The following is a 112069-nucleotide window of genomic DNA, read 5'->3' on the forward strand; positions in this document are numbered from 1 at the left end:
GCCGTCGCGGTCGCAGGACTGCCTGGCGATCAGCGGTGACGGCACCGGTTGGTGGCTGGTCAACGCGTCCCCGGACATCCGCACGCAGATCGCTTCGTGTTCATTGTTGAACCCTGGTCCAGGAGCGCGCGACACCCCGTTGCGCGGCGCCCTGTTCACCGACGCGGAGCTCGACCACACGCTCGGGCTGCTGACGTTGCGCGGCGGCGCGGGCCTGACGGTATGGGCGCCGGGAACGGTCCTGCACGCGTTGAAGGACCAGTTCGACCTGCGTTCGGTGATCGGCGGCTACGCACCCGTGGCGTGGCGCCAGGTGGAGCCGGACCAGTCGTTCGAGATCGACGGCCTGCGCGTGTCGGCGATCCCGATCAGCGGCAAGCGCCCGAAGTACGCCCGCACATCCACTGTGGACGGACATTGGGTGGTGGCCTACCGGTTCGAGGATGTGCGGACGGGCGGCGTGCTCGTCTACGCGCCCTGCCTCGCGTCGTGGCCCGACGGCTTCGACGAGGTGGTGTCCTCGGCCGACTGCCTGCTGATCGACGGTACGTTCTACGCGGCCTTCGAGATGGGGTCGGCGACGGGCAGCTCGTCCGGTCAGGCGGCGATGGGCCACCTGCCGATCACGGCGAGCCTGCCGGAGCTGCGCCGGTTTCCTGCCGTGCGGCGGATCTACACGCACCTCAACAACACCAACCCCGTGCTCGACCCGTCGTCCCCGGAGTCGGCGGAGCTGCGCGCGGCCGGCATCGAGGTTCCGTTGGACGGCACGGTGATCGAGGTGTAGATAGGCGAGAATCGGCGGATGTCCTTTGTGATCGGCGGACGTCCGCTGGCCTCGCGGCTCGTCGACGAGCTGCCGTCGTTCGTGCGGCGGGTGCTCGCGGAGATCACCGAGCGGGTGCCGGAGTACCAGCAGCTGCCCGGCGAGGAGCTGGCCGGCGACATCTCCCGCGTGATCGAGCAGACGCTGCGCTCGTTCGCCGACGTCCTGCACACCGGCACCCTGCCGACCGGCGAGGAGCTGCGGTTCCTGCGCGAGTCGGCGGCGCGCCGGGCCGAGGAGGGCGTGCCGATCAACGTGGTGCTGACCGCGTACCACGTCGGCATCCAGGTCGTCTGGGAGGCGCTGGTACCCGAGGCGAGGCCCGAGGAGGTCGGGCAGGTGCTGGAGCTCAACGCGCTGGCCATGCGCTACCTGCAGGTGGTGACGCCGGCGGTGAGCGCTGGATACCTCGACGAGCGGCAGACGATGTTCGACGACGAGCGGTCCGCGCGGCACACGCTGCTGACGTCGCTGCTCGACGGCACCCAGGAGGCGGGCCCGTTCGTGGTGCTGGCGCTGCACGTGCCGCCACATCCGGACGAGCTGACGCCCGGTGTCGACGCCTCGGTGGCGGGCCGCCGCAAGCTGCGGCGGCTGCGGACCGAACTGGAGCGCCACAGCCGCGAACCGGTGCTGTCGTCGCTCACGTCCGAGGGCGGAATCGCCCTGCTGCCCGGCGAGGAGCTGCCGTTGGAGCGGATCGTGGCGGACGTGACGCGCGCGGCCGGGGTGCCGTTGACGGTGGCGGCGGTCGCGGCCCTACCCTCCGAGGTCGCGGCCGCCGCCGTGCTGGCCCGTGAAGTCCTGGCCGTCGCGTCGGGCCCCGGCCTGTACCGGCTCACCGACGTGCTGCTGGAGTACCAGCTGTCCCGGCCGAGCGCGGCTCTGGCGCCGTTGGCCTCGATCGTCGCGCCGCTGTCGGACGAGCTGGTGCAGACCCTGGAGGTCTACCTCCGGCGCGGGTCACGGCGTCCGGCCGCGACCGAACTGCACGTGCACCCGAACACGGTGGACTACCGGCTGCGGCGGGTCGCGGAGCTGACCGGACTGGACCCGACGCGGATCGAGCACGTCACGCTGCTGACGGCTGCCCTTGCCGCACGGCGTGCGCGACCGTAGCGCCGAAGGCCGCCATGCCCGCCGCGTTCGGGTGCAACGGCGCCGCGGCCGTCGTCGGGATCAGGCCCTCCAGGTACCGGTCGGCGGGCCGGGCGCACGTGTCGTGGCCGACGCTGACCGCCGCGAGGTCCACATAGGTCGCACCGCGCTTCTCCGCCTCCGCCCTGGCCGTGGCGCTGATCAGGTTCACCGACCCCTGCAGGTAGTCCGCGTCGCGCGCCCAGATCGGCTGGACCGGGTAGCAGCCGCCGGGCCGCAGGTAGGTGCCGTAGCCGGTGACCACGATCTTGGCTTGGGGCGCGCGGCGCTTGACCTCGTCGAGCGCGGCACCGAACTCCGGCGCCCACGCCGCGATGGCCGCGGCGACCTGGTCGCCACCTGCCGTGAGCCGCGTCTCGCAGGACAGCCCGATGGGTTCCGGGAGCAGGTTGATGCAGCCCAACGCCGTCTGCACCAGGCCGACGTCGTTGCCACCGATCGTGATCGACACGAGGTCGGTGGTCGGCTTGAGCGCGTCGTACTGCGGCGCGACGAACCCGAACTGACGCCCCGCGAAGTCCTCGGTCTTCGCCCCGGAACAGGTGACGTCCGTAAGCCGCGCCCCGAGGATCTTCGCCGCGACCTGCGGGTAGTTCCGGTCGCTGCGCAGGCACCACAGCGCGGGGTCCTGGCCCGGGATCAACGGCCCGGCCGCCGCCGAGTCGCCCAGTGCCACGTAGTCGAGGGTGTCCGCTTGCGCGCTACTCGTTCCGGCGACCAATATCGCCACGACTGCCAACCCGGCCACGATTCGCATCCAGAACCTCCAACGTCCTTGTCAGGTCCGCTCATCGTGGTGGTTCAGGTCACTTGCGCGGGTGGGACGTTGCCCAGAGTCATCCGGCCGGGTTTGTGACCGATCACAATGGCCTCGTGGCTCCTGGGGAACTCCTCGCGCTGGCCGCGCAGTCCTGTGTGGACGCCGCCAAGCTGCTGCACGACGTCCGCGTCGACGTGTCGCCGAAGGGCACGTTCGACCAGGTCAGCACCGCCGACCTGGAGGTGGAGGCGTTCCTGCGCACCGCGCTGGTGGCCGGCGCTCCCGGTTCGGCGGTGGTCGGGGAGGAACTGGGAAGCGCTTCAGCGCCGGTCACCTGGTTCGTCGACCCGATCGACGGCACGCGCAACTTCGTCCGCGGCATCCCGTTGTCATGCATCTCGGTGGCGGCGGCGGTGGACGGCGAACTGGTCGCGGGCTGCGTGCTGGACCCGTTCCGCGACGAGCTCTTCACCGCGGCCGTCGGCGTGCCTTTTGCTGTTCAGTCGTCCGGCCTGGTGATCCCGCCGGGGGTGAGCCCGCGGCCGCTCGTGCTGACCGACATCCCGTTGCCCGGCAGCCCGTACAGCGGCGAGCTGGAGCTGCTCGGCGAGTTGCTGTCGCTGGCCGATGTCCGGCGCATCTACTCGACAGCCCTGTCCCTGGCCTGGGTGGCGGCCGGACGGGCGGACGCGGCGGCGAACATCGGCGTGTTCCCGTGGGACGTGGCGGCGGGCGCCGTGCTGGTCCGCGCGGCCGGCGGGCAGTTCGTCCCTATCAGTTCGGACGCGTTCGTCGCCGGCCGTGGTGAGATCGTCGACTGGCTTCGTGGACGACTGGAGGGCATCGTCTCGTGATCGATCTCAGCGGCAAGGTCGTCCTGGTCACCGGAACCGGCGGCACCATCGGCAACGGCATCGCCCTCCGCTTCACCGCCGCGGGCGCTGCGGTCGTCCGCCACCGGGGTCGCGAGGACGGCGACCTGCGTACGGACGCCTCACGTGTGGTCGCCGAGGCTTTTGATCAACACGGCCGGCTGGACGCGGTCGTGAACAACGCCGGCGTGCAGCCCGTGGACCCGTTGCCGGACATGACGTCCGAGCAGTGGCAGTCCGTTGTGGACACGAACCTCCTCGGCCCGTTCGCCGTCACCCAGGCCGCCGTCCGGTACCTGCCGGTCGGCGGCTCGGTCACGCACATCGCGTCGATCGAGGGGTCACATCCAGCGCCGGGCCACGCCCACTACGCCGCGTCCAAGGCCGGTCTCATCATGCACGCGCGTGCGGCGGCGCTGGAGTACGGGCCGCGCGGCATCCGCGTCAACACGGTCTCGCCTGGGCTGGTCGAGCGGCCTGGCATCTCCGAGCAGTGGCCGGAGGGCGTTGCGCGGTGGCAGGCTTCGGCGCCGTTGGAGCGGCTTGGGACGCCGACGGACATCGGTAACGCTTGTGTGTTCCTGGCTTCGGAGCTGGCTTCGTGGATCACGGGGCACGATCTCGTGGTGGACGGGGGCGTGACGGCCCGCCCGACCTGGTAGCCGGTCATTCCGCGACGAGATACCGGAAGGTCACCGGAGTCAGGTTGGGCTCCACGACCCGCCACGGGTGGATCGCCAGCAGTTCGCCGCCCGAGGCCGAGGGTGGCGTGACCGAATGGTCGAGCACGATGCGGCTGACGATCAGCAGCATGTTGTTCGGGTACTCACGCCGGTGCAGGTCGACCTCGTTCTTCGTCAGGATGATCTCGGACTTGTCCGTCCACACCGTTGTGGTGCCTTTGACCTCGACGTACAGGCGGTCTCCACCGCGTCGAGCATCGAGGTCGTAGGACTGGGTGGCGCCGACGTCCTCGACCGCGAACCCCTGCTCGGTCAGGTACTGCGTCGCCACGGCGACGGCCTGACGTTCGATCGCGATGCGTTCCGCCGAGCTGAGGCGAAGCCCCTGCCCTCGCCGCGCCTTCCCCGCTGACCGTTCGGCCTCGACGACCGCGTCGGCGACCTCGGGAGCCAACTCGCCAGGCGCGTCGTCCACCAGTTGGTAAAGCTCGCTGAGGACGGAAATAAGGAAGCTCAGGTCTCCAGCGAGCACCTCGTCGGAAGGCACCTCGTCCAACGAATACTCGAACGCCACGACGTTCCCGGCCTCGTACGGCAGTCCCAGCTTCGACCTGCGTGCTTTGAGCTCGATCGAGTCGACCAGGTCCGGCCGCGCGCTCAACCGTGCCGCCAGCGCGTCTCGCGCCCACGCTGCTTCCCGGCGGAGCTCCGGGTGCGGGCGAGAGCGAAACTCGCCGTTCTGCCACACAGTCGTGCCCTGCATCAACGACAGGTAGACGCGATCGCCCTGAGCCCTGAACAGATAGACGACGTACCAGCCTTTGGTCGCGGATGGCGAGCGGCTGAGCGAATGCACGCGCACCCACGGAATCACGGCTTTGAGCCCCGTGCCGTCGCTCGCCTCCACCGCCCAGTCGTCGATCTCAACCGACGCCGCACGCTCCAGCGCGGGCAACTGCTCCCGCAACCAGCCCGCCACGTCGTGCCGGATCAGCCGACCACGCTCCTGCATCTCGGGTGTGTTGTCGGCGGTCCACTTGGGCTGGAGCAGCAGGACGTCACGCAGAAGCTCACGCATGGGACGGGCCACCACCCTCACGACGGCTCAGAGCCGACCGTTGACACGACCAGTAATCACAAGATCGCATGTAGCCCACTCAGGTGTTACCCGTCGGGGTGGCACTTGCCCGCACGTCGTGACACAGAGCGGCGTTGACCTTCGCAGAGCAGTGACGGAGGTCTCTTGATCGCAGGCTTCGCGCGGGCGCGGGACTTGGGCACCACGGCGGCACCGACAGTGGCGACAAGCCGTGCATCACCGGGAGTTACAAGATCATCCCTTGAAGGGTCGCGCCTGGTCAGGCGATGGTCCGTATGAGGTGAACAGTGGTGCCCCCGACGGGATTCGAACCCGTACTGTGATCCTTTTAAGGGACCTGCCTCTACCGATTGGGCTACGGGGGCGCGGTGAGCCTAGGCCTTGATCGTCGGCTTGTGTGAGCGGATGGTCGTTTCTCGCCCGAGCGGCCCAGCGAATTGGACTAGAGCGAGCATCGGGCTAAGCGTCGAACGGTCCCGAACATCAGCGTGCCCTCCCCGCTCCGAGCAGCTCCTTGAACCGCAGCGCCACCCAGTCGTGCACGGCCGCGGAGACCGCGTTGTCGCCCGCGCGGTGTTCGAACCAGCGCCAGTCGCAGTTCACGTTGATCTCCAGGAACACGTGTTCGGAGGCTGTCACGAGCAGGTCGAACGCCGCTACCTGGACTCGCCAGTGCCGTGCCAGTGCCAGCAGCCTGTCCGTGAGGGACGCCGGGACCGAGGTGGGCGTGACGCGGACCGCGTCGGGGTCGACCCAGAGTTGGGCCGGGTCCAGCTTGTCGACCTGGTAGGCGATGCACTGCTCGCCCACCACGAACACGCGCAGTTCCGTCTCGGACGGGACGTACTCCTGGACGATCACGGGTGCCGGTTCGGGGGTGTCGGAGGCTCGTGAGGTTTCCAGGGGGCGGGGGAAGAGGCCGTGCTGCACGCCGGGGCGCGGTTCGAGCAGGTGGCGGCCCGCGGTCTTGACGATGCAGCGGCCGCCGCCGGGGCGGGTGCGGCCTGGGCGGGTCGTTACGGCCGTGCGCGGTACACGGAGTCCGAACGCGCTTGCGTCGGAAAGCTGCGTCAGGCGGTCCAGGTGCGTCGAGAAGCGCGACGGGTTCACGTGGGCCCAGTCGGAGCGTGAGGACAGCCAGTTGGCCACTGAGGCCCATTGGTCGACGGCATAGGCGCCGGCCAGGGTTCCCGGTTCGACGGGGACGGCGGAGAGTTCGAAATGGCGGCGCCAGACCAGCAGGGGGCGCAGCAGCCAGCGGTCGAGCTCGATCAACGGCTGGTCGGTGTAGACCGAGAGCGGCAGATCGACGCAGCGGTCGGCGTCGATGCGGGCCATGCGGATGCCGCGTTCGGCCAGTGCGATGGAGAGCTCGTTCATCTCCATGTCGGCGGCGCGGGCCAGGACGAGCACGCAGGGTTGCGGGTTGCCGTCGCCCTCGTCGACCATGCCGAGGCGGTGGACCTGTTCCTGGAAGTCCAGGCATTTGGGCGGAGAGCGGAAGAGGTACTCCTGGCCCTGGAGCAGCAGAGGCCTGGCAGCCTCGGACGGGGCACCTGGCACCCGTCCGTCAGCCGACCTGCTCAATCGTCCTTCTTGCTGCGGAAAACCTGCCCCGCCTGCGCGTACTCTGCGGCGTACTGCGCCAACGCGGGGTCCTCGATCTCACCACGACGAAGCTGTGCGGCCAGCTCCTCGAGAGACATCGGGATCACCTCTCTCCCACACGGCGAATCACGCATTCAGGTGATGCACCAGCGGTAGTCTCTGGTTCACGTAACGCAATGTCAAGGCAGCCCCTGGAGCTTACTCCGATTGGGCGCTCAAGTTCCGCCTGTAGACCACAACAGTGCCCCGAACGAGGAGATAGTCCGGGGCACCACGTCACTCACAGGGAGTGACCGAAAGGCTGATCAGCTCTGGACGGCGCGGTCGAAGTCCGACTTCGGGTCGTTGATCTGACCGAGCGCCACGATCTCGCGGCCGTAGAACAGCGCCTGCGTCCAGTCCATCAGCACGCGCAGCTTGCGGTTCACGGTCGGCATGAACATCACGTGGTAGCTGCGGTGCATGAACCACGCCGGCACGCCCTTGAAGCGCAGGCCGAACACGTCCGCGACGCCCTTGTACAGGCCGAGGCCGGCGACCGAGCCGAGGTACTTGTGGAAGTAGTCCTTCGGCTTCTGGCCGCGCAGCGACGCGACGATGTTCTTCGCGAGCAGCTTCGACTGGCGGATGGCGTGCTGCGCGTTCGGCACGCACGTCGCCGTCGGGTCCTCCTCGGTGCGCGAGAGGTCCGGCACCGCGGAGCAGTCACCGGCGGCCCACACACCTTCGAGGCCCTGGACCTGCATGGCGGCGGTGCACCGGACGCGGCCGCGCTCGTCGAGCGGGAGGTCCGTGTTGCGCAGCACCGGGTTCGCCTTCATGCCGGCGGTCCAGATGATCGTGTCGGAGTCGAACTCGGTGCCGTCGTCGAGGATGACGTGGCCACCCTCGAGCGACTTCACGCGGGTGTCGAGGTAGATCTTCATGCCGCGCTTCTCCAGCGCCTCGACGGTCCACGCGCCGAGCTTGGCGGAGACCTCGGGCATGATCCGCCCGGCGGCCTCGACCAGGACCCAGTTCATCTCTTCGGGCTTGATGCCCTCGTAGTACCGAAGCGCATACCGCGTCATGTCCTCGAGCTCGGCGAGCGTCTCGATGCCCGCGAAGCCGCCACCGATCACGACGAAGCTGAGCAGCTTCTTGCGCAGGTCCGCGTTGTTCGTGCTCGCGGCCTGGTCCAGGCGCGACAGCACGTGGTTGCGGACGTAGATCGCCTCGCCGATCGTCTTCATGCCGATGCCGACCTCGGCCAGGCCGGGGATCGGGAGCGTGCGTGAGATCGCACCCAGCGCGGAGACGAGCACGTCGTACTCGATCTCCTCGACGTGGCCGTCCGACAGCTCGGCGGTCACGATCTTGCGCGCGTGCTCGATCTTGGTGACGCGGCCCGTGACGACGTGGCAGCGCTTGAGCACCTTGCGCAGTGGAGCGACGACGTGGCGCGGCTCGATCGAGCCGGCCGCCGCCTCAGGCAGGAAGGGCTGGTAGGTCATGTGCGGCTGCGGGTCGATCACCGTGACGGAGGCCTCGCCGGAGCGCAGTTTCTTCTGCAGTCCGAGAGCCGTGTACATCCCGACGTACCCACCACCGACAATGACGATCCGCGTGGGGTTCGACTTCACAGCAGCCATACACACATGGTCGCACCAGGACCCACTTTTTCGCGCGTCCGAAGGGGCCGTTGTGACTACCGTCGCCCGGTGACGCCGACCACGATCGCGACTGACCTGCGGCTCGAGCCGCGTTCGACCAGTTCTTGCTGAGAGAGACGATTCAGATCCTCAGCGCGACGACCCCGATCACGACCGTCAGAGCCCCCAGTCCGAGCACTTCCACGAGGCCCATGTTCGCACCCGACGGAACCACCGCCGCGACGGCCGCGACAACGAATGTGATCGCTTGGACAATGGCGAACCGGCGCGCCGGTGTTTTCAGCGCGGCGGGGTCGATTCTCGTTTTCACCGGAACGACCGCGGCGAGCGCGGACGTCACGTGAATGAGGTGCAATGCCGGAATCATGATCAGCACACCGAGCCGCACCGGGTGCCCGTCGCCGAACGCCATCGCGAGCGCCGCGTAGCCGATCAACAGCGCCGCGCCCGCGCTCCCCGGCATCAGCACCGTGAGCGCCGTCAGCACCGCGACGATCAACGGTGGCGCGATCGACCCGGACTCCAGGTACAGCACCAGCGCCACGGGCACCGCGGCGAGCACGATCGCCAGTCGCATCAGCATTCGTGGCTCACCGCCACCCCGTGCCGCGTCATGCGCCTGAGCCGCAACCGGTGCTCCGCGGCGATCAGCTCGGCCGCGACCTCGCCCCACGGCGTCTCCCGGTCGGGGCGCAACGGCGACGGCAGGGTGTTGACCGCCAGCACGACGTGGCCGCGCTTGCGCGTCTGCACCGCCAGTTCGGCGATCTCGTCGTCGAGGAACGGCGACAGCAACACGACGACGCATCCGTGCGGCAGCTTGCGCAACGCCACGCGCGACGACCATCCGGCGGCCTGCACGCACACGACGAGCTGCGTGCGGATGCGCATCAGGTGCCGCCGCCCGACGCCGGAACGGACGTTGAGCTGCGGCCGGCTCAGGTCCATCAACGCCACCCGGTCGCCCTGCCGCAGGTAGCCCGCGGCCATCGACGCCGCCCGGCGCACCGCGCGGTCCAGGCTGCCGCCGGGACGCGTCGTGGCGCCGTAGTGGGGAGACGACCAGTCCGCCACGTCCGCACCGACGTCGCTGCGCGTGTCCAGGGCCAGCACGATCTCCGCGTCGGCCTCGGCGTGCCGCTCTCGGACGTGGACGATGCCGGTGCGGGTGGTGACGCGCCAGTCGATGCGCTTGAGCCTGTCCCCCGGCTGGAACGCCCTGATGTCGCGCAGTTCGGTGGAGTCGCCGGCGCGCGGCGAGCGGTGGATGCCGACCAGACCGGCGGGGCGCGGCGGCAGCGGGCCGGACGGGCGGTGCTCGACCGGCGGCAGGATCGTGCGGACGTGTTCGACGCCGACGATCGGGCCGTAGACGTGCATGCCGTCCGGTCCGGCGAAGAGGTGGTCGAGCCGCAGGTCGACGCCCGGCCCCCACGCGTCGCGCCTGATCTCCACCGGCAGGTCGGGCGACTGCGCCGGGACGGCACGAACGCCACCAGGCAGCCTGACCACCGCGATCTCCGCGTCCGCGCCGTCGACCCGCGCGACGGTGTGCACGACCCCGGCGCCCGCCCCACGCGGCACCGGACGGACGCTGACAGTGGGTGTCCCACGAGGTTTGTGCGTGAGCAGCACGGACAGGACGAGCGGCACGCCGAACAGCACCAGCTCGACCTGGTGCAGGAACATCCCGCCGACGACGAGCCCGACGCCCAGCCAGACCGCGCGCGGGTACGCGTCCGTGGGATGCCAGTGCGCGCCGTGCGACTGGGCGAACGCCTCCCTGATCCGGTCGGCTCTGCTCATGAGCTGGGCGGGCCCGGGACCTTGCCGAGCAGCTCGGTGACGACCTGCGTCCCGGTGACGCCGGACGTCCAGGTCTCGGGCCTCAGCACGAGCCGGTGCGCGAGCACGGCGACCGCGCACTCCTTGACGTCCTCCGGCGTCATGTAGCCGCGATCGTCCACAGTGGCCAGTGCGCGGGCCACGAGCACGAGGGCCTGCGCACCCCGTGGTGAGGCGCCGACTTCCACGGCCTGGTGCCGCCGCGTCGCCACGGCCAGATCGACGCAGTACCGCAGGAGATCGTCGTCCACTGTGGTCTGTTCGATCTCGGCCTGCAGCTCGGTGAGACGACCGGGAGCCAGCACCGGCGGTACCTCGGCCTCCTCCCGCTGCCGTGCGATCCGCCGGCGCAGGACCTCGACCTCCTCCTCCGCCGGCGGGTAGCCGATGTCGAGCCGCACCAGGAACCTGTCGAGCTGCGCCTCGGGCAACGGGTAGGTGCCCTCGTACTCGACGGGGTTCGAGGTGGCGAGCACGTGGAACGGCCTGGGCAACGCGAACGTGCGGCCCTCGACCGTCACCTGCCGCTCCTGCATGGCCTCCAGCAACGCCGACTGCGTCTTGGGCGGCGTGCGGTTGATCTCGTCGGCGAGCAGCAGCCCGGTGAACACGGGCCCCTGGTGGAACTCGAACTCGCGGCTGCCGGGGTCGTAGAGGAACGACCCGGTGACGTCCGCGGGCAGCAGGTCCGGCGTGCACTGCAGGCGGCGGAAGTCGAGGCTGAGCGCCTGCGCGAGCGACCGCGCGATCAGCGTCTTGCCGAGCCCCGGCACGTCCTCCAGCAGCACGTGCCCGCCCGCCAGCACGGCCGCGAGCGCGAGCCGCAGCGTGCGGGTGCGTCCGACGACGACCTCGCCGATCTCGTCGAGGACGGCTTTGGCGTCCCGGGACACGGATTCCGGGCTGATCGTCACTCGACCCTCCTGAGCCTCTCCGCGAGTTCTTCCGGACCGGGCAGCTCCGCCGCCTCGATCCCCAGTCGTGCGAGCCGGGCGCGGAACCGTTCCTGGTAGCGCCTGTCGTCCTGCGCCGCCTCCGCCAGCCTGCTCGCGAGCGTGCTGGCGTGGGCGGAGGAGATCGTGCCGGGCGGCGGCGGATCCGACGTCCAGACGATGTCGGTGGCCCGCGGCAACCTCGTGACCAGCACGCCGAACGCGGTCGGCGGCACCGCCAGCGCCGTCGCCCACAGCGGTGAGGCGCCGAGCCACCAGATCACGACGCCGATGACCACCCCGACGACCAGTGCCAGCGCGGTTCTCATGCGAGTTCCCGAACGATGCGGCTCAACTCTTCTTGCGCCAGCTCGGCTTGCGCGGCCGTCACGTCCTCGTGCCCGAAGCGCGCGCGTCGGTAGAGGTCCTTGAGCACGGTCGCGTCGACGCCGAGCTCCTCGGTGAACTCGGAGGGCGTCTGGTGCGGTGCGCGCGGCTCGGCGGCTTCGAGCGCGAGCCAGGCGGCGATCACGGCGTCGCGCGGCGGCCGGTTCGGGTGCTCGGTGAGCTCCCGCAACGCCTTCTCGACGCGCCCGGCGACCGTCCCGGGCTCCCCGATCTCGAAGTCCTCGACCTCCACGCCGCGCGCACCACGACGGCGGCGCCAGCGCGGTAGCTCGATCGCGAGGACGATGCCGACCAGTCCGAACAGGACGAGCCCGACGAGCAGCAGCAGGAACACCGTGAACGGCACGGCCACCACGTCCGGCAGGTCCTGCGGCAGCATCACGTCGAGCGACGGCACCCCGTCCTGCGGCGGCGGCCGGTCGTCCAGGCGGTTCACCAGCGTGATCGGCGACGTGCCACTGGCCGCGACGACGACGATCAGCAACGCCGCCACCGCCACTCCGGCCCGCCACCACTTCATGCGGGTCAGCCTCGCACGCGCCGGCCCCATCTTGGCTAACTTGCACGGGTGGCCTCGACGGACGTGTTCATCAACTACCGCGGGGTCGACGCGGACTTCGTTCCCGCCCTGCTCTTCGAACGGCTGTCCCGCGCCTTCGGAGCCCACCGGGTGTTCCTCGACGCCGAGTCGATCGCGCCCGGCGAGGACTACGTGCGACGGCTGCTCGAAGGCGTGCGGTCGTCGAAGGTGCTGCTCGCGGTCATCGGACCGCGTTGGTTCGCCACGGACCCGGCCGGACGGCGACTGATCGACGACCCCAACGACTGGATCCGGCGTGAGCTGGTGACGGCCTTCGAGTGCGGGGTCACCGTGATCCCGGTGTTCACCGAGGGCGCCACACCGCCGCGCCCCGACGAGCTGCCCGCCGACATCGCCCAGCTGGGCAGGCAGCACGGGCTGCCGCTGCGCCGCGTGCGGTCCGGTGACGACGTCGAGGCGATCGTCCGCGAGGTATCGGCGCATGTCCCGTCACGGCGCAAGCGCTTGGTCACCGTGGTGGCGGGGGTGGTGCTGATCGGCGCCGTGGCTGTGGTGCCGTCACTGCTGCGCGACGGGAACCCGGACTCGTCGCCCGGCCCCAGCACGACGTCCTCGACAACCTCGTCAGCGACGACCTCATCGGTCGTGGAGACGACCGCGCCCGTCGAGCCCGAGCTGTGGTACGAGGGCAGGCTGACGCTCGACGGCGAGGCGTTCCAGACGGGCTACACGCTCGACACGTCCCCACCCCTGCGCCAGCCGTTGGGCGACATCGGGCTGGTGTGCCAGCTCGGTTGTTCCCAGAACGAGATCGCGGGCACCGGGTTCGCCGCGTGGACCGGTGAGGGCCTTCCATCACGCCGGCAGTGCGTCGACCTGCTGAACCGCAACCCAGGTCAGCGGCGTCTGAGTGTGAAGAGCGGTACCAGGGCGTGCGTCGGCACCGCCGACGGACGCGTCGGGCACCTGGAGGTGGCCGAGATCAGCGGGCCGGGGCGGATGAAGATCGACGTCAAGGTCTGGGACAAGCCGCGCTAGCTACTCGAAGACCTCGTCGGACACCAGACCGTCGAGGAACGTCCGGAAGTCGGGCGCCAGCGCGAGCTCCGCCTCCTCGTCGGCGTCGAGCCACACCACGGACGGCTCACCGTCCGGGCCGCACTCCCGGTAGTCCAGGGCGACCCACGTGTGACCGTCCCCGGTCAGCAGGACGACGGGCGACGGCAACCTCCACTCCTCGACCAGGTAAGGCGTGTCGAGCAACGACAACGTGCCTTCCGCTGACCCGATGCCCATCACCCCGTCGAACGGGACGTGGTCCGGCGCCCAGGAGGTCGCCCTGCTCGTCGGGAACGCGGACCGTTCGGCCACCGCGGTGCCGCCGTTCTGCGCGCGTAGCAGCTCGAGCAGTGCCTCGGGCAGGCGCACGCCCAAGATCTCCTCGGCGCTGCGGACCGCCTCGTCGCTGAGCGGCGGTTGCACGCCGTAGGTGCCCGTGCTCCAGAACTCCACGCGGCGGATCCTATGCACCTCGGTGAAGGCTGTGTGGAACACGCGACTATGTGGAACGCCTCCAAGGCGACTGCCGACGTCACACGTCCGGTCGAACCGCCTTGGCCCGTTTCAGCACGTCCTGCAGCATCTCCTGCGTCAGCCTGCCGGTGTAGGTGTTGTGCGGCGACACGTGGTAGCACCCGAACACCCGCAACCCACCCGCCTCGACCTCCACCCCGTGCCCGAACTTGGGCGGCCGGTCAAGCCCCACCAAAGGCAGGAACGCCTTCCACCCGAACCCGCCGAGCACGATCACGGACCGCAGGTTCGGCATCAGCCCGATCTCCTCGCGCAGGAAGTGCGAGCACCGGTCCCGTTCCTCGGGCGTCGGCTTGTTCTCCGGCGGCGCGCACCGCACCGGCGAGGCCATCCGCACGCCGTACAGCTCCATCCCGTCGTCCCGGGCCCACGCCTCGGGCTGGGAAGCCAGCCCCACCTCGTACAGCGCCCGGTACAGGAAGTCACCCGAGGGGTCGCCGGTGAACATCCGCCCGGTCCGGTTGCCCCCGTGCGCGGCCGGTGCGAGGCCCACGATCAGCAGCGAGGCGTCCAGCGGACCGAAGCCAGGGACCGGTTTGCCCCAGTAGTCCCAGTCCATGAACGCCGCGCGCTTCACGGCGGCGACCGACTCGCGCCACGCGACCAGGCGCGGGCACGCTCGGCAGGCCGTTATCCGCTCGTCGAGTTCCGTAATGTTGCTCCCATGTCCGAGGAGAAGACCGAAGAGAAGCCCGAGTCTCCCGCTGATGATCTGGTCACCACCCAGCACAGCATCACCGTCAAGGGCCGCGAGCTGAACTACACCGCCACCACCGGGCGTGTCGTCCTCAAGGAGGAGGTCACGAAGGACGGCGTGTTCGAGGGCCACAAGCCCAAGGCCGAGGTGTTCCTGACCGCGTACACCCTCGACGGGGCCGACCCGCTCAAGAGGCCGGTGACGTTCGCCTTCAACGGTGGCCCCGGATCCGCGAGCGTGTGGCTGCACATGGGGCTCCTCGGGCCGCGCCGGGTGCTCAGCGGTGACGTCGGCAACCTGACCGCGCCGCCGTACGGGATCGCGGACAACGAGGAGAGCCTGCTCGCCGAGAGCGACCTCGTGTTCATCGACCCGGTGTCGACGGGGTTCTCGCGGGCGGCGCGGGGTGAGAAGGCCGACAGCTTCCACGGCTACCAGCCCGACATCGACTCCATAGCCGAGATCATCCGCCTCTGGACCTCGCGCAACGGCCGGTGGATGTCGCCGAAGTTCCTCTGCGGCGAGTCGTACGGGACGCTGCGCGCGGCCGGTCTCGCCGAGCAGCTGCAGAAGAAGCACGGCATGTACCTCAACGGGCTCATGCTGATCTCCTCGGTGCTCGACTTCGCGACGCTCGAGTTCAACGAGGGCCACGACCTCGCCTACACGCTCTTCCTGCCCACGTACGCGGCCATCGCGCACTACCACGGGCTGCACGGCGACCGTCCGCTCGAGGAGGTGCTCGCCGAGGCCGAGGAGTTCGCGGTCCGCGACTACCCCTACGCCCTCGCGCGCGGCAACAGGCTGAGCGACGTCGAGCGTGCCGCCACGATCGAGAAGCTCGCCAGGCTCACGGGGCTGTCCGAGGAGTACGTGGACGCCGTCGACCTGCGCATCGAGCACATCCGGTTCTTCACCGAACTGCTGCGCCGCGACCGCAAGACCGTCGGTCGCATCGACGCCCGCTTCACCGGCTGGGACACGGACTACGGTCGCGAGGGCATCTCCGCGGACCCGTCCATCGACGCGATCCTCGGCCCGTACTCGGCCACGCTGAACCACTACCTGCACGCCGAGCTCGGTTACTCGAGCGACCTGCCGTACGAGGTCCTCTCGCGGGTCATCGAGCAGTGGTCGTACAAGGAGTTCGAGGGCCGGCACGTCACCACGGCGGGCAAGCTCTCGGCGGCGATGCGGGCGAACCCGCACCTCAAGGTGCACGTGGCGTTCGGCTGGTACGACGGTGCCACGCCGTACTTCGCGGCCGAGCACCTCATCGCGCACCTGCAGATCCCGAAGGAGCTCACGGCGAACATCGAGTCGGCCTACTACCCCGCCGGCCACATGATGTACGTCCACGAGCCCAGCAGGATCCAGCAGTCCGAGGATCTCGCGAACTTCGTGCGGAACTCGTCCAACACGTGATCCTCGACCTGAACGACGACACCGTCCTGCACGAGCTGTGGACGGTGCAGCGGCTGGCTTATGCCGTCGAGGCCGAGCTGATCGGCTTCGACGGCATCCCGCCGTTGCACGAGTCGCTCGACGAGCTCCGGGCGTGCGGTGAGACCTTCCTCGGCCTGTACGACGAGGAAGGGCTCGTGGGCGCGGTGTCGTACGTGCTCGACGGGTCCACTGTGGACATCCATCGGCTGGTCGTGCACCCGCGGGCGCACCGCCGCGGCATCGCGTCGAAGCTCCTCGACGCGCTGCCGGACGGGCCGCAGGTCGTCAGCACCGGCACGAAGAACGAGCCGGCGTTGCGGCTGTACCGCAAGCGGGGCTTCGTGGAGACCGGCACGCACGAGGTCGGTCCCGGCGTGTCGATCACGGATCTCGCCAGGCAGTGATCTCTTTCTCAACGGGAGTCCAGCTCCGGCAAGTCGGGCATCGCCGAGGCGCAAGGAGTTCCTGGGCCGGCCAACAGGAAAGCGGGCCTTCGACGAGCTGAGGGGCCGCGCCCGCGGGCACGACCCCTCAGCAACGTAGAACCGGTCAGACGACCGAGCGCTCCTCGGCGAAGTGGCACGCCGAGGGGTGGCCCCCGTTGCGCGGCACCAGCTCCGGGACCTCGGTCGCGCAGATGTCCTGCGCCTTCCAGCACCGCGTGCGGAACCGGCAGCCCGACGGCGGGTCGATCGGCGACGGCACGTCACCCGTCAGGCGGATGACGTCGCGCCGGCCGCGCTGGGTCGGGTCCGGCACCGGCACGGCGGAGAGCAGTGCCTGCGTGTACGGGTGCATCGGGCGCTCGTAGATGTCGTCCTCGGTGCCGATCTCCACGATCTTGCCGAGGTACATCACCGCGACGCGGTCCGACAGGTGGCGGACCACCGACAGGTCGTGCGCGATGAACACGTACGACAGGCCCATCTCGGTCTGCAGGTCGCCCAGCAGGTTCATGACCTGCGCCTGGATCGACACGTCCAGAGCGGACACCGGCTCGTCGCACACGATCACCTTGGGCTTCAACGCGAGCGCGCGGGCGATGCCGATGCGCTGGCGCTGACCGCCGGAGAACTGGTGCGGGTACCGGTTGATGTGCTCCGGGTTGAGGCCGACGATCTCCAGCAGCTCCTGGACCTTGCGCCGCCGGTCGCCCTTGGGCGCCACCTCGGTGTGGATCTCGTAGGGCTCACCCACGATGTCGCCGACCGTCATGCGCGGGTTCAGCGACGTGTACGGGTCCTGCAGCACGATCTGGATGTCGCGGCGCAGCTTGCGCAGCTCCGCGCCCTTCATGCCGAAGATGTCGCGGCCCTCGAACCTGGCCACGCCCGCGGTCGGCGGCTCCAGGCGCATCAGCACCTGGGCCAGCGTGGACTTGCCGCAGCCGGACTCGCCCACGACGCCCAGGGTCTCGCCCTTGTTCAACGTGAACGAGACGCCGTCGACGGCCTTGACGTGGCCCACGGTGCGCTTGAACAGCACGCCGACGCGGACCGGGAAGTGCTTGACGAGGTTCTCGACCTCGAGGATCGGCTCAGCCACGAGCGACGACCTCCTCCGCGATGTGGCACCGGCTGGTGCGGCCCATGCCGAGGTTGTGCACGGCCGGGACCTCGGTGACGCACCGGTCGAACACGCGCGGGCAGCGCGGGTTGAACGGGCAGCCGGGCGGGATGTTGGTCAGCGACGGCGGCAGACCCTTGATCGTCTTGAGCTCCTGGCCACGCAGGTCGACGCGGGGCAGGGACTCGAGCAGCGACTCGGTGTACGGGTGGCCCGGCGCGCGGAACAGCTCGTACACGTCGGCGTGCTCGACGATGCGGCCCGCGTACATGACCGAGATCCGGTCCGCGACGTCGGCGACGACGCCGAGGTCGTGGGTGATCAGGATCATGCCCATGTCGCGTTCCTTCTGGATCTCCGCGAGCAGGTCCATGATCTGGGCCTGCACGGTGACGTCCAGCGCGGTGGTGGGCTCGTCCGCGATCAGCAGCTCCGGGTCGAGCGCCAGCGACATCGCGATCATCGCGCGCTGCCGCATACCGCCGGAGAACTGGTGCGGGTAGTCGGAGACCCGTCCCTTGGCGTTCGGGATCTTGACCTGGTCGAGCAGCTCCACGGCACGCTTGCGGGCGTCCGCCTTGGACATCCCGCGGCGGACGCGCAGCTGCTCCTCGATCTGGAACCCGACCGTGAAGACGGGGTTCAGCGCGGACAGGGCGTCCTGGAAGATCATGGCGATGCCCTCGCCGCGGACCTGGCGGCGCTCTTCGGCCGACTGGGTCAGCAGGTCCTCACCGCGGAACTTGATGGAGCCCTTGGTGATGAACGCGGGCGGCATGTCCAGGATGCCCATGATCGTCTGCGCGGTCACGGACTTGCCGGAACCGGATTCACCCAGCACCGCAAGGGTTTCGCCCGCCGAGACGTGGTACGAAACGCCGTTGAGCACCTTCGCGACACCGTCGCGGGTGCGGAATTCCACGTGGAGATCCTCGACCTCCAGCAATGGCTGAGTCACAGGATTCCCCTATCGGGACTTGGGATCGAGGGCGTCGCGCACGGCGTCGCCCAGCATGACGAAGGCCAGCACGGTGATCGTGACGAAGCCCGCGGGGAACAGCAGCATGTGCGGTGCCGCCTGGAAGTAGTCGCGCGACTCCGAGATCATCACGCCCCACGACACGACCGGCGGACGCAGGCCGATGCCGAGGAACGCGAGCGTCGCCTCGGCGCCGATGAAGGCACCCAGCGCGATCGTCGCGTACACCAGCACGGGCGCCACGGTGTTCGGCAGCAGGTGCCGGAACACGATCCGCAGCGGAGAGGCACCGAGGCCACGCGCGGCACGCACGTAGTCCTGCTGCTTCGCCACGAGAGTCGCCGACCGCATGATGCGCATCGCCACCGGCCACGACAGCACCGCGATCGAGAGCACCACCTGCGTGATGATCTGGACGGCACCGGGGCTCTCGGTCGGCGCGTTGAGCGTCGTGAGGATGACGATCGCACCGAGCACGAACGGGATGCCGGCGAAGATGTCGCCGAACCGCGACAGCAGGCTGTCGATCCACGTCTTGGCGTAGCCGGCGAAGATGCCGATGGCCGATCCGATGAGGACGGTCAGCAGCGTCGCGAACACGCCGACGAGCAACGACGCGCGGGCGCCGTGCATCGCGCGGGCGTAGACGTCGTAGCCCTGCAGGTCGTAGCCGAACCACGCGTCACCGGAGGGTGCCTGCAGCGACTTGTTGAGGTCCGCGGCGCGCGGGTCGACCGACGTGAACAGCGTCGGCCAGATCGCCATCAGGACGATGATCGCGATGATCACCAGCGAGATGATGAACGTGGGCTTGCGCCGCAGCTCGCCCCACGCGTCGCTCCAGAGCGAGCGGGGCTTGCGCTGCTTCTGCGACGAGTCGTCGAGGTGGCTGGCCTGATCGACGCCGGCCGCCGCGGACGCCTCGAGTCCGGCTCCACCGGACACGGATCCTGGGTCACTCATAGCGAATCCTCGGGTCGAGAACGGCGTACAGGAGGTCGACGAGCAGGCTCATCAGCAGGTACACCAGCACCAGCAGGGTCACGATGCCCGTGACCATCACGCCTTCCTTCTCCTGGATGCCGCGGAAGATCAGGCCGCCGATGCCGTTGATGTTGAAGACGCCCTCGGTGACGATCGCGCCACCGAGGAGGCTGCCGAGGTCGGTGCCGAGGAACGTGATCACCGGGATCAGCGAGTTGCGCAGCAGGTGGACGCCGACGACGCGGGTCTGCGGCTGGCCCTTCGCGATGGCCGTGCGCACGTAGTCGGCGCGCCGGTTCTCGGCGATGCTGCCGCGGGTCAACCGGGCCACGTACGCCATCGAGAGGCTGCCGAGCACGAAACCGGGCAGGAGCAGCTCGCCGAACGACGGATCGGAGCTGACCGAGGTGTCCATCAGGTCGAAGCCCTGCGGGCCGAGGTAGAGCCGCAGCACGAAACCGGTGACGAAGACCGGCAGCGAGATCAGGAACAGGGTCGAGATCAGGACCAGGTTGTCCAGGAAGCCCGACTTGCGCAGACCGGTGAGGACGCCGGCGATGATGCCGATGATGGCCTCGATGATCAGCGCGATGATGCCCATCTTGAGCGTGATCGGCCACGAGGTGGCGATCTGCTCACCGACGGAGACGCCGTTGAAGGTGGTGCCGAAGTCACCGACGAGCAGGTTGCCCAGGTACTTGAAGTACTGGATCACCAACGGGTCGTTGAGGTTGAGCTTCTCGCTCATCTCGGCGATGTAGGCCGGATCGCACGGCCGCTGGCCGCACTTGCCCGCGAAGGGGTCCTGCGGGATCGCCCAGACGAGGGCGTAGATCAGGAAGGTGGTCCCCAGGAAGACCGGTATCAGCTGCAGCAGACGGCGCAGCACATAGCGACCCATGAGGTCGGCTCCTTGCGTGGTGGGGGCGCCCAGGTCCTGAACACCGCTCCGGCCCCGCGCCCGTAACGTTCGACGGACGCGGGGCCGGACGGATCACTCAGAACTCAGGTGCGGCAATCAGGCCTTGACGCGGAACGACTCCAGAACGCCCTGACGCTTGAACGACATCTTGGCGTCGAGCAGGTTCTTCGAGCGGCCGCCGATGCCCTTCTCGTTCCAGGTCGGCATGGAGGGCAGGTCCCGGGCGATGATGTCCTCCGCCTGCTGGTACAGCTTGATCGCCTCGTCCTCGTTGGCCGTCTCGTCCGCCTTCTTCAGCAGCGCGTCGACCTCGGGGTTCGAGTAGTTCGAGTCGTTGGACGACCCACCCGTGCGGTACAGCGGGTTGAGGAAGTTCTCGATCGACGGGTAGTCGGCCGACCAGTCCGAACGGCTCATGCCGGTCAGCTGCTTGCCGTCGACGATCTGGCGGAACGCACCGAAGTTGGTGGCACCGACGAACTCGCACTCCACGCCCAGCGCCTGCTTGATGCTGTTGCACGCGGCCTCGAGCGGCTCCTTGCGGCCACCGTCCTGGTTGGACTGGATGGTCAGCTTGCCGGTGAAGCCCGACTCCTGGAACAGCTGCTTGGCCTTCTCCGGGTTGTACTTGCAGTACTCGCCGCAGGTGTCGGGGCGGTAGCCCTTGATGCCGGGCGAGACGAAGCTGGTGGACGGCACGTACGAGCCGGCCAGCACGGTCTTCGTGATCTGCTCCCGGTTGATGGCCATCGAGACGGCCTGGCGCAGCTTCAGGTTCTGCAGCGCCGGGATGTACTGCGGGAACGCGATAGCGCTCTGCCCAAGCAGGTTCGCGGTCACGACCGCGTCACCGAGGTCCGCCTTGTACTTCTCGCCGACCTTGGCCGACGGCGGCAGGGCCTCCATGAAGTCCAGCTTGCCGGCGACCAGGTCCTGGTACGCGGTCTCCTGGCTGGAGTAGATCTTGTAGTCCAAGGTCTTGAAGTGGACCTTGTCCTCGCCCTTGTACTCGTCGAAGCGCTCCATCTTGATCAGCGCGTTCGGCGTGCGGGAGACGAACTTGACCGGGCCGTTGCCGATCGGCTTGGCCTCGGCGGCCTTCGGGTCCGCGAAGAACGAGTCCGCCATCGGCGCGAACGGCGTGTAGCCGATCATCGTGGTGAACACCGAGGTCGGGCCGTTGAGGGTGACCTTGAACTCGTAGTCGCCCACGAGCTCGAGACCGGACATCTTGTCCGTGGCCGGCTTGGCGTTCTCGTCCGCCGGGTGCACGTCGGAGAAGCCCGCGATCGGGGCGAAGAACGACGCTGCCTGCTGCGCGTTCGGCGCGTACGCGGCCCAGTTCCAGGCGTCGACGAAGTTCTTCGCCTTGACCTCGGTGCCGTCGTGGAACTTCCAGCCCTGCTTGATCTTGATGTTGTAGACCTTGGCGTCACTCGAGGTGATCGACTCGGCCATCAAGTTGTAGGGCGCGCCGTCTTCAGCCTTGTAACCGACCAGACGCGAGAACAGGGCGTCGGTGACCTTGCCACCGCCCGCCTCGGTCGTGTTGGCCGGGAACAGCGTGCTCTTGGGCTCGGTGCCGTAGATGGACACCGTGCCGTCCGGGTTCTCCTTGCCACCGGCAGCGGTGTCACCACCGCCACCACCGCCGCATGCGCTGAGCGTCATGGCGAGCGCGGCTGGCAAAGCCACCCACGCAACCCGTGATCGCGACATCAGTCTCTCCCGCCTTTCCCCGGCGCCGCTCCGCAGATATTGCGTGCGCGCGCCTCCCCGGGAGGTCTCGTCCACCTCCCAAAACGTGAGAGGACGTTAACCGGGGCGTCCAGCAGTACGCGCACTGAAAGCGGTCACAAACTCGTCACGATCACCTCAAGTAGACCTTAATTCGGGCCTAGACCAGCGAAAACGCGATGCCGTCGAGGATGTCGTGCTCACTGCACACGAGCGTGCGAATACCCGCGCGATTCTCCAGCTCGTCGGCAATCGCGCGCAGAACCACAGCTCCACCGCAGATCACGTCCACCCGACCGGGATGCATCGGCCCGAGCGAGGCACGCTCATCATGCGTCATGGAGAGGATACGGTCGGTGATTTCACGAACATTGTCAAGTGTGATCCTGCTGAGGTGAATATCGTCGCTGTTGTACACCTCCAGGCCTTGGACCAGGGCTGACAATGTCGTAACGGTGCCGGCGACACCGATCCACGTCTTCGTCTTCTCCACCGGCACGATCTCGAATGCCTCTTTGATCGCCGCGCGCGCAAACGCTTCCGCCTGCTCGATCTCGGCGGGGGACGGCGGGTCGGAGGAGATGAACCGCTCCGTCAGCCGCACGCAGCCGATGTCCATCGACCTCGCGGCCTCCACCTCCGTGCCGCCGCCGAGGACGAACTCGGTGCTGCCACCACCCAGATCGGTGACGAGGAAGGGGCCCTCCTCCGGGTCGAGATCGGCCACCGCGCCGAGGTAGGAGAGCCGCGCCTCCTCGTCGCCGGTGATCACCTCCGCGGGCGCGCCGAGGATCTGCTCGGTCATGCCGAAGAACTCGTCGCGGTTGCTCGCGTCCCGAGTCGCACTCGTCGCCACCATCCGCGCGGTCTCGACACCCTTGCGTCGCATCGTGCGCGCGTAGTCGAGGAGGGCCTGCCTCGTGCGCTCGATCGCGTCGGGATGCAACCGCCCGGTCGCGTCCACGCCCTGCCCGAGCCGGACGATCTTCATCTCACGATGCACGTCCCGCAACCACGCGGTGCCGTCCTCGCGCTTCGTCACGTCCGCGATCAGCAGACGGATCGAGTTGGTTCCGCAGTCGATGGCCGCGACCCGCGCCATGGGCACTCCTCAGTGGTTCTTTCAGTGGTCTCCGACAAGCATCGCGTACGCGAAACCGCCGGCCCACCTCGCCAGGCTCTCAGCGGTCTCGGTGGTCAGGCCTGAGCACGCTCGTACTCGTCTTCGAGCATCGCGTAGACGAAGAGGTCGCCCCACTCGCCCTTGAAGATCTCGTTCTGCCTGAAGTGCGCCTCCCGGCGCATGCCGAGGCGTTCCATCAGCCGCCACGACGGCTCGTTGCGCGGGTCGCACTGGGCGATGATCCGGTGCAGGCCGAGGTCCTCGAACCCGAGCTTCAGCATGGCTCGGGCGGCCTCGGTGGCATAGCCGTGGCCCTCGAAGCCGGGATTGAGGGTGTACCCGATCTCGCCCTGGCGGTCCTTCTCGCTGAGCCACTTGAGCACGACGCCGCCGATCACCTTGCCCGCTTCCGGCAGGTGGACGGCGAGCGAGAGCCGCTGTCCGTCGCTGGTGAGCTCGTGGTCGTTCACCAGCTTGGCCAGCAGCTCCGCGCACTCGTCACGGGTAGCGGTCTCGGTGTAGAGATAGCGGTTGACGTCGGCGCGGGAGCGGTAGGCGTGGAAGTCGTCGAGGTCTTCGAGCTGGAAAGGTCGCAGGAGAAGGCGGTCGGTCTTCAGCGGGTAGGCAGGTCGCACATCCACACCCTGCCAAGGACCACCGCCCCATGCCTCACGAATTACCTGGTCGGGGCTTTCACGAGGCTGAGGAACGCCGACCACGCCTCCCCCGACACGGGGAGGTGGGTGGCGGGGGCCTTGCTGTCCCTGATGCCGACGCCCTGACCGACCTCGACGCACTCGCTTCCCGATGCGCTGTAACTGCTCTTGCGCCAGGTCGACATCCGGAACGCCTCCTCAGAACACGATGCTGGTGATCAGCTCCCTCGATTGTTCCGGGTTCAAGGCGTCGCGATCCAGCCCTGTCAGCAGGTGCGTGTACATATCGAGTGATGCCTTGTCTTCCAGGAAGAGACCGGTGTTGAGGTTCTCCACGTAGACGACCGGCTCGAACTTGTCATACGTCAGCAGGGTGAAGTTGCTCGCCAGACCGGCATGGGCGCCGATGGCGATCGGTACGACTCGGAAGGTGATGTACTGCCGCACCAGCATCGTCATGATGTGGTTCAGCTGCGTTCTCATCACGGCCGGACCGCCGACGGGCAACCGCAGGGCTTGCTCGTGCACGTAGAAGACGAACTCGCGGCCGGGCCTGAAGATTGCCTGCCGCTCGATCTTGGCTCTGATCAACGCGTCGATGTCGGCGGGCTGGAGTTTGCGGGTCGACTTCTCGGCCACCTCGCGGATGTAGCCGGCGATCTGGAGCAGGCCCGGGATGACGTTCATCGTCCACACGACGATCTTGCTGGCGAGACGTTCCTGGTCGACCAGGCTGCGCAACTGGTCCGGCACTCCGTCCTCCGGGAACAGCAGCCAGCCTTTCTCGCGTGACTCCCTGAACAACGCGACCAGGCGTTCGACTTCGGTGTAAGGACTGCGGCAGTAGGAGAGCAGCCGGATGAGGTCGACCTCGCTGACGCCTCCCTTGCCCTGCACCAGGTCGGAGATCTTGGCCTCCTGCCAGTCCAGCAGGTCGGCGAGTTGGCGCTGGGTCATGCCGCTCTGCTCGATGGCGTCCCGGACGCCATTGCCGAACTCCCGGCCCACCACGCTTGAGTTGCGCTTCGGCATGCGGACGAAGCTAGGGCCCGGAAAGCCCTTCGCTCCAACGTTTCTGCCCGAATCGCCCCGATCGAAGTACGACTTGGAGTCGCTCCAACGCGACACGCCGGACTAGCTGGGCGTGCTCGTGACCATGCTGCTCGACGGCGTCGGCTGCGCGGAGCTCGCGCCGGCGCTGCTGCTGGGCGTCGAGGAGCGCTCGGGCGTCGAGCTCGACGCCTGCGGGGGCGTCGTGGGCTCGGTGGCGGGCGGGTTCGAGCTCGTCGTAGTCGTGGTCGTGGTCGTTGTAGTCGTGGTGGTCGTAGTCGTCGTGGTGGTCGTCGGGCACGTGGACGACGTGGGCGGCGTCGTGGTGGTCGTCGGGGTCGACGTCGTGGTGGACGGGGTCGTCGACGGCGGCGTGGTCGGCGGGACGCAGGTCGGGCCCGACGGCGTGGTCGTGGTCGTCGGCGGAGTGGACGGCGGGGTGCTGGTGCCCGGGTTTCCGGGGTTGCCCGGGTTGGCGTCCGGGTTGCCGGGTGCCGGGTTCTGCTGGTCGTTGCCCGTGTCCGGCAGCAGCGGCAGCGTGTCGACGTTCTCGCTGTACTCCTTGGCCCACTTGAGGACCGTCTGGACGTACGACGTGGAGTTGTTGTAGCGGAAGATGGCCTTGGCGCGGTCTTCCTGGTTGGTCATGTCGCCGCCGTACGCGCACAGGTAGCGGCCGGCGCCCAGGGCGGCGTCGTAGATGTTGTTCGGGTTGACGTTGTTGTCGTCGTTGAGGTCGCCGCCGAAGCTCGCCCACGTCGCCGGGATGAACTGCATCGGGCCGACCGCGCGGTCCCAGGTCGTGTCGCCGTCGAGGCGGCCGCCGTCGGTGTCGCGGATCGCGGCCATGCCGGGGGCGCCGTTGAGGACCGGTCCGAGGATCTTGGGGGTGGCGTCGCCGACGGCGTTCACGCGGCCGTTGTTGGCGTGGTTCGACTCGACCTTGCCGATGGCGGCGAGGAGGTACCAGTCGAGGTTGCAGCCGGGCACCAGCTCGGCCATCTTGTCCTCGGCACGGAGGTAGGCCTCCACCATGACGCCGGGGATGCCGTTCTGGCCGGGGATGTCGCCGAGCAGGTCGTCGTCGCCGGGATCGGTGTCGAGGTCGCCGTCCTCGAGGTCGGCGAGCAGTGCGGCGCTCAGCTCGTCGGAGAGCGGCAGCCTGCCGGACGCGCCGAGCTCGGCCGGGTCGTAGCGCAGGGCGCCGAAGACGTCGGCGGGGCCGAGGGAGACAGCGATGTCATCGCGTCCGGAGAGGTTGACCCAGTCGACGAGCTTGGTGCCGACGATCATGGCGGGAGCCAGCATCGCAGCCAGCGCGGCCACGGCGAAGCCCTTTTGCCTGGGGCTCAGCGCCGACGGACCGCGCAGTCTGGCCATTGCCACGAATACTCACCTCTCGTGCGTCATCGCGGCCCGCCGTCCTGCAGTTACGGCGAACGCCCCCGTCGGTGACCTGTCCCACCCTGCCCCACTACGAAGCCTAGGTGTACCCAAGACGGAGTGAAGCGTGCGTTCGGTTCCGTTGACTGTTAACTCGCGCACTCGCCGGCGGGCCACAGGCCCTGCTCACCCAAGATTGCCAGGGCTTCGTCCCCCATGGGATTGACTCCGGGGCCCTTCGCGAGGGCATGGGCGACGTGCACGTGAAGGCACTTGACTCTGCCCGGCATGCCGCCCGCGGTGACCTGGGTGCCGAGCGACTCGATGGCGTCGCGCTCGGCGAGGTACGACTCGTGCGCGCGCAGGTAGGCCGCGGCGAGCTCCTCGTCGGTCGCGAGGCGCTCGGTCTGCTCCTTCATCAGCCCGCCGCCCTCCAGCGTGCTGACCAGGGAGTTCAGTTTCGGGCAGGTCAGGTAGTACAGCGTCGGGAACGGTGTCCCGTCAGGCAGCCGCGGGTCCGTCTGCACGACGTTCGGGTGCCCGCTGGGGCACCGCGAGGCGATCGCACGTGTTCCGCGCGGCATGCGGCCGAGCTGCTGAGCGACCGTTTCCAGGTCAGCAGCACTTACTTGTGCGTCACCGATTCCCACAGTTCCTCGTACCAAGACCCTTGTGCCGCGGGCTTGCCCGACGGCCTCTCCGATTCGGTGTTGCGGCTCTCGTCACCCGGCAGTTGCACGATGTAGGGCGTCTCGCCCGGCCGCACCCAGTGCAGCCGCTTGCGCGCCTCGATCTCCACGTACGCCGGGTCCTGCAGCTGAGCCTTGCGCTGTTCCAGCGCGGCAACCGTTTCCCGCAACTTCTGCTGCTCTGCTCCCACGTCCCGCAGTTCGTCGCGCTGCGAGAGGTAGGTCCGCAACGGGACCGCGATGCTCAACGCCAGTGCGCACAGCACCATCGCGAACATCGCGGCCCGCCGCGTGCCGGTCATGCCGAACGCGCCACCCGTGCCGTCACTGCGCCGCGACGGCGCCTTCGGACGGGGTGGTTTGCGCGCGCGTGCGGGCCTCGCCTCCCGCTCTTCGCGGGGGCGGCGGGGACGACGCGCGCGCTCGGCCATGCCTTACAGCCTCTCAGCTCTCCGGCGTGTAACGCGGGAACGCGAGCTCACCGGCGTAACGCGCCGCGTCGCCGAGGCTCTCCTCGATGCGCAGGAGCTGGTTGTACTTCGCGGTGCGCTCACCACGGGCCGGCGCACCGGTCTTGATCTGACCGGCACCGGTCGCGACGGCCAGGTCGGCGATGGTCGTGTCCTCGGTCTCGCCCGAGCGGTGCGACATCATCGACTTGTAGCCGTACGACGTGGCCAGCGAGACCGCGTCGAGGGTCTCGGAGAGCGTGCCGATCTGGTTGACCTTCACCAGCAGCGCGTTGGCGGCGCGGCGGGAGATGCCCTCCTCCAGGCGCTCCGGGTTCGTGACGAATAGGTCGTCGCCCACGATCTGGACCTTCTCGCCCAGCTCGGCGGTCATCTGCACCCAGCCGTCCCAGTCGTCCTCGGACAGCGGATCCTCGATGGACACCATCGGGTAGTCGCGGACCAGCTCGGAGTAGTAGCCGATCATCTGCTCGGCGGACCGCTTGTTCTTCTCGAACGTGTAGGCGCCGTCGGAGAAGAACTCCGTGGCGGCCACGTCGAGCGCGAGCGCGATGTCACGGCCCGCCCGGTAACCGGCCTTCTCGATGGCCTCGAGGATCAGGTCGAGCGCGTCGCGGTTGCTGCCGAGGGACGGCGCGAAGCCACCCTCGTCGCCCAGACCCGTGGCGAGACCCTTGCTCTTCAGCACGGACTTCAGCGCGTGGTAGACCTCGGTGCCCCAGCGCAGGCCCTCGCGGAACGTCTCCGCGCCGATCGGCGCGATCATGAACTCCTGGATGTCCACCTCGGTGTCGGCGTGCGAGCCACCGTTGAGGATGTTCAGCATCGGCACCGGCAGCACGTGCGCGTTCGGCCCGCCGACGTACCGGAAGAGCTCCAGGCCGCTGCTGGTGGCGGCGGCCTTCGCGACCGCGAGGCTCACGCCGAGGATCGCGTTGGCGCCCAGGCGACCCTTGTCCGGCGTGCCGTCCAGGTCGACGAGCTTCTGGTCGACCACCCGCTGCTCGACGGCCTCGATGCCGACGAGCTCCGGGCCGATCTCGTCGAGCACCGCGGTGACCGCGCGCTCGACGCCCTTGCCCAGGTACCGCTTGGCGTCGCCGTCCCGCAGCTCCACCGCCTCGTGCTCACCGGTCGAAGCACCCGACGGAACAGCCGCACGCTCCAGCGTGCCGTCGTCCAGCGCCACCTCGACCTCGACGGTGGGGTTGCCGCGCGAGTCAAGGATCTCGCGTGCTCCGACCTGCTCGATGACCGCCACTTGCGCTCCCTGTTTCTCCTGCGTCTCGTCTCGCGACGAGCCTACTTGGGCCAGGTGACCGGCTGGGGCTCGACACCTACGGATCACAGTGGGCCACCGGCGCCGGTCAACTGAATCGTGCCAGATGCGTGGTCCCCTGCCCATCCCCCGACGATCAGGCGCCGTCGACCAGTCCCGCCGCGGTCAGTGACAGGTGCCGGACCAGCACCGCGACGGCAGCGTCGGCGTCCCGCGCGAGCGCGGCCTCCTCCAGCATCCGGTGTTCGCCGAGGTGATCGCGTTCGGGGCCACGACGGGAGGAGAAGCGGCGGCCCAGCTCGCTCGCGGTCCACATCCGGTCGAAGATTTCCAGCAGAACCTCGTTGCCGCACCCCTCCAGCAGCGTGCGGTGGAAGATCCGGTGCGCTTCGGACCACCCGTCGCTGTAGTACTCGCCCTCCCCCTCGACGAACGGCGGAGTGCGGGCGAGGCGGTGATGAGCGGCCCGGACGCGCGCCTCCCAGTCCACGTCACCGCGCTCGATCGCCATGCGCAGCAGGACGGGCTCGACGGCGAGGCGCGCCTCGGTGATCTCCTGCCAGCGCCGGTCGGAGAAGGAGGGGACGGCGAAACCGCGGTTCGGCAGTCGGTCGGCCAGCCCTTCGCCGACCAGCCGCACGAGTGCCTCGCGCACGACGGCCAGGCTCACGCCCTGCTCTTTGGCGAGGTCCTGGGGCTTCAGGGCGTCACCGGGCGCGTGGAGGCCGTGCATGATCGCGTCCCGCAGGCGCGTGTGGACCTGCTCGGAGAGCATCGGCTTACCGGTCGTGCGCGTCACAGCCCGAGCATAGATGAACCGTCGAATAATCGATTATCTCTGCTATCGTCGATCTCATGAGCAACGACCCGTTCGCCCGCCTCCCCGAGGCGGCCACCTTCACCGTCTCCAGCACTTCGGTCCGCGACGGCGCCGCCTGGGCGCCCGAGCAACTCTCCGGCAAGGACGTCTCCCCGCAGCTGACCTGGACCGGAGCGCCCGAAGGCACCAAGAGCTACGCCGTCACCGTCTACGACCCCGATGCCCCCACCGGCTCCGGGTTCTGGCACTGGGCCGTCGCCGACATCCCCGCCACCTGCACCGAACTGCCGGAGGGCGCGGGCGACGACACCGGCTCCGGCCTGCCGGAAGGCGCCTTCCAGCTACCCAATGACGCCCGTCTCGCGCGTTTCGCCGGCGCCGCCCCGCCGGCCGGGCACGGACCGCACCGCTACTACGTCGTGGTGCACGCCCTCGACGTCGAGTCCATCGGCGTTCCGGCGGAGGGAACCCCGGCACTGCTCGGTTTTCTGATGTCCGGCCACATCCTCGGCCGCGCGGTCCTGATGGCCACGGCGGAGACACCGGGTCGTGAGTCGATCGAGGTCTCACGGCTCGTCCCGGCGCCGGCCGACGCCGTCTTCGCGCTGCTGACCGATCCGTCGGGGCACGTGGCCATCGACTCGTCGGGGATGCTGATGGGCGCGGAGGGGGCCGTGGTCACGCGGCCGGGAGACCGGTTCGTGGTCCACATGGACCGGGAGGCGCTCGGCGACGTCGCGCTGGGCCGGTACGACGTCGAGGTCGTCATCACCAAGCTCGTTCCCGGTGAGGAGATCGCGTGGACGGTCGAGGGCCGGGTCGGGCCGCACGCGGGCCACGTCTTCGGCTACCGGTTGGCGCCTGCCGACGGCGGCACCCTCGTCACCTCCTACTACGACTGGTCGGAGGTGAGCGCCGAGTGGCGTGCGCGCGTGCGGTTCCCGGTGGTCTCGGAGTCCTCGCTCAAAGCGACACTCGGGATTCTGGAGCGCTCCCTCCGCCGGACGTCACCGGCAGGTGCTTGACGCCGTTCTGGAAGTTCGACCTCAACCGGCTGACCTCACCGTCGAACTCCACCATCCCAGGCAGGTCCAGGACCGCCTCGAACACGGCACGCATCTGGGTCCGGGCGAGGTGCGCCCCCAGACAGAAGTGCGGCCCGTGCCCGAAGCTCAGGTGGTCGGCCTCCCGCCGCCCCACGTCGAACCTCCCGGGGTCGCTGAAGACCAGCTCGTCCCGGTTGGCGGAGGAGAACCAGACGACGACCTTGTCCCCCGCCCTGATCTCCTGCCCGGACAACGACGTGTCCACCACGGCCGTCCGCCGGAAGTGCATGACCGGGGTCCACCACCGCAGCATCTCCTTGACCGCCGTGTCGAGCAGCGAACGGTCGGCGCGCAGGCGTGCGTACTGGTCGGGGTGGGAGAGCACCGCGATCATGCCGCCGGGGATGCCGTTGCGCAGGGTTTCGTTGCCTGCCACGGAGAACAGCCAGAAGAGGTTCTCGAACTCCTCGAGGGAGAGGTCCTCGCGCATGAGGTTGCTCAGCACGTCGTCCCCGGGAGACGAACGCTTGTGGGCGCCCAGGGCGTGCGCGTAGGCGTAGAGGTCGGGCATGCCGTCGCGGGCGCGCGGGTCGCGGCCGTCGTCCGGGCGGAGCTCCAGTGCCGCCAGCGCCATGTCGGTCATGCCTGCCGTCGAGCTGGACGAGAGCGCGTACTCGGCGTCCTGGAAGCCGATCACGCGGTTGCTCCAGTCGTAGAGCAGCGCGCGGTCCTGCCGCGGCACGCCGAAGACGTCGGCCAGCGTCAGCAGCGGCAGGTCGGCGACGGCGTGGGCGAAGTCGCCGGACAGATCGGCGACGATCGACCTGGCGTTCGCGCGGATGCCCTCCTCCAGGCGGGCCACGGCGCGCGGGGTGAACGCCCTGGTCAGCATGCGGCGCAGCCGGGTGTGGGACGGCGGGTCCTGGTTGAGCATCATGCGCTGGACGTAGGCCAGGTCCTCAGGTTGCGGGTCGCGGATCTGGGTCGCGCCGCGGTGGGACGAGAAGACCGAAGGCGTGCGCAGGACCGTGCGGACGTCGTCGTAGCGGAAGACCGCCCAGAAGTCGTCGATGCGCACCACGTTCTTTTCGCGCAGCCGGGTTAGTGCGTCGTGCGGGACACCCGAGGTATACGTGTCCGGGTCGACGATCAGCTCGGCATCGGTCCGCATAGAACGGGATTCTGACGTGCTTCAGGTCGAACGTGGTGGGAACGGGCCGTTGCTGGTGCTGCTGCACGGACTGGGCGCCACCGGCGAGGTGTGGGAAGAGGTCGCCGGCGAGTGGGACGGCAGCTGGCTGGTGCCGGACCTGCCTGGTCACGGGCGGTCGGGGCCGCTCGAACGGTATTCCTTCGGGTCGATCGCGGCCGCCGTCGCGCAGGAGATCCCCCGCGAGCCGGTCGTGATCATCGGGCACTCGCTGGGCGGCGTGGTCGGGCTGGCGCTCGCGAGCGGGTGGTTCGGGGTCGAGGTGACGACGTGCGTCGGCGTCGGGATCAAGGTCCAGTGGACCGACGAGGAGCTGGAGAAGGCCGCGGCGCTCGCCGCGAAGCCCGGGAAGGTCTTCGCGACCGAGCAGGAGGCCGTCGAGCGGGCGTCGAGGATGGCCGGTGTCCCACTCCGCCACGGAGTGTCCGAAGTGGACGGCGGATGGACACCGTCGCTGGACATGAGGGCCTTCGGGGTGGGGCGGCCCGACATGGCCGGGCTGATCATGGCCTCGCGGGCCCACGTCGTGCTGGCCGCGGGCGAGAACGACCCTATGAGCCCCCAGGAGCACCTGAAGGAGCTGGTGCCCGAGCCGGTGATGTTCCCCGGCGCGGGCCACAACGTGCACGTCGAGTCGCCCTCGTCCCTGCGCACCGTGCTGGCTCAGCTCGCGACGTAGCCGCCGTCGGCCGTGATCACCGAGCCCGTGATGAAGCTGGCCTTCTCGGAAGCCAGGAACAGCACGGCCTCCGCGATCTCGTCGGGCTGACCGACGCGCTGGAGGGGAAGGTCCTTCGCGATCACGTCGAACACCTCACCGGCTTCCGCCAGGGCCTTGTCGGTGGCGATCGGGCCGGGCGCCACGGAGTTCACTCGGACGCCGGCGGGACCGAACTCGACGGCCCAAGAGCGGGTCAGCGCGTCCATCGCGGCCTTGGAGGCGTTGTAGACGGACCCGACCGGCGTGCCGACCACGGCCCCGATCGACGAGACGTTGACGATCGAGCCCTTGCCCTTGGCGACCATCGCCGGGGCGAGGGCGGCGGTGAGGAAGTAGGTGCCGCGGACGTTGACGTCGAACACCTGCTGGTAGACGTCGACGGACTGCTCGGCCGTCGGCGAGAACGGGAAGATGCCGGCGTTGTTCACGAGCACGTCGACGTCGCCGACCTCCTCGGCGAGCTTGCGGACGTCGTCGACGCCGGCGACGTCCGAGACGATGAAGTGACCGGTGCCGCCGGCCTGCTCGATCAGCGCGACGGTCTCCTTGCCGAGCTCCGCGCGGCGACCGGTGAGGTAGACGGTGGCACCCGCCTCCGCAAGCTTGACCGCGATGGAGCGGCCGATGCCGGAGGTGGCGCCGGTGACGAGGGCCTTCTTGCCTGCGAGTTCCTTGGTTGACATGTCTCCGAACTTGCCGAAGCCAGATCGGCAGGCCATAAATTCCGGATGAATTAGCTGGTCAGAACGGGTGTGCGCCACCCGAAGTACATCCGGACGAAATGCGGCAGCCGATACCGGCCGAGCACCAGCGGTTCGATCAGGTGCACGTCGGCGAGCGCCTCCAGCGCGTACTCGATCGAGCCGGGGTCGGCGCCGGACATCTCCGCCGCCTCGCATACGTCGATCACGTCCGCGTCGCGGCGGGCGAAGCAGCGCATCAGGTGGCGTTCCTGCTCGGTGAGCTGCTGCTCCGCCTTGATCATCGGCGCCAGCACGGCCATGCAGTCCGACGGGATGGCGTCGCCGAGCTGGTTCTCGCGTTTCATCTGGGCCAGCAGCATCGCCACGGTCCAGTTCGGGCGACCGGTGAGCTTGCCGCCGAGCACGCGGATGGGGTTCGGCAGGTACGAGATGCGCGCCAGCACCTCGTCCGTGACGTCGGCCTCGGCGTCGGCCCTGGCCGGGTCGAGGACCTTGCGGAAGAACTGGTTCGCCGCGGCCTCGGTCAGACCGGCGATCTTCACCCAGGTCACGCCGGCCAGCTCGTTCCACCTGCGCACGCTCGTGAGGATCAGGGCAGAGCCGGGCGTGTGGAGCTCCGCGATCCGGGCGGGGTCGTGGACGTCGTCGACGACGATCAGGAACCGCTTGCCGCGCGCCTTTTCCCGCCACAACGCGGCTTTGTCGCCGTGCGGGTTCTCGACGCCGACCGCATGCAGCAACTCGTTGACGATGTCATTGCCGCGGACGAAGATCTGCCCGTCGGGGTAGCCGTGCTTGGCGAGATGCGCGACATGAGTGGCCAGCGCCGTCTTGCCGCTGCCGTGCATGCCGGTGATGCCGACCGTGCGCGGGAGGGTCCGCAGTGCCAGCGCGATCTCGGCCGTGCGGCCGGTGAAGTCAGGAAGGCCGGGCGGCAGTTGCTCGGGCCGGCGCGCCAGGTTCAGCTCGCCCCGGAGGATCTGCGCGTGCACCTCGCGCAGCTCGGGCCCCGGTTCGAGGCCGAGTTGCTCGTTCAGGAGAGCCCGCGCCTGGTGGAACTGCTCCAACGCATCGGCCTGCCTGCCGTCGCGGTAGAGGGCCTGCATGAGAAGAGCGCGCGGCCGTTCCCTGAGAGGAAAGGCGGCTACGTGCTTCTGCAGTTCGAGGACGTCCATCTCGCGTTCGAGCAGGGCTTCGCGGCACTGCAACCGCTCGTTGCCGATCCTGACCCGCTGGGCCTCGAAGTAGGTGCTGCTCAGGCCTTCGAGCGGCTCGTCGCGGCAGTCGTCGAAGATCTCGGCCCGGAGCGTGTAGCCGCCGTCCTTCGACTTCAGGTCCAGCTCGGGCAGGGTCTTGCGGATCTTGTACATGTACGTCCGCAGCGCCATCACCGCGCTCGGCGTGGGGTCGTCCCAGACCATGCCGATCAGCTGGTCGTTGCTCAACCGGATGCCGTTGTTCAGCAGCAACGCCGCCAGCACCGCCCGCTGCTGGCGCGGCCCCAGGTCGATCTCCTCGTCGTCTCGCCAGGCTCGTACCGGACCCATCAGTGAGAAGCGCAGGCTCATGCAACGTGACAACGCGGGCGGGCATTTCCGGCTTCCCGTCCCACGGAGTGGCGACCACACCCAGGGGGATCAGTATAATGAGCGTAGGCTCTAGACCTACGGGAGTCATAGTGAATGACCGGGTGACCATCCCGACCAGACTTGCCAGGAGAGCGAACAAGGTACTGCGCCCCAGGGACGCCGCAGATGTGTACGCCCATCCGCGCGGGGAGTTCGAGCGGCTGCTCGAACAAGCGGTGCTCAGCCACATCAGCACCGGCTACTACGCACTCGCACCGATGGAGCGACTCGGGGACCGCGGTGGCGCCCTGATCTCGCGGCCGCGGCGCTCGGCATTGCCCAGGCCGACTACGGCAGGGACGCCGTGGCACTCATGAGCATCACGGCCGCGCACGTCCACGGCGCCCTTCCACGCGCTATCGGAACCGCTGTCGTAGCCGTGCCCAAGCAACGTCCCGTGCTGCACACCAACGTGGGCGAGATCGTCTTCGTCAAGCGCAACGTGCAACGACTGGACCTCGAACGGGTGGAAACCGAACTCACGACAGGCTGGACGACCACACCGGAGCAAACGGTTCTCGACGTCGCGGCCCGGCCTGAGCTCGGCGGCATCGAAGAAGCGGCCGCGAGATCGATCCTGCGGGCGCTCGTGCGAAAGATCGACTGGGCGGTCACGGAGGAGCTCGCGCGAGATCAGCACAGGCCGGGCGCACTGGCACGGGTGAAGGAGGCAGCGGTTGCTTGAGCACGACGAACTCGTCGCGGTCGCCACCGTGCTCAACGAGCAGCCGCTGCGCCTCCACAAGTTCGGCACGCCAGCCAGCACGCGGCCGAACTCGGCCATGGTGTCGAGCCGCAGCTTGACGAAGACCAGCGCATCGAGTCGAAACCCGACGGCGACGGCGTCCACGACGACCCGGTAGCAGCGGGTGACGCCGCTGCGCCGCAACTCCGCAGGAAACCCGACTGTCGGCCGCGTCCACGAGCAACAACGCGAGCACCTTGCCCCGCAGTTCCTTTAGCTTCGACTCATGACCAGCGCTAACCCGTTACGTCAGCTGACCCTGGACCAGCTCCGGCGCCGCACCAGCATGAAGTGGCGGCACTACCCGGAGGACGTGCTGCCGCTGTGGGTGGCCGAGATGGACGTCCTGCTCGCCGAACCGGTGGCGCGGGCGATCACCGACGCCGTGCGGCGGGGCGACACCGGCTATCCCAGCGGCACCGCCTACGCCGAGGCGCTCGCCGGGTTCGCGAAGGCTCGGTGGGGCTGGGAGCCGGCGGTCGGGCGCATGGCGATCGTGCCCGACGTGATGCTGGGCGTGGTCGAGATGTTCCGGCTGGTCTCGCACCGGGACGCGCCCGTCGTCGTCAACTGCCCGGTCTACCCGCCGTTCTACCAGTTCGTCGGGTCGCTCGGGCGGCAGATCGTCGAGGCACCGCTGGACGCGGCCGCGCGGATCGACTTCGCCGCGCTGGAAGCGGCGTTCGTGCGGGCCGGCCGGGGCGCGGTGTACCTGCTGTGCAGCCCGCACAACCCGACCGGCACCGTCCACACCGCCGCCGAACTCGACCAGGTCGCACAACTCGCGCGGGCGCACGGTGTGCGCGTCGTGGCGGACGAGATCCACGCGCCGATCACCACCACGGAGTTCGTGCCGTACCTCAGCGTCGCGGACGACGGGCTGTCGCTGATGTCGGCCTCCAAGGCGTGGAACCTCGCCGGGCTCAAGGCCGCGCTCGCCATCGCCGGGCCCGCCGCGGCCGGCGACCTCGCGCGACTGCCGGAGGAGGTCAGCCATGGGCCAAGCCACCTCGGGATTCTCGCCCACACCGCGGCTTACCGCGAGAGCGCCGGCTGGCTGGACGCCCTGCTGGAGGGGCTCGCCGAGAACCGGCGGCTGCTCGCCGGGCTGCTCGCCGAGCACCTGCCCGCTGTCCGCTACACGCCGGGCCAGGGCACCTACCTCGCCTGGCTGGACTGCCGCGGGCTCGGCCTCGGCGACGACCCCGCCGAGGTGTTCCTCGAGCGCGGCAAGGTCGCGCTGAACTCGGGCCTGCCGTTCGGAACCGGCGGCGCGGGCTTCGTGCGGCTGAACCTCGCCACGTCGCCGGAGGTGATCACCGAGGCCGTGCACCGGATGGCGAAAGCGTGCGACGGCGGCGTGTCCTGAACGAACACCGCACGAACACCGCCACGTCCGATGTGGACTCGGAGAGCGAGGGCCGGCCACTCCTTCGAGTTCTGTCGCCCGGACGGCAGTCGAAGAACCGGCGGGCGGTGGGTACCGTTGATCGAATGACGGACGGCACCTTCGAGGCATTTCGGAAGGCCGAGGCGTTGCTGGCACAGCGCAGGCCTCTCGACGCGCTGCGCGAGCTGCGGCCGGTGCTGGACGAGGCCGGGGAAGCACCGTCGGTACAACTGCTGGCCGGTCGGGCCTATCTCGGGTCCGCCCAGCTGAACCGGGCGGAAGAGGCGTTCCGCAAGGTGCTCGACCTCGACCCCAGCGACCACTACGCGCGGTTCGCGCTCGGCAGGACCCTGCAACGGCTGAACCGGCTGCCCGAAGCGCTCGCGCAGCTGCGGATGGCCGTCGCGATGAACCCGTCACCCGAGTACCAGGAAGCCCTCGGCGAGGTGCGGGCCCGCATGGCCGTCGAGCGCGACGGGAAGTGACCGTCCACTCAGGACCGTCCGGCAACGTTGCTCCGTTTGGACGCATGTATAGCGGTGGGTAACGGACTAAGTTCTCTGTGAGGCCACCGGGGGGCGCGAGTTGCGTCTACGGCCGCACTGGATCTGGGGGGATCTGTCCATCGTGCGCAGTCTGCGCTGCCCTCGTTCCGGTGTGCCGTCACGGCCGCCAACATGAGGGGTTAATCGCAGTGAAGATGGTCAAACTTTCGGCATTGGCGGCGATCACCGCCGCCGCGGCACTACTGGTGTCGGCCACACCGTCGCTCGCCCAGCAGCCCACCGGCCCGTCCGCGATCACGCCTGAGGTCAAGGCGCTGATGGCGACCCAGGACAGACTCCACAAGATCGCGGAGCGGGTGGAGAGAGGCAACGGCTTCAGCGGCTTCTACGTCGACGCCGGCAGCAAGACGCTGAACGTCTACTGGAAGGGCAAGGCTCCCGCCAGGGTCACGGCTGCCGCCGCCGTCGCCAGGGCGCAGGGCCTCAAGGTGAAGGTCCACTCCGCCAAGCACTCGGAGGCCGAGCTCAGGGCCGAGGCCGCGCGCCTGGTCAAGGGCAACGCCTCCATCCAGAGCATCGCCGCCAAGTACGACGGCAGCGGCCTCACCGTCAAGCAGGCCGGCCTGTCCGCGAGGTCCGCGCTGCAGAGTTCCGTCGCGATCGAGGTCGAGACGGGCGAGATCGCGCCCGCCGCGTCCCGGCTCGTCGACACGTCCCCCTACAAGGGCGGCGCGTACATCGAGAACTACCAGGGCGGCGTGGTCCAGGGCGGGTGCAGCTCGGGCTTCGCGGTGGTCAGCAACACCACGGGCGCCGACCAGCTTTTGACGGCCGCGCACTGCGGTGACCAGGGCAGCTACTACACCAACGCCGCCGGCGACTACATCGGCACGGCCGAGACCAGGGTCGTGAGCTCCGACAGCCAGATCATCGGCCTCAACACCACCGCGACCGCGCAGGGCCGCATCTGGATCGGCGACTCGATCGAGACCAACGCGAACCAGTACGGCCTCGACGTCATCGGCGCCCAGGCCACGCTGCCCGGCGACTGGCTGTGCGACTCCGGCGCGTTCTCCGGCACGATCTGCGACATCCAGGCCGTCAACACCGGCTTGACCATCAACCTCGGCGGCTTCGGTGTCGTCCAGAACGTGGTCGAGGCGCTGCACCGGGGCGGCTACAGCGCCGGTGGCAACGGCGACAGCGGCGGCCCGGTGTTCTCCGTGTCGCAGCCCGGCGACAAGATCACCGCCCGCGGCACGCTGACCGCGATCTCCATCGCGGCCTCCGACATCCGCCAGTGCAGCGGTGTGCCGGAGCGCAACGGCCGCAAGTGCTCGCAGCGGATCTTCTTCCCGGCGATCAACGCCCAGATGGCCGACAACGGCGTCCGGATCAAGACGGTCTCGTAGCCACCCTGAAACAGGACTCCGCTCGCCGTGCCACTGGGCTGCCCGCCCGGTGGCACGGCGAGTTCCACGCACCGCACACGCTCGGTTACATCACGCTTCACACGGTCATCAAGCGCGCCGACCACGTAGCCTGGGTCCGTGGTCCCGTCGCCCGTGAAGGATTCCCCCACCCGCCGCCGCTCCGGCAACATCTTCGGCCGCATCGTCCTGGTGCTGCTGTTGATCCTCGTGGTGGCCGCGGGCGCCTGGGGCCTGGGCGCCCTGAACCGCCGGGAGGCCGCCCCGCTGGGCCCGCCACCGTTCCTGGTGCCCATCCAGGAGGTCCAGCCGGGCGCGGCCGCCCCCGGCAGCGCCGCCTCCCCCGGCGGCACCGCGACGGCCAACGCCAACCCCCTGGACGAGTGGGCGACGAGGGTGGCCGCGAAGACCGACATCCCCCGCCGCGCCCTGCAGGCCTACGCGGCAGCGGACCTGACCATGCAACGTGACGCCCCCGCCTGCCGGATCAGCTGGGCGACCCTCGCCGGAATCGGCCGGGTCGAGTCCCACCACGCCAACATCAACGGCGCCCGCCTCCAGGACGACGGCCTCCCGTCCCGCCCGATCATCGGCATCCCCCTGAACGGCAGCCCCGGCGTGAAGGCGATCCGCGACACCGACGGCGGGCGCCTGGACGGCGACACCACCTGGGACCGCGCGGTGGGCCCGATGCAGTTCATCCCGGGCACCTGGAACCGCTGGGCGAAGCGAGCGGCGGCGGACGGCCTCCCCGCGGACCCGCAGAACATCGACGACGCGGCCCTCACCGCCGCGCGCTACCTGTGCGAAGGCGGCCGCCGGGACCTCGGCACCGGCCAGGGCTGGTGGGCCGCGGTGCTGGCCTACAACAACTCCGTCGAGTACGGCCAGAACGTGTTCAGCGGAGCTGACGCCTACGCACGGGCCAGCATCCCCCAGTAGCAGTCACCCGCCGGTCCGTGCATCCTCCACAGTGGACTCAGCCTGATCCTCCGCGGGATCGGCAGGCGGCACGACAGGCGGCTCGGCAGACGGCGGAACCGGTTCCTCGGACCGAGGCGTGGAAGCCGGCGGAACCTCACCGGAAGGCTCCGACGGCGCCGCGGAGCCGGGCGTCTCCGCGGGCGGCGGAGGCTCCACACTGGACACGACCGGCGAGGACGTGACCACCGGCGGCACCGAACTCTCCGACGTAGGAACAGGTTCCTCCTCGACCGCAGGAGGCTCGTTCCGCCCGGTGGCAGCAGGCTTGGACGCGGAAGTCCGCACGGTCTCGGTCACAGTGGACACTGCGACGCGAGTCTGCACCACCGTCCCAGCGGCCCGAGCCTCCCGAGCGGCCCCCTGCACCACGACCGTCTCCGTGACCGCGGACAGGGAAACCCCGGTCTCGAACGGCTCGGTCCACCACTGCGAGGTGGGACGGACCGACGGAGGTGCGGCCGACGGCGACTCCGCGGGCGATCCCGTCAGCGCGATCAACGCGAACATCCCGCCGAATGCCAGGAACGGCACAACGACCACGGCTCCGAAGCATCCGCGACCGCTGCGCGGCTCTTCACGGTGACTCATCTGGGACGCACCCCCGAACTGTGACGGACTGTTCCACCAGATTGATCGTCCACATGGAACAGTCCGTCACAGTTCTTTAGTCACACGATGGGGTGCTTCAGGCCAGCGGCGGCAACTCCGGAGCGTGAGCAGCCGGCGAGGACGAGAGGCTCTCCAACGCCATCGACACGGCCTTCTCCAGCTGCGGATCGCGGCCGGCGACACGGTCGGACGGCGACATGACCACCTCGATGTCCGGGTCGACACCGTAGTTCTCGACGTCCCACCCGTGGCCCTTGAACCAGGACGCGTACCTCGGCTGGGTGACCATGGTGCCGTCGACCAGCGAGTAGAGCATGTCGATGCCGATGACCCCGCCCCAGGTCCGCATGCCGACGACGGGCCCGATCCCGAGCTCCTTGATGGCCACGTTGACGATGTCGCCGTCCGACCCGGCGTACTCGTCGGCCACCGCCACCACCGGGCCGCGCGGCGCGTCCTGCGGGTACGACTCGGACGCCGTGTACCCGCGGGCCACGGACCAGCCGATCACCTTGCGGCCGAGCTTCTCGATCACGAGCTGGGAGGTGTGGCCTCCACCGTTCTCCCGCACGTCCAGCACCAGAGCCTCACGCGCCAGTTCGACGCGCAGGTCGCGGTGCAGCTGAGCCCACCCGGCACCCATCATGTCCGGCACGTGCAGATAGCCCACCCGGCCACCGGACCGCGCGTGCGTGAACGCCCGGCGGTTCGCGACCCAGTCGTGGTACCGCAGCGGCTCCTCGTCGGCCAGCGGCACGACGACGACCCGGCGCAGCTCACCACCACCGGCGGGCCGCACGGTCAGTTCCACGGGCTTGTTCGCCGTGCCCACCAGCAACGCACCAGGACCGGCCAGACCGACCGGACGGCCGTCGACGGCGACCAGGGCGTCACCCGCGCGCACAGCCACTCCAGGAGCGGCCAGCGGGGAACGGGCGTGCGGGTCGGACGTCTCGCCGGGGATCACGCGCTCGATGACCCAGTCGGAACCCGAACGCACCAGATCGGCACCCAGCAGGCCCTGCCGCCGGGACGCGGGCACGTGCGATGGGGAACCCCAGACGTACGCGTGCGACGTCCCCAGCTCGCCCTGCACCTCCCACAGCAGGTCGACCAGCTCGTCGTGGCTGCCCACCCCGGCCACCAGCGGCCGGTAGCGGTCCAGCTCGCCCTGCCAGTCGACGCCGCCCATGTCGGTGCGCCAGAAGTGGTCGCGCATGAGCCGCCCGTTCTCGGCGTACATCTGCGCCCACTCCAGGGCTGGGTCGACGACGACCCGCACCCGCGCCAGGTCGATCTCCACGTAGTCGGCGGAGTCCTCGTCGGCCTTGCTGTCGGTCGGCACGACCCGCAGGTCACCGCGGTCCTCGACGACCATCCGCTTGCCGTCACCGGACACCGCGAACGCTTCCGCGCTGTCCGCCAGCACCTCGGTCTTCTTCTTCGCGAAGTCGAACCGCTCCAGCACCGTGCGCGGCGGCCGCGCGTCCGGCGACGCCAGGTTGTCGCCCAGAACCCCGAGCAACGGCCGGCGCAGCCACAGCAACCCGCCGCGGGCCGCCTTCAGGGACACGTACTCGGCGGCGGCGACGGGCACCGGCACGACGCGGTCGGCGAGGCCGTCGATGTCGACCTTCGTGACCGGGGTCTTCTCGTCGTCGTCCTCGGAGTCCTTGTCCTCGTCGCCGACCGGGCGCCCGCCCTGCATCGGCGCGAACGGCGACGGCGTGGTGGCGGCCAGCGGCACGAGGTGCGGCCGGCAGCCGGTCGGGAACGACAGGTCGAACACGTGCGCGTCGTAGACCGGGTCGAACGTGCGGATCGACAGGAACGCCAGGTACTTGCCGTCCTCGGTGAACGTCGGCGCGAAGTCGGCGAACCGCAGCGGCGTCACGTCCACAACGGACAGATCGGTCGCGTTCACCATCTTGATGTGCCGCAACGGGGTCGGCCCCGGATGCGCCCACGCGAGCCACGACGAGTCGGGCGAGAACGCGAGGTTGGTGATGTGCGCGTTCGCCCCGCGGACGACCTCACGCACCTCGCCGGAAGCGATGTCCACCAGCAGCAACCGGCCGTCGTGCGTGGCGACGGCGACGCGGGAACCGTCCGGCGCGGCGGCCAGCGACATGACCCGGCCCAGCGCACCGGAGGCGATCCGGCGCGCGGTGTTGCCCGGCTCGACGCCACCGACGGGCGCGATCTCCAGGGCTTCCTCGCCGTCGACGTCCGTCACCCACACCACGTGGCCGGTCTCGCCGAGCACCTTCGGCAGCCGCGCGCGGACGTCCGAGCGGTCGGCCAGCACGCGCACGGGGCCGTCGCGATGCGTCACCCAGTGCACGGAACCGCGGACCTCGACCGCCGACGCGCGGCCGGTGTGGTCGACGCTGAACGACTCGATGTTGCCGGAAGCCTTGATGTGGCGCGGCTGCAGGCCGGTGCGCGGCCCGCCGAGCCTGATGTCGAGCTTGCGCAGGTCCGACAGGCCTTCCAGCAGCCACAGCTCACCGGCCTGGTGGAAGATCACCCGCGAGCCGTCGGTGGAGGCGTTGCGCGCGTAGAACTCGCCCTCCGAGTGGCGGCGCAGGTCGGTGCCGTCCGGCAGCACCGAGTACACGCTGCCGACGCCCTCGTGGTCGGACAGGAACGCGATGCGGTCGCCGACCCACATCGGGTTCGCCAGCGACGACTTCAGCTCCGAGAGCACTCGGGTGAACTCGCCGGAGCCCTCGGTGTCCACCCAGAGCTTGCCGGCGGTACCGCCGCGGTACCGCTTCCACCACGCCGGTTCCTGCATGTAGCTCGACGACGTGACCACCTGGCCGTCCGGGCCGAACGACACGTCGTTGACCCACCCGTACGGCAGCACCTCGGACGGTCCGCCGTCCAGCGCGACGGCGTGCGCCTGCTTGCGGTGCCTCGACATCTGCCCGGTGGTCGACACCGCGAGCACGCGTCCGTCCGGCGTCCACCCGGACACGGCCGTCCTGGCCACTCCCCAGTGCGTCAACCGGCGTGCGGGGCCACCGTCCACAGGCGCCACCCGCACCTCCGGCGCGCCGTCGATCCAGCTGGCCCAGGCCAGCTGTGTGCCGTCGGGGGAGAACCGGGGTGTGCGGGCCGGTACCTGGTCAGCGGACGCGCGCCAGGCCCTTCCTCCGTCGACGGGCGCGAGCCACACGTCGTCCTCGGCCACGAACGTCACCAAGTCACCGCGCAAATGCGGATACCGCAGGTAAGTCACGTGATCGACGTTAGCCCACACTCACCGGTTCAGGAGGGCCAAAAACGCCGCCAGTCCTCAGCCGCGAGCGAATCCAGGCCTTCGGCCCGCGCCTTGGCCTCCGCGTCGCGCACGTTCGCGGCGAACCGGCGGCAGATCTGGCGGAGCTCCGTCTCCGGGTCCTCCTCCGCGAGCTTGGCCAGCGCGGTCACGGCGAACAACGTCGTGCCCGTGTCGTCGCCCTCGGGAAGCAGGTCGACCGGGAAGCCGGCGCGTTTCGTGCGCTGCACCAGCTTCGCGGCCAGCGCCACGGCCGGCTGACCGAGCGCGACACCGTCCACACTGGACTCGCGGCGCTTCTCGGCCTGCTTGAGCTCCTCCCACCGGTGCTGCTGGGAGGTGGCGTCGTGCACGGCCGGGTCGTGGCCCTCGAAGACGTGCGGGTGCCGCCCGACGAGCTTCGCGACCAGTTCGGCCGCCACGGCGTCGATGTCGAACGGGTCGGCGGGATCCTCCGCCGCGACCCGCGCGTGGAACAGCACCTGGAGCAGGACGTCGCCCAGTTCCTCGCGCATCGCCGCGCGGTCGCCGTCCTCGATCGCCTCCAGCAGCTCGAAGGTCTCCTCGACCAGGTACTGGCGCAACGACTCGTGGTCCTGCTCGGCGTCCCACGGGCAGCCGCCGGGCGACCGCAACCGGTGCATCACCGCGGCCGCGTCGAGCAGCGCGGCGCCCAGCGGCTCCGGCGTCGTGACCACCCGAGCGTCCGGGTACGCGGACGCGTCGGTCGTGATCACCACCGCGCCGTCCTCGATGACAGCGGGCGCGGGGCCGTCGACACCGAGCCCGGACCAGAACTCCAGGGGCACGCCCTCGCCCGCGTAGACGGCATTGGCCGTGCGCAACGCGGGCAGGGCGGCGGCGGGCAGCACGGCGCCGAGCCGCTCGCTCAGGACGACGACGGTGATCAAGACTTGTTCTTGGTCGCCGCCACGCCGACGAAACCGGCCCTCTCACCGGCGTTGCCGACGACCTGCGCGTTGGTCGGGTCCCACACGCCGTAGCGGGGGTTGACCTCGATGTTCAGGTCCGCCGTCAGGAACTGCGCGATCCGCAGGCCGAACGCGGCGAGCAGCTGCGGGTCGATGCGCTCGATCAGGTCTTCCTCGCCCGGCGTCGGCGAGACCGTGTTGCGCTCCTTGACCAGCGCGACCATCCAGCTGGACTGCTGCTCGTCGGCCGGGAAGGCGACGACGGTGCCGGGCTTCACGCCCCACAGCATCGTGTGCACCAGCGACGGGTTCTCGGTGACGCGGACCTTCTGGTTCGTCGCCGACGCCTGCTGGCCGCTGGTGGTGCGCGGGGCCTCCTGCACGAACTTCGACATCTTCGCGGAGTCGGCCGCGACCTCGGCCGCCTTCTCCTTCGCTTCCTTCGGGTCCTTGACCTGGAAGAAGTCGATCACGACCTCGAGCGTGGAGAGGTTGCGCTTCGCGAGCTCGCCCATGACCAGCACGTCGCGCTGGCGGCGGTGGATCGTGGTGGCGTCCTGCTCGCTCTGCTTGGAGGCCTCCTCCGGCCCGCCCTTCTCCTGCACCGCGTCGTACACCTTGGTCTCGTCGACCGTGATGTTCTCGCGCTGCGCCGCGTGCTCGGCGATCTTGTGCGTGATCTCGTCGGCCAGGACGAGCCGCGAGACCCCGTCGAGCTTGCCCTGGTCCTGCATCTGCTGGGCGGCGGGCTCCTTCTTGAGCACCGTCACGGTGCGGCCCTGGACGGTCTCCAGGTCGATCGACTGATCGCCGACGATCGCGGCCGAACCGGCCTTCGCGGGGCCCGTGCCGCAACCGGTGGCCAGCAGAGCCACGGCAACACCGACCAGCGAGAAACGCTTCAGAACAGTGCTCACAAGGATCTACCCTCTCACGCCTTGGTGACTCCGGTCACGGGAGTCCCCGCGAGCGAGTTCAGGAACGCGGCGCACCAGTCCAGCAGTTCCTGGTCACGCAGCTGCGGTGCACCCATCCGGCCGCCTGCCGCTCCCTCCGTCGGCCTAGGCACGGTGACCGTGCCCATCGTCTGCTTGTAGACGGCCTTCGGGAAGAGCCTGCGCAGCCTCACCAGTTGCGAGTCGAGCAGTTCCAGCTTCGCGAACCGCAGGTTCTGGCCCATCGCGATCACCTCGGTGACCCCGTGGCGGCGGCAGGCGTGCCGCAGGCGGGCGACGCCGAGCAGGCGCTCGACCGGTTCCGGCGGCGTGCCGTAGCGGTCCTTGAGCTCGTCCCAGACGGACGTCAGCGCCGCTTCGTCGGAGGCCGCCGCGATCTTGCGGTAGGCCTCCAGCCGCAGCCGCTCGCCCGGCACGTACTCGTGCGGGATGTGCGCGTCGACCGGCAGGTCGACCCTGACCTCGGCGAGCTCCTCCTCCTCGACGCCGCCGTCGGCTCCCGCGTGCCTGCGGAACGCCTCGACGGCCTCGCCGACCAGCCGGACGTAGAGGTCGAAGCCGACGCCCGCGATGTGACCGGACTGCTCGGCGCCGAGGATGTTGCCGGCGCCGCGGATCTCCAGGTCCTTCATCGCGACGGCCATGCCCGCGCCGAGCTCGGTGTTCTGCGCGATCGTCGCGAGCCGGTCGTGCGCGTGCTCGGTCAGCGGCGTCTCGGACGGGTACAGGAAGTACGCGTAGCCCCGCTCGCGGCCACGGCCGACGCGGCCGCGCAGCTGGTGCAGCTGGGCGAGGCCCAGCAGGTCGCCGCGCTCGACGATCAACGTGTTGGCGTTGGAGATGTCGAGGCCGGTCTCGACGATCGTGGTGCAGACGAGGACGTCGTACTCGCGCTCCCAGAACCCCTGGATGAGGTGTTCGAGCTTGTCCTCGTTCATCTGGCCGTGCCCGGTGACCACGCGGGCCTCCGGCACCAGCTCGCGGATGCGCTTGGCGGCCTTCTCGATCGTCGAGACCCGGTTGTGCACGTAGAAGACCTGGCCGTCGCGCAGCAGCTCGCGGCGGATGGCCGCACCGACCTGCTTGTCGTCGTACGCGCCGACGTAGGTGAGGATCGGGTGCCGTTCCTCCGGCGGGGTCAGGATCGTCGACATCTCGCGGATCCCGGCGAGCGACATCTCCAGCGTGCGCGGGATCGGCGTCGCGGACATCGTCAGCACGTCGACGTGCGTGCGCAGCGCCTTGATGTGTTCCTTGTGCTCGACGCCGAACCGCTGCTCCTCGTCCACGATCACGAGGCCGAGGTCCTTGTACCGCACGGTCTTCTGCAGCAGCCGGTGCGTGCCGATCACGATGTCGACCTCGCCGTCCGCGAGCCCGGCGATCACCTGCTCGGACTCGGCGGGATCGGTGAAGCGGCTGAGCCCCCTGACGTTCACCGGGAACTGGCGCATCCGCTCGGCGAACGTGTTGAGGTGCTGCTGGGCGAGCAGCGTCGTCGGCACCAGCACGGCGACCTGCTTGCCGTCCTGCACCGCCTTGAACGCCGCGCGGACCGCGATCTCCGTCTTGCCGTAGCCGACGTCACCGCAGATGACGCGGTCCATCGGGACGCCGCGTTCCATGTCGGCCTTGACCTCGTCGATCGCGGCCATCTGGTCCTGCGTCTCGGTGAACGCGAACGCGTCCTCCAGCTCGCGCTGCCAGGGCGTGTCGCTCGCGAACGCGTGGCCGGGAGCGCTCTGCCGGGCCGCGTAGAGCTGCACCAGCTCGGCCGCGATCTGCTTGACCGCCTTGCGCGCCTTGGACTTCGTGTTCTTCCAGTCGCTGCCGCCGAGCTTGTTGAGCGTCGGCAGCTCGCCGCCGACGTACCGGCTGACCTCGTCGAGCTGGTCGGTCGGGACGAACAGCCGGTCGCCCGGCTGGCCGCGCTTGGACGACGCGTACTCGAGGACGAGGTACTCGCGGGTGGCCCCGGCGACCGTGCGCTGGACCATCTCCACGTACTTGCCGATGCCGTGCTGCTCGTGCACCACGAAGTCGCCGGCCTTGAGCGCGAGCGGGTCGACCGCGTTGCGCCGCTTGGACGGCATCCTGCGCATGTCCTTTGTGGACGTGCCGCCGCGGCCGCCGGTCAGGTCGGTCTCGGTCAGCACGACCAGCGCGAGGTCCGGCAGCACGAACCCGTCCTCGAGCGCGCCGCGCACGACCGTGACGGTGCCCGCCTTCGGTGCCTCGTCGAGGGACTCGACGCAGACCGCGGAGACCTCGGCCTCCAGCATCCGTTCGACGGCGCGCTGCGCGGTACCGGCACCGGGCACGACCAGCACGGCCGCACCACCCGTCGCCGTGTGCGCCTTGAGGTCCGTGAACGCGCGCTCGACGTCGCCCTGGTAGGCCTCGACCGGCTTGACGTCGAGGTGCACGACGTCCGGGGAGTCGGTGGTGAGCTGGCTGAGCGTCCACCAGGGACGGTCGTTCGCCTTCGCGTGCTCGGAGATCTCGCCGAGGCCCTGGTAGGCGCTGCGCCCGAGGTCGATCGGCGCCTTGCCGCCCGCGGCCGCCGCCATCCACGACGCTTCCAGGAACTCCTGGCCCGTGCGCACCAGGTCGGCCGCGCGGGCGCGGATCTTCTCCGGGTCGTTGAGCAGGACGTGCGTGCCGGGCTCGACGACGTCGGTCAGCAGCTGCAGGTCACCGGGGCACAGCGCCGGGATCAGCGCCTCCATGCCCTCGACCGCGATCCCGGCCGAGATCTTCTCCAGCATCTCCGCGAGGTGCGCGTCCGACTGGTGCTCCTGCGCGAGCTCGGCCGCGCGGTCCTTCACGTCGTCGGTCAGCAGCAGCTCACGGCACGGCGGCGCGACGAAGCCGGTGACCTCCTCCGGCAGCGATCGCTGGTCCTGCACCGAGAACGGCCGGATCTCACTGACCTCGTCGCCCCAGAACTCGACGCGGTACGGGTGCTCGGCCGTCGGCGGGAAGATGTCGAGGATGCCGCCGCGGGTCGCGTACTCGCCGCGCTTCTCGACCATGTCGACGCGGCTGTAGGCGTTCTCGGCCAGGCGCGTGATCAGCTCGGCGAAGTCCTGCTCCTCACCGACCACGAGGTGCACCGGCTTCAGGTCGCCGAGGCCCGGCGCCATCGGCTGGATCAGGCTGCGGACGGTGGTGACGACGACCCTGACCGGGTTGCCCTCGGGGTGCTTGAGCCTGCGCAGGACCTGCAACCGCGCGCCCACAGTGTCCGCGCGGGGCGACAGCCGTTCGTGCGGCAGCGTCTCCCAGCTCGGGAAGAACGCCACCTTGTCGTGGCCGACGAGGTCTTTCAGGACGTTCGTCAGCTCCTCGGCCTCCCGGCCGGTCGCCGTGACGGCCAGGACCGGCCGCGCGGTGGACAGCGCCGCGACCACCAGCGGGCGGGCGGCCAGCGGACCGTCGAGCGCCAACTCGGGCACACCGGCCGAGTCGATCAACGTGCGGAGGGCTTTGTCGGGCAGGACGGAGGAGAGCAGGCCGAGCAGCGGCATGTGAGGAACCCCGGTCGAGAGCGGAGACGCCGGACAGACCCCTGCCTGGGACGAGGGGCCTCACTCCCCACCTTAGCTCGTTCCGCGAACCCTTATCGGGTGGCTCGAGCCCAGCCCCAGCAGAGCGGCGGTGAGGGGTCAGCCTCGACGAGCCGGCCCAGGAATCCGGGCCGGGCACGCCGCAGCGTGCCCGCGGTGGTGAACGCCGCGGACCCTGCCCCCGGAAAATCCGGTGGCTCGGACGAACGCCGGGCAGTCACCCTGTGTTCCGTGTCGATGAGAGAGATCAGGGCTGACTACGACGATCAGTCCATCGTGGTTTACCAGGCCTATTCGCCGGCGATCGCCGAGCCCGCGGTGGCGGCGCAACGGTTCGTGCCGCCGTTCAAGATGGAGCGGATGACGTGGATCAAGCCGTCGTTCCTCTGGATGATGTACCGCTGCGGGTACGCCCGGAAGGAGGGCCAGGAACGCGTCCTGGCCGTGCGCATCACCCGTCCGGGGTTCGATTGGGCGGTCTCCAACGCGGTCGAGAGCAGCATCGGCGGCAAGCCCGCCGTGCGCGTGCAGTGGGATCCGGAGCGCGGCCTGAACCACGAGGCGCTTCCGCACCGGTCCATCCAGATCGGCCTGACCCGCGAGGCCGTGTGGAGGTACGTGCACGAGTGGACGGTCGGCATCACCGACGTGACAGCCCTTGCGCACGCCGTCCACGAGAAGGTGCGTGCGCGTGATCTGGACGGAGCGCGCGCGTTGCTGCCCGTTGAGCGGCCTTACGGAACCTCCACGGCACAAAACGCATAGTTACGACATGCGCGCACTCGTTGCTGCAGGGTTGGTGCTGGTCGCTGCGGCCTGTTCGGCGCCGGAGCCGGGCGGCACCGCGCCGTCGAAGGCTCCCGCACCGCAGGGCCTGAAGGTCGAGGAGGTCGCGGGCGGGTTCCAGCACGGGTGGGACATCGGGTTCCTGCCCGACGGCGCGATGCTGGTCACCGAACGGCCCGGGCGGATCAAGCTGGTGCGCGGCGGCCAGGTCACGCCTGTCGACGTCGACCTCGCGGACGTGCAGGCGCGCGGCGAGGGCGGGCTGATGGGCCTGGTGGTCCACCCCGACAACCAGCGGTTCACCGTTTGCTACAACACCTCGGAAGACGTGCGGCTGGTGACGTTCCGGCTGGACGGCACGCGGGCCACCAAGGTGAAGGACCTGCTCACCGGCATGCCGTCGAACTCGAGCGGCCGGCACTCCGGCTGCCGTCCCACGCTGGCGCCGGACGGCTCGATGTACGTCGCGACCGGTGACATCGCGCAGGCGCGCAACCCGCAGGACCGCACGAGCCTCGGCGGCAAGGTGCTGCGGATCGACGCGGAGACCGGTGAGGGCGCCGCCGGCAACCCGTTCGCGTCCTCCGGCAACGCCAACGAGCGCCGGATCTACACCTACGGCCACCGCAACGTGCAGGGCGTGGTGTTCCGGCCGGGCAGCGACCAGGCGTTCTCCAGCGAGCACGGGCCGAACGTCGACGACGAGGTCAACCTGCTGCGCGCGGGCGCCAACTACGGCTGGGACCCGTCCGAGGGCGGCACGCGGGGCGGGTACGACGAGAGCGTCCCCATGACCGACCTGCAACGGTTCCCGGACGCGGTGCCGGCGGTGTGGTCGTCCGGCTCGACGACCGAGGCGATCTGCCAGGCGGCGTTCTGGAACGGCAAGCTCGCCATCACCGCGCTGAAGGGCTCGAAGCTGCTGCTCTTCACGCTGGACGACGGCGGCAAGGTGCAGAACGTCAGCATCCCCGAGGAGCTCAACGACACCTACGGCCGTCTGCGCGCCGCTCGCACCGCGCCGGACGGGTCGCTCTACCTCACGACGTCGAACGGCAACAACGACAAGCTGCTGAGGCTCACAGGAGGCGTGTGAGCCCGCGGACGAAGGTCTGCTGCTGGTCGCCCAGCGCGGCGAAGTAGGCCTGGTCCGCGTCCTCGACGTCCTTCACGGCCCTGTCCACCAGCGCCTTTCCCGTCCCGGTGAGGCGCAGCAGCCGCGCCCGCGAGTCCGCCGGGTCGATCTCGCGCTCGACCAGCCCGCGGTCCGCGAGCCTGCGCAGGACCTGCGAGGTCATCATCGGATCGGTGCCCGCGTGCTCGGCGAGACGTTGCTGCGAAGGCGTACCGCTGTGGGTGACCAACCACCACAAGGACGCGAGCAGGACGAACTGCACCGGCGTCAGTTCGTGTGGGGCCAACGCCGCTCGCATGGCCCGCTGCCACGCGAGCGTCACCCGCCACAAGAGGAAACCGGGGGACTCTTCCGGGGCGGAGAACCGCGTCACGGGGCCGACGCCGTCGTGCCGTCCGACCCCTCGACGAACGGTCCCGACAGCGTCACGGAATCCGGGCTGCGGCCCCACTCCGCCCACACGTGGACATCGCCGCGGGACCCTCGCACCGTTTCACCGCCAGCCGGACCTTCGGCGCCGTGCACAAAGGAGTTCGTCGCCATGCGTGCAGATGGTAAGCGCGCTTACCGATGCCCGCTGGATCAGGAACGGCTGCGCAGCCGGGGCTTGTGGTCCATGGCCGAGAGGCCGTTCCACGCCAGGTTGACCAGGTGCGCGGCGACCTCGTCCTTCTTCGGCTTGCGCGCCTCCAGCCACCACTGCCCGGTCAGCGCGACCATCCCGACCAGTGCCTGCGCGTACAGCGCGGCGAGCTTGCGGTCGTAGCCCTGCTTGGCGAAGTGCAGCCCGAGGATGTGCTCGACCTGCGAGGCGATGTCGTTCAGCAGCGACGAGAACGTGCCGGAGGACGAGGCGACGGGCGAGTCGCGCACCAGGATGCGGAACCCGTCCGTCGAGCCCTCGATGTAGTCGAGCAACGCGCAGGCGGCCCGTTCCAGCAGCTCACGCGGGTGTTCGCCGTCCTCCAGCGCCGTGACGATCTGGTCCATCAGGCGCTGCATCTCGCGGTCCACCACGACGGCGTAGATGCCTTCCTTGCCGCCGAAGTGCTCGTAGACGACGGGCTTGGACACGTCGGCACGGTGGGCGATCTCCTCGATCGAGGTCGCCTCGAAGCCCTTCTCGGCGAACAGGGCCCGGGAGACGTCCAGGAGCTGCTCTCGGCGTTCCTTGCCCGTCATCCTGACCCTGGTCACCCCGGTGAGCCTACAAAGCTCATTCCTTCACGGTGATCCTGGCCAGGCGCTGGTCGTTCGGCCAGCGCACGTTCCAGGCCCAGCCGAACTTCTCGAAGATCCAGATCAGGCGGGCCGAGGTGTCGATCTGGCCGCGCTTCACGCCGTGCCGCGCTGAGGTCGGGTCGGCGTGGTGCAGGTTGTGCCACGACTCGCCGAAGCTGAGGATCGCGAGCGCCCACACGTTGGCGGAGCGGTCGCGCGCGGCGAACGGGCGGTCGCCGACCATGTGGCAGATCGAGTTCACCGACCACGTGACGTGGTGCAGGAACGCGACCCGGACCAGGCCGGCCCAGAAGAACGCGGTCACGCCACCCCAGAACGACCACGTGAGCAGGCCGCCGAGGACACCCGGCGCGGCCAGGGAGATCGTCGTCCACGCCACGAAGTGCTTGTCGACCCACACGATGTCCTTGTCGGCCAGCAGGTCGGGCGCGAAGCGCTGGTGGTTGGTCTTGTCCCGGTCGAACAGCCACCCCATGTGCGCGTGCCAGAAGCCCTTGGCCAGCGCCGCGGGGCCGGTGCCGAACAGCCACGGCGAGTGCGGGTCGCCCTCGCGGTCGGAGAAGGCGTGGTGGCGGCGGTGGTCGGCGACCCAGTCGATGACCGGGCCCTGCAGCGCCATCGATCCGGCGATCGCCAGGGCGATCTTCAGCGGGCGCTTGGCCTTGAACGAGCCGTGCGTGAAGTGGCGGTGGTAGCCGATCGTCACGCCCAGGCCGGAGAGGTAGTAGAAGGCGACGAAGAGGGCGACGTCCACCCAGCCGAGCCCCCAGCCCCAGGCGAAGGGGATGGCGGCGAGCAGGGCGATGAAGGGAACGATGACGAACACGTACACGCCGAGCTGTTCCGCGTGGCTGCGTCGTCCGTCGAAGAGCGGTTTGGGGCCTTGGTCGGTGCTCTGGCCAATGGTCGTGGTCATGCGCAAACCTCTGGGGGTGAGGGGTCAGCGAACCTACGGAACCGTAACTTACGGAAGCGTAAGTTAGGTCGCGCGTGCTCGCCACACTCCACTGGGAATTCTCAGGTTCTCCGCGCTGTGTCGCCTGGAATCCAGGCCTCGACGCGGCATCATCGGTAGATGGCCAGACGCAAGATCATCCGGATCACCGCGACCTCGTTGCTCGTCCTGCTCGTGCTGGTCACGGTGGCTCTGGGCGGCATCGGCTGGTACTACAGCGGTGAGCTGCTCGAACCGGCGGAAGTGCCACGGCGCTACCCCGAGACCGCACTCGGCGTGGACGACGAGAACATCGTTCTCGCCGAATCGAAGCTCACGCTGCAACGCGGCACGTTCGGCATCGTCTGGCCCGGCGGCACCGCCAAGGTCGGTGACGTCGCCTCCACGAAGGACGGTCGCGTCGAACGCCCTCTGTTAGAGGGCACCGCACCGCCCGAGGGCACCTCGGTGCGCATGGAGACCGACGTCTACGAGGGCAACCCGAAGACCTCGCTCGGGCTCGTCTACAGCGACGTCGCGGTCCCGGGCGAACTCGGCGACATGCCCGCGTGGTTCGTCCCGGCGGCGAACAAGGACACGTGGGTCATCACCGTGCACGGGCGGGGCGCGTCGCGCGAAGAGGCCCTGCGCGTGGTTCCTCAGCTCCATGGTGCTGGATTGCCCGTTTTGCTGATCACCTACCGCAACGACTCCGGCGTGCCGAAGTCGCCGGACGGCCTCTACCACCTCGGCGACACCGAGTGGCACGACGTCGAGGCGGCCATCAGGTACGCGCAGGGCCAGGGCGCGCGCAACGTCGTGCTCTACGGCTGGTCGATGGGTGGCGCGATCGTCGGCCAGACGCTCGCCCGGTCCGGCCTCGCGGAGGCCGTCAGCGGCGTGGTGCTCGACTCCCCCGTCACGGACTGGACGGAGACGCTGAACCTCCAGGCGCAGAACCGGGGCGTGCCGACGTGGCTGACGCCGGTCGCCGAGGTCGTGTCCGGCTGGCGCGCCGGCATCGACTTCGACCGGTTCGACCTCGTCGCCAACCCGCCCGCGCACAAGCCGCCGACGCTGCTGTTCCACGGCTCGGCGGACGGCACCGTGCCGGCCCAGTCCTCGCGCGACCTCGCGACCGCGGCGGGCGGGCTCGGGTGGCCGCTGCAGTACGTGGAGATCCCCGGCGCGGACCACACTTCGGGATGGAATGTGGCGACCGACACGTACCGCGGCGCGCTCGGCGACTTCCTGACCAGGTCAATCGGTGCCCGGCCGTGATCTTGAGCTGAGCCGGGTGAGTGGTGGTTGGACAAGAAGAGGACCACTCGTGACAACATGTGCGGCAGGGCGGGCGCGAGTTCGCCTGTTCCGCCATGGTGTAAAGGCAGCACCTCGGATTTTGGTTCCGATGGTCCAGGTTCGAATCCTGGTGGCGGAGCAAGGGCCTTGAGGGCACAGGGTCGCGCTCTTGGGAGGTGTGAAGCTGCCCGAGGAAACGGTCGACGAGCAGGGCAACGTGGGCCACCGCCACCACGAGATGTCCGACGCGTGGCTGGTGGGCCGCGCGAGCGAGCTTGTCGCCGTCGCCCAGAGCAGCCACCTCGCCGCGCAGCTCGACGCGGCCTCCGAGGTCGACCGCATCCTCGCCGAGGCGCAGGGCCGCGGCGAGCCTCGCATCGTCGCGCAGCTGCTGCGCGCCGCGGCCGTGGTCCGGCTGGTGACGCCGGGGCTGGTCGACATGTCCGACCCGCAGCTCGACGAGATGCTCAGCCACTGCCGCCGCCACGGCCTGATCGTGCTGGAGGCGGACTCGCGGGCGTTGCGCGGGCGCCGGTTCCTGCTGGGCAACGCCGAGGACAAGGCGCTGACCGAGATCGCGTCGGCGCTCGCGATGATGCTCGACGAGGAACCCGAGATCGATCCGGTCTTCGACAAGCGGATCTGGGACCAGCTGCTCGCGACGACGCTGCAGGACATCGCGCTCGTGCTCACCCAGCTCGGCGTCTACGAGATGGCGGACGACGTGCTGGCGCGCGCGAACAACGCGTTGCGCGAGAGCGGCCAGCCGCACCAGATCTACGTGCACCTGGTGAACCGGGCCCGGCTGCGGATCGGCTGGGGCCTGCGGCTCGAACGGGTGAACCTGCACGACGCCGCGCACGAGCAGTTCCGGGTGGCCTCCGGGCTCGCCGAGGCCGCCGAGGTGCCGTTCCGGCAGTCGCTGCACCCCGGCCGGCGCGACCTCGACGCCGCCGAGCAGGTGCCGATCCTCGGCGCGGCCCACGCGCTGACGAACCCGAGCCGGGACCACCTCGACCGGCTGTGGTCGTTGCGCGGCCTGTCGATGTACGCGCGGGAGCTGATCATCGTCGCGATCGCACTGGCCCGGTGCCTGGTCGAGGCGAACCGGCTCGACGACGCGCTCAAGGTGCTCGACGACACGCGCACGCAGATGGAGCACGACACGTCGGAACCGTCGCTGGTGCTGTCGCTGGAACGCGAGTACGCGCACCTGTCCGGTCCACACACGACATCGGCGTTGCAGGCGTACAACGCGGCCCTGGAGCTGGAGCTGTGGCAGATGCGGGAGTCCCGCGTGGCCACGTTGCAGACGCGCCGCGAACACGAACGGCTGACGCGGGCGCACGGCGCCATCGCGCAGCAGGCGTTGCAGGACCCGCTGACGGGGCTGCCGAACCGGCGCGCGCTCGACGACAAGATGAGCGAGCTCATCGCCGGTCAGGTCGACCCCTTCTCCATCGCACTGGTCGACCTCGACGGGTTCAAGGGCGTGAACGACCGGCATTCACATGCCGAGGGTGATGATGTCCTCCGGGTGATTGCCAGCACACTCCGGCAGGCCCTGCGGGGTGACGACATGGTGGCCCGCTACGGCGGCGACGAGTTCGTCGTGCTGCTGCCGGGCGCCCCCCTGCACGCCGCCGAAGCAGCGCTCGGCCGGGCCGTGGATGCCGTGGCGGGCTTGCCAATCGACCTCTCCCGCGGGGTGACGCTGTCGGTCGGCGTCATCTCACTGCGCCCGCGTGAATCCGCCAACCAGGCCCTGTCGAGGGCGGACTCGGCGATGTACGTGGCGAAGCGCCAGGGTGGCTGCCAGGTAGCGGCGGTGGCGGGGGAGCCGTCCGCGGAGGCTTAGGCTGGTCCGCGGACTTCGAAACACCCAGCCTGTTAGGGAGAGCATTGATGCTCGAGGGCCCTGTCAGCACGGTCGTGCTCGCCGCCGGGGAAGGCACCCGCATGCGGTCGTCCACGCCCAAGGTGCTGCACCGGATCGCCGGACGTTCACTCGTCGAACACGCGGTGCGCGCGGCGGCCGGCACAGATCCCGACCACCTGGCCGTCGTCGTCGGCCATGGCCGTGAAGCCGTCACAGAGCATCTGGAGACCCTCGCCGGGACGCTGGGCCGCAAGGTCACCGTCGCGGTGCAGGCCGAGCAGAAGGGCACCGGGCACGCCGTCTCGTGCGGCCTGGCCGAACTGCCGCACGACCTGGCCGGCACGGTGATCGTGAGCTACGGCGACGTGCCGCTGCTCGACACCCAGACGTTCACCGCGCTGCTCGACGAGCACTCGGCGGCCGGCAACGCGGTCACAGTCCTGACGGCCGTGGTGGAGAACCCCACCGGGTACGGCCGGATCGTCCGCGACGCCGACGGCTCCGTGCAGCGGATCGTGGAGCAGAAGGACGCCGACCACGCCGAGCAGCTGATCAACGAGATCAACTCCGGCGTCTACGCGTTCGACGCGGCGGTGCTGCGCGACGGCCTGTCGCGGTTGTCCACCGACAACGCGCAGGGCGAGCTGTACCTGACCGACGTGCTGGGCATCGCCCGCGGCGACGGCCTGCGCGTGGGCGCGCTGATCGCGTCCGACCGCTGGCTCGTCGAGGGCGTCAACGACCGCGTGCAGCTCGCGGCCGTGGGCGCCGAGATGAACCGCCGCCTCGTCGAGGGCCTGATGCGCTCCGGCGTGACCGTCGTCGACCCGGCCTCGGTGTGGGTGGACGCGGACGTGCGGGTCGGCCAGGACGCCCTGATCGAGCCGAACGTGCAGCTCCGCGCGGGCACGGTGATCGGCGCGAACGCGGTCGTCGGCCCGGACACGACGCTGTCCGGCGTGACCGTGGGCGCCGGCGCCTCGGTCGTGCGGACCCACGGCAGCGACTCGGTGATCGGCGACGGCGCGTCCGTCGGCCCGTTCGCCTACCTCCGCCCTGGCACGTCTCTAGGCGTGAAGGGCAAGATCGGCACGTTCGTCGAGACCAAGAACTCGACGATCGGCGAAGGTTCGAAGGTTCCCCACCTGTCCTACATCGGTGACGCCACGATCGGCGATCACAGCAACATCGGTGCAGCATCGGTAACCGTCAACTACGACGGGGTGAACAAGCACCGCACGATCGTCGGATCCCACTGCCGCACCGGCTCGGACAACATGTTCGTGGCACCGGTGACCGTGGGCGACGGCGCGTACACCGGCGCGGGCACCGTCCTGCGCCGCGACGTCCCACCGGGCGCGCTCGCCGTGTCCGGTGGCCCGCAACGCAATCTCGAAGGCTGGGTCCTCAGCCGCCGTGACGGAACCGCCGCGGCCCAGGCAGCGGCAGCCGCCCTCGCGAAGCAGAGTTCGGAACAGACAGAGGAGGGTCGCTGACCGTGAACCCGCAGATGCCCGGCACACCGAAGAAGAACCTGATGCTCTTCGGCGGGCGTGCCTACCCCGAGCTGACGGAAGAGGTCGCGAAGCACCTCAACGTCACGGTGACCCCGCAGTCGGCCTACGACTTCGCCAACGGCGAGATCTTCGTCCGCTTCGAGGAGTCCGTGCGTGGCTGTGACGCGTTCGTCATCCAGTCCCACACCGCGCCCATCAACCAGTGGCTGATGGAGCAGCTGATCATGGTCGACGCCCTGAAGCGGGCCTCCGCCAAGCGCATCACCGTGATCATGCCGTTCTACCCGTACAGCCGGCAGGACAAGAAGCACCGCGGCCGCGAGCCCATCTCCGCGCGGCTGGTGGCCGACCTGTTCAAGACCGCGGGCGCCGACCGCCTCGTGTCCGTCGACCTGCACACCGCCCAGATCCAGGGCTTCTTCGACGGCCCGGTCGACCACCTGTGGGCCATGCCCCTGCTGGCCGACCACATCCGCGGCAAGTACGCGGGCCACGAGATCACCGTCGTCTCCCCCGACTCCGGCCGCACCAAGCTGGCCGAGAAGTGGGCCGACACCCTCGGCGGCGCCCCGATCGCGTTCATCCACAAGACGCGTGACCCGCTGCGCCCGAACGAGGTCGTCTCGAACCGGGTGGTCGGCAAGGTCGAGGGCCGCCTCTGCATCGTGATCGACGACATGGTCGACACCGGCGGCACCATCGCCGGCGCCGTGCGGCAGCTGCTGAACGAGGGCGCCGCCGACGTGGTCATCGCCGCGACGCACGGCATCCTCTCCGGCCCGGCCACGCAGCGCCTGCAGGACTCGGGCGCCCGCGAGGTCGTGTTCACCGACACCCTGCCGATCCCGGCGGAGAAGCGGTTCCCGAACATGACCGTGCTGTCGATCGCTCCCCTCCTGGCCCGCGTGATCCAGGAAGTGTTCGAGGACGGCTCCGTCACCTCGCTGTTCGACGGCAACGCCTGACCTTTTTGCCGGAACGCGGGGGCCCCGCGTTTCCTTCAGGGGAACGCAGGGCCCCCGCGTGCGTCCGGCGGCGGGGTGCGGAGTGCGGTAGGGACCCCCCGATTGGCTTCCGCGATACCGCCTCACCTACACTGGTCGGGTTGCCTCGGCGAGGGCGAGCTTTCCAGCTCAACGTGATCGACGCGGTGGCTTGATGCCGCGCGTGTTGACCCGTTTCCGCGCTGCTCGCCGCCGCAGGCCACCACCCAAAGCCTGAACCGCTGATACTTGTGCACCGCCCCGACGTACAAGGCCAGACTTGTAAGGAGTACCCCACCGTGTCCGAGGTTCGTCTCGCCGCTGAGCAGCGCACCGAATTCGGCAAGGGCGCCGCCCGCCGTACCCGTCGCGCCGGCAAGATCCCCGCGGTCCTCTACGGCCACGGTTCCGACCCGAAGCACCTGGCCCTGCCGGCGCTCGAGTTCGCCCGTGTCGTCCGCGAGCACGGTCAGAACGCCGTCCTCACTCTCGCCCTTGACGGCGGCAGCGAGCTGGCGCTCACCAAGACCGTCACCACGCATCCCATCAAGAACTACATCGAGCACGTCGACCTGCTGCTCGTCCAGCGCGGCGAGAAGGTCACGGTCGAGGTGCCGCTGGTCATCTCGGGCGAGCCCGCCTCGGGCACGCTGCTGACGCAGGACCTCAGCACGATCCAGATCGAGTCCGACGCGCTCAACATCCCCGAGCAGATCGAGCTGTCGATCGCCGGTGTCGCCGCCGGCACCCAGATCCACGCCAGCGACCTGACGCTGCCGGCCGGTGCCGTCCTGATCACCGACGCCGACGCCCTCGTCGTCGCCGTGAACGAGGCGCCGTCCGCGGCGCAGCTCGAGGGTGACGAGGCGGCCGCTCCGGCCGAGGCCACCGAGGAAAGCTGAGCCCCATCACGTCGGGCCGGGACAACGGCGCGCCACCTCCTCACGAGGGGGGCGGCGCGCCGTTGCAGTACCTGAGGCCCGCCGACGTCCGGTCGAAGACCTTCCGCCGCAAGCGGCAGGGCTACGACCCGGACCAGGTGAACGAGTTCATGCAGATCGTCGCCGACGCCTTGGCAGGCCGTCTCCGCCTCGACCCGGACCACGTGCGCACCGTGAGGTTCGCCGCGGTCCCGAACGGCTACGACCCGCTCAGCGTCGACGGCGTCCTGCACCTGCTGGAGTTCCAGGTCCGCAACGGCATCGTGCCGCCGACGGGCCTGAACACCGGCGAGGACCTGTACGCGCGCAAGCTCCCGAAGACCGGCACCGGCTACGATCGCGCCGAAGTCGACGCCTTCCTCACCCGCGCAGCGGCGAACCTGGACGGCCGGGGCACCATGACCTCCACCGAGGTCCGCAACACCCGGTTCAGCACCACGTCCGGCCTGCTGGGCAAGGGATACCAGGTGCAGGCCGTGGACACGTTGCTGGACGATCTCGAGCAGGAGTTGCGGTTCCGTGGACGCTGACCTCGCCCTCATCGTCGGGCTGGGCAACCCAGGCCCCCGCTACGAGGGCAACCGCCACAACATCGGCTTCCTGGTCCTCGACGAACTGGCCGCCCGCGTCGGCGGCAGGTTCAAGGCCCACAAGTCCGGCGCCGAGATCGTCGAGGGCCGGTTGAGCGGCCACCGGGTCGTCCTCGCGAAGCCCCGCAGCTTCATGAACCTCTCCGGCGGCCCGGTGGCGAGCGCCGTGAAGTTCTTCAAGCCCACCACCATCCTGGTGGTCCACGACGAGCTCGACCTCCCGTTCGCCGCGCTGCGCATGAAGCTCGGCGGTGGCGACAACGGCCACAACGGACTCCGCTCGATCACGAAGTCCCTGGGCACCAAGGACTACCACCGCCTCCGCTTCGGCGTGGACCGCCCGTCGGGCCGCCAGGACCCGGCCGACTACGTGCTGAAGGACTTCTCCACCGTCGAGCGCAAGCAGCTCGCGCTGGAGATCGACCGGGCGGCGGACGCGGCCGAGGCCCTGGTCACCAAGGGCCTGGAAGCCGCACAAAACGCTTTCCACTAGCGGGACAATGGACGGCATGACCAACCGAAAGGGCCATGCCGCGTAGGCGCCCGAACGAACTGGACGGGTTCAGCGACCGCTTCCTGTCCGACATCGTGCGGCTCGAACTGAGCCGCGGCTACCTCTGGCCGACCGCGGTCCAGTCCTCGCTGCGGCACTGGACCGAGTTCGTGCACACCCCCTACCGCCGCCTCTGGGACTACGACGAGAACGGCTGTGGCTTCTGGGACTGCTGCGGCAACCCGTTCGAAGCGCGTGAACTGCTCGACTTCGTCGCCCGCGCGCTCCCCCGCAAGAGCGCGAAGGAACTGCGCAGGCGACTCACCGAACTCGACGACCTCTACTAGCTAGTGCCGTCACGGCACTAGACGAGTGCGGCCGCCGCGGACCGCCGGAGCTTGCCGGACGGCGTCTTCGGCAACGTCCCCGGCGGCTGCACCACCACGGCGAACGGCCGCAACCCGACCGCGTCCACGACCCTGGCCGTCACCTGCTTGACCAGATCCTTCTCGGCGGTGGCGTCGCCGGCCAGCTTCGACTCCAGCACCACGGCGAACCGTTCGCGCTGCGTCCCGGCGTCCAGCCGCACCGCCACCGCGTTGCCGGCGCGCACCCCGTCCACCGAGCAGGCGGCACGCTCCACATCGGTCGGGTAGATGTTCCGGCCGCCCATGATGATGACGTCCTTGCGCCGCCCGCAGACGACGACCTGGCCGTCCTCCACCACGTACCCGAGGTCGCCGGTGGCCAGCCACCCTTCGGCGTCCTGAGTGGCCAGTGGACCGTTCACCGTCAGGTAGCCGGGCGTGACGGCCTCGCCGCGGATCTGCAGCTCGCCCACGTCCCGAACGCCGAGCACCTCACCGGAGTCCGAGACCACGCGCAGTTCCAGACCCGGCAACGGCGGCCCGAGCAGCGGGAAGGCACGGCCATCCGGTGCGGGAACGGCGCGCTTGTCCGCTTCCACGGCGTCCGCGTCCACCACGTCCACCGACAGGCCGGTGAACAACGGCGCGAAAGCCACGCCCAGGGTCGTCTCGGCCATCCCGTAGGCGGCGAGGATCGACTCGGGCCGCAACCCGAACCGTTCGCCGGCCGACACGAACGCCTCCACCGCGGCCGGATCGATCGGCTCGGCGCCATTCAGGGCCAGCCGCAGGGAGGACAGGTCGAACGAGTCGGACGAGGAAGCCAGGCGGCGCGCCACGATCGCGTAGGCGAAGTTCGGCGCGGCGGTGATCGTGCCGCGGTACCGGGTGATCAGGTCGGCCCACAGGGTGGGGCGCGACAGGAAGTCGACCGGCGTGACCTTCACCAGTTCCAGTCCGAACAGCATCGGGACGGTCAGGAAGCCGACCATCCCCATGTCGTGGAACAGCGGCAGCCACGACACCATGACGTCGGAGGACGGATCCAGTGCCGCTGCGATCCGCATGCCCTCGGCGTTCGCCATCAGGTTGCGGTGGGTGATGCGAACGGCTTTCGGATCCGCGGTGGACCCACTCGTCAACTGCAGCAGTGCCGTGGCATCCTCGGGGGTGGGAACAGGAGCGGCGATCGGCTCCGCGTCGAGCTCGGAGAGCAGCCTGTAGGGCACTCCGTGCTGGTCCAGAACGGCGGCCAGAGCGTCGAACGGGCTGCCGAGCAGGACCAGACGCGAGTCGATCATGGCGAGCACCCGTAGCGTGTCCTCGGCCCACTCGGCCAGGTCGGTGCGTGGTGTGGGTTGATGCAACATCGTGACGCTGCCACCACACAGCCATGCGGCTTGCACGGCTGGGGCGATCACGGCTGGTTCGGCGGCGAGCACGGCGATCGCGGTGCCCGGCGCCACGTCGAGCGCACCGGCCATCCGCCGGGCGCGTTCGTGCACCTCGGCCCAGGTCCGGCGGACGGGCGCGGCGGGTTCACCCGTCGTCATGCCCCTGTCCCCGCCGTTTGCGGCCGTCGCCAGCATCACATCCACGAACTGACTCATGTTCGTGATCGTAGTGGCGCCGTTTGGTCCATCAGGACGAAACGTTATGCCACGCGAAACGCGATACTCCCCAGTACAGGTACGCAGGAGGAGGTCATTGGTGGATCGGGGCGGCCCCGGAGCGCAGCATCGTCTACCCGCGCATCCGGCACCTCTGCTCTCCGCGCAGGACGTGGCCCTGGTCGCGTTCCACCGTCCCCCGCGTGGTGAGCGCGGGTACGACGCGGCTGAGGTGGACGCGTTTCTCGACCGGGTCGAGAGCACCATGAAGAGCAAGGACATCCTCACGCGCGAAGACGTCCTCAACGTCAAGTTCAGCACGGCGACCCGTGATCCCGGCTACGACGTGAACGAGGTCAACGTCTTCATGGAACTCGTCGCGGACACGCTGCGGTCCACTCCGCAACGCGCGCAGGCCTCAGCGCCCGCCCAGGGCGCGCACGCCACGTCGCAGGCGATGAGACCCGCGGTACGACTGTCCCCTGACGACGTCGCCGCCGTGCGCTTCCACAAGCCGAGACCGGGGACCCGCGGCTACCACGAGGGCCAGATCGACGCGTTCCTCGACCGCATCGAGGGCACGCTGCGCGGCAGGGACAACCTGACGGCGCAAGAGGTTCAGGACGCCGTGTTCGGCGAGACGGCACCCGGCACGTTCGGCTACGACGAGGAAGACGTCGACACGTTCCTCGACCTGGTAGTTCTCATGTTCGAGACGGCGCCGCCGCCCCGCACGGCCCCGCCGACGACGCAGCTCCCGCAGCAACAGCAACGGCCGCAGCAGCGACGCCCGCAGCCACCGCCGCGCCCCCAGGAGCAACCTCCGGCCCAGCAGGCCGCGAGCCCCAAGGCCGTCGAGTCACCGAAGCTCACCGCCGCGGACGTCCGCAACGTCGCGTTCCACCGCCCGCCCCGCGGCCGCCGCGGCTACCAGGAGTCCCAGGTGGACGCGTTCCTCGACCGCATCGAGGCGACGCTGCTCGGCCAGGACAACCTGACCGGCAAGGACGTCCGCGACGTCCGGTTCTCCCGGCCGTTGATCGGCAGGCGCGGCTACGACGAGACCGAGGTCGACGCGTTCCTCGGCCAGATCGAGCAGCAGCTCTCCGGACCGATGCCCGGCATGCCGCAGGTCAAGACGTGGAAGGATCTGCGCCAGCTGAGGATCCCGCAGGCGGCGTCCGGTCAGCGCGGCTACCGCACCGCGCAGGTCGACAGGATGCTGGAGGAGATCGGTGTCGCGCTCGACGGCATGCTGGGGGCGACCTCGGACGAGGTCATGAAGGCGCGCTTCAGCTACGCGTTGCTCTCGGGTCAGGGCTACGACACGTCGTTCATCGATGAGCTGCTGCCCCAGCTGGCGACCGAGCTCCGCAGCCGGGGCCGCTAGCCCCCTCAGCCCTCTACGACCTCGGCCGCGGCCATCCAGGCCGCCTCGACGTCGGACTCCTCCGCCAGCACGGCGCGGAGCTCGGCGTCGAGCTTCAGCAGCCGGTCGGGATCGGTCGCGGCCTCGGCGAGCGCGGCGTGCAGCTCGGCTTCCTTCTTGTGCAGCACTTCGAGGCGCCGCTCCAGTCGTGCCAGCTCCTTGCGGGCGGCGCGCTGGTCGGCGGCGTTGGAGGGCGCCTTCTCCACCGCGGGGGCAGCGGACTCCCTGTCGCGCAACGAGTCCCGCCGCTTCAGGTACTCCTCGATGCCGCCGGGCAGGTCCGTCAGCTTGCCGTCACCGAACAGCGCCACGACCTTGTCGCAGACGCGCTCGACGAGGTAGCGGTCGTGCGAGATCACGACGAGCGTGCCGGCCCACGAGTCGAGCAGGTCTTCCAGCTGCTGCAACGTGTCGATGTCCAGGTCGTTCGTCGGCTCGTCGAGCAGGAGCACGTTCGGCTCGGCCATCAGCAGCCGGCACAGCTGCAGCCGCCGCCGCTCGCCACCGGACAGGTCCGACACGGGCGTCCACTGCTTCTGCGACGAGAACCCGAACCGCTCGCCCAGCTGAGAGGCCGACATCTCGTACTTGCCGAGCACGACGCGGCGCGCGACCTCCTCGATCGCCTCCAGCACGCGCATCGACCCGTCGAGGTCGAGCAGCTCCTGCGAGAGGTGCGCGATCTTCACCGTCGCACCCTGGATCCGCTTGCCCGACTCGGCCTCGCGCTCGCCGGCCAGCAGCTTCAGCAGCGTCGTCTTGCCCGACCCGTTGACGCCGACCAGACCGATCCGCTCACCGGGACCGAGGCGCCACGTCAGGTCGCGCACCAGGACTCGGTCCGGAATGGACAGTGTGGCGTCCTCGAGCTCGATCACGGTGCGGCCCAGGCGCTTCTTGGCGAACGCGAGCAGCTCCACGTTGTCCCGCAACGGCGGCACGTCCGCGATCAGCGCCTCGGCGGCCTCGATGCGGTAGCGCGGCTTCGACGTCCGCGCGGGCGCGCCGCGGCGCAGCCACGCGAGTTCCTTGCGCGCCAGGTTCTGCCGCTTCTCCTCCAGCACGTCCGCCAGCCGGGTCCGCTCGGCGCGGGCATAGATCCAGTCGGCGTAGCCGCCCTCGTACTGCTCGACCTTGCCCTGCACCACCTCCCACGTGCGGTTGCAGACCGTGTCGAGGAACCACCGGTCGTGGGTGACGACGACGAGCGCGCACTTGCGGGCCAGCAGGTGTTCCGCGAGCCACCGCACGCCCTCGACGTCGAGGTGGTTCGTCGGCTCGTCCAGCACGAGCAGCTCGAGGTCCTGGATCAGCGCGGCCGCGAGCGCGACCCGGCGCCGTTCCCCACCGGACATCGTGGAGACCACGGAGTCGAGGCCCAGCGCCGTGATCCCGAGTCCGTCCAAAATGGACCGGACGCGGGCGTCGGCGGCCCACTCGTGCTCGGCGTCGAACCCGAGCGGGTCGATCACCGCGTTGCGCACCGTCGAGCCCTCCGGCAGCTCGGTTCGCTGCGTCACGACCGCCATCCGCAGGTCGCGCGACCGCGAGACCCGGCCGTCGTCGGCGGGCTCCACCCCGGCCAGCACCTCGAGCAGCGTCGTCTTGCCGCCGCCGTTCAGGCCGACGACACCGATGCGGTCGCCCTCGTTGACGCCGAGCGACACGCCGTCGAGCAGCGGCCGGACGCCGAACGACTTCGACACGGACTCCAGGTTGACCAGGTTGGCCATCAAAACCTCACGACTAGTAAGAAACTGCCCGATGAAGGCTACCCACCGGGACCAAAGCCCCTGCTCACCAGCCTCGGGCAGCGCGAGCGCCCGGACACGGCTGTCAGGCGTGGACCTCGGGAGGGGTGGGCTTCGGCTCTTCAGTCGTGATCACGCGCGCGCCGGGGACCGGGCCGTGGGCGACGCGAACCGTCCGGCACACACCGGCACCGGCCAGCTCGGCGGCCACGCGGACGGCCATGTCGCCGTCCTCGCACAGGAACGCCGTCGTGGGCCCGGAACCGGACACGATGCCGGCCAGCGCGCCCGCGTCGACGCCGGCACGGAGCGTGCGGCGGAGGTTCGGCCGCAGGGACACCGCGGCGGCCTGCAGGTCGTTGCCCAGCAGCAGGGCCAGCTGCCGCGGGTCGCCGGACGACAGGCCCTCCAGCACCGCCTCGACCGGGCCGACGCGCGGCGGGTCACCCTCCGCGCGCAGGCGGTCCAGCTCGTCGAAGACGTCCGGAGTGGACAGTCCGCGGCGGTCGAACGCCAGCACCCAGTGGAACTGGTGGCGTCCCAGCACCGGCACGATCCGCTCGCCGCGGCCGGTGCCGAGCGCGGTGGCGCCGTACAGGGCGAAGGGGACGTCCGCGCCGAGCTTCCCGGCCAGTTCGGCCAGCTCGTCGCGGCTGATGTCGAGCCGCCACAACGACGACAGGCCGACCAGCGCCGCCGCCGCGTCCGCGCTGCCGCCCGCCATGCCGCCCGCGACCGGGATGGCCTTGCGGATGACGACGCGGACCTTCGGGTCGTCCGCGTCCTTGCCGACGTGCGCGGCCAGCAGCTGCACCGCGCGCCAGGCGAGGTTCGACGCCCCGGTGGGCACCTGGTCGGCGCCCTCGCCGTGCACCTCGACGCCTGGCTCGTCGGCGACCGCGACCGTGACCTCGTCGACCAGCGAAAGGGCCTGGAAGATCGTCACCAGGTCGTGGTAGCCGTCCGGGCGTACGTCACCCACTGCCAGGTGCAGGTTGACCTTGGCCGGGACGCGAACTGTGACCGGGGGAGGAACGACTGCGAGCACCATGTCAGCCTACGGGCGTTCTCGGGTTCCGGACTTCTCCCCCGGTCACCGGCGGTGTCAGACCGGGATGACCGAACCGTCGAAGGTCTGCTTGATGTAGTCCTTGACCTGCTGCGACGCGAGCAGCTCCGCCAGGTCGCGGACGCGCTTGTCGTCCTTGAGCTCGGTCCGGGTGACCAGGCCGTTGGCGTTCGGGTTGCCCTCCGCCTTCTCCAGCGCGAGCGAGTCGGTGGCCGGCTTGAGGCCCGCGTCGATGGCGTAGTTGCCGTTGATCACCGACGCGTCGGTGTCGTCCAGCGAGCGCGGCAGCTGGGCGGCCTCCAGCGGCACGAACTGCAGGTTCTTGGGGTTCTCCGCGATGTCGCGCACGGTCGGCTGGTCGACGGCCTTCAGCTTGATCAGGCCGTTCGCCTCCAGCAGCTTGAGGCCGCGGGCCTCGTTCGTGGCGTCGTTGGCCACGGCGACCTTGGCACCGCTCGGCAGCTCGTCGAGCTTCTTGACCTTCTTCGAGTACAGGCCCAGCGGCTCGACGTGGACCGGCTGGATCCACTCGACCGGGGCACCGGACTCGGTGGTGAACGTCTTCAGGTACGGCACGGTCTGGAAGTAGTTGGCGTCGAGCGAGCCGTCCACCAGCGCCGTGTTCGGCTGCACGTAGTCGGTGAACTCGACGACCTCGATCTTCAGGCCCTTCTGCGCGGCCAGGTTGTCGGCCACGTACTTGAGGATCTGGGCGTGCGGGACCGGCGAGACACCGACCTTCAGCGTGTCGGACGCGTCGGCACCCGACGAGCAAGCGGACAAAGCAGTCAAAGCGACCGCGATCAGGGCAGCCTTAATACGCATGACGTTCCTTTTGAGAAATCTGATGGGTCAGACGGAGGCGTGCCGGCGCCGGTCGGACGCTCGGGCGGCACGGGTGAAACCGAGCTGGATCACGGTCGTGAGCACGGCGAGCCACGCCACGGTGCTCCACAGGATCCGGTCGTTGAAGCGCTGGTAACCCTCGCGGATCGCGAGGTCACCGAGGCCACCGCCACCGATCACGCCCGCCATCGCCGAGTACCCGATCAGGGCGATCACGGTGACGCCGATGGCGTTGATCAGCGCGGGCAACGACTCGCGGATCAGCACGCTGCGCACGATCCGCAACGTCGAGGCGCCGGTGGTGATCGCGGCCTCGACCACGGTCACGTGCACCTCGGACAGGATGTTCTGCACGAGCCGCCCGACGAACGGGATGGCGCCCACGGCCAGCGGCACGATGACCGCCGTGCTGCCGATGGAGCCGCCCACGATCAGGCGGGTGACGGACGTGAGCGCGACGAGCAGCACGATGAACGGCATCGAGCGGCCCAGGTCGGTGACGAAGCTCAGGATCCTGTGCACCGCGGCGTTCGGCCGCAGCCCGCCCTTGGCGGTGAGCTGCAGCCAGACACCTACGGGAACTCCGAGAACGGTGGCGATGACGGTGGAAACGCCGACCATGTACAGCGTTTCGCCGGTGGCTTCGACGAGATAGGTGAGAACGTCGGACCAGGGTGTTGCAGACCTCACGCAGCTACTCCCTGTGGCCCCTTCAGGGACCTTTGCACCGCACCGCCGGCCTCGCCGATCCACTCGAGAGCGGAGTCGGAGCGCTCGCCGTTCAGGCCGAGGCGGAACCGCGCGACCGGCGTCTCGCCCAGTCGCGTGAGGCCACCGCCGACGATGTTCAGCTCGACGCCGAACCGGTGCGCGGCCTCGGGCAGCAGCGCGCCGACCGCGGCGAACCCGACGAGCACGACGTCCGCGACGCGGTCGTAGCTGCTCTCGTTGATCGGGTTCAGGTCGACGGCGGGCAGCAGCGCACTGCTCGTGCGGCTCGCGACGTCGTTGACCAGGTCGAGGACCTTGCCGTGCTCCACGACGCGGCCCTGCTCCAGCACGGCGACGTCATCGCAGATCTTGCGGACCACGCCCATGTCGTGCGTGACGACGAGAACGGTCACACCCAGCTCAGCGCGCGCACGGTCGAGCACGGCCAGCACGGAACCGGTGGTTTCCGGGTCGAGCGCGCTGGTGGGCTCGTCGGCGAGCAGGACGCTGGGGTTGGCGGCGAGGGCACGCGCCACGGCGATGCGCTGGCGCTGCCCGCCCGACAGCTGGTCGGGGTAGGCGGCGGCCTTGTCGGTCAGGCCGACGAGGTCGAGCAGCTCGCCCACACGGGTGCGGCGCTGCGGTCCGGGCACGCCCGCGCTTTCGAGCGGCAGCGCGATGTTCCCGGCGGCCGTGCGCTGGCGAAGGAGCGAGTCCCCCTGCGGCACAACGCCGATCTGGCGACGAGCAGCCCGCAGGGCCGCCCCGTCGAGGCTGGTGATGTCGGTGCCGTCGACGCGGATCGCCCCGGAGTCGGGACGCTCCAGCAGCGCGACGCAACGGGCGAGCGTCGACTTGCCGGCCCCGCTCGGGCCGACCACGCCGAGCACGGTGCCCGCCTCGACGTCGAGGGTCACGCCGTTGAGGGCGCTGACACCCTGGAAGGACTTGGTGAGGTTTTCGACAGTGATCACTTCTGCTCCACGGCTGCGCGTGACGGCACACCCGCCTCGTGGGCGGTGCGCGGTCGAAGTTGCTGCTCAGGTGTGTGCGCCACTCGTTGGCTGAGTGCGCGTCAAAGGACTTTGAGAAGGCGCCTTAGACGAGGTGGCGACGACATGCAGAAGCGGTGCGACGGCACTGGTCGACGACTCGACGGCGCGTCAGCATTCGCGAGGTACCCATGGTGCTCCTCCATCGGTCCTGGCGTTAGCACCTGCCCGCATCCAGCGGGTGGTTGCTGCGACGTCGTAGAGCCAGGTCTCTCAGTCGCTCCGGATGGCAACTAGCAGTCAACCGGACGGACGTTCGGTTGCGCAAGCCAGAATCCGATTCGTTCGACAGATCACACTGTTGGCCGAAGGATCCCCGGTTCAGACCTCGGCGATCCGGATGAAGTCGATCACGCTCAACTGCTCGCCCCGCTGCTGCGGATCGATGCCCGCCTTCCGCAGCAGTTCGTCGATGTCGTGCGCGTTGCCGGCCCAGCCCTTGAGCGCCGCCCTGAGGGTCTTGCGGCGCTGCGCGAACGCGGCGTCGACGATGGCGAAGAGCTTCTTGCGATCCACTGTGGACAACGGCTTTTCGTGGCGCTGGAAGGCAACCAGACCCGAGTCGACGTTGGGTGCCGGCCAGAACACGTTCTTGCCGACCGCGCCGGCCTTCCGTGCTTCCGCGTACCACGCCAGCTTCACGCTGGGGACGCCGTAGATCTTGTTGCCGGGCTTCGCGGCCATGCGGTCGGCGACCTCCGCCTGGACCATGACCAGGCCCTTCTGGAGGGACGGCAGCTCCGCCAACAGGTGCAGCACGACCGGGACCGCGACGTTGTACGGGAGGTTCGCGACGATCGCGGTGGGTTGTGCCGGCAGGTCCTCTTGGGTGACTTTCATGGCGTCCTTGAGGACCACGTGGAGCCTGTCCGCGTTCTCCGGGTCCATCTCGCGGACGGTCTGCGGCAGGCGGTGGGCCAGCGGCGGGTCGATCTCCACCGCCACCACCTGGCTCGCGTTCGGCAGCAGGGCGAGGGTCAGCGAGCCCAGGCCGGGGCCCACCTCCAGGACGACGTCCGCAGGGGTGAGCCCGGCCGCGGCGACGATCTTGCGGACCGTGTTCGGGTCGTGCACGAAGTTCTGGCCCAGCTTCTTGGTCGGGCGGATGTCCAGCTCTGCGGCTAGACGGCGAACTTCGGCAGGTCCCAGCAGGCTCACCCGGGCATTCTCGCAGGCTCGTCCTGCAACGGCTGAGGCCGCCCATGGCGAACCAGGGCGGCCTCAGCCGGGGGACGGAGAAAGCGCGGGTCTACGGCAGGCCGAGCTTGGCGCGGCAGCCCGGCCACGCCGAGTACGTGCCGCCCGAGCGGTCGCGGAGCTTGGTCGCGATGGCGATCTGCTGCTCACGCGTGGCCTGGTGCGGCAGCTGCGCGTACACGGTGCCGCCGTTCGAGGCCCAGGTGCTGGCCGAGAACTGCAGGCCGCCGTAGTAGCCGTTGCCGGTGTTGATGGCCCAGTTGCCGCCTGCCTCGCACTTGGCGAGGCTGTCCCACACCGCGCTGTCGGGGAGGGGCTTGGTGCCGACGGTGACCTTCTTGGGCTTCGGCTCCTTGGTGACCTTGCCGCCGATCTTCTCGCGGCTGATCTCCTTGCCGTTCTTCACCGTCACGCGGTAGGTCACCGTCTGCTCGCCCGGCGCGCCGGGGTCGGTGACGGTCTGCTGACCCACGTTCATGTTCGGGTCGTTGGTCTTCTCGACCGGCGGCGCGACGGGCTCGTTCACGTTGATGACCGTGACGCCCGTGCGGGAGATGTAGACCTCGGCGCCGGTGGCGAGCTTCACATCGGTACCGGAGCTGACGGCGTCCTCCGGGCCGAGGGTGAGGTTCTCGGTCTTGAGGAGCTCGTCGACGGTGACGGCGGTCGTCTGGACCTCGCGGACCGGGTTCGCGCCGTCGAAGAGCTTGATGTTCTTGCGCGTCTTGACCTCGACGTTCATGCCCTCCAGGGGCACGTCCTGCGAGCCGGGCGCGGACATCCACGCGCCTTCGAGGGGAACGCCGAACTGCTTGGCGGCCTCCTCGACGGTGACGGAGCGGACCCAGTCCTCGCGGGCCTGGCCGTCGACGCTCATCTTGAGCAGGCGGCCGCGGTCGAGGCTGATCTTCCCGCCGTCGGAGATCGGGGCGTTCAGCGAGGGCGACAGGGCGTCGTGCTCACCGACGACGATGCCTTCCTCCGCCAGTACCTCGCCGACCGTGCCCTCGTAGGAGTGGACGGTCTGCAGCGCGCCGTCCACCTCGACGGTGAGGGACTTGTCCATCGCCATCGCGGTCACGCCGCCGCCGGAGATCGACACGAGCACCGCGGCGACCGCGCCCTTGAGGAAGCGGCGCTTCCAGGACGAGACGGCCGTGACGAGGAGCTGCGGGTCCTCCTTCTCCTCTTCCTCCGACGGGAGGACGAGGGGCGGCATGATCGTCGTCTCGGCGTTGATGAGCCGGATCAGCTCGTCGACGTCGACGTTCGCCGTGGCGAGCAGGTCGTCGGCGTCCGGGCCGAGGACCTCGAGCACGTCCGCGGGCGTGATGGTCAGCGCACCGGCGGGGAAGCTCGGGTGGGGATCAGCGACTCCAACGGCGGTGCCCCCGACCGGCGTGAACCAGTCGGTGTCCTCGTTGAAGTCGTACGGAGCGGCAGTTCTGTCGCTTCCAGACACTGGGTCGATACCTCCATTGCGGAAGCTCGAGGCCACCGCACAGTTGGCGTTGACAAGATCATTCGAGTTGGAGCTCGAAGGTTCCCGGCAACTCCTCCTACGTGGTCTCGCTTCTTCGCGCTTCTGGCTTCGGTCCCGCCCCGACTGCGGGCGTGCTCCGAACCGACAAGGTCGGCTCAGGTGGCACGGTCACGGGACAGTAACGGGGTCACGCACGTTGCGCAAACACCCCTGCCGATGTTGTGACTTCAGTCACCCCATGGGGGTAGGAACCCCTTGCTCCGTTCGCTCTAAGTCGCATCTCAGTAGTCAAACCCGAACACTCGATGAGCAGTACGGGTGACGGCGGAGCAGAGTTCAGAAAGATCTTCGCCACGGAGCGTGGCCAGATCCCGGACTGTGTAATTCACACAATAGGGTTCGTTTGGACGTCCACGATATGGGTGCGGTGTCAGGAACGGCGCGTCCGTCTCGACCAGGAGCTGGTCCTGCGGCACCAGTTGGGCCGCCTCCCGCAGCGCGCGGGCGTTCCGGAACGTCACCGGGCCCGCGAACGACAGCACGTACCCCGCGTCGACGCACCGCCGGGCGAAGTCCGCGTCGCCCGAGAAGCAGTGGAAGACCACAGTGGACGGAGCGCCCTCCGCGTCCAGCACCTTCAGGATGTCCTCGTGGGCGTCCCTGTCGTGGATCATCAACGGCTTCCCGACGCGCTTGGAAAGGTCGATGTGCCAACGGAAAGCCTCGTGCTGGGCGGCCGGCGGGGAGTAGTCCCAGTAGTAGTCGAGACCGGTCTCGCCGATCGCGACGACGCGGTCGAAGGCGGCGAGCCGTTCCAGTTCGGCCTTCTCCGCGTCACCGAACGAAGCGGTGCGCGTCGGGTGCACGGCGACCGCCGCGTAGACCCGGGAGTCCCAAGTGGACGCTTCGGCGGCCCACCGCGCGGCGGCCAGGTCGTCCGCCACGGTGATCACGTGCGAGACACCGGCGGCGTTCGCCCGGTCCAGCAGGACCGCCACGCCGGCGGCGTCGGCGGCACCACACGCGTCGAGATGGGTGTGGGCGTCGATCACCGGTGCCGGAAGGGCTTCCGGCACCGGCGGTCGTTCGCGCTTGTCCGTCACTTGACGATCGGGGCCCACTCCGGGCCGACGTCGCCGAGCTCCGCGTCGAGCTTCGCGAACAGCGGCGACGGCTTCTGCAGCGGCCGGCCCACCTCGAGCGGCGTCGACTCCCAGCGAGCCTGCTCGTCCGCGTAGTCACCGGTCAGCACCGGGTACGAGCGGTCAGGCACATCCAGGTCGGTGACCTCGTTCATCTGCGGCTGTGCGGCCCACACGCCCGTGCCACCCAACGCCTCGTGCACCTTCTGCGCCGAGTGCGGCAGGAACGGCGTCATCAGCGTGTTCGCGTCCTGCACGACCTGCAACGCGGTGTGCAGCACCGAGTCGCGGCGCTCCGGGTCGTCCTTGAGCTTCCACGGCTCCTGGTCGGACAGGTACTTGTTCGCCGCGGAGATCACGCGCATGGCCTCGCCGGCGGCCTGCTTGAACCGCGAGCGGCGCAGGTGCGCGCCGACCGTGTCGAACGCCGCCTTGGACTGCGCGAGCAGCTCGTGGTCGGCGGGAGTCAGCGCCGTGGCCTTCGGGATCGAGCCGACGTTCTTGTGCGCCATCGAGATCGAGCGGTTGACCAGGTTGCCCCACTCGTTCGCCAGCTCGAAGTTCGTCCGGCGGACGAACTCCTCCCAGGTGAAGTCGGTGTCCTGGTTCTCCGGACCCGCGACGGAGATGAAGTACCGCAGCGCGTCCGGCCCGAACTCCTCGAGGAAGTCGCCGACGTAGATCACGGTGCCGCGCGAGGTGGAGAACTTCGAGCCGCTCATCGTCAGGTACTCCGACGACACGACCTCGGTCGGCAGGTTCAGCGTGCCGAACCGGCCGGGCTCGCCACCCTTGTCGCCCGCGCCGTTCTGGCCCAGCAGCAGCGACGGCCAGATCAGCGAGTGGAAGACGATGTTGTCCTTGCCCATGAAGTAGTAGCCCTGGGCGTCACCGGTCCAGAACTCCTTCCAGGCGTCGTCGTCGCCGGAACGACGGGCCCACTCCACGGACGCGCTCAGGTAGCCGATGACCGCGTCGAACCACACGTAGAACCGCTTCATCGGCTGGTCGCTCCACCCGTCGAGCGGGATGGGCACACCCCAGTCGAGGTCGCGGGTGATGGCGCGCGGCCGCAGGTCCTTGATCAGGTTCTGCGAGAACTTGAGCACGTTCGGACGCCACTCCGTGCGCGCGCCCATCCAGCTGCCGAGCGACTCGATGAACGACGGCAGGTCCAGGAACAGGTGCTCGGTCTCGACGAACTTCGGCGTCTCCCCGTTGATCCGCGAACGCGGGTTCTTCAGGTCGATCGGGTCGAGCTGGTTGCCGCAGTTGTCGCACTGGTCACCGCGCGCGCCGTCGTACCCGCAGATCGGGCAGGTGCCCTCGATGAAGCGGTCGGGCAGCGTCCTGCCGGTCGACGGGCTGATCGCGCCCATCTCGACCTTGGGGACGACGTAGCCGTTCTTCCACAGCGCGGAGAACAGGTCCTGCACCACCTGGTAGTGGTTGCCGGTGGTGGTGCGGGTGAAGAGGTCGTAGGACAGGCCGAGGCCCTGGAGGTCGGAAGCGATCACACGGTTGTACTTGTCGGCGAGCTCACGAGCCGTGAGCCCTTCCTTCTCGGCCTGCACCTGGATGGGTGTGCCGTGCTCGTCCGTGCCGCTGACCATGAGCACCCGGTGTCCGGACATTCGCATGTAGCGGGAGAAGACGTCGGACGGGACACCGAAACCGGAGACGTGACCGATGTGCCTGGGGCCGTTGGCGTAAGGCCAGGCCACCGCGGTCAGTACGGAGGCACTCATGGCAACAGCCTACGGAGGCGGTGCCAGGGGGTTTTCACCGGTCCGCCGCGTGCCCAGCCCGTCCGGCGGTGAGGTGGTCTCGCGGTCAGCTTGACTTGATCGCGGCGTCGTAGAGGGTCTTCTTGCTGATCCCGGCCGCCTCCGCGACCTCGGCGGCGGCCGACTTCATCCGCTCCCCGTCCGCGACGCGCTGCCTCACCTCGGCGACGAGCGTGTCGAGGTCCGGCTTCTCCTCGGCGGGAGCGGGACCGAGCACCACGGTGATCTCGCCGCGTGCGCCCTCCACGGCCCACTCGGCGAGTTCACCGAGAGTGCCGCGCACGACCTCTTCGTACTTCTTCGTCAGTTCGCGGCACACGGCGGCACGGCGGTCGGGTCCGAGGACCTCGACGGCGTCCTGCAGCGTCGCGGCGAGCCGGTGAGGTGCCTCGAAGAAGACGACCGTGCGCTGCTCGGTGGCCAACGGGGCGAACCAGCGCTTGCGCTCACCGGACTTGCGCGGCGGGAAGCCGTCGAACGCGAACCTGTCGCTCGGCAGCCCCGACAGGGCGAGCGCGGTCGTCACGGCGGACGGCCCCGGCAGGCAGGTGACCTTGAGGTCCTGCTCGACGCACGCGACGACGAGCCGGTAGCCGGGGTCGGACACGCTCGGCATCCCGGCGTCCGTCACGAGCAGCACGGTCTCGCCGTTCCGCAGCGCCTCGAGCAGGCCGGGCAGCCTCCCCACCTCGTTCTGGTCGTAGAAGCTGATCACCCGCCCGGACGGCTTGACCTGCAACGCGGCCGCGAGGCTGTGCAGCCTGCGGGTGTCCTCGGCGGCGATCACGTCGGCGGTCTCGAGTGCCTCGACCAGGCGCGCCGAAGCGTCGCGGATGTCGCCGAGAGGGGTGGCCGCCAGAACAAGACGGCCTGAACCGGATACAGGACTCACAAGCTTCACCCTACGATCGGCGGCGTGACAGTCCTCGTGCAGCCAGGAGAGGCGCCCGTCGTCGTCGAGGAGCCGCGCACGGATCGTGCGGCGGCACTCGACCCGCCGCCGTCCGGAGACCGCATGCGCGGCTGGCTCGTCACGATCGTCGTGACGCTGATCGGCGCCGTCGTGCGGTTCTGGAACGTCGGTTATCCGACGGACAAGGGCACGCCGATCTTCGACGAGAAGCACTACGTGCCGCAGACGGCACAGGTGCTGCGCAACGGCGGCTACGAGGACAACCCGGGCTACGAGCTGATCGTCCACCCGCCGCTCGCGAAGCAGCTGATGGCGATCGGCCAGGAGCTCTTCGGCTACGACGGCCTCGGCTGGCGGTTCGCCTCGGCGCTCGCGGGCGCGATCACGATCCTGCTGATCGTCCGGATCGCGCGCCGCCTGACCCGCTCGGACCTGCTCGGGGCGCTGGCCGGCGTGCTGCTCATCGCGGACGGCGTCTCGCACGTCCAGTCGCGGATGGGCATGCTCGACATCTTCCTGGCGCTGTTCGTCGTGGCCGCGTTCGGCTGCCTGGTCGTCGACCGCGAACAGATGCGGGCACGACTCGCCGTGGCCGTGCGCGAGGGGTTCATCAACAACTCGGCGTTCGGCCCGTGGATCGGCTTCCGCTGGTGGCGTGCCGGTGCGGGCGTGATGCTCGGCATGGCGTGCGGCATCAAGTGGTCGGGCGTCTGGTACATCGCGGCGTTCGGTCTGCTGACGGTCATCTGGAGCGCGCTGGCGCGGCGGGCCGCGGGCGTCGAGGAGCCGTGGCTGGGCGCGCTCGCGAAGGACGTGCTGCCGTCGCTGGGCGGCCTCGTCGCGATCCCGGTGCTCGTCTACGTCGCGACGTGGTTCCCGTGGATGGCCAGCGAGACCGGCATCGACCGGCACGTCGTCGGGGGCAAGGTCAAGGACATCGCGTACATCCCGGACGTCCTGCAGTCGCTCTGGTACAACGCGAAGAACGTCTACAAGTTCCACGTCGAGCTGGTCACCTCGGACACCAACCGGCACCCGTGGGAGTCGAAGCCGTGGACGTGGCCGATGGGCCTGCGTCCGATGCTCTACTACTACGACAACTCCGTCACGGGCTGCGGCGCGGCGTCGTGCCTCGGCGCGATCATGCTCATCGGCACGCCCGCGATGTGGTGGCTCGCGTTCCCGGTCATCGGCTGGGCGATCTTCCGCACCATCGGCCGGATGGACTGGCGCTACGCCGGCGTCCTGGTCGGCTACGCGGCGGGCCTGCTGCCGTGGTTCCTCAACCTCGACCGCCAGATGTACTTCTTCTACGTCACGCCGATGGCGCCGTTCCTGGTGCTGCTGATCGTGCTGGCGCTGGGCGAGATCCTCGGGCGCAGGACCGCCGGTTCCGAGCGCCGGGGCACCGGACTGCTGGTCGTGGCGCTGTACGTGGGCATCGTGGTGGCGAACTTCGTGTGGCTCTGGCCGATCCTGAACGGCAACCCGATCACACCGGAGATGTGGCAGCAGCAGCTCTGGCTGCCCAGCTGGCGGTAGTTCGTGCTTCACCACATTGGGCCTTTCGGCGGGGCACGCTGAGTTACGATCCTCTTGTCCTGACGGGGGGATCGACCGAGGCATGAGCACTATCGTCCAGTCACGCGTCGCGCAGGCGAAACGACTGTTCAGCGCGAACAACCGGACCCCCAGATCCCCCGGTTTCCGCACGGACGTCCAGGCTCTGCGCGCGGTCGCGGTGCTCGCCGTCGTGGTGAACCACTTCTGGCCGAACGCGATGACCGGCGGTTACGTCGGTGTCGACGTCTTCTTCGTCATCTCCGGCTACCTGATCACCTCGCACCTCGGCCGCGAGATCGCCAGGACCGGCAGGATCGGGTTCGCCACGTTCTACGCGCGGCGCGTCCGGCGGCTGATGCCCGCGGCGTTGCTCGTGCTGGCCGTGACGGTGCTCGTCGCGGGCGTGCTGCTGCCGTACCCGCGGTGGACGGCGACGGCGTGGGAGACCTTCGCGTCCGCGTTCTACTGGGAGAACTGGCTGCTCGCCGCGAAGTCGGTGAACTACTCCGCGGCGAACGAGGCCGCGAGCGTGGTCCAGCACTACTGGTCGCTGTCGGTCGAGGAGCAGTTCTACCTGCTCTGGCCGCTGCTGCTGGTCGGCCTGGTCGCGCTGGGCGGCAACCGGCGCTGGCTCGTGCCCGGCGTCGCGGGGCTCGGCGTGATCTCGCTGGTCTTCAGCGTCGTCTACACGACCCTCTCCCCCAACGAGGCGTACTTCAACACCCTGGCCAGGGTATGGGAGTTCGCGCTGGGAGCCATGGTGGCGCTGCTCGCCGCCAAGCTGGTGCTGCCCCGCGTCGCCGCCGAGGTGGCGTCCGGCGTGGGCTTCGCGATGATCCTCGTGTCGGCGTTCCTCTACGACCACACGACACCGTTCCCCAGCGTCCCCGCGCTGGTGCCCACGGCCGGCACCGCGCTGGTGATCATCTCCGGCCTGCGTCCCGGCAAGCAGTGGCACACCCTCGTGACGGCGTCGCCGCCCGTGCAGTTCGTCGGCAACATCAGCTATTCGCTGTACCTGTGGCACTGGCCGATCGTCATCCTCGCGCCGTTCGCGCTGACCGGCGCGTTGGACAAGGGTGAGCTCACGACGTCGTGGCTGCTGTGGCTGCTGGCGCTGTCGTTCGCGCTGGCGTGGCTGACGAAGGTGCTCGTGGAGGACCGCGCGCGGACGTTCGCCCCGTTGGTGCGCAGCACGAGGATGACGTTCGCGGCCCTGCTCGCCGGCGTGCTGGTCGTCGAGGTGCTCGCCGGCGGCCTGCAGTCCCTCTACTACCAGCAGGTCGCGCTGGCCGAGCAGAACGTGCAGGCGGGCAAGGGCAGCGACTGCCACGGCGCCGGCGCCATGATCGGCTCGAACGGCTGCCCCGACCCGTTCGGCCCGGCCCGCGTCCCGGAGATGGGCCCGGCGAACGAGTACTGGCGGCTCGCGCCGGAGTGCCGGGAGACCGACTACTTCAAGGTCGACGACAAGGCCACGGTCAAGGTGTGCGACTTCAGCGGCGACGGCGAGCCGACCCAGACCGTCTGGCTGCTCGGCGACTCGCACGCCGAGCAGTGGCAGCCCCCGGTCTTCGAGGTGGCGCGCAAGGAGAAGTGGCTGCTCAAGATCGGCATCCTGGGCGGCTGCCCGTTCGCGGACGTCGAGTTCACCGGCTACCGCAGCCCGGCGGGCCCGCGTGACATCCTGCGCTGCCGCGACTGGACCGAGCAGATGAACCCCGTGATCGCCAACGACAAGCCGTCGATGGTGCTGATGTCGTTCTTCTCGCGCCAGGAGTTCGTCGACGACGGCAGCGGCCGCAGCCAGACCGAGCAGTACCGTTCGGGCATCGAGCCGTGGTGGCAGAAGTGGACCGAGAACGGCACGCGCGTGTTCGTGTTCGCGGACCCGCCCTACAACCGGGACGTGCGCTCGACCAGCTGCGTGCTGCTGAACCGGTCGAACCCGCAGGCGTGCGCGATCCCCCGCGACCGGGCCCAGCCGCCCGACCCGCTGGGCGAGGTCGTGAAGTCGACACGCAACCCTCGGGTGTCGTTGATCGACCTGACCGACTACTTCTGCGACCAGAAACTCTGCTACGGCGTGATCGGGAACGTGGCCGTCTACTACGACGGCGACCACGTCAACAGCGAGTACAGCCGCACGCTGACGCCGATGGTCGAGAAGGCGCTCAGCTCTCGCTGATCTCCAGCGCCCGTTCCCTCGTCAGCTCGCCCTCGAGCCGCAGGGTCACCTGACCTCGTTGCCAGATCAGGGTTTGCGCGGCACCTCGCGGTTCCTCGTGGTGCCACTCGCCGTCGCGGTCGATGTAGAAGAACGGGTGCGGGTACGGGATCCAGATCCGGTCGCCGATCTGCTCGATGCCCTCGCCGTGGACGAGCTTGCCGATCGTCGAGGAGATCGTGCCGTCGAACTGGTCGAGCCTGAGGTCGCCGTAGTGCAGCGTGACGAACCGTCCTTCGTGGACGGTGATCTTGTCCGGCCTGCCGAGCTGCCGCGGGAGGTGGATCTCGAACGGCATCCGGGCCTTCGCCTCGTCGAGCGACACCTCCTGGCTGGGCAGCGGGGGCGCGATGCTCCCCGGTGGTTCGGTGCGGAACTCGACGCCGGCGAACTCCAGCAGGTTCTGCACGCCCGCCCGCACCGCCGGTGACACCGCGAAGGCGATCGCGAAGGCGGTGATGGCGGCCGTGAGTGCCACCAGCCACCGGTTTCGCCTGCGCGGGGCGTTGATCCGCGTGAGCACGCTCGCGCTCAGGTCGGGCGGCTCCGGCACGCGGATCCGCTGGCCGAGGTCGCGGAGGGCGGCCTCGACGTCGTCATCTCTCACGGGCCACCTCCTCCAGCATCGGGCGCAGCTTCGCGAGCGCGCGGGACAGCCGTGACTTCACGGTTCCCTTGGCCAGGTTCAGGGTCTGCGCGGTCTCGGCCTCGCTCAGGTCCAGCAGGTACCGGCACGTGACGACCTGCCGGTCGTGCTCTGGCAGGTTCCGCAGCGCCCGCAGCAGCTTCGCGCGGGAGTCGTCCACCGACGAACCGGGGTCGTCGTAGTCGACGGTCTCCGTCATGGTGGCGACCCTGAGCTCCATCAGGTTGCGCCGCCGTCTGCCGCGGTGCAGGTTCTTGGTCTCGTTGGCCACGATCTTGAGCAGCCACGGCCGGAAGTCGGCGTCCTTCCTGAAGGTGCCGAGCTTCCGGTACGCCTTCACGAACGCCTCCTGCACCACGTCGCCGGCGTCCGCACCCGCCCCGAGCAGGTAGGCCGTCCGGTGCGCGAGCGCGGTGTACCGGGCGACCAGCTCGCCGTAGGCCGCCTGGTCACCTGCGATCGCCCGTGCCACCGCTTCGTCCGTGATGCCCTTCCTACACCGGGAACCCCACATCGGTTCCCGGTGTAGTCGCGCCATGAGGATTTTTCTGTTGATGTGCGCGTTCCTGCTGATCAGCGCACCTTCCGCGGTCGCGGGCGGCTGGGCGGTCACGTACGTGGACCCGGTGCCGTCGATCCAGCCCTCCGTCACGCACACCGTCGGCTACTGGGTGCTGCAACACGGCACCCATCCGTTCTCCGGCGACCTCGGCCGGACCGGGCTGCGCTTCCAGTCCGGGCCGGACTCGCGGGAGTTCACCGGCGTGCCGCTCGCTGAGCCGGCGCACTACGCCGTGACGTTCGCGCTGCCTGCCGGCACCTACGAGGTGTTCGCCGTGCAGGGGATGTTCCAGGACCACCCGCTCGGCACGCTGACCGTGCCGGGAACGTTGCTGGTGAAGCCGGTCGACCCGCAGATGGTGCAGCACACCGTGGAGGGCCCGTCGCCGTGGCGGGAGATCGCACCGCCGCTGGGCGCGCCTCGGGTGTCCGCGCCTCCGGCGCCGGCCGCCGCCGTTGCTCCGGACGAGCCTTCGGGAGAGCCGTCGCCCGTGTGGGTCGTCGGGCTGGTGGTCGTGGGTGCGGCGGGGGTGTTCGTGCTGCTGCGCAAGCGGTTGCGGCCGGTTTCGCGAAGGTGAGTGGTGAGGCGATCGGCGGAAACCGCCCCACTACTCTTCGCTGGGCATCCCGTGAGATGCCTTGGCTTTCTCGGGTGAACCACGGCTTAGGTCGTTGAACGGTGAACCACCGTTACGGACCGGTTCGACGTTCACCCGGATCGCCTACATCGGCATGTGCCTCGTCGGCGGGGGCGTCGGCTTGCTGATCATCTTGGTGACCGGGCCCTCCTTGCTCATCCCCTGCTGGTCGAGGAACTGCGCGAGCTGTCCCCGCACCTGCGCCAGCGTCGGGCGGCGGCCCGGTTCCGGGTCCATCGCCGCGAGCAGCAGCCGGGCGTGCGCGCTGTTCTGCGGCAGCTTGGTGATCGGTTCGCCCTGGGCGGCGGCCATCAGCGAGGAGATCGGGTTCTCGCGGGAGCCGCGCGGCGGGTGGCCGGTCAGGGCGTAGGACACCGTCGCCGCCAGCTGCCAGGAGTCGGACGCCGGGGACGCCGCTTCGCCGCGGGCCGTTTCCGGGGCGAGGAAGTCCGGGGTGCCGACCATCATGCCGGTGGCGGTGAGGGTGCTGTCGCCCTTGGAGCGGGCGATGCCGAAGTCGATCAGGTGCGCGGTGCCCTGGGTGTCGACGATCACGTTGGACGGCTTCACGTCGCGGTGCAGGACGCCGCGGTCGTGGGCCGCGGCCAGCGCGTCCGCCATGTTCAGCCACAGGCGGGCGGCGAGCTTGTCGTCGATCAGGCCGTTCTTCAGCACCGTCTCGGACAGCGACGCGCCCTCGATGAACTCCATCACCAGGGCCAGGCCGTCCGGGTCCTGCACGATGTCGAACACCCGCACGCAGTTCGGGTGCCGGACCGCGGCCAGCGCGCGGGCCTCACGCAGCATGCGCGCCTCGGTCTCGTTGTCCGGGGCGTGCGCGAGCTTCACTGCGACGGTGCGGTCGAGCTGCTCGTCGACGGCCAGCCAGACCGTGCCGAAGCCGCCGGAGCCGAGCTGGCGGACGCGGCGGAACCTGCCGTTGCCGGGGTTCCAGACCTTGCCCGACTTCTGCACCGGCGCGGGGGCGTCGGCGTTCGCCGCACCCGGTCCGAACGGCAGCGGGCCCGGCGTGTCCGCGAGCACCGCCGGGTTGGACGGCTGCGGGGGTGCCGGCTGCGGCAGCACCTCGGCGACGCGGGTCGGCGGGTACTGCTTCGGCGGCGGCTGGTTCTGGGGGTGGTTCTGCGGCTGCGGATGGGTCACCGGGCGCATCGGCCGGTTCATCGGCGCCGGCTGGTACTTCGGCGCCTGCGCCGGCTGGTACGGCGGCGGGTTGTGGGGTGAATGCTGGGACGAACCCTGGGGCAGCTGGTGCTGGGCGGCCGTGATCGGCTTGGTCGGCGCCTTCTTCTGCGGGTTCTGCGGCAACTCGGGCTGGGGCGTGCGCGCCACCGGCTGCGGTGGCGGCGAGTTCTGCGAGTTCCGGTCGGCGGACCGGTCGCGGCCGGGGCGGTTCAGCATGGCGGTAGTCAACCCGAAAATTCGCACGACGAGTGACCCGATTACCGCAATCGGCAGAAACCCGAGGAGTACATGGCCGACCAGCGTCACGGGGAACGCCGACGTCGTCACGAGCAGTACCAGGAACATCGGCCAGAACACCCGGCGCGGCCAGTTCGGCCCGAGCCGGAACGCCGAGCCCGACTGCAGCATCACGAACAGCAGGCACAGCAGCGCCAGCACGACGGTGACGCAGGCGGCGATCAGGAACAGGATGTCGCCCAACGGCTGGCGCGCCACGCCGATGATCGACGGCGCGCCGTCCACCAGGTAGCTGCCCTGCGTGAACGTCCCGAAGCAGGTGGCTCCGTCCAGCGACAGGGACCCGGTGATGGTGCGCCTGGACAGCCCCTGGACCGTGCCGCGCATGACCAGCCACGGCAGCACGAGGCAGCTGGCGACGCCGAGCACGGTGAAGATCGCGCCCGTCGCCGGACCGTAGGTGTTGCCGACGACCCGGCGCACCGCGATGGACAGCAGCGCCCCGATCGTGGGGAACAACCCGAGCACCGCGCCGAGCGCCGTGGTGGTCCACACCCAGTCACCGGGGCAGACACTCGCGCCGACGAAGCCGTGCAGCCACGTGAGCAAGGCCTCCGCGAGCCCCACGACGTACACCACCCCTTCCGAGATCACCCCCAGCCTAGGCGCCCTGTCAGCCTACGGTGCGTGATTGGTCTGCGGTTGATGCCACAGCAACCCTTTCCTTGATCACCGCGTTGTACCTCCGTCTCACCACGCGCTGGACCGTTGCTCCTAGGACGTCGCGGCGGGCGGCTCTGTTGACGTGGTGTCACCACGGTTGCGCGATTCGTTACGAAAGGCAGCACGGGGCGACGGCGGTCCGAGCGCGGGACGAAGGGCGGGAACTCCGCCCTTTTGATCGACGCGGTGCGTCTCAGCCGGCGTGCACGACGTGGTCGGACCAGGTCCGCGAGCTGCCCTGCCCAGCCGATCCGCTGGACACCTGCACAGCCGGATCGGGGGCGGCCGGAAGGTCGCCGAGGCCCGCCACGAACTCGACGGTCCACAGGTGCCGCGCTGCCGGGTCCTTCTCCTCGAAGGAGTCACCGGAGCCGTAGGTGGCGACGCGGGCGTCCTGGTCGCCGTACATCTCGACGGTGATCTGGGAGCCGAGCCGGCCCTTCTCACCGGGCGCGCAGGCCAGCTCCAGGCGGGCACGGACCCATTGCGGCACGGCGGCGGGGTCCGCTTCGACTTCGGACGAGACCGCGGTGCAGGAGGTGCCGTGGGCGCGGGTGACGAGGGCGGCCCGGAAGACGACGAGCTCACCGGCCGTGCAGCCGGTGAGAACGCGTGCTTCGACAGCTGTCTCCGTGCCGGAGACGACAGGACGGGCGGCCGCGCACCTGGCGGCAGGGGCCTCGGTCGACGCCGCTGCACCGCTGGAGGTGACGGCCACGAGTAATAACGCGGCGACCACAGATCTCATGGGAGAAAACTATTTGCCGACGCCGCGTTGCTCACCGAACTTCACCCCATAGATGGGTGAGCGCGATGTCTCCTTCCGAGACCCAGCTCAGTGGTCGCCGTGGTCGTGGTCATGCTCGGCCGCGAACGGCTGGTAGATGTAGAACATCGTGACCGGCGCATCGCCCGCGACGGTCTCGTGGTCGACACCCGGCGGCACGAACGCGTACGAGCCCGCCGACGCCTCAACGCCCCCAATACTCACCGTGCCGTCGATGACCCACGTGTGCTGCGTCGCCGACGGGTGGTTGTGCCCGCCATCGCGCGCGCCCGGCGCCATCTGGATCAGGCCGACGATCGTGTCGCCGTCGGGGGACTTCCACAGGAGCTTGTTCTGCAGCCGTTCGTCACCGTGCAACGGGAACGACTTCATCTGCGCCAGCGCCTCCGGCGGGATGACGGTGACTCTGTCGGGCAACGACTCGCTCATTGGGTTCGGCGCCTCTCGAATTGCCTGCGGGATGGCGAAAGGCTAACCGTGCGCCTGTCACCCCGCGAGAGTGTGATCGTCACGAACGGCCCCGAACCCAGTGGCGGGCTGCCGAGATCGTGCCCGCGTGGCCGAGCCCGGTGGTGTCGACGACCGTCGAACTGTGCGGCGGCGGGACTTCCGCTCGGGCGAGCGCGACGTTGATGGTCAGGTGCTTGGCGATGTTGCGGATGGCGGAGTCCGCACCGGCGCGAGCGCGGATCCGTCGTTCCAGTTCGTCCGACGCGCAGGTCAGGACGAGGAAGTGCACGCCGGAAAGCCGGGGAACGGTGCGGCCGTCGGTCAGCCTGCACCTGGCCTCTCGCGTCTCATTCGCACGCGACGCCGTCCTTGTCGCGGTCAAGCGCCGCACGATAACCGGGCTGTCCGGCGTAGAGCGGTGCCGCACCAGCCGCCTTGGCCGCCGCGCAGTTCGCGTAGTACGCGGATGCCGGCGGTTCGGGTGCGGGCGCCGGCTGAGGTTGCGGCACAACGGGCTGCGGCACAACGGGCTGCGGCGCGACCGGCGGCGCGGGCTTCACGTCGAGCCCACCGCACGACGGACCCCAGAACCCGAGCCCCGTCTGCTTGGCGACCGCCTCCGCCTGTGTGATCACGGTGTCCGCCCCCGCCACCGCCCGGGCAACACCCTTGCTCGCCGCGAGAACCGCGTAGTCCACGCCGTCGGCGAGCAACAGTTGCGATCCCACAGCCCTGACCGGCTTGCCCACCAATGTCTTCGTCGCGAACTCGACCGCTGACGCCGCCCAGCACTCACCGGGCTGGGCGAGTCCCGCCAGCACCAGCTTGGTGCCGTTCGACAGGGTCACCGTACGACCGTCCACAACGGACTCCACAGTCACCGACGGAGGCGCCGTGGTGGTGGTCGTCGTCGTTGTGGTCGCGAACGAAGAGGCCGCAACAGGCGAGGGTTGCTGCCCGCACCCCAGCGACGATCATCGGCAGAAACGCGACCGCACCAACGAGTACGGCGGTACGGGAGTTCTTCGACAGTTGTCGCCAGTGCACGAGTGCGGTCCTGGCAGTCACATCGCGGAGCCCCCAGCACGGTGTTACCTGCGTCACTCGGACGGCCCATCAGCGGTCTACAGAGGACAGACGACAAGAGAGCCGGTGGTCGCGACGACCACCGGCTCTCTTGTCACGTGAAGCGGACGCCACAGCACGCAAACCCGGCCCACCGGGCAACCCCCCGAGAACCGTGGACCTCACTACACAGCAGGAAAATTCTGGGGAAGGCCGCGATGCCGAAGGCGAGCCGGCTGGGGTCCGGGGCGGAGCCCCGGCTGGGGTCTGGGGGCTCGGCCCCCAGAAAACACCTCGGGCCGAGAAGATCTGCGCTTTCTGCAGATACTTCTCGGCCCGAGGAACGAGTGGAGCTGAGGGGAATCGAACCCCTGACCTTCTCGATGCGAACGAGACGCGCTACCAACTGTGCTACAGCCCCTTGCGGTGTTACGCGAGAACTATAGCAGTGCCGAAAGGGGATGTTTCACCACCCCCTCCTAAGCCCCGACAGCACCTCGGTACCGCAGCGACTCCAGTCCGTCCAACTCGACGAAGACCGGGTCCTCGTCGTCGGAGTCGACCGGAATGGTGCCCGGACGCACGTGGTGTTCGTAGCGCGGCAACGGAGGCAGCGCGGGCCTGTCCTCGACGACCTCGACCTGGGTGGTCTCGGCCTCCTCGGCGACCTGCGCGGGCTCGGCGACGGCGGCCGGGGGCTCCTGCTGCTGTTGCGGGCCCGTCGCGCGGCGGCGGCGCACCTGCTGCAGGCGGGCGAGCCGGCGCGCGCGGATCTCCTCCTCGATCCGCACCTGCCGGCGCAGGTAGGTGAGGTAGCCCACGAGCACGAGGTCTAGGGCGCCGTGGCCGTACCAGAGCTTCGTGTAGAACACGCCGGCCGCGATTCCCGTCGCGACGGCGGCGACCAGCAGGAACGCCACCACCCTGCGGCGGAACGCGTACTTCGCCTGCGCCACCAGCGCGGCGCTCTCCGGGTCGTAGCCACCACGGCCGCGCCGGAACGGGCGTTCGACGTACTCCTCCTCGTCGAAGTAGTCGTCGTCGATGTCGTGGATGTCGTCGTACTCGGCGTCGGGCATGGCGTCGTACTCCTCCCCCACGCTGCGCGCACTCTCCTGGCGCTTGCGGGCCATCATGGGGACGAGGACGACCAGCCATGCGACGACCAGCGCAACGATGATCAGCGAACTCGGCATTCCCCGTTCACCTCCCCCGGCCCACGCGTGGTGCTCTCACCACGCTAGTCACAACAGTCACACCTGTCTCGGAGGCTCGCCGAGTGCGGTGCGTACGAAAGTGTGGTGTATCACCCACTTTTGGGTGAAGCGATTAGGGCGAACGGAAGCAACCGTCAGGGAAGACGGGCCTCTCCGCGAGCGACCAAACGGCGCACTAGGCCGTCCGGGAGATCTTCGACTGTCAGCGCGAAGCAGAGGTGGTCACGCCACTGGCCGGCAACATCCAGATAACGCTTGAACAGACCTTCCTCGCGGTAGCCGGACTTCGCGAGGACGCGGATCGAGGCGGCGTTCTCCGGCCGGACCGTGGCTTCGAGGCGGTGCAGCCCGGCGCCGCGGAAGGCGTGGTCGGTGAGCAACGCCACAGCGGCCGTCGCGACGCCGCCGCCCGCGCGGTCGGCGGCCACCCAGTAACCGATCCAGCCGGACCTCAGCGAGCCGCGCACGATGTTGCCGACGGTGATCTGACCTGCGACTTCACCGTCGACCAGGATCATGAACGGCAAGTGGACGCCGCGCCGGGCCATGGCGCGCAACGACGACCACTGCGCGAGCCAGGACATCGTCGCGTTGCGCTCGTCCCAGCCCTCCTGCGCCGTGGGTTCCCACTGCTCCAGGTAGGCGCGGTCGCGGATCCGCAGCCGTGACCACTTCGAGCCGTCGAAGAGCCGTGGGCCTCGCAGCTCGACGATTCCCGCGCGCACCTGGAGGGGCCCCAGCCGGACCGGCCAGCCGGGGTGCCTACCGAGATCGGCGAAAACGCTCATCCACGCTGCGCTAGGAAGCTGACCAGCACCTCTTCGCCGACGGAGACCTCTGTGACGTCCTCGTCGACCATGACCAGGCAGTTGGCCTCGGCCAGTGACGCGAGTAGGTGCGACCCGGACGTGCCGAGCGGCTGCACCAGGTACTCGCCGTTGTCCGCGTCGCGCAGCAGCTGGCCGCGCAGGAAGCCCTTGCGGCCCTTCGTCGACTGCAGCGGTGACAACAGGCGTGCCGAGACCGCGCGGCGGTACGGGTTCTTCTTGCCGAGCGCGGCCCTGATCAGTGGCCTGACCAGCACCTCGAACACGACCAGCGCGCTCATCGGGTTCGCGGGCAGCAGGAACGTCGGCACGGCGTCCGGGCCGAGCCGCCCGAAGCCCTGCGCGGAGCCGGGGTGCATGGCGACGCGGGTGACGTCCATGTCGCCGAGCTCCGCGAGCGCCGCCCTGACCTCGTCGCCGACCGTGCCGCCCACGCCGCCGGCGATGACGACGATCTCGGAGAGCAGCAGCCGTCCCTCGACGACCTCGCGCAGCCGGCGCGGGTCGGCCGACATGATGCCGACGCGGCTGACCTCGGCTCCCGCGTCGCGTGCGGCGGCAGCCAGTGCGTACGAGTTCACGTCGTAGACCTGGCCCTGGCCGGGCGTGCGGTCGACGTCGACGAGCTCCTCGCCGAGCGAGATCACGGACACGCGCGGACGTGGGTGCACGAGCACCTTGTTGCGTCCGACAGCGGCCAGCAGACCCACCTGAGCAGCGCCGATGGACGCACCGCGGCGAACGGCGACGTCACCGGTCTGCACGTCCTCGCCGGTGCGGCGGACGAACCCGGCGGACGGCACGCTGCGGCTGACCGTCACCTTGGCCTGGTGGCCGTCGGTGTAGCCGAGCGGCACGACCGCGTCCGCCAGCGTCGGCAGTGGGGCGCCGGTCGCGATCCGCACGGCCTGGCCGGGCTGCAGCCGGCGCGGCTGACGGGAGCCGGCCGGGATCTCGCCCACGACCGGCAGCTGCACGGGGCTCGCGTTCGCGCCGGACACGTCGACGCTGCGCACCGCGTAGCCGTCCACGGCGGCCTGGTCGAAGCCGGGCAACGCGCGTTCCGCGACGACCTCCTCGGCGCAGAGCAGGCCCTGCGACTCCGAGATCGCCACCCGCACGGGCGCGGGCCGCACCGCGGCCGCGATCACCCGAGCGAGCTGCTCGTCCACTGACCTCATCTGATTGGTCCTCGCGCTCAGGAGTTGTCGAGGCGTTCCCGCAACCACTCGCGCAGATCGGGTCCGTACTCCGGGGTGTTGAGTGCGAAGTCAACCGCAGCCCGCAGGAATCCGGCGGGATTGCCGAGATCGTGTCGCCCGCCGCGGTGGACGACGACGTGCACGGGGTGACCCTCGTTGATCAGCAGCGCGATGGCGTCGGTGAGCTGCAGCTCGCCACCGGCGCCGGGGGTGATGCGCTTCAGGGCGTCGAAGATCGCCCGGTCGAGGAGGTAGCGCCCGGCGGCGGCGAACGTCGACGGGGCGTCCTCGGGCTTCGGCTTCTCGACCATGCCGACGACCTGCTTGACGTCGTCGTTGCCGGTGTCGCGGACGTCGAACACGCCGTAGGCGGAGATCTGCTCGCGCGGGATGTCGAACGCCAGCAGGACGCTGCCGCCCTTCTCCTCGCGGACCGCGGCCATCTTCCTGAGCGCGTCGGCGGGCAGGATGATGTCGTCGGGCAGCAGCACCGCGACGGCCTCGTCCTCACCCGTCAGGTTGCCCTCGGCGCAGCCGACGGCGTGCCCCAGGCCGAGCGCCTGTTCCTGGATCGCCGTCTCGGCCTTGATCAGCTTGGGAGCGCGCTGGATCTTCTCGACCAGGTCGGCCTTGCCGCGGTCGGCCAGCGTCTGCTCGAGCTCGGGGTTCGCGTCGAAGTAGTTCGCGACCGACGCCTTCTCCGGCGACGTCACGATGACCAGCCTCGTCGCCCCCGCGTCCGCCGCCTCCCTCGCCACGTACTCGATGGCCGGCGTGTCGACCAGCGGCAGCAGTTCCTTCGGCACGGCCTTGGTCGTGGGGAGGAAACGGGTGCCCAGACCGGCCGCGGGCACGATAGCGGTGTGGAAGGCGCTGCTCATGAGCTGCGATGCTAACGACATACCGAGGGATACCCGCCATGACCTCCAATCTTCGTGACCGGAAGGCCACACTGCGTTCACGGTTGCTGGCGTCGCGGCGATCGCTCCCGGCCGAGGTTCGCGCGGCCGAGGCCGCCGCGCTGGCCGCGCACGTGGCCGCCCTGGACGTGACGGCCGACCAGACGGTGTGCGCGTTCCTGCCGGTCGGTTCGGAACCCGGCGACGCGTCGTGGCTCGACGGCCTGCGCTGCCGGGTGCTGCTGCCGATCGTGACGGGCGACTCGCCGCTGGACTGGGCGGTCCACACCGGACCCACCGGGCTCGCACCCGCCGCGTTCCGGCTGCTGGAGCCCACCGGGCCCCGGCTCGGCTCCTCGGCGATCGCTACAGCCTCGCTGGTGCTCGTGCCGGCGCTCGCGGTGTCGGTGGACGGGGTGCGCATCGGCAAGGGGCAGGGGCACTACGATCGCTCGTTGCCGCTGGTCACAGCGCCGTTGGTGGCGGTCGTGCGGGATTGCGAAGTGCTGTCCGAGGTGCCCGCGGAGCCACATGACGTGCGGATGAACGGCGTGCTGACCCCGTCGGCGGGGCTGCGGTGGCTGTGACTTGTCCCGGGATGTTTGCGCTCCGGGAAGGTCCTGAGCGAAAATCGTGTTGGCACTCACAACGATCGAGTGCCAGATCTAGGAGCGAACCCAGTGCCTACGTACCAGTACGCCTGCACCGCGTGTGAGCACCGGTTCGAGGCTGTGCAGTCGTTCAGCGACGCCTCCCTCGCCGAGTGCCCCGAGTGCTCGGGCAAGCTGCGCAAGCTGTTCGGCGCCGTTGGTGTCGTGTTCAAGGGCAGCGGTTTCTACCGCACGGACAGCCGTTCGGGCTCTTCCACGAGCACGACGGCGGCGTCTTCCACGACGTCCACGACGCCTTCGACTTCTTCGTCGTCCTCAACGGAATCGAAGCCTTCGACGAGTGCTCCGGCGGCCGCGGCCTCCTGAAGATCGCGAGTTGTCCACAACTTGCCGCTGAGCCCGTTCTCATGCCCCCGCCCGTCCTACGGTCGGGGGCATGACCCTTTCCACCACCGCTTTCGACCGGATCCGCTCGCTGGCCCGCCGCCGCCCTTCTGCCTGGTGGCGCCGGTCGCTGGCCCTGGGGCTCGCGGTGCTGGCCCTGGTGACGGCCTTCTGGCCGGACGTGGGCCATCCCGCTGTCACGGCCGCGCGGGATCTGCCCGCCGGAGTGCCGCTCACGGCTGATGACGTCAGAGTCGTGTCGTTGCCCGCGCCCTTGCCGGGGTCGTTCGGCGGCGCCGATGCCGTGGTGGGCCGCGCGTTGACATCGCCGGCGCGAGCGGGCGTCCCGTTGACCGACTTCGACCTCGCCGGCGTGCCGGGAGACCTGGCCTCGGTGGCCGTGCGGGTGGCTGACCAGGGGCTCGCCGACCTGGTGCGGGTCGGCGGCCGGGTCGACGTGGTGTCGTCGGCGGGCGAGGTGCTCGCGGAGAACGCGTCGGTGCGGGAGACGCGCGGGCAGGTGGTCCTGGTCACGTTGCCGAGACGTGACGCGACTCGGGTGGCTGCGCTGTCACTGGATCACGGGTTAGCCGTTACTCTCCGCTGATGCTGAAGGGATTCAAAGACTTCCTCCTGCGCGGAAACGTCGTCGACCTGGCTGTGGCCGTGGTCATCGGCACGGCGTTCACCGCGATCGTCACCGCGTTCACCACGAGCCTCATCAGGCCACTGATCGCTTCTCTGGGCAGCGCCGAGACCAAGGGCCTCGGCATCCAGCTCCGAGAGGGCAAGGAGGACACGTACCTCGACTTCAGCAACATCATCAACGCCGCGATCAACTTCCTGATCGTCGCCGCTGTCGTCTACTTCGTCCTGGTGCTGCCGATCAAGAAGATCCAGGAGCGCCGCAAGAGGGGCGAGGAGGCCGGCCCGGCGGAGCCGACGAACGTCGAGCTGCTGATCGAGATCCGCGACCTGCTCAAGGCCCAGCAGGGCCAGCAGGCCCAGCCGCAGACCACGGTGACCGACCGCCGCGATCCGGCGATCTGATCACCCCCGTCCCCCCGCCGGGACGAAGCGCGCGCCCCTCGCTACAGCGTGGCCCCGCGCTTTGTCCTGGCTCGGCGGATGCAGGCGCATGCCTTCGTCGCCGAGGCTGATCAGGCCCTTCCGGGCCGCCTGCGGTGTCCGCACCGCGTGACCGGCGGACCTGGGCTCGGGCAGCCGTGGGTGACAGGACGTTTCACGCCCCTCCAACACGACAGGTGGCTCGGCCGTGGCCCGCGCGGACCACGGCACCAAGCCGTGCACTCGGCCGCGCGCCGCGCGTCACGGCCCGTCAGCCCCCGTGGTGCGGCGGCCTGTTCTCGCGGTACCAGGCCTCGCGGTCGTCCGGGGAGGCCCCGCCGCCGCGCTCGTCCGACGTCGTCTCCGGGAGCACGTCGCCGAACACCTCGGCCAACCGGCGACGACGCGCGACGGTGTCGTCGGCGTCGTCGTCGGCCGGCTGGGGTGGGTCACTCTTCGTCAAGGCCGCTCAGCTGCTCGATCACGTAGGGCACCAACGCCGACAGGGTCGCCATGCCGTCGCGGACCGCGGAGCGTGAGCCCGCGAGGTTCACGACGAGCGTGCTGCCGGAGACGCCGACGAGGCCGCGCGAGATGCCCGCGTCGACCGCACCGGCGGCCAGTCCCGACGCACGGAGTGCCTCGGCGATGCCGTGGATCGGGCGGTCGAGCACGCCCTGCGTGGCGTCGGGGGTGACGTCGCGCGGGGACACGCCTGTACCGCCCACGGTGACCACGAGGTCGACGCCGCCGATGACGGCCGTGTTGAGCGCGGCCCGGATGTCGACCACCTCGCCCTCGACCGCGACGGTGCCATCGACGATGAAGCCCGCTTCTTCCAGAAGTTCGGTGACGAGAGGCCCGGAGTTGTCGTCCTGCTCGCCGTGCGCCACCCGGTCGTCCACGATCACGACCAAAGCGCGGCCAAGGCGCTGCGCGCTGCGTTCCATACGATCACCGTAGCGGGAGTCGGACTTCGAAGCGGCAGCCAGGACCGTGGTTCTGGGCACCGATCCGTCCCTGGTGCGCCTCGACGAGCCCTCGCGCGATGGAAAGCCCCAGCCCGGCGCCGGTGGGGTTGCGGGAAGCGCTCCCGCGGAATCCGACGTCGAACACCAGTGGCAGCACGTCATCGGGTATGCCGCCGCACGCGTCGTCCACCCGCACGACCGCTTCGGCTCCGTCCACATCGACCTGGACGGCCACCGCTCCGCCCTCCGGTGTGTGCCGGATGGCGTTGGACACAAGGTTGCGCACGACACGCATCAGTTCCGGATCCGACCCGCGCACGACGGGCCACTGACGAGCGTCCGCGCGCAACTGGACGCCCTTGCGCTGGGCCACTGGCCGGGACGCGGCGACGATGTCGCTCACCACGTCCGCCAGCCGCACGTCGTGCATCGACAGGTTCAGCGCGCCGGCGGTGATCCGGGAGAGCTGGAACAGGTCGTCCACCAGCTTCGACAGGTGATCGGCCTCCAGGGCGATCTGCTTGGCGTAGACGGCGACCTCGCCCGGATCGGAGACGACGCCGTCCTCCAGCGCCTCGGTCATCGCCCGGATGCCGGCCAGCGGCGTCCGCAGGTCGTGGCTGATCCACGCCACCAGCTGCCGCCGCGCCGCCTCGGCCTCGCGTTCCCACACGCTGCGCCGCGCGATCGCCCGGCCCAGCATGATCGAGAACGGCACCGTGACCACGGCGACCAGCCCGCACACGACCAGGGCGGCCGTCAGCATCGGCGTGAACATGAACCCGCTGACGATGAGCACGCCGCCGATGGTCGCCACCACCGGCACGATGACCATGACGGTCATCGCGGTGGTCAGCGACACCGAGCTCAGTCTGCCCGGGATCATGCGACCGACCATCGGTCGTACCGGTAGCCGACGCCCCACACCGTGCTCAGGCGCTGCGGTTTCGCCGGGTCCGCCTCGATCTTCTCCCGCAACCGTCGCACGTGGACGGTCACGGTCGACTGGTCGCCGAACTGCCAGCCCCACACCCGTTCCAGCAGCTCGGTACGCCCGAACGCCTTGCCCGCGTTCGCGATGAAGAACGCCAGCAGGTCGAACTCGCGCGTGGTCAGCTGCAGCGGCTGCCCGTCCAGCGTCGCGGTGTGCGCGGCCACGTCCAGCACCAGGTTCCCGTCGCGCACGACCCGCGGCTCGAACGCCCGATGAGCCCGCCGCAGCACCGACGACACGCGCAACGCCAGCTCACGCGGGCTGAAGGGCTTCGTGACGTAGTCGTCCGCGCCGATCTGCAACCCGGCGATGCGGTCCTCCTCCTCGCCGAGCGCGGTCAGCATGACCACCGGCGTGCTGCCGCGTTCCCGGATCCGCCGGCACACCTCGAGACCGTCGACACCGGGCAGCATCAGGTCTAGCACCACGATGTCGGGCTCGTGGGTGGCCATCAGCCGCAACGCCTGCTCCCCGTCACCGGCGAGCTCGACGTCGTACCCGGCGTGTTCGAGGTAGCGGCGCACCACGTCCCGCACCGTCGTGTCGTCGTCGACGACCAGCACCCGTTCCACCACGTCACCACGCTAAGCCAGAAACGCCCGGCTGGCCCCCGGTCGTCACGAGGACGTAAGAAGAGGCCCGTCCCTGTGTACGGGGGGTGCGCACAGGAAACGGGCCTCTCCGGGGTCGTCGCGTCCGGTTCTGGCGGGCGGCGGATGCCAGAACCGGACGTCCCCCGACCTACCCCACCTCGACGCCGTCGAGGGTGGCTTCCACCGTCCTGTCGTCGGACAGCGTGATCGTGACCTTGTCGCCGGGTGCCTTCGACCGGACGGCGGCCACCAGCGTGTCCGACTCGTCGATCCGGCGGTCGCCGAACTCGGTGATCACGTCACCGGCCTTGAGCCCGGCCTTCTCGGCCGCGCCACCGGCGGTGACCTCGGAGATCCTGGCGCCCTGCTCGACCGACTCGACCTTCACGCCCAGGACCGTCTGCTTGGGCTTGCCGGTCTTCACGATCTCGTCGATCGTGCGGCGGGCCTGGTCCATCGGGATCGCGAAGCCGATGCCGACCGAACCGGCCTGGCCGGCCGCCGAGTTCGGGCTGTAGATCGCCGAGTTGATGCCGACGACCTGGCCCTGCATGTTCACGAGCGGTCCGCCGGAGTTGCCGGGGTTGATCGCGGCGTCGGTCTGGATGGCGTTCAGCACCGTCGCCTGCGAGTCGCGGTCGCCACCGGCGGAGACCGGGCGGTTCAGCGAGCTGACGATGCCGGACGTGACGGTGCCGGAGAGCTCGAACGGCGAGCCGATCGCGACGACACCCTGGCCGATCTTCATGTCGCCGGAGTTGCCCAGTTGCACGATCGGGAGGTTCGAGACGCCGTCGGCCTGGATGACGGCGATGTCGGAGCTCGGGTCGCGGCCGAGGATTCTGGCGGTGGCGGTCTTGCCGTCCTGGAAGACGACCTTGATCTCACCGCCGGCCGCGGCACCCTCGATGACGTGGTTGTTCGTCACGATCTGGCCGTTGCTGGAGATGACGAACCCGGAGCCCTCGCCGGCGCCGGTGCGCGTCACGACCTTGATCTGGACGACGGACGGCAGCAGCTTGTTCGCGACGTCCTCGACCGAGCCGGCCGGGGCGTTGCCGGTCTGCGCGGCCGGGCGGGGCGTGTCGAGCGAGCTCACGGACGACGAGTCGTTCGCGAAGTTGTAGCCCAGGTAGCCGCCGAGGCCACCGGAGAGCCCGCCCACGATCAGCACGAGGGCCGTGATGCCCGCCATGACCTTCCCGCGGCCACGGGATACCGGACCGGCGGGCGGGGGCTGGTGGCCGGGCGGGAGGTAGTACTGACCCGTCTGATGGCCCATCTGGGGTCCCGCGAACGGCCCGCCTGGCTGCCCCGGGGGCTGCTCCGCACCGAACTGCGCGGTGGTGGCGCCGAGGCCGAGCGGGTGAGGTTGGCCGGACCCTGACGGAGGAAGCTGCTGGCCGGGTCCGGGCCCGCCGAGCTGCGTCTGGCCCGCGTCAGGTGAGGGCACCTGCGGCTGGGCCGAAGTGAAGGAGGCGGGCACGTCACCGAGGCCCGCCGGGGCGCTGTAGGCCCCGGCCTGGCCGGATCCCCCCTGCAAAGGATCCGGCTGGCCGGGATCCGGCAGCGACGGGCCCTGCACCCGTGCGCCGGAGTCTGTCTGACCGGCGCTCGGCGGCACGGAGTCGGGCTGGTCCGGCTGCTGCGCTGGCTGGTTGCTCTCGGTCATGCCCATAGTCTCGGGTGTCGTCCTGAGAGGAGCCTTAAACCAGCCTGGGAGCTACTTGTGTGTTCCCCGGAGCCGCTCCGCGATCTGTTCCGGGGTCACGTCGTTGATCCACACGGCCTCACCGGACTCGGAGCCCGCGAGGTACTTCAGCTTGTCCTTGGTCCGCAGCACCGAGAAGACCTGCAGGTGCAGCCACATCTCCGCGCGGCCGGCGTGCACCGGTGCCTGGTGCCAGGCCGCGATGTAGGGCAGCGGCCGGTCGTACAGGGCGTCCAGGCGGTGCAGGACCTTCAGGTACAACGAGCTGAAGTCGTCACGTTCCACAGAGGACAGACCGGCCAGGTCGGCCACCTGGCGGCGCGGCGCCAGCACGACCTCGACGGGCCAGCGCGCGGCGGCGGGCACGAACGCCACCCAGTGCTCCGACTCGTCGACCACGCGCGCACCGGCGCGGAGCTCGGCCTCCAGCACGTCACCGAACAAAGGGCGACCGTGCTCCGCGTAGTAGTCCACCGCGGCGGTGAGCATCCGTTCGGTGCGAGGCGTCACGAACGGGTACGCGTAGATCTGGCCGTGCGGGTGCGAGAGCGTCACGCCGATCTCTTCGCCGCGGTTCTCGAACGGGAAGACCTGCTCGACGCCGGGCAACGCCGACAGGAAGGCGACCCGGTCCGCCCAGGCGTCCACCACGGTCCGCACGCGCGACTCGGAGAGCTCGCCGAACGACTTGTTGTGGTCGGACGTGAAGCACACGACCTCACAGCGCCCACGCCCCGGCGCGCGCACGAACAGCTCCTCACCATCCACAGTGGACGGCACGTCCGGCACGTTCTGCGCCAGCGAGGGGAACCGGTTCTCGAACACCACGACGTCGTAGACGGCCTCGGGGATCTCGGTGGGCCGGCCCGGCGTCGACGGGCACAGCGGGCAGAGATCCGCCGGCGGCTTGTACGTGCGTGTCTGACGATGGGCCGCCATGGCGACCCACTCGCGGGTCAGCGGGTCCAGCCGCACTTCGGACATCGGCTGGGTCTCCGGAAGGTCCCGGGTGTCCACCGCTACCCGCGGTGGCGCCTCAGCGCTGTCGTCGAAGTAGATGATCTCCCGGCCGTCCGCCAGCTTTCCCGCGGTACGCCTCACGCCAACTCCTCGCCACTTCCCGGTACATGAGCCAACACCAACTCGCCGACCTGCTCGCCCAGGATCGCCCGCGCGTCGTCCGGCAAACCTTCGTCCGTCACCAGGACGTGCGCCTCGTCGAGGTCCGCGATCGTGGAGATGCCCACGGTGCCCCACTTCTCGTGGTCCGCGACCACCACCACGCGTCCGGCGGCGTCGACGAGCGCGCGGTCCGTCTCGCTCTCGTTGAGGTTCGGGGTGGTGAAGCCGGAGCGTTCGGCCATGCCGTGCACGCCCAGGAACACCACGTCGAGGTGCAGCGACCGCAGCGCCTGCACGGCCACGGGGCCGACCAGCGCGTCGGACGGCGTGCGCACGCCACCGGTCAGCACGACCGTGCGGTCGGTGCGCCCGCTCTGCTGCAGGACGTCCGCGACGCGGATGGAGTTCGTGACGACGGTCAGGTCCGGGATGTCGTCGAGGAACCGCGCCAGCGTCCACGTCGTCGTGCCCGCGGACAGGCCGATGGCGGTGCCGGGACGCACGAGGCCCGCGGCGGCGGCCGCGATCGCCTCCTTCTCCGGCAGCTGGCGGACCGACTTGGCCTCGAACCCCGGCTCGTCGGTCGAGCGCCCGACGACGGACGTCGCGCCTCCGTAGACCTTCTCCACCAGGCCGCGCGCGGCGAGCACGTCGAGGTCGCGGCGCACGGTCATGTCCGAGACACCGAGGCGGACGACCAGGTCGCTCACGCGCACCGCGCCGGTCCGGCGGACCTCCTCGATGATGACCGCCTGCCGTTGACGTGCGAGCACCTCACACCTCTTCCCTGAGGACGACGACGTCCCCGGCTCGCACGGTGAGGCGTCCGGAGACCTGCGTGCCGGACAACACGTCGACACCGGACGCCTCGATCTGCGCGTCGGTGTCGGTGTGGTTGACGGCGAAAAGGAACGATACGTCGCCCTTGCGCCGCACGAGCTCGATCTCGGAACGCGACACCGCGACGCCCGCACTGGAAAGCGCGTTTTCCACCGTTCGGCCGAGACCGCTCCCGTCGAGATCGCACGCCACGTACCAGGCGACACCGTTGCCAAAGGCGTTGCGCGTCACCGCCGCCACTCCGGCCAACGGCCCGTCGGCATAGGAGACAACGGTGTCAGCGGTGCGCGTGTGCAGGTGCTCCGTCCACAACGAGGCGGTTGAGCCGTCGGTCAACGAGACGGTTTCGTCCTGCCGCAGCGGGAAGAACTCCTCCGACCACACGCCCAGCACGTCGCGGAACGCTCCGGGATAGCCACCGAGCCGCACCCGCGTGAACTCGTCGGTGACGCCGGACAGGTACGTGACCACGACATGACCGCCGCCCGCCACGTAGTCCGCGACCACGGCGGCGTGTGCGTCGGACACCGCGTAGAACGCCGGCACGACCACCAGCGAGTACGCCGAGAGGTTCGTGCCCGGTGCCACGAAGTCGACCGTCACGCCCGCCTGCCAGAGCGCCTTGTAGTAGCCCAGGACGTGCCGGTAGTGGTCGAAGTCGTTGGTCGGGTGCGCGTCCTGCCGCAGCGCCCAGCCGGACTGGAAGTCGTAGAGGATCGCGACGTTCGCGTCCACAGTGGAGCCGACGACGTCCGCCAGCCGCTGGTACTCGGCGCCGACCTCGCAGACCTCGCGGTAGACCTTCGTGTCCGTACCGGCGTGCGGGACCATCGCCGAGTGGTAGCGCTCGCTGCCGCCACGCGACTGGCGCCACTGGAAGAACAGCGTGCCGTCCGCGCCGCGGGCGATGTTCTGGAACGAGTGCCGCCGCATCTCCCCCGGCAGCTTGGCGATGTTGCGCCGCTGCCAGTTCACCGCCGACGTCGAGTTCTCCATCAGCAGCCACGGCCTGCCGCCCGCCAGGCCGCGCACGAGGTCCGCGGACATCGCGAGCTCGACGTGCCGGTCCGGCGACTGCGCCTCGGTGTAGTGGTCGTTCGACACGAAGTCGACCTCGCGGGCCCACTTCCAGTAGTCGAGGTCCCCGAACGTCCAGTTGGCCATGAAGTTCGTGGTGATCGGCACCTCGGGCGTGATCATGCGCAGCACGTCCCGCTCGGCCTTGTACAGCTCGAGGATCGCGTCGTCGGAGAACCTGTCGTAGTCCAGCACGTGCGCCGGGTTCGCGAACGTCGGCGTGACGCGCGGCGGCAGGACCTGCGCGAAGTCGGTGTAGCCCTGGCTCCAGAACGCCGTGGACCACGCGTCGTTGAGCTGGTCGAGCGTGTAGCGGCCCGCCAGCCACTCGCGGAACGACGCGGCGCAGGTGTCGCAGTAGCAGCGCTTCACGTGGCACGCGTACTCGTTGCCGACGTGCCAGGCGGCCAGCGCGGGGTGGTCGCGGTAGTGCGAGGCCATCTCGGCGGCGAGCGCCGTCGCGCGGTCGCGGTAGACGGGCGACGACGGGCAGTACGCCTGCCGCGAGCCGTGCGAGAGCCGCACACCGTCGGCGCGCACGGGCAGCATCTCGGGGTACTCGGTGGTCAGCCACGGAGGAGGCGCGGCGGTCGCGGTCGCTAGGTCGACGCGGATGCCGCCGGCGTGCAGCAGGTCCAGCACGCGGTCGAGCCAGCCGAACCGGTACTCGCCCTTGCTGACCTCGATCTTCGCCCAGCTGAAGATGCCGACGCTGACCAGGTTCACCCCGGCCCGCCGCATGAGCTCGACGTCCTCGGCCCACACGTGTTCCGGCCACTGCTCGGGGTTGTAGTCAGCCCCCCACGCGAGGCCCGGCAGGTCGGTCGGCCATGTCGTCACGGGCGCAAGCGTGGCCGACGACAACCCCCAACGTCAACACAAGCAAACACAGCCCCGCGTTCGGGTCTGTTTGGCGGTTGACCGGAAAAAGTACCGGGATCGGGGCCGGAACACACCGTGCACTGGCTTAACAGCTGCGTAACAGGGCTTGACAGGCTGTGTGCCTCAGACCACATTGTGCGCAACTTTGTTTGAGTCCTGTTCGGTTCGCACGAGCGAGTGTCACCCGTAGGAGCGATGATGGTTCTGCACACGCCTGGTTCCACTCCGTTACCGCACTTCGGTCGGCGCGCGATGCTGCGGATCATGCTGGCCGGTGCGGGCGTCGCCGCGACCGGTGGTCTCACGGCGTGCGGCGGCGGCTCCGGCTCGGGTGGCGACTCCAAGGTCGTCACGTTCGGCAACAACCTGTCCGACCAGGTCCCGAAGGACGCCATCACGGCCGCGATCAAGGCCTTCGAGGGCCAGTCCGGCGGCCTGACCGTCACGATCAACACCAAGCAGCACGAGCAGTACCAGGAGCAGATCAACAACTACCTGCAGGGCAAGCCGGACGACGTGCTCGCGTGGTTCGCCGGCTACCGCATGCGGTTCTTCGCCGACCAGGGCCTCACCGGCGACCTCTCCGACCTGTGGGGCAAGATCGGCGGCAACTACTCCGACGCCCTCAAGCAGGCGTCGACGGGCTCGGACGGCAAGCAGTACTTCGTGCCGTTCACGCAGTACCCGTGGGGCATGTTCTACCGCAAGAGCCTCTGGCAGGAACGCGGCTACGCGGTGCCGAAGAACCTCGACGAGTTCGTCGCGCTCGCCACGAAGATGAAGTCCGACGGCCTGATCCCGATCGCCTTCGCGCAGAAGCAGGGCTGGCCGGGCATGGGCACGTTCGACCAGCTCAACTTCCGCATCAACGGCTACCAGTTCCACGTGGACCTGCTGGCGGGCAAGGAAGACTGGCAGGACAAGCGGGTCAAGGACGTCTTCGACACCTGGAAGCGGCTGCTGCCGTTCCACCAGGAGAACGCGCTCGGCCGCGAGTGGCAGGAAGCCGCGCAGTCGTTGCAGCAGAAGAAGTCCGGCATGTACCTGCTCGGCGCGTTCGTGGGTCAGCAGTTCCCCGACGCCGAGAAGGAGGACCTCGACTTCTTCCCGTTCCCGGAGATCAACCCGGCGCACGGCACCGACACGGTCGAGGCGCCGATCGACGGCTACATGATGGCGAAGAAGCCGTCCAACTCGGACGGTGGCCTGAAGCTGCTGGAGTACCTGTCCTCGGCCGAGCCGCAGCTCGCCTACCTGAAGGCCGACCCGACCGCGGTCGCGACCAACCAGAAGGCGGACACCTCCGGCTACAACTCGCTGCAGAAGAAGGCGTCCGAGGTCATCAAGAACGCCAAGCACATCACGCAGTTCCTCGACCGCGACACCGACCCCGGCTTCGCGAGCGAGGCGGCGACCAACGGCCTCATCGAGTTCATCAAGGATCCCGGCAACATCGACTCCGTGCTCAAGGGCATGGCCGACCAGGCGAAGAACATCTTCAAGTGACCGCGGTGCAGGAGAAGCCGAAGGCGGTGGCCCCCGACGGGCCGCCGCCTCGTCGGCGTGGAAAGCGTGCCACGGCGCTGGCGGGCACGGACAAACTGGTGCTGGGGCTCATGCTCGGCGTCCCCACGATCGTGCACCTGCTGTTCGTGTGGATCCCGACGCTGGGCTCGGTCGCGCTGTCGTTCAGCGAGTGGAACGGCATCGGCGGCTTCGAGGACATCGACTGGATCGGTGTCGGCAACTACGTCGAGATCTTCACCGAGTACCCGCGGTTCTGGCCGGCGGTGCAGCACAACCTGATCTGGCTGCTGTTCCTGCTGGTCGTGCCGACGTCGGCGGGCCTGCTGCTGGCGGTGCTGCTGGACCGCGAGCTCCGGTTCAGCCGGATCTACCAGAGCGCGCTGTACATGCCGATGGTGCTGTCGCTCGCGCTGGTCGGCTTCATCTGGCAGCTGATCTACACGCCGGACGGCGGCCTGCTGAACTCGTTGCTGGGGTTGACCGACGATCCCGTCGACTGGATCGGCGACTCGGACATCAACCTCTACGCGGTGCTCGTCGCGGCCGCGTGGCGCCACACCGGCTACATCATGCTGCTGTACCTGGCGGGCCTGAAGTCCGTGGACCCCGCGTTGAAGGAAGCGGCGGCACTGGACGGCGCCTCGGCCTCCCAGACGTTCTTCCGCGTGACGTTCCCCGTGATGAAGCCGGTGAACATCGTCGTGCTGGTGGTGACGGTGATCGAGGCGCTGCGCGCGTTCGACATCGTGTACGTCATCAACAAGGGGCGCAACGGACTGGAGCTGCTGTCGGTGCTCGTGACCGACAACATCATCGGTGAGGCTTCCCGGATCGGCCGCGGTTCCGCGGTCGCCGTGGTGCTGCTGACGATCTCGCTCGGCTTCATCATCACGTACCTGTACCAGGTGTTCAGCAAGGAGAACCGGACGTGACGGCCACCTTGGAACGCCCCACGGTCCCCGTGACGAAGAAGACGGTGCGGCCGGCCCGCGTCGCGCTGCACGTGTTCCTGATCCTGACGTGCCTGATGACGCTGGCACCCCTGCTGTGGGCGGTCTACGCGTCACTGAGGACGTACGAGGACACGTCGGTCAACGGCTACTTCTCCATCGCGAAGTCGCTGACGTTCGACAACTTCGCGAAGGCGTGGGAGATCGGCGACCTGCCGCACTTCTACTGGAACACCTTCCTGATCACCGTTCCCGCACTGATCATCACGCTGCTGCTGAGCTCGATGGTGGCGTTCGGGGTGTCCCGCTTCAGCTTCAAGTTCAACATCGCGCTGCTGATGCTGTTCACCGCGGGCAACCTGTTGCCGCAGCAGGTGATCGTGACGCCGCTGTGGCGGCTGTACCGGCTGATCGAGCTGCCGGTGTGGCTGTCGGAGAGCGAGTCGCTGATCGACTCGGCGCTCGGCGTGATCCTGATCCACATCGCGTTCCAGATGGGCTTCTGCACGTTCGTGCTGTCGAACTACATGAAGACCATCCCGTTCGAGCTCACCGAGGCCGCGCGGGTGGACGGCGCCTCGGTGTTCCGGCAGTACTGGCAGCTGACCCTGCCGTTGTGCCGGCCGGTGCTGGCCGCGCTGGCGACGCTGGAGTTCACCTGGATCTACAACGACTTCCTGTGGGCGTTGGTGCTGATCCAGGACGGCGACAAGATGCCGGTGACGTCGGCGTTGCAGAACCTCAAGGGCACGTTCTTCACCGACAACAACCTGATCGCGGCGGGGTCGCTGCTGGTGGCGCTGCCGACGTTGGTCGTGTTCTTCGTACTCCAACGCCAGTTCGTGGGCGGGCTGACCCTGGGGTCGACGAAGGGCTAGGCCCGAACGAGAAGGGGGCGAGGACCACGTGGTCCTCGCCCCTTTTTCGCAGCTCAGAAAACCTAGTTCCCGCCGGTCTGCGGGTTGTGGTCCGAGATCGTGCCCCACCGGCCGACCGGGATGACGATCACGCGGGCCTTGCCGATGACGTTCTCGACCGGGACCGCGCCGTCGGCAGGCGTGGGGTCGCCGTGCTTGCGCGAGTCGGACGAGTTGTTCCGGTTGTCACCCATCACCCACAGCTTGCCCGCGGGCACGGTGATCTTCTCGAACGAGTCCTGCTGGCGCGGGCCGCCGCCGAAGTTCAGGTACGGCTCGTCCAGCGGCTTGCCGTCGACGAGGACGCGGCCCTCGTCGTCGCAGCACTCGACGGTCTGGCCGCCGACGGCGATGACGCGCTTGATGAAGTCCGTGCCGCTGGGCTCGGACAGGTTCACCATCGAGCCGAGGTCCTGCAGCGTGCCGACCACGAAGTTCGGGGGTTCCTTGCCGCCGGTCCAGTTCGGCGGGCCGCGGAAGACGACGACGTCGCCCGGCCTGGGGTCGCTGAACAGGTACGTGATCTTCTCGACCAGCACCTTGTCGTTCACGCAGCCCGTGCAGCCGTGCAGGGTCGTCTCCATCGAGGCCGACGGGATGACGAACACGCGTGCGACGAACGTCTGGATGACCACGGTCAGCAGCAGCGCCACGCTGAAGATGACCAGCAGCTCTTTCCAGAACGGCTGCTTCTTCTTCGCCTTCTTCTTGGAGAACCTCGGCGCGGGGGCGTCCTCGTAGGCGGAGTGCGCAGGGCCGTCCCCGGCGGGAGGCGTCGTCTCCCAGGTCGACGAAGAATCGTCGTTCACGCGATGACTCACAGGCCCCACCTTACGGACGTCCGGGTAGGCGCAACGTGAACAGGGCCCCGCCCTCGGGGGCTCTGCCCGCCGTGGCCGTGCCGCCGTGACGCTGTGCCACCTGCTTGACGATGGCGAGCCCGAGACCGGAGCCCGGCAGGGTCCGCGCCTCGGACGAACGGTAGAACCGCTCGAAAACGTGAGGTAGATCGGCATCCGCGATGCCGGGACCCGCGTCCGCGACCTCCACCACGGCGCTGCCGTCGCCGATCTGGCGGAGGTGCAGCCGCACCGCCGAACCCGAAGGGCTGAACTTCACGGCGTTGTCGAGGAGGTTCAGCACCGCGCGTTCCAGAGCACTGGAATCACCCAGAAGTGTCCACGGTTGCAGCTGCACGTCGAACGTGACGTTCGAGGCGCGGCGGCGCGCGCGGTCCATCGACCGTTCGATCACCTCGACGAGGTCGACGGGCTCGTGGATCACCTGCGGGGCGTCCTCGCGGGCCAGTTCGACCAGGTCACCGATCAGCGTGGTCAGCTCGTCGAGCTGCGCGCGCACGTCCGACTGGATCTCCCGCTTGTCCTCGTCGGACAACGTGGGGGCGTCCGGGCGTTCCGACGCGAGCAGCAGCTCCAGGTTCGTGCGCATGGACGTCAACGGCGTGCGCAGCTCGTGGCCCGCGTCGGCGACCAGCCGGCGTTGCCGTTCCTGCGACTCGGCGACCGCGCCCAGCATCGCGTTGAAGCTGTGCGTCAGCCGCGCGAGCTCGTCGTCGCCCGACACCGGGATCGGCGTCAGGTCGCCCGTGTTCGCGACGCGTTCGGTGGCCTCTCGCAGCCGTTGCACCGGCCGCAGGCCCGTGCGGGCGACGGCCGTGCCCGCGATGGCCGCCAGCAGCACACCGGCACCGCCGATGAGCAGCAGGACCACGCTGAGCTTGGCGAGCGTCGTCCGTTGCGGCGACATCGACTGGGCGATGATGATCGCCTGGTCCGGCTGGTACTTGACGGCGATGACCCGCGACTCGGTCTTGTGGTCGGTCCAGATGTACTCGTCGCGCTCACCCTGGGCGACGTCCCACGCCTCCTCGATCGTCGGCGGCCGCTGGGCGCCCTGCGGGTAGAGCAGCTGCCCGCTGTCGGCGAGCAGCACGCCCATCTTCACGTCGCCGGCCGCGAGGAACGCCGCCGGGTACTTGTCGACGAGGTCCGGCGTGTTGATCTTCTCGCCGGTCGCGACCGCCACGGCACGCGTGCGCAGGCTCTCGTCCAGCGCGTCGTACACGCTCTTGCGCACGACCATGTACGCGCCGAACGACACCAGCGCCACGGCCCCGGCGACGCAGAACGCCGCGAGCCAGGTGACCCGAGCCCGCAGCGACGCCTTCTGCAGCCGTCCCTGGGGTTCGAAGATCACGGAGGGGTCTCCCGCAGGACGTAGCCCACCCCACGCACCGTGTGGATCAGCCGCGGCTCGCCCTCCGCCTCCGTCTTGCGGCGCAGATACCCCACGTAGACCTCCAGGGCGTTGCCCGAGGTCGGGAAGTCGTATCCCCACACGTCCTCCAGGATGCGGCTGCGGGTGAGCACCTGGCGCGGGTGCGCCAGCAGGAGCTCGAGCAGCGCGAACTCGGTGCGGGTGAGGCTGATGGGACGCTCACCGCGGCGGACGTCCCGGGTGGACGGGTCCAGCTCCAGGTCGGCGAACTTGAGGACGGCGGCGGAGTGCTGGGCCGCGTCGTCGTCGTGGGCGGCGCGCCGCAGCAGGGCGCGCAACCGGGCCAGCAGCTCCTCCAGCGCGAACGGCTTGGGCAGGTAGTCGTCGGCACCGGCGTCCAGACCGGACACCCGGTCGCTCACGGCGTCACGCGCGGTCAGCACGAGGATCGGCAGGTCGTCGCCGGTGCTGCGCAGCCTGCGGCACACCTCGAGACCGTCGAGGCGCGGCATCATCACGTCGAGCACCATCGCGTCCGGCCTGGCGGCGGTCACCGACTCCAGGGCCTGCATGCCGTCTCCGGCGGTCTCGACCTGGTAGCCGTTGAACTGGAGCGAGCGGCGGAGTGACTCCCTGACCGCCCGGTCGTCGTCGACAACGAGGATGCGCATGGGGGCAGTCTTGCCGAGGGATCTGAGAGGCGCCTGAGAAGGGCCCTAACTGCGGATGTGAGTTCGGCGTTAACCTTCGAGGCCCCGCGCGACGGGCGCGTTCCACTTCCGCCAGAGCGCGATCAGCCTGATGGTGATGATAATTGACGCACCAGTCAGCGCGACCAGGCCTTTCGGCAACCCGGCCCATTCACCGACCGCGACGACGACCGCACCGCACAGGGCGGCGACGGCGTAGATCTCTCTCCTCAGGACCAACGGAATCTCCCGCAGCAGGAGATCACGCAGTGCGCCACCGCCGATGCCCGTCGTCATTCCGATGAGGCATGCCGCGTACGGGGGCGCACCGAGAGTGAGCGCGACGGTGGTGCCGGACGTGACGAACAGGCCGAGCCCCACGGCGTCCAGCAGCAGCACGGTCCGGCGGAGCTTGGCGACCTGCGGGTGGAACCAGAAGACGATCAGGCCCGTGCCACCGGCGACCAGCAGGTACGGCCAGGTCCGCAAGGTCGTCGGCGGGTGCACGCCCAGCAGCACGTCGCGGATGATGCCGCCGCCCAGCGCGGTGGTGAGCGCCAGGATGGTCACGCCGAACACGTCGAGGCGCGCGCGGACCGCGGCCACCGCGCCGGAGGCGGCGAAGACGGCGATCCCGATCAGCTCCAGGACGATGAGCAGCACGAACAGAGAGGGTAGTTGCTCAGCGAGGTGGCGCTGCCCGGCGGTAACCGGCCTCCATCCGGCCTCCCGCGGACTCCAGGACGGCCTCCACGACGGCGACGAACCGCTCGGCGCCCTCGCCGCGCACCAGCGCCCGGTAGGAGTCCACGAGCTCGTCCTCCTTGGCGTCACGCAACCGGCGCAGCAACCACTTGCCGTGCCCGAGCCACCGGTTCTGCACGACCAGCGCCAGCTCGCCGGCGCAGGTCAGCAGCCTCGCCGCGACGAACAGCCGTTCGTCCTCGTCGCGTGCGCCGAGGAGGTCTTCCAACAGGTCGGTCGTGCCGTAGCGGCGGTCCTCCAGCTCGGTGACGGTCGCGAGTGGAGGACCCGCGTCGAGCAGGGCACGCGCCTCGGCACGCATGCGTTGACCCGTGCCGTCGGCGTCGAGCATGAGGAACCCCTCCGCGCACATGTGCAGCAACGGAGGTCGCCGGCCTTCCGTGTCGCGCGCCACGAAGTCCTGGAACGACTCGATCGTGTGGCAGAACAGCTCGACCGGCCAGCCGCGATGCCGCAGCGTCTCGCGGAACGCGCCGGGCAGGTCGTCGACGATCACGACCATGTCCAGGTCGGAGTTCGCGGTGTAGGTCCCGGAGGCCACGCTGCCGCCCAGGAACGCGGCCCGCGCGAGCGGGTAGCGGACGTCGAGGACGTCCCGCGCGACCTGCACCGGGTCCTTGTCCCAGTCGAGCGGGAAGCCGGTGACGTAGTAGTCCTGGCCGGGGTCGAGCGGGCCGAGCACCTCCTCGACGCGCGGGCGGATCTCCGGGACCACCTCGTTCAGGTCGACGAGCCACGGGTTGTCCTCGGCGTCGAAGAGCGGCCGGATCGCCAGGAACTCCTCACGCGAGATCTCCCGCGCGCTGACCGGCGGCCCGCTGAGACTCTTCGCATAGCCCTTCAGACGCCAACCCATGTTGTCGCCGTAGGCATGCCTGACCTCGTCCTGGTCCCCCGACATCCGTTCATTCTTACTTGACGAACCCCGCCAGACGAATCAGCCGCGGCGAAAGCGCCGTGGCGCCGGCGCGGTTTCGTCAGAAGAAGTCCGCCAGCCGCGGGCTGCCGGACGTGCCGGTGAGCTGGTCCAGCGCCGCCGCGTCGGCCGGGTCGCCCTCCAGCAAACCCGCGCGCCGCAACGCATGCGTGTTCTGCGCACCGGAGAACCACGGCCCCAGCGCTCGCGCGTGCAACCGCACCGCGCCGGTGCCGCCGGGTTCGACGCGCACCGAGCCGTCCTCCACGACGATGCGCTGCAGACCCGCGTGCCACGGCGCGTGCTCGTCGATGATCTCCAGGTCCACGGCGGCGTTCGCGAGGCGCGGCCAGCCCCTGGCGGCGACGGCGGCGGGCAGGTCCACGACGCGCTGCATCCACGTCGAGGTCCACACCGAGTAGCGCAACGACGTGCCGCCGAGGAAGTTCACCGTCGCCGGGTCGGTGATCCGCAGGTCGATCGCCTCCAGCGTGCCCGCCCACGACGCCAGTGCGGCGAGAAGGTTCAGCTGGGCCTCGACGTCGACGCCGATGAGGTCGTGCACCTTGAGCCGGCCCATGTCGCCGCCGGGCTCGCGGCTCGCCGTCAGATAGCCGCGCAGGCCGTTCGGACCGGGCAGCACGCTCACCAGGTCCAGCTCCAGGACCTTCTCGACGTCGATGCGCGGCGGGCGGCGGTCCGCCATGCCGTCGATCGTCCTGGCCACTTCGAGGTAGCAGTCGTGCAGCGCGGTGAGATCGCTCCCATCCGCCGGGCGCGACGGGATCCGCTCGGTGGGGCGCGCAACCGAGAGCAACCGGTCCATCGGCAGCTCGACCCACTCCAGGACCCCGGCGCGTTCGAAGCCGCGGCCCCGGTACAGCGTCGGCACGGTCGCGTAGAGCGCCGAGATCGCCTGACCGTGCTCCCTCATGGCCGTCAGCGCGGCGTCGAGCAACGCGTTCGCCACACCTCGGCCGCGGTAGGCACCATCGACGGCGACGCCGCCGATGCCTCCCATGGGCACCGCCGCGCCGCCGTAGAACTGCGCGTACTCGCCGATGCCGAGCACACCGGCGACCCGGCCGTCGATCTCGGCGACCAGTCCGCGCGTGCCGGGCCTGACCAGCCGTTCCGGTCGCTCGCCCGAGTTGAACGCGAGCTTGCGGAGCCGGAACACGGCGTCGATGTCGTCGTCGGTGTACTCACGGATGCGCACGGACATCTATCTACCAGGAAAAGAAGCCCTGACCCGACTTCTTGCCCAGCTCACCCCGCGCGACCTTGTCCCGCAACAACCGCGGTGGCTCGAACCGCGGCCCCAGCTCGGCGGCGAGGTGCTCGGCGATCGCCAGCCGCACGTCGAGCCCGACCAGGTCGGTGAGCTCCAGCGGGCCCATCAGCCAGCGGTAGCCGAGCTTCATGCCGGTGTCGATGTCCGCGGCGGAGGCGACGCCTTCCTCCAGCATGCGAATCGCTTCCATGCCGACGGCGACGCCCAGCCGTGAGGTCGCGAACCCCGGCGAGTCGCGCACCTCGATGACGGTCTTGCCCATCTGTTCGGCCCAGGTCCGCGCCTTGGCCACGTTCGCGGGGTCGACGCCGTCGTGGTGCACCAGTTCGACGAGCTGCTGCACCGGAACCGGGTTGAAGAAGTGCATGCCCAGCACACGTTCGCCGGGCAGTCCGGTGGCGATGTCCGAGATCGACAACGACGACGTGTTGGAGGCGAGGACCGCGTTCGGGCACTGCGCCGCCGCGTCGCCCAGCACCTTCTGCTTGAGCGGCACGTTCTCCGGCACGGCCTCGACGACCAGCTCGGCGTCCGCGGGCAGATCGGCCGTGCTCAGGTGCGCGAACACCGCGTCGGCGTCGGCGAGCTTGCCCTTCTCCTGAGCCCTGTCGAGCGACCGCTTGACGGCGAGCCTGCCCTGCTCGGCCCGGTCGGCGTCGGCTTCCGCCAGGGTGACGTCGTGGCCGTGCGCGAGCAGCAGGTGCGCGATGCCCGCGCCCATCGTGCCGCCGCCGATGACGACGGCCTTCACGCCACGACCTCGGCGCTGAACATCGCGACCAGCTCCATCCCGCCGATCTCGGTCAGGTTGGCGCCGGACGAGGCCCATTCCGGCGTCTTGAAGGCGGCCTTCATCGCCTCTTCGGACTCGAAGTAGAGCTCCGCGACCAGGTGGAGCTCGGTGTCGCCGAGGAACCCGGCCAGGAACACCCGCTGGACCTTGGCGACCTCGGCGCGCACGAGTCCGGGCACCGAGCCGGCGATCGGCAGGTGCGTGCCGAAGTACTTCTCGTCGAAGCCCTCGGGGTCGGCGGGCTTCCGGTACAGAGCGACGTACTTGATCATGTGACGCCATCCTCCTCGACTCGCCCAGCACTGTAACGCCCGGAGCACCCACCGGCCTGAGGCACGATGGTGAGGTGCGGATCATCCTGCTGCGCCACGGACAGAGCCTCGGCAACGTCGACGAGCTCGCCTACTGCCGCATCCCCGACCACGCCCTCCCGCTCACCGAGACCGGCGAGGACCAGGCCCGTGCCGCCGGTCCGGTGATCAGGGACCTGATCGGCGACGGGCCGGTCGCGGCCTACGTCTCCCCGTACACGCGGACGCGGCGGACGTTCGAACTGCTCGGGATCCCCGCGGAGCGGATCGTCACCGAACCGCGGGTGCGCGAGCAGGACTGGGGCAACCTCCAGGACCCGGTGCAGCAGGAGGTGCTCAAGCACCAGCGGCACGCGTTCGGGCACTTCTTCTTCCGGCTGCCCAACGGCGAGTCCGGCGCGGACGTGGACGACCGGGTGGCGGCGTTCCTCGACGGGCTGGAAGGCCGGCTGCACAAGGACGCGGCGCATCCCAAGACGGTGCTGGTCGTGTCGCACGGTCTGACGATCAGGTT

General features: G+C 69.5%; 112 protein-coding genes, 3 tRNA genes and 1 riboswitch (2 of these 116 only partly in view). Of the genes, 38 read left to right on the plus strand and 77 right to left on the minus strand.

Annotation, left to right across the window (positions count from 1 at the left end; translation table 11 throughout):
- Positions 1-787: the 3' portion of a pyrroloquinoline quinone biosynthesis protein PqqB gene (gene pqqB / locus ACRSBM_RS36390; protein WP_434450815.1), read on the plus strand. 95 nt of this gene lie to the left of the window's left edge; the window shows 787 of its 882 coding nt (coding positions 96-882); the start codon falls outside the window, past its left edge; its stop codon occupies positions 785-787.
- A gap of 18 nt (positions 788-805) precedes the next feature.
- Entirely contained in the window at positions 806-1945 is a 1140-nt protein-coding gene (locus tag ACRSBM_RS36395; RefSeq protein ID WP_434450816.1) for a PucR family transcriptional regulator, read from the plus strand.
- Here the strand turns inward: ACRSBM_RS36395 and ACRSBM_RS36400 are convergent.
- Positions 1899-2741, minus strand: coding sequence for an SGNH/GDSL hydrolase family protein (locus ACRSBM_RS36400; protein ID WP_434450818.1), 843 nt, complete (start codon positions 2739-2741; stop codon positions 1899-1901). The genes ACRSBM_RS36395 and ACRSBM_RS36400 overlap by 47 nt on opposite strands.
- 116 nt (positions 2742-2857) lie before the next feature.
- On the opposite strand from ACRSBM_RS36400, the gene ACRSBM_RS36405 reads away from it, so the two are divergent.
- The gene (locus ACRSBM_RS36405) at positions 2858-3598 is read left to right on the plus strand and encodes an inositol monophosphatase family protein (RefSeq protein ID WP_434450820.1); all 741 of its coding nucleotides are present in this window, start codon (positions 2858-2860) and stop codon (positions 3596-3598) included.
- Positions 3595-4278: an SDR family NAD(P)-dependent oxidoreductase gene (locus ACRSBM_RS36410; RefSeq protein WP_434450822.1), complete on the plus strand. Its 684-nt coding sequence runs from the start codon at positions 3595-3597 to the stop codon at positions 4276-4278. Before ACRSBM_RS36405 ends, ACRSBM_RS36410 begins: the two co-directional genes overlap by 4 nt.
- A 4-nt stretch (positions 4279-4282) precedes the next feature.
- On the opposite strand, the gene ACRSBM_RS36415 is transcribed toward ACRSBM_RS36410, so the two are convergent.
- The 10 genes from ACRSBM_RS36415 to ACRSBM_RS36460 form a co-directional block, all read right to left on the minus strand.
- Complete coding sequence (locus ACRSBM_RS36415; protein WP_434450824.1) at positions 4283-5377, minus strand: MrcB family domain-containing protein; 1095 nt, start codon at positions 5375-5377, stop codon at positions 4283-4285.
- Between the two features lie 309 nt (positions 5378-5686).
- A tRNA-Leu gene (locus ACRSBM_RS36420) sits at positions 5687-5763 on the minus strand.
- Between the two features lie 118 nt (positions 5764-5881).
- Entirely contained in the window at positions 5882-6985 is a 1104-nt protein-coding gene (locus tag ACRSBM_RS36425; RefSeq protein ID WP_434450826.1) for an ATP-grasp domain-containing protein, read from the minus strand.
- The gene (locus tag ACRSBM_RS36430; protein ID WP_256238980.1) at positions 6982-7104 is read right to left on the minus strand and encodes a hypothetical protein; all 123 of its coding nucleotides are present in this window, start codon (positions 7102-7104) and stop codon (positions 6982-6984) included. The genes ACRSBM_RS36425 and ACRSBM_RS36430 overlap by 4 nt, the downstream gene beginning before the upstream one ends.
- 207 nt (positions 7105-7311) lie before the next feature.
- A complete protein-coding gene (locus ACRSBM_RS36435) occupies positions 7312-8637 on the minus strand; it encodes an NAD(P)/FAD-dependent oxidoreductase (RefSeq protein ID WP_434450828.1) in 1326 nt (441 codons plus the stop codon).
- Positions 8638-8779: 142 nt separating this feature from the next.
- Positions 8780-9241, minus strand: coding sequence for a hypothetical protein (locus ACRSBM_RS36440; RefSeq protein WP_434450830.1), 462 nt, complete (start codon positions 9239-9241; stop codon positions 8780-8782).
- Positions 9235-10464, minus strand: a complete 1230-nt coding sequence (locus ACRSBM_RS36445; protein ID WP_434450832.1) for a DUF58 domain-containing protein — start codon at positions 10462-10464, stop codon at positions 9235-9237. Before ACRSBM_RS36445 ends, ACRSBM_RS36440 begins: the two co-directional genes overlap by 7 nt.
- The gene (locus ACRSBM_RS36450) at positions 10461-11417 is read right to left on the minus strand and encodes an AAA family ATPase (RefSeq protein ID WP_434450834.1); all 957 of its coding nucleotides are present in this window, start codon (positions 11415-11417) and stop codon (positions 10461-10463) included. The genes ACRSBM_RS36445 and ACRSBM_RS36450 overlap by 4 nt, the downstream gene beginning before the upstream one ends.
- Positions 11414-11764 (minus strand): hypothetical protein, encoded by a 351-nt coding sequence (locus ACRSBM_RS36455; RefSeq protein WP_434450836.1) that lies wholly within the window; start codon positions 11762-11764, stop codon positions 11414-11416. Before ACRSBM_RS36455 ends, ACRSBM_RS36450 begins: the two co-directional genes overlap by 4 nt.
- Positions 11761-12363 (minus strand): DUF4129 domain-containing protein, encoded by a 603-nt coding sequence (locus ACRSBM_RS36460; RefSeq protein ID WP_434450838.1) that lies wholly within the window; start codon positions 12361-12363, stop codon positions 11761-11763. Before ACRSBM_RS36460 ends, ACRSBM_RS36455 begins: the two co-directional genes overlap by 4 nt.
- Positions 12364-12411: 48 nt before the next feature.
- Here ACRSBM_RS36460 and ACRSBM_RS36465 point away from each other — a divergent pair, with 48 nt between their 5' ends.
- A complete protein-coding gene (locus tag ACRSBM_RS36465; protein WP_434450839.1) occupies positions 12412-13422 on the plus strand; it encodes a toll/interleukin-1 receptor domain-containing protein in 1011 nt (336 codons plus the stop codon).
- On the opposite strand, the gene ACRSBM_RS36470 is transcribed toward ACRSBM_RS36465, so the two are convergent.
- Positions 13423-13896, minus strand: a complete 474-nt coding sequence (locus ACRSBM_RS36470; protein WP_434450841.1) for an SMI1/KNR4 family protein — start codon at positions 13894-13896, stop codon at positions 13423-13425.
- A 79-nt stretch (positions 13897-13975) separates the two neighbouring features.
- Complete coding sequence (locus ACRSBM_RS36475) at positions 13976-14554, minus strand: uracil-DNA glycosylase (protein WP_434450843.1); 579 nt, start codon at positions 14552-14554, stop codon at positions 13976-13978.
- An 87-nt stretch (positions 14555-14641) separates the two neighbouring features.
- Here ACRSBM_RS36475 and ACRSBM_RS36480 point away from each other — a divergent pair, with 87 nt between their 5' ends.
- Both ACRSBM_RS36480 and ACRSBM_RS36485 read left to right on the plus strand, forming a co-directional pair.
- Positions 14642-16099, plus strand: coding sequence for a S10 family peptidase (locus ACRSBM_RS36480; RefSeq protein ID WP_434450845.1), 1458 nt, complete (start codon positions 14642-14644; stop codon positions 16097-16099).
- Positions 16096-16524 carry a GNAT family N-acetyltransferase gene (locus ACRSBM_RS36485; protein ID WP_434450847.1) on the plus strand — a complete coding sequence of 143 codons (429 nt, stop codon included), beginning with the start codon at positions 16096-16098 and terminating at the stop codon, positions 16522-16524. The genes ACRSBM_RS36480 and ACRSBM_RS36485 overlap by 4 nt, the downstream gene beginning before the upstream one ends.
- A 145-nt stretch (positions 16525-16669) precedes the next feature.
- Here ACRSBM_RS36485 and ACRSBM_RS36490 read toward each other — a convergent pair whose 3' ends face one another.
- The 14 genes from ACRSBM_RS36490 to ACRSBM_RS36555 all read right to left on the minus strand — a co-directional run bounded on the left by ACRSBM_RS36490 (position 16670) and on the right by ACRSBM_RS36555 (position 29733).
- Positions 16670-17665, minus strand: a complete 996-nt coding sequence (locus tag ACRSBM_RS36490; protein WP_434450849.1) for an ABC transporter ATP-binding protein — start codon at positions 17663-17665, stop codon at positions 16670-16672.
- A complete protein-coding gene (locus tag ACRSBM_RS36495; protein WP_434450851.1) occupies positions 17658-18644 on the minus strand; it encodes an ABC transporter ATP-binding protein in 987 nt (328 codons plus the stop codon). The genes ACRSBM_RS36490 and ACRSBM_RS36495 overlap by 8 nt, the downstream gene beginning before the upstream one ends.
- Before the next feature lie 9 nt (positions 18645-18653).
- Positions 18654-19628, minus strand: coding sequence for an ABC transporter permease (locus ACRSBM_RS36500; RefSeq protein WP_434450853.1), 975 nt, complete (start codon positions 19626-19628; stop codon positions 18654-18656).
- On the minus strand, positions 19621-20550 hold the full coding sequence (locus ACRSBM_RS36505; protein ID WP_434450854.1) for an ABC transporter permease: 930 nt from the start codon (positions 20548-20550) through the stop codon (positions 19621-19623). Before ACRSBM_RS36505 ends, ACRSBM_RS36500 begins: the two co-directional genes overlap by 8 nt.
- Before the next feature lie 117 nt (positions 20551-20667).
- The gene (locus tag ACRSBM_RS36510; RefSeq protein ID WP_434450856.1) at positions 20668-22290 is read right to left on the minus strand and encodes a peptide ABC transporter substrate-binding protein; all 1623 of its coding nucleotides are present in this window, start codon (positions 22288-22290) and stop codon (positions 20668-20670) included.
- 178 nt (positions 22291-22468) lie between these two features.
- Entirely contained in the window at positions 22469-23410 is a 942-nt protein-coding gene (locus ACRSBM_RS36515; RefSeq protein ID WP_434450858.1) for a Ppx/GppA phosphatase family protein, read from the minus strand.
- A gap of 95 nt (positions 23411-23505) precedes the next feature.
- A complete protein-coding gene (locus ACRSBM_RS36520; protein ID WP_434450860.1) occupies positions 23506-24066 on the minus strand; it encodes a GNAT family N-acetyltransferase in 561 nt (186 codons plus the stop codon).
- Positions 24067-24107: 41 nt separating this feature from the next.
- Positions 24108-24272, minus strand: a complete 165-nt coding sequence (locus tag ACRSBM_RS36525; RefSeq protein ID WP_434450862.1) for a DUF397 domain-containing protein — start codon at positions 24270-24272, stop codon at positions 24108-24110.
- A gap of 13 nt (positions 24273-24285) precedes the next feature.
- Positions 24286-25119, minus strand: a complete 834-nt coding sequence (locus ACRSBM_RS36530) for a helix-turn-helix domain-containing protein (RefSeq protein ID WP_434450864.1) — start codon at positions 25117-25119, stop codon at positions 24286-24288.
- A 102-nt stretch (positions 25120-25221) separates the two neighbouring features.
- Entirely contained in the window at positions 25222-26517 is a 1296-nt protein-coding gene (locus tag ACRSBM_RS36535) for a lytic transglycosylase domain-containing protein (protein WP_434453366.1), read from the minus strand.
- Positions 26518-26669: 152 nt separating this feature from the next.
- The gene (locus tag ACRSBM_RS36540) at positions 26670-27104 is read right to left on the minus strand and encodes a DUF501 domain-containing protein (RefSeq protein ID WP_434450866.1); all 435 of its coding nucleotides are present in this window, start codon (positions 27102-27104) and stop codon (positions 26670-26672) included.
- 41 nt (positions 27105-27145) lie between these two features.
- The gene (locus ACRSBM_RS36545) at positions 27146-27640 is read right to left on the minus strand and encodes an FtsB family cell division protein (RefSeq protein ID WP_434450868.1); all 495 of its coding nucleotides are present in this window, start codon (positions 27638-27640) and stop codon (positions 27146-27148) included.
- Between the two features lie 13 nt (positions 27641-27653).
- Positions 27654-28940, minus strand: coding sequence for a phosphopyruvate hydratase (gene eno, locus ACRSBM_RS36550; RefSeq protein ID WP_434450870.1), 1287 nt, complete (start codon positions 28938-28940; stop codon positions 27654-27656).
- A 154-nt stretch (positions 28941-29094) separates the two neighbouring features.
- Positions 29095-29733: a GntR family transcriptional regulator gene (locus ACRSBM_RS36555; protein WP_434453367.1), complete on the minus strand. Its 639-nt coding sequence runs from the start codon at positions 29731-29733 to the stop codon at positions 29095-29097.
- A gap of 80 nt (positions 29734-29813) precedes the next feature.
- Here ACRSBM_RS36555 and ACRSBM_RS36560 point away from each other — a divergent pair, with 80 nt between their 5' ends.
- On the plus strand, positions 29814-30803 hold the full coding sequence (locus ACRSBM_RS36560; RefSeq protein WP_434450872.1) for a YbhB/YbcL family Raf kinase inhibitor-like protein: 990 nt from the start codon (positions 29814-29816) through the stop codon (positions 30801-30803).
- Here ACRSBM_RS36560 and ACRSBM_RS36565 read toward each other — a convergent pair.
- On the minus strand, positions 30742-31995 hold the full coding sequence (locus ACRSBM_RS36565) for a cytochrome P450 (RefSeq protein WP_434450874.1): 1254 nt from the start codon (positions 31993-31995) through the stop codon (positions 30742-30744). The genes ACRSBM_RS36560 and ACRSBM_RS36565 overlap by 62 nt on opposite strands.
- 16 nt (positions 31996-32011) lie before the next feature.
- On the opposite strand from ACRSBM_RS36565, the gene ACRSBM_RS36570 reads away from it, so the two are divergent.
- Positions 32012-32713: an alpha/beta fold hydrolase gene (locus ACRSBM_RS36570; RefSeq protein ID WP_434450875.1), complete on the plus strand. Its 702-nt coding sequence runs from the start codon at positions 32012-32014 to the stop codon at positions 32711-32713.
- Here the strand turns inward: ACRSBM_RS36570 and ACRSBM_RS36575 are convergent.
- Together ACRSBM_RS36575 and ACRSBM_RS36580 are read right to left on the minus strand one after the other, a co-directional pair.
- Complete coding sequence (locus ACRSBM_RS36575; protein ID WP_434450877.1) at positions 32698-33438, minus strand: SDR family NAD(P)-dependent oxidoreductase; 741 nt, start codon at positions 33436-33438, stop codon at positions 32698-32700. The genes ACRSBM_RS36570 and ACRSBM_RS36575 overlap by 16 nt on opposite strands.
- 50 nt (positions 33439-33488) lie before the next feature.
- A complete protein-coding gene (locus tag ACRSBM_RS36580) occupies positions 33489-35006 on the minus strand; it encodes a BTAD domain-containing putative transcriptional regulator (RefSeq protein WP_434450879.1) in 1518 nt (505 codons plus the stop codon).
- 355 nt (positions 35007-35361) lie between these two features.
- Here ACRSBM_RS36580 and ACRSBM_RS36585 point away from each other — a divergent pair, with 355 nt between their 5' ends.
- The 6 genes from ACRSBM_RS36585 to ACRSBM_RS36610 all read left to right on the plus strand — a co-directional run bounded on the left by ACRSBM_RS36585 (position 35362) and on the right by ACRSBM_RS36610 (position 40100).
- Complete coding sequence (locus tag ACRSBM_RS36585; protein ID WP_434453369.1) at positions 35362-35772, plus strand: type IV toxin-antitoxin system AbiEi family antitoxin; 411 nt, start codon at positions 35362-35364, stop codon at positions 35770-35772.
- Positions 35765-35950: a hypothetical protein gene (locus tag ACRSBM_RS36590; protein ID WP_434450881.1), complete on the plus strand. Its 186-nt coding sequence runs from the start codon at positions 35765-35767 to the stop codon at positions 35948-35950. Before ACRSBM_RS36585 ends, ACRSBM_RS36590 begins: the two co-directional genes overlap by 8 nt.
- A 108-nt stretch (positions 35951-36058) precedes the next feature.
- Complete coding sequence (locus tag ACRSBM_RS36595; protein WP_434450883.1) at positions 36059-37201, plus strand: MalY/PatB family protein; 1143 nt, start codon at positions 36059-36061, stop codon at positions 37199-37201.
- Positions 37202-37326: 125 nt separating this feature from the next.
- The gene (locus ACRSBM_RS36600) at positions 37327-37707 is read left to right on the plus strand and encodes a tetratricopeptide repeat protein (protein WP_434450885.1); all 381 of its coding nucleotides are present in this window, start codon (positions 37327-37329) and stop codon (positions 37705-37707) included.
- A gap of 209 nt (positions 37708-37916) precedes the next feature.
- Positions 37917-39140, plus strand: a complete 1224-nt coding sequence (locus ACRSBM_RS36605; RefSeq protein WP_434450887.1) for a hypothetical protein — start codon at positions 37917-37919, stop codon at positions 39138-39140.
- A 138-nt stretch (positions 39141-39278) separates the two neighbouring features.
- A complete protein-coding gene (locus ACRSBM_RS36610) occupies positions 39279-40100 on the plus strand; it encodes a hypothetical protein (protein ID WP_434450889.1) in 822 nt (273 codons plus the stop codon).
- Between the two features lie 3 nt (positions 40101-40103).
- On the opposite strand, the gene ACRSBM_RS36615 is transcribed toward ACRSBM_RS36610, so the two are convergent.
- The 5 genes from ACRSBM_RS36615 to mfd all read right to left on the minus strand — a co-directional run bounded on the left by ACRSBM_RS36615 (position 40104) and on the right by mfd (position 49455).
- Positions 40104-40730, minus strand: coding sequence for a hypothetical protein (locus ACRSBM_RS36615; RefSeq protein WP_434450891.1), 627 nt, complete (start codon positions 40728-40730; stop codon positions 40104-40106).
- 97 nt (positions 40731-40827) lie between these two features.
- Positions 40828-43998 (minus strand): S41 family peptidase, encoded by a 3171-nt coding sequence (locus ACRSBM_RS36620; RefSeq protein ID WP_434450893.1) that lies wholly within the window; start codon positions 43996-43998, stop codon positions 40828-40830.
- 29 nt (positions 43999-44027) lie between these two features.
- Positions 44028-44948: a MazG family protein gene (locus ACRSBM_RS36625; RefSeq protein WP_434450895.1), complete on the minus strand. Its 921-nt coding sequence runs from the start codon at positions 44946-44948 to the stop codon at positions 44028-44030.
- Positions 44945-45886 (minus strand): hypothetical protein, encoded by a 942-nt coding sequence (locus ACRSBM_RS36630; protein ID WP_434450897.1) that lies wholly within the window; start codon positions 45884-45886, stop codon positions 44945-44947. Before ACRSBM_RS36630 ends, ACRSBM_RS36625 begins: the two co-directional genes overlap by 4 nt.
- A 14-nt stretch (positions 45887-45900) precedes the next feature.
- A complete protein-coding gene (gene mfd / locus ACRSBM_RS36635) occupies positions 45901-49455 on the minus strand; it encodes a transcription-repair coupling factor (protein WP_434450899.1) in 3555 nt (1184 codons plus the stop codon).
- Between the two features lie 276 nt (positions 49456-49731).
- Here mfd and ACRSBM_RS36640 point away from each other — a divergent pair, with 276 nt between their 5' ends.
- Both ACRSBM_RS36640 and ACRSBM_RS36645 read left to right on the plus strand, forming a co-directional pair.
- Entirely contained in the window at positions 49732-50259 is a 528-nt protein-coding gene (locus tag ACRSBM_RS36640) for a DUF4291 domain-containing protein (RefSeq protein ID WP_434453370.1), read from the plus strand.
- 7 nt (positions 50260-50266) lie between these two features.
- Positions 50267-51376 (plus strand): PQQ-dependent sugar dehydrogenase, encoded by a 1110-nt coding sequence (locus ACRSBM_RS36645; protein WP_434450901.1) that lies wholly within the window; start codon positions 50267-50269, stop codon positions 51374-51376.
- Here ACRSBM_RS36645 and ACRSBM_RS36650 read toward each other — a convergent pair.
- The 3 genes from ACRSBM_RS36650 to ACRSBM_RS36660 form a co-directional block, all read right to left on the minus strand.
- Positions 51360-51788, minus strand: coding sequence for a MarR family winged helix-turn-helix transcriptional regulator (locus tag ACRSBM_RS36650; RefSeq protein WP_434450903.1), 429 nt, complete (start codon positions 51786-51788; stop codon positions 51360-51362). The genes ACRSBM_RS36645 and ACRSBM_RS36650 overlap by 17 nt on opposite strands.
- Positions 51789-51997: 209 nt before the next feature.
- Entirely contained in the window at positions 51998-52597 is a 600-nt protein-coding gene (locus ACRSBM_RS36655; RefSeq protein ID WP_434453372.1) for a TetR family transcriptional regulator, read from the minus strand.
- Positions 52598-52631: 34 nt separating this feature from the next.
- Positions 52632-53573: an acyl-CoA desaturase gene (locus ACRSBM_RS36660; protein WP_434450905.1), complete on the minus strand. Its 942-nt coding sequence runs from the start codon at positions 53571-53573 to the stop codon at positions 52632-52634.
- Positions 53574-53732: 159 nt separating this feature from the next.
- Between ACRSBM_RS36660 and ACRSBM_RS36665 the strand changes: the two genes are divergently transcribed.
- From ACRSBM_RS36665 to ACRSBM_RS36705, 9 genes are all read left to right on the plus strand, one after another.
- Complete coding sequence (locus tag ACRSBM_RS36665) at positions 53733-54872, plus strand: alpha/beta hydrolase family protein (RefSeq protein ID WP_434450907.1); 1140 nt, start codon at positions 53733-53735, stop codon at positions 54870-54872.
- Between the two features lie 89 nt (positions 54873-54961).
- A tRNA-Gln gene (locus tag ACRSBM_RS36670) sits at positions 54962-55032 on the plus strand.
- A 39-nt stretch (positions 55033-55071) separates the two neighbouring features.
- Complete coding sequence (locus tag ACRSBM_RS36675; protein ID WP_434453374.1) at positions 55072-56751, plus strand: GGDEF domain-containing protein; 1680 nt, start codon at positions 55072-55074, stop codon at positions 56749-56751.
- 47 nt (positions 56752-56798) lie between these two features.
- On the plus strand, positions 56799-58268 hold the full coding sequence (gene glmU, locus ACRSBM_RS36680) for a bifunctional UDP-N-acetylglucosamine diphosphorylase/glucosamine-1-phosphate N-acetyltransferase GlmU (protein ID WP_434450908.1): 1470 nt from the start codon (positions 56799-56801) through the stop codon (positions 58266-58268).
- A gap of 14 nt (positions 58269-58282) precedes the next feature.
- Positions 58283-59254 carry a ribose-phosphate diphosphokinase gene (locus ACRSBM_RS36685; RefSeq protein ID WP_434453376.1) on the plus strand — a complete coding sequence of 324 codons (972 nt, stop codon included), beginning with the start codon at positions 58283-58285 and terminating at the stop codon, positions 59252-59254.
- A 317-nt stretch (positions 59255-59571) separates the two neighbouring features.
- Positions 59572-60174, plus strand: a complete 603-nt coding sequence (locus ACRSBM_RS36690; RefSeq protein WP_434450910.1) for a 50S ribosomal protein L25/general stress protein Ctc — start codon at positions 59572-59574, stop codon at positions 60172-60174.
- A 62-nt stretch (positions 60175-60236) separates the two neighbouring features.
- Positions 60237-60743 (plus strand): DivIVA domain-containing protein, encoded by a 507-nt coding sequence (locus ACRSBM_RS36695; protein WP_434450912.1) that lies wholly within the window; start codon positions 60237-60239, stop codon positions 60741-60743.
- Complete coding sequence (pth, locus tag ACRSBM_RS36700; protein ID WP_434450914.1) at positions 60733-61296, plus strand: aminoacyl-tRNA hydrolase; 564 nt, start codon at positions 60733-60735, stop codon at positions 61294-61296. The genes ACRSBM_RS36695 and pth overlap by 11 nt, the downstream gene beginning before the upstream one ends.
- Before the next feature lie 35 nt (positions 61297-61331).
- On the plus strand, positions 61332-61643 hold the full coding sequence (locus ACRSBM_RS36705; RefSeq protein WP_434450915.1) for a hypothetical protein: 312 nt from the start codon (positions 61332-61334) through the stop codon (positions 61641-61643).
- A gap of 17 nt (positions 61644-61660) precedes the next feature.
- On the opposite strand, the gene ACRSBM_RS36710 is transcribed toward ACRSBM_RS36705, so the two are convergent.
- A complete protein-coding gene (locus ACRSBM_RS36710; RefSeq protein ID WP_434450917.1) occupies positions 61661-63274 on the minus strand; it encodes a fatty acyl-AMP ligase in 1614 nt (537 codons plus the stop codon).
- Positions 63275-63374: 100 nt separating this feature from the next.
- Between ACRSBM_RS36710 and ACRSBM_RS36715 the strand changes: the two genes are divergently transcribed.
- Positions 63375-64664, plus strand: coding sequence for a DivIVA domain-containing protein (locus ACRSBM_RS36715; RefSeq protein WP_434450918.1), 1290 nt, complete (start codon positions 63375-63377; stop codon positions 64662-64664).
- A 5-nt stretch (positions 64665-64669) separates the two neighbouring features.
- On the opposite strand, the gene ACRSBM_RS36720 is transcribed toward ACRSBM_RS36715, so the two are convergent.
- From ACRSBM_RS36720 to rsmI, 10 genes are all read right to left on the minus strand, one after another.
- The gene (locus ACRSBM_RS36720) at positions 64670-66436 is read right to left on the minus strand and encodes an ABC-F family ATP-binding cassette domain-containing protein (protein WP_434450919.1); all 1767 of its coding nucleotides are present in this window, start codon (positions 66434-66436) and stop codon (positions 64670-64672) included.
- Positions 66437-66539: 103 nt separating this feature from the next.
- Entirely contained in the window at positions 66540-67502 is a 963-nt protein-coding gene (locus ACRSBM_RS36725) for a 4-(cytidine 5'-diphospho)-2-C-methyl-D-erythritol kinase (protein WP_434450921.1), read from the minus strand.
- A gap of 57 nt (positions 67503-67559) precedes the next feature.
- The gene (locus ACRSBM_RS36730; RefSeq protein WP_434450923.1) at positions 67560-68348 is read right to left on the minus strand and encodes a MetQ/NlpA family ABC transporter substrate-binding protein; all 789 of its coding nucleotides are present in this window, start codon (positions 68346-68348) and stop codon (positions 67560-67562) included.
- A gap of 27 nt (positions 68349-68375) precedes the next feature.
- On the minus strand, positions 68376-69059 hold the full coding sequence (locus tag ACRSBM_RS36735; RefSeq protein ID WP_434450924.1) for a methionine ABC transporter permease: 684 nt from the start codon (positions 69057-69059) through the stop codon (positions 68376-68378).
- Entirely contained in the window at positions 69056-70054 is a 999-nt protein-coding gene (locus tag ACRSBM_RS36740; protein WP_434450926.1) for a methionine ABC transporter ATP-binding protein, read from the minus strand. Before ACRSBM_RS36740 ends, ACRSBM_RS36735 begins: the two co-directional genes overlap by 4 nt.
- Positions 70055-70271: 217 nt before the next feature.
- Positions 70272-70365: riboswitch (SAM riboswitch) on the minus strand.
- A gap of 88 nt (positions 70366-70453) precedes the next feature.
- The gene (gene rsmA / locus ACRSBM_RS36745) at positions 70454-71284 is read right to left on the minus strand and encodes a 16S rRNA (adenine(1518)-N(6)/adenine(1519)-N(6))-dimethyltransferase RsmA (protein ID WP_434453377.1); all 831 of its coding nucleotides are present in this window, start codon (positions 71282-71284) and stop codon (positions 70454-70456) included.
- A gap of 97 nt (positions 71285-71381) precedes the next feature.
- The gene (locus ACRSBM_RS36750; protein WP_434450928.1) at positions 71382-72791 is read right to left on the minus strand and encodes a transglycosylase family protein; all 1410 of its coding nucleotides are present in this window, start codon (positions 72789-72791) and stop codon (positions 71382-71384) included.
- A gap of 302 nt (positions 72792-73093) precedes the next feature.
- Complete coding sequence (locus tag ACRSBM_RS36755) at positions 73094-73915, minus strand: TatD family hydrolase (protein WP_434450929.1); 822 nt, start codon at positions 73913-73915, stop codon at positions 73094-73096.
- Positions 73912-75702 (minus strand): methionine--tRNA ligase, encoded by a 1791-nt coding sequence (gene metG / locus ACRSBM_RS36760; protein WP_434450931.1) that lies wholly within the window; start codon positions 75700-75702, stop codon positions 73912-73914. Before metG ends, ACRSBM_RS36755 begins: the two co-directional genes overlap by 4 nt.
- Before the next feature lie 85 nt (positions 75703-75787).
- On the minus strand, positions 75788-76633 hold the full coding sequence (gene rsmI / locus ACRSBM_RS36765) for a 16S rRNA (cytidine(1402)-2'-O)-methyltransferase (RefSeq protein WP_434450932.1): 846 nt from the start codon (positions 76631-76633) through the stop codon (positions 75788-75790).
- 24 nt (positions 76634-76657) lie between these two features.
- Between rsmI and ACRSBM_RS36770 the strand changes: the two genes are divergently transcribed.
- Both ACRSBM_RS36770 and ACRSBM_RS36775 read left to right on the plus strand, forming a co-directional pair.
- Positions 76658-78196, plus strand: coding sequence for a dolichyl-phosphate-mannose--protein mannosyltransferase (locus ACRSBM_RS36770; protein ID WP_434450934.1), 1539 nt, complete (start codon positions 76658-76660; stop codon positions 78194-78196).
- A gap of 82 nt (positions 78197-78278) precedes the next feature.
- Positions 78279-80405, plus strand: coding sequence for an acyltransferase family protein (locus ACRSBM_RS36775; RefSeq protein ID WP_434450936.1), 2127 nt, complete (start codon positions 78279-78281; stop codon positions 80403-80405).
- Here ACRSBM_RS36775 and ACRSBM_RS36780 read toward each other — a convergent pair.
- Together ACRSBM_RS36780 and ACRSBM_RS36785 are read right to left on the minus strand one after the other, a co-directional pair.
- The gene (locus ACRSBM_RS36780) at positions 80392-81051 is read right to left on the minus strand and encodes a hypothetical protein (protein WP_434450938.1); all 660 of its coding nucleotides are present in this window, start codon (positions 81049-81051) and stop codon (positions 80392-80394) included. The genes ACRSBM_RS36775 and ACRSBM_RS36780 overlap by 14 nt on opposite strands.
- On the minus strand, positions 81041-81562 hold the full coding sequence (locus ACRSBM_RS36785; RefSeq protein WP_434450940.1) for an RNA polymerase sigma factor: 522 nt from the start codon (positions 81560-81562) through the stop codon (positions 81041-81043). Before ACRSBM_RS36785 ends, ACRSBM_RS36780 begins: the two co-directional genes overlap by 11 nt.
- Positions 81563-81626: 64 nt before the next feature.
- Here ACRSBM_RS36785 and ACRSBM_RS36790 point away from each other — a divergent pair, with 64 nt between their 5' ends.
- Complete coding sequence (locus ACRSBM_RS36790) at positions 81627-82229, plus strand: hypothetical protein (RefSeq protein WP_434450942.1); 603 nt, start codon at positions 81627-81629, stop codon at positions 82227-82229.
- A 144-nt stretch (positions 82230-82373) separates the two neighbouring features.
- Here ACRSBM_RS36790 and ACRSBM_RS36795 read toward each other — a convergent pair whose 3' ends face one another.
- The 10 genes from ACRSBM_RS36795 to ACRSBM_RS36840 form a co-directional block, all read right to left on the minus strand.
- Positions 82374-84359, minus strand: a complete 1986-nt coding sequence (locus ACRSBM_RS36795; RefSeq protein ID WP_434450944.1) for a protein kinase domain-containing protein — start codon at positions 84357-84359, stop codon at positions 82374-82376.
- Positions 84360-84648: 289 nt separating this feature from the next.
- Complete coding sequence (locus ACRSBM_RS36800) at positions 84649-85203, minus strand: hypothetical protein (RefSeq protein WP_434450946.1); 555 nt, start codon at positions 85201-85203, stop codon at positions 84649-84651.
- Between the two features lie 87 nt (positions 85204-85290).
- A complete protein-coding gene (locus tag ACRSBM_RS36805) occupies positions 85291-85659 on the minus strand; it encodes a cupin domain-containing protein (RefSeq protein ID WP_434450948.1) in 369 nt (122 codons plus the stop codon).
- A gap of 91 nt (positions 85660-85750) precedes the next feature.
- The gene (locus ACRSBM_RS36810) at positions 85751-86074 is read right to left on the minus strand and encodes a hypothetical protein (RefSeq protein WP_434450949.1); all 324 of its coding nucleotides are present in this window, start codon (positions 86072-86074) and stop codon (positions 85751-85753) included.
- Complete coding sequence (locus ACRSBM_RS36815; RefSeq protein WP_434450950.1) at positions 86040-86555, minus strand: excalibur calcium-binding domain-containing protein; 516 nt, start codon at positions 86553-86555, stop codon at positions 86040-86042. The genes ACRSBM_RS36810 and ACRSBM_RS36815 overlap by 35 nt, the downstream gene beginning before the upstream one ends.
- Positions 86556-87105: 550 nt before the next feature.
- Positions 87106-87178, minus strand: a tRNA-Ala gene (locus ACRSBM_RS36820).
- A 58-nt stretch (positions 87179-87236) separates the two neighbouring features.
- Positions 87237-87953: a divisome protein SepX/GlpR gene (gene sepX, locus ACRSBM_RS36825; protein ID WP_434450952.1), complete on the minus strand. Its 717-nt coding sequence runs from the start codon at positions 87951-87953 to the stop codon at positions 87237-87239.
- Positions 87954-88108: 155 nt separating this feature from the next.
- Positions 88109-88762 carry a GNAT family N-acetyltransferase gene (locus tag ACRSBM_RS36830; RefSeq protein ID WP_434450954.1) on the minus strand — a complete coding sequence of 218 codons (654 nt, stop codon included), beginning with the start codon at positions 88760-88762 and terminating at the stop codon, positions 88109-88111.
- Complete coding sequence (gene glp / locus ACRSBM_RS36835; RefSeq protein WP_434450956.1) at positions 88759-89982, minus strand: molybdotransferase-like divisome protein Glp; 1224 nt, start codon at positions 89980-89982, stop codon at positions 88759-88761. The genes ACRSBM_RS36830 and glp overlap by 4 nt, the downstream gene beginning before the upstream one ends.
- Before the next feature lie 17 nt (positions 89983-89999).
- On the minus strand, positions 90000-90884 hold the full coding sequence (locus ACRSBM_RS36840) for a UTP--glucose-1-phosphate uridylyltransferase (protein WP_434450958.1): 885 nt from the start codon (positions 90882-90884) through the stop codon (positions 90000-90002).
- Between the two features lie 38 nt (positions 90885-90922).
- Between ACRSBM_RS36840 and ACRSBM_RS36845 the strand changes: the two genes are divergently transcribed.
- The 4 genes from ACRSBM_RS36845 to mscL all read left to right on the plus strand — a co-directional run bounded on the left by ACRSBM_RS36845 (position 90923) and on the right by mscL (position 92947).
- Positions 90923-91489 (plus strand): 5-formyltetrahydrofolate cyclo-ligase, encoded by a 567-nt coding sequence (locus ACRSBM_RS36845; protein WP_434450960.1) that lies wholly within the window; start codon positions 90923-90925, stop codon positions 91487-91489.
- A gap of 93 nt (positions 91490-91582) precedes the next feature.
- The gene (locus tag ACRSBM_RS36850) at positions 91583-91879 is read left to right on the plus strand and encodes an FmdB family zinc ribbon protein (protein ID WP_434450962.1); all 297 of its coding nucleotides are present in this window, start codon (positions 91583-91585) and stop codon (positions 91877-91879) included.
- 70 nt (positions 91880-91949) lie between these two features.
- Entirely contained in the window at positions 91950-92504 is a 555-nt protein-coding gene (locus tag ACRSBM_RS36855) for an SAF domain-containing protein (protein WP_434450964.1), read from the plus strand.
- Positions 92504-92947, plus strand: coding sequence for a large-conductance mechanosensitive channel protein MscL (mscL, locus tag ACRSBM_RS36860; protein WP_434450966.1), 444 nt, complete (start codon positions 92504-92506; stop codon positions 92945-92947). The genes ACRSBM_RS36855 and mscL overlap by 1 nt, the downstream gene beginning before the upstream one ends.
- Before the next feature lie 289 nt (positions 92948-93236).
- Here mscL and ACRSBM_RS36865 read toward each other — a convergent pair whose 3' ends face one another.
- From ACRSBM_RS36865 to ACRSBM_RS36900, 8 genes are all read right to left on the minus strand, one after another.
- The gene (locus ACRSBM_RS36865) at positions 93237-93428 is read right to left on the minus strand and encodes a hypothetical protein (RefSeq protein ID WP_434450968.1); all 192 of its coding nucleotides are present in this window, start codon (positions 93426-93428) and stop codon (positions 93237-93239) included.
- Complete coding sequence (locus ACRSBM_RS36870; protein WP_045311897.1) at positions 93415-93915, minus strand: MogA/MoaB family molybdenum cofactor biosynthesis protein; 501 nt, start codon at positions 93913-93915, stop codon at positions 93415-93417. Before ACRSBM_RS36870 ends, ACRSBM_RS36865 begins: the two co-directional genes overlap by 14 nt.
- 4 nt (positions 93916-93919) lie before the next feature.
- Positions 93920-94834: a sensor histidine kinase gene (locus ACRSBM_RS36875; protein ID WP_434450970.1), complete on the minus strand. Its 915-nt coding sequence runs from the start codon at positions 94832-94834 to the stop codon at positions 93920-93922.
- Positions 94819-95505, minus strand: coding sequence for a response regulator transcription factor (locus ACRSBM_RS36880; protein WP_434450972.1), 687 nt, complete (start codon positions 95503-95505; stop codon positions 94819-94821). Before ACRSBM_RS36880 ends, ACRSBM_RS36875 begins: the two co-directional genes overlap by 16 nt.
- A 166-nt stretch (positions 95506-95671) precedes the next feature.
- Entirely contained in the window at positions 95672-97195 is a 1524-nt protein-coding gene (locus ACRSBM_RS36885) for a trypsin-like peptidase domain-containing protein (protein WP_434450974.1), read from the minus strand.
- Positions 97196-97246: 51 nt separating this feature from the next.
- Complete coding sequence (galT, locus tag ACRSBM_RS36890; protein ID WP_434450976.1) at positions 97247-98335, minus strand: galactose-1-phosphate uridylyltransferase; 1089 nt, start codon at positions 98333-98335, stop codon at positions 97247-97249.
- A complete protein-coding gene (locus tag ACRSBM_RS36895; RefSeq protein WP_090097308.1) occupies positions 98332-99129 on the minus strand; it encodes a DeoR/GlpR family DNA-binding transcription regulator in 798 nt (265 codons plus the stop codon). The genes galT and ACRSBM_RS36895 overlap by 4 nt, the downstream gene beginning before the upstream one ends.
- Position 99130: 1 nt before the next feature.
- Entirely contained in the window at positions 99131-101113 is a 1983-nt protein-coding gene (locus tag ACRSBM_RS36900; protein WP_434450979.1) for a beta-galactosidase, read from the minus strand.
- Between the two features lie 240 nt (positions 101114-101353).
- Between ACRSBM_RS36900 and ACRSBM_RS36905 the strand changes: the two genes are divergently transcribed.
- From ACRSBM_RS36905 to ACRSBM_RS36915, 3 genes are read left to right on the plus strand one after another with little or no spacing between them, the layout of a single operon-like run.
- On the plus strand, positions 101354-102661 hold the full coding sequence (locus tag ACRSBM_RS36905) for an ABC transporter substrate-binding protein (protein WP_434450981.1): 1308 nt from the start codon (positions 101354-101356) through the stop codon (positions 102659-102661).
- Positions 102658-103614, plus strand: a complete 957-nt coding sequence (locus ACRSBM_RS36910) for a carbohydrate ABC transporter permease (protein WP_434450983.1) — start codon at positions 102658-102660, stop codon at positions 103612-103614. Before ACRSBM_RS36905 ends, ACRSBM_RS36910 begins: the two co-directional genes overlap by 4 nt.
- Positions 103611-104510 carry a carbohydrate ABC transporter permease gene (locus ACRSBM_RS36915; RefSeq protein WP_434450984.1) on the plus strand — a complete coding sequence of 300 codons (900 nt, stop codon included), beginning with the start codon at positions 103611-103613 and terminating at the stop codon, positions 104508-104510. The genes ACRSBM_RS36910 and ACRSBM_RS36915 overlap by 4 nt, the downstream gene beginning before the upstream one ends.
- Before the next feature lie 62 nt (positions 104511-104572).
- On the opposite strand, the gene lepB is transcribed toward ACRSBM_RS36915, so the two are convergent.
- The 8 genes from lepB to ACRSBM_RS36955 all read right to left on the minus strand — a co-directional run bounded on the left by lepB (position 104573) and on the right by ACRSBM_RS36955 (position 111516).
- Positions 104573-105370: a signal peptidase I gene (gene lepB / locus ACRSBM_RS36920; RefSeq protein ID WP_434450986.1), complete on the minus strand. Its 798-nt coding sequence runs from the start codon at positions 105368-105370 to the stop codon at positions 104573-104575.
- A gap of 10 nt (positions 105371-105380) precedes the next feature.
- Positions 105381-106766 (minus strand): sensor histidine kinase, encoded by a 1386-nt coding sequence (locus tag ACRSBM_RS36925; RefSeq protein WP_434450988.1) that lies wholly within the window; start codon positions 106764-106766, stop codon positions 105381-105383.
- On the minus strand, positions 106763-107458 hold the full coding sequence (locus ACRSBM_RS36930) for a response regulator transcription factor (RefSeq protein ID WP_434450990.1): 696 nt from the start codon (positions 107456-107458) through the stop codon (positions 106763-106765). The genes ACRSBM_RS36925 and ACRSBM_RS36930 overlap by 4 nt, the downstream gene beginning before the upstream one ends.
- Before the next feature lie 69 nt (positions 107459-107527).
- Positions 107528-108139, minus strand: coding sequence for a trimeric intracellular cation channel family protein (locus tag ACRSBM_RS36935; protein ID WP_434450992.1), 612 nt, complete (start codon positions 108137-108139; stop codon positions 107528-107530).
- Positions 108140-108158: 19 nt separating this feature from the next.
- On the minus strand, positions 108159-109142 hold the full coding sequence (locus tag ACRSBM_RS36940; protein WP_434450994.1) for a nucleotidyltransferase domain-containing protein: 984 nt from the start codon (positions 109140-109142) through the stop codon (positions 108159-108161).
- A 76-nt stretch (positions 109143-109218) separates the two neighbouring features.
- Positions 109219-110382 (minus strand): GNAT family N-acetyltransferase, encoded by a 1164-nt coding sequence (locus tag ACRSBM_RS36945; protein WP_434450996.1) that lies wholly within the window; start codon positions 110380-110382, stop codon positions 109219-109221.
- 4 nt (positions 110383-110386) lie between these two features.
- Positions 110387-111202, minus strand: coding sequence for a 3-hydroxyacyl-CoA dehydrogenase family protein (locus tag ACRSBM_RS36950; RefSeq protein ID WP_434450998.1), 816 nt, complete (start codon positions 111200-111202; stop codon positions 110387-110389).
- Positions 111199-111516: an EthD family reductase gene (locus ACRSBM_RS36955; protein WP_434451001.1), complete on the minus strand. Its 318-nt coding sequence runs from the start codon at positions 111514-111516 to the stop codon at positions 111199-111201. Before ACRSBM_RS36955 ends, ACRSBM_RS36950 begins: the two co-directional genes overlap by 4 nt.
- Before the next feature lie 74 nt (positions 111517-111590).
- Between ACRSBM_RS36955 and ACRSBM_RS36960 the strand changes: the two genes are divergently transcribed.
- Positions 111591-112069: the 5' portion of a histidine phosphatase family protein gene (locus ACRSBM_RS36960; RefSeq protein WP_434451004.1), read on the plus strand. 169 nt of this gene lie beyond the right edge of the window; 479 of the gene's 648 nt are visible here — the first part of the coding sequence; it begins with the start codon at positions 111591-111593; its stop codon lies beyond the right edge, outside the window.

It is taken from the genome of Lentzea xerophila, from assembly GCF_051094245.1.
In the GTDB taxonomy this organism is placed as follows: domain Bacteria; phylum Actinomycetota; class Actinomycetes; order Mycobacteriales; family Pseudonocardiaceae; genus Lentzea; species Lentzea xerophila.

Excerpts from the sequence above, each read along its gene's own strand:
- ACRSBM_RS36435 (WP_434450828.1), bottom strand. The coding sequence starts at position 8,637 with ATGGCTGCTGTGAAGTCGAACCCCACGCGGATCGTCATTGTCGGTGGT.
- ACRSBM_RS36645 (WP_434450901.1), top strand. The coding sequence starts at position 50,267 with ATGCGCGCACTCGTTGCTGCAGGGTTGGTGCTGGTCGCTGCGGCCTGT.
- ACRSBM_RS36930 (WP_434450990.1), bottom strand. The coding sequence starts at position 107,458 with ATGCGCATCCTCGTTGTCGACGACGACCGGGCGGTCAGGGAGTCACTC.
- ACRSBM_RS36595 (WP_434450883.1), top strand. The coding sequence starts at position 36,059 with ATGACCAGCGCTAACCCGTTACGTCAGCTGACCCTGGACCAGCTCCGG.
- ACRSBM_RS36565 (WP_434450874.1), bottom strand. The coding sequence starts at position 31,995 with ATGCGGACCGATGCCGAGCTGATCGTCGACCCGGACACGTATACCTCG.
- ACRSBM_RS36905 (WP_434450981.1), top strand. The coding sequence starts at position 101,354 with ATGGTTCTGCACACGCCTGGTTCCACTCCGTTACCGCACTTCGGTCGG.
- ACRSBM_RS36400 (WP_434450818.1), bottom strand. The coding sequence starts at position 2,741 with ATGCGAATCGTGGCCGGGTTGGCAGTCGTGGCGATATTGGTCGCCGGA.
- ACRSBM_RS36685 (WP_434453376.1), top strand. The coding sequence starts at position 58,283 with ATGCCCGGCACACCGAAGAAGAACCTGATGCTCTTCGGCGGGCGTGCC.
- ACRSBM_RS36515 (WP_434450858.1), bottom strand. The coding sequence starts at position 23,410 with ATGGCGCGGGTCGCGGCCATCGACTGCGGAACCAACTCGATCCGTCTG.
- ACRSBM_RS36600 (WP_434450885.1), top strand. The coding sequence starts at position 37,327 with ATGACGGACGGCACCTTCGAGGCATTTCGGAAGGCCGAGGCGTTGCTG.
- mfd (WP_434450899.1), bottom strand. The coding sequence starts at position 49,455 with ATGCCGCTGCTCGGCCTGCTCTCCTCCGTCCTGCCCGACAAAGCCCTC.
- ACRSBM_RS36500 (WP_434450853.1), bottom strand. The coding sequence starts at position 19,628 with ATGAGTGACCCAGGATCCGTGTCCGGTGGAGCCGGACTCGAGGCGTCC.
- ACRSBM_RS36415 (WP_434450824.1), bottom strand. The coding sequence starts at position 5,377 with ATGCGTGAGCTTCTGCGTGACGTCCTGCTGCTCCAGCCCAAGTGGACC.
- ACRSBM_RS36875 (WP_434450970.1), bottom strand. The coding sequence starts at position 94,834 with ATGGTCGGTCGCATGATCCCGGGCAGACTGAGCTCGGTGTCGCTGACC.
- ACRSBM_RS36945 (WP_434450996.1), bottom strand. The coding sequence starts at position 110,382 with ATGTCCGTGCGCATCCGTGAGTACACCGACGACGACATCGACGCCGTG.
- ACRSBM_RS36580 (WP_434450879.1), bottom strand. The coding sequence starts at position 35,006 with ATGGGTCCGGTACGAGCCTGGCGAGACGACGAGGAGATCGACCTGGGG.
- glp (WP_434450956.1), bottom strand. The coding sequence starts at position 89,982 with ATGAGGTCAGTGGACGAGCAGCTCGCTCGGGTGATCGCGGCCGCGGTG.
- ACRSBM_RS36535 (WP_434453366.1), bottom strand. The coding sequence starts at position 26,517 with ATGGCCAGACTGCGCGGTCCGTCGGCGCTGAGCCCCAGGCAAAAGGGC.
- ACRSBM_RS36665 (WP_434450907.1), top strand. The coding sequence starts at position 53,733 with ATGGCCAGACGCAAGATCATCCGGATCACCGCGACCTCGTTGCTCGTC.
- ACRSBM_RS36730 (WP_434450923.1), bottom strand. The coding sequence starts at position 68,348 with ATGCGTATTAAGGCTGCCCTGATCGCGGTCGCTTTGACTGCTTTGTCC.
- ACRSBM_RS36660 (WP_434450905.1), bottom strand. The coding sequence starts at position 53,573 with ATGACCACGACCATTGGCCAGAGCACCGACCAAGGCCCCAAACCGCTC.
- ACRSBM_RS36615 (WP_434450891.1), bottom strand. The coding sequence starts at position 40,730 with ATGAGTCACCGTGAAGAGCCGCGCAGCGGTCGCGGATGCTTCGGAGCC.
- ACRSBM_RS36555 (WP_434453367.1), bottom strand. The coding sequence starts at position 29,733 with ATGCTCTCCGAGCAGGTCCACACGCGCCTGCGGGACGCGATCATGCAC.
- ACRSBM_RS36885 (WP_434450974.1), bottom strand. The coding sequence starts at position 97,195 with ATGACCGAGAGCAACCAGCCAGCGCAGCAGCCGGACCAGCCCGACTCC.
- mscL (WP_434450966.1), top strand. The coding sequence starts at position 92,504 with ATGCTGAAGGGATTCAAAGACTTCCTCCTGCGCGGAAACGTCGTCGAC.
- ACRSBM_RS36720 (WP_434450919.1), bottom strand. The coding sequence starts at position 66,436 with ATGGCCAACCTGGTCAACCTGGAGTCCGTGTCGAAGTCGTTCGGCGTC.
- ACRSBM_RS36830 (WP_434450954.1), bottom strand. The coding sequence starts at position 88,762 with ATGAGCGTTTTCGCCGATCTCGGTAGGCACCCCGGCTGGCCGGTCCGG.
- ACRSBM_RS36540 (WP_434450866.1), bottom strand. The coding sequence starts at position 27,104 with ATGCCGCGCGGAACACGTGCGATCGCCTCGCGGTGCCCCAGCGGGCAC.
- ACRSBM_RS36855 (WP_434450964.1), top strand. The coding sequence starts at position 91,950 with ATGACCCTTTCCACCACCGCTTTCGACCGGATCCGCTCGCTGGCCCGC.
- glmU (WP_434450908.1), top strand. The coding sequence starts at position 56,799 with ATGCTCGAGGGCCCTGTCAGCACGGTCGTGCTCGCCGCCGGGGAAGGC.
- ACRSBM_RS36955 (WP_434451001.1), bottom strand. The coding sequence starts at position 111,516 with ATGATCAAGTACGTCGCTCTGTACCGGAAGCCCGCCGACCCCGAGGGC.
- ACRSBM_RS36790 (WP_434450942.1), top strand. The coding sequence starts at position 81,627 with ATGAGGATTTTTCTGTTGATGTGCGCGTTCCTGCTGATCAGCGCACCT.
- ACRSBM_RS36455 (WP_434450836.1), bottom strand. The coding sequence starts at position 11,764 with ATGAGAACCGCGCTGGCACTGGTCGTCGGGGTGGTCATCGGCGTCGTG.
- metG (WP_434450931.1), bottom strand. The coding sequence starts at position 75,702 with ATGAGTGCCTCCGTACTGACCGCGGTGGCCTGGCCTTACGCCAACGGC.
- ACRSBM_RS36445 (WP_434450832.1), bottom strand. The coding sequence starts at position 10,464 with ATGAGCAGAGCCGACCGGATCAGGGAGGCGTTCGCCCAGTCGCACGGC.
- ACRSBM_RS36430 (WP_256238980.1), bottom strand. The coding sequence starts at position 7,104 with ATGTCTCTCGAGGAGCTGGCCGCACAGCTTCGTCGTGGTGAGATCGAG.
- ACRSBM_RS36510 (WP_434450856.1), bottom strand. The coding sequence starts at position 22,290 with ATGTCGCGATCACGGGTTGCGTGGGTGGCTTTGCCAGCCGCGCTCGCC.
- sepX (WP_434450952.1), bottom strand. The coding sequence starts at position 87,953 with ATGCCGAGTTCGCTGATCATCGTTGCGCTGGTCGTCGCATGGCTGGTC.
- ACRSBM_RS36460 (WP_434450838.1), bottom strand. The coding sequence starts at position 12,363 with ATGAAGTGGTGGCGGGCCGGAGTGGCGGTGGCGGCGTTGCTGATCGTC.
- ACRSBM_RS36800 (WP_434450946.1), bottom strand. The coding sequence starts at position 85,203 with ATGAGATCTGTGGTCGCCGCGTTATTACTCGTGGCCGTCACCTCCAGC.
- ACRSBM_RS36845 (WP_434450960.1), top strand. The coding sequence starts at position 90,923 with ATGACCTCCAATCTTCGTGACCGGAAGGCCACACTGCGTTCACGGTTG.
- ACRSBM_RS36575 (WP_434450877.1), bottom strand. The coding sequence starts at position 33,438 with ATGTCAACCAAGGAACTCGCAGGCAAGAAGGCCCTCGTCACCGGCGCC.
- ACRSBM_RS36870 (WP_045311897.1), bottom strand. The coding sequence starts at position 93,915 with ATGGAACGCAGCGCGCAGCGCCTTGGCCGCGCTTTGGTCGTGATCGTG.
- ACRSBM_RS36505 (WP_434450854.1), bottom strand. The coding sequence starts at position 20,550 with ATGGGTCGCTATGTGCTGCGCCGTCTGCTGCAGCTGATACCGGTCTTC.
- ACRSBM_RS36530 (WP_434450864.1), bottom strand. The coding sequence starts at position 25,119 with ATGCCGAAGCGCAACTCAAGCGTGGTGGGCCGGGAGTTCGGCAATGGC.
- ACRSBM_RS36655 (WP_434453372.1), bottom strand. The coding sequence starts at position 52,597 with ATGACGGGCAAGGAACGCCGAGAGCAGCTCCTGGACGTCTCCCGGGCC.
- ACRSBM_RS36545 (WP_434450868.1), bottom strand. The coding sequence starts at position 27,640 with ATGGCCGAGCGCGCGCGTCGTCCCCGCCGCCCCCGCGAAGAGCGGGAG.
- ACRSBM_RS36940 (WP_434450994.1), bottom strand. The coding sequence starts at position 109,142 with ATGTCGGGGGACCAGGACGAGGTCAGGCATGCCTACGGCGACAACATG.
- ACRSBM_RS36710 (WP_434450917.1), bottom strand. The coding sequence starts at position 63,274 with ATGAGTCAGTTCGTGGATGTGATGCTGGCGACGGCCGCAAACGGCGGG.
- ACRSBM_RS36395 (WP_434450816.1), top strand. The coding sequence starts at position 806 with ATGTCCTTTGTGATCGGCGGACGTCCGCTGGCCTCGCGGCTCGTCGAC.
- ACRSBM_RS36480 (WP_434450845.1), top strand. The coding sequence starts at position 14,642 with ATGTCCGAGGAGAAGACCGAAGAGAAGCCCGAGTCTCCCGCTGATGAT.
- ACRSBM_RS36560 (WP_434450872.1), top strand. The coding sequence starts at position 29,814 with ATGAGCAACGACCCGTTCGCCCGCCTCCCCGAGGCGGCCACCTTCACC.
- ACRSBM_RS36775 (WP_434450936.1), top strand. The coding sequence starts at position 78,279 with ATGAGCACTATCGTCCAGTCACGCGTCGCGCAGGCGAAACGACTGTTC.
- ACRSBM_RS36440 (WP_434450830.1), bottom strand. The coding sequence starts at position 9,241 with ATGCTGATGCGACTGGCGATCGTGCTCGCCGCGGTGCCCGTGGCGCTG.
- ACRSBM_RS36525 (WP_434450862.1), bottom strand. The coding sequence starts at position 24,272 with ATGTCGACCTGGCGCAAGAGCAGTTACAGCGCATCGGGAAGCGAGTGC.
- ACRSBM_RS36840 (WP_434450958.1), bottom strand. The coding sequence starts at position 90,884 with ATGAGCAGCGCCTTCCACACCGCTATCGTGCCCGCGGCCGGTCTGGGC.
- ACRSBM_RS36640 (WP_434453370.1), top strand. The coding sequence starts at position 49,732 with ATGAGAGAGATCAGGGCTGACTACGACGATCAGTCCATCGTGGTTTAC.
- ACRSBM_RS36705 (WP_434450915.1), top strand. The coding sequence starts at position 61,332 with ATGCCGCGTAGGCGCCCGAACGAACTGGACGGGTTCAGCGACCGCTTC.